The organism is Sporosarcina luteola (genome assembly GCF_007991495.1).
In the GTDB taxonomy this organism is placed as follows: Bacteria; Bacillota; Bacilli; order Bacillales_A; family Planococcaceae; genus Sporosarcina; species Sporosarcina luteola.
In genome coordinates, this window is record NZ_BJYL01000026.1 from 1 (window position 1) to 94786 (window position 94786).

General features: G+C 42.9%; 88 protein-coding genes and 2 riboswitches. Of the genes, 70 read left to right on the plus strand and 18 right to left on the minus strand.

What is annotated here, in order from left to right; all coding sequences use genetic code 11:
• Positions 1–35: 35 nt before the first annotated feature.
• A complete protein-coding gene (locus SLU01_RS09985; RefSeq protein ID WP_147058021.1) occupies positions 36–1409 on the minus strand; it encodes a YfcC family protein in 1374 nt (457 codons plus the stop codon).
• A 362-nt stretch (positions 1410–1771) separates the two neighbouring features.
• Here SLU01_RS09985 and SLU01_RS09990 point away from each other — a divergent pair, with 362 nt between their 5' ends.
• From SLU01_RS09990 to purD, 13 genes are all read left to right on the plus strand, one after another.
• Positions 1772–2299, plus strand: coding sequence for a DUF2179 domain-containing protein (locus SLU01_RS09990; RefSeq protein ID WP_147057848.1), 528 nt, complete (start codon positions 1772–1774; stop codon positions 2297–2299).
• The gene (locus SLU01_RS09995; RefSeq protein ID WP_147057850.1) at positions 2296–2487 is read left to right on the plus strand and encodes an NETI motif-containing protein; all 192 of its coding nucleotides are present in this window, start codon (positions 2296–2298) and stop codon (positions 2485–2487) included. The genes SLU01_RS09990 and SLU01_RS09995 overlap by 4 nt, the downstream gene beginning before the upstream one ends.
• A gap of 86 nt (positions 2488–2573) precedes the next feature.
• Positions 2574–2673, plus strand: a riboswitch (purine riboswitch).
• 146 nt (positions 2674–2819) lie between these two features.
• Positions 2820–3308, plus strand: coding sequence for a 5-(carboxyamino)imidazole ribonucleotide mutase (gene purE / locus SLU01_RS10000; RefSeq protein WP_147057852.1), 489 nt, complete (start codon positions 2820–2822; stop codon positions 3306–3308).
• Positions 3305–4423 carry a 5-(carboxyamino)imidazole ribonucleotide synthase gene (gene purK / locus SLU01_RS10005; protein WP_147057854.1) on the plus strand — a complete coding sequence of 373 codons (1119 nt, stop codon included), beginning with the start codon at positions 3305–3307 and terminating at the stop codon, positions 4421–4423. Before purE ends, purK begins: the two co-directional genes overlap by 4 nt.
• Before the next feature lie 40 nt (positions 4424–4463).
• A complete protein-coding gene (purS, locus tag SLU01_RS10010) occupies positions 4464–4718 on the plus strand; it encodes a phosphoribosylformylglycinamidine synthase subunit PurS (protein ID WP_147057856.1) in 255 nt (84 codons plus the stop codon).
• Positions 4715–5401: a phosphoribosylformylglycinamidine synthase subunit PurQ gene (purQ, locus tag SLU01_RS10015; protein ID WP_147057858.1), complete on the plus strand. Its 687-nt coding sequence runs from the start codon at positions 4715–4717 to the stop codon at positions 5399–5401. Before purS ends, purQ begins: the two co-directional genes overlap by 4 nt.
• Positions 5385–7616 (plus strand): phosphoribosylformylglycinamidine synthase subunit PurL, encoded by a 2232-nt coding sequence (gene purL, locus SLU01_RS10020; RefSeq protein WP_147057860.1) that lies wholly within the window; start codon positions 5385–5387, stop codon positions 7614–7616. Before purQ ends, purL begins: the two co-directional genes overlap by 17 nt.
• Complete coding sequence (purF, locus tag SLU01_RS10025; protein ID WP_147057862.1) at positions 7592–9019, plus strand: amidophosphoribosyltransferase; 1428 nt, start codon at positions 7592–7594, stop codon at positions 9017–9019. The genes purL and purF overlap by 25 nt, the downstream gene beginning before the upstream one ends.
• A 101-nt stretch (positions 9020–9120) precedes the next feature.
• Positions 9121–9474 carry a hypothetical protein gene (locus SLU01_RS10030; protein WP_147057864.1) on the plus strand — a complete coding sequence of 118 codons (354 nt, stop codon included), beginning with the start codon at positions 9121–9123 and terminating at the stop codon, positions 9472–9474.
• Positions 9458–10516 carry a phosphoribosylformylglycinamidine cyclo-ligase gene (purM, locus tag SLU01_RS10035; RefSeq protein WP_147057866.1) on the plus strand — a complete coding sequence of 353 codons (1059 nt, stop codon included), beginning with the start codon at positions 9458–9460 and terminating at the stop codon, positions 10514–10516. Before SLU01_RS10030 ends, purM begins: the two co-directional genes overlap by 17 nt.
• Complete coding sequence (gene purN / locus SLU01_RS10040) at positions 10513–11100, plus strand: phosphoribosylglycinamide formyltransferase (RefSeq protein ID WP_147057868.1); 588 nt, start codon at positions 10513–10515, stop codon at positions 11098–11100. The genes purM and purN overlap by 4 nt, the downstream gene beginning before the upstream one ends.
• Positions 11101–11150: 50 nt before the next feature.
• A complete protein-coding gene (gene purH / locus SLU01_RS10045) occupies positions 11151–12686 on the plus strand; it encodes a bifunctional phosphoribosylaminoimidazolecarboxamide formyltransferase/IMP cyclohydrolase (RefSeq protein ID WP_147057870.1) in 1536 nt (511 codons plus the stop codon).
• 13 nt (positions 12687–12699) lie between these two features.
• On the plus strand, positions 12700–13959 hold the full coding sequence (gene purD, locus SLU01_RS10050) for a phosphoribosylamine--glycine ligase (protein WP_147057872.1): 1260 nt from the start codon (positions 12700–12702) through the stop codon (positions 13957–13959).
• A gap of 75 nt (positions 13960–14034) precedes the next feature.
• Here the strand turns inward: purD and SLU01_RS10055 are convergent, their stop codons facing one another.
• From SLU01_RS10055 to SLU01_RS10065, 3 genes are read right to left on the minus strand one after another with little or no spacing between them, the layout of a single operon-like run.
• Positions 14035–15153, minus strand: coding sequence for a Ger(x)C family spore germination protein (locus tag SLU01_RS10055; protein ID WP_170232666.1), 1119 nt, complete (start codon positions 15151–15153; stop codon positions 14035–14037).
• Positions 15132–16250: a GerAB/ArcD/ProY family transporter gene (locus SLU01_RS10060; RefSeq protein ID WP_147057876.1), complete on the minus strand. Its 1119-nt coding sequence runs from the start codon at positions 16248–16250 to the stop codon at positions 15132–15134. Before SLU01_RS10060 ends, SLU01_RS10055 begins: the two co-directional genes overlap by 22 nt.
• Positions 16247–17599 carry a spore germination protein gene (locus tag SLU01_RS10065; protein WP_147057878.1) on the minus strand — a complete coding sequence of 451 codons (1353 nt, stop codon included), beginning with the start codon at positions 17597–17599 and terminating at the stop codon, positions 16247–16249. Before SLU01_RS10065 ends, SLU01_RS10060 begins: the two co-directional genes overlap by 4 nt.
• A 173-nt stretch (positions 17600–17772) precedes the next feature.
• Here SLU01_RS10065 and SLU01_RS10070 point away from each other — a divergent pair, with 173 nt between their 5' ends.
• The 12 genes from SLU01_RS10070 (at position 17773) to SLU01_RS10125 (ending at position 32455) form a co-directional block, all read left to right on the plus strand.
• Complete coding sequence (locus SLU01_RS10070) at positions 17773–19491, plus strand: adenine deaminase C-terminal domain-containing protein (RefSeq protein ID WP_147057880.1); 1719 nt, start codon at positions 17773–17775, stop codon at positions 19489–19491.
• A gap of 9 nt (positions 19492–19500) precedes the next feature.
• A complete protein-coding gene (locus tag SLU01_RS10075) occupies positions 19501–20586 on the plus strand; it encodes a DUF3048 domain-containing protein (RefSeq protein WP_147057881.1) in 1086 nt (361 codons plus the stop codon).
• A gap of 26 nt (positions 20587–20612) precedes the next feature.
• Complete coding sequence (locus tag SLU01_RS10080) at positions 20613–20930, plus strand: YerC/YecD family TrpR-related protein (RefSeq protein ID WP_147057883.1); 318 nt, start codon at positions 20613–20615, stop codon at positions 20928–20930.
• An 88-nt stretch (positions 20931–21018) separates the two neighbouring features.
• Positions 21019–21717: a heptaprenylglyceryl phosphate synthase gene (gene pcrB, locus SLU01_RS10085; protein ID WP_147057885.1), complete on the plus strand. Its 699-nt coding sequence runs from the start codon at positions 21019–21021 to the stop codon at positions 21715–21717.
• Between the two features lie 81 nt (positions 21718–21798).
• Positions 21799–24000, plus strand: a complete 2202-nt coding sequence (gene pcrA / locus SLU01_RS10090; RefSeq protein WP_176589726.1) for a DNA helicase PcrA — start codon at positions 21799–21801, stop codon at positions 23998–24000.
• Between the two features lie 12 nt (positions 24001–24012).
• Complete coding sequence (gene ligA / locus SLU01_RS10095; RefSeq protein ID WP_147057889.1) at positions 24013–26025, plus strand: NAD-dependent DNA ligase LigA; 2013 nt, start codon at positions 24013–24015, stop codon at positions 26023–26025.
• Between the two features lie 6 nt (positions 26026–26031).
• Complete coding sequence (locus SLU01_RS10100; protein ID WP_147057891.1) at positions 26032–27144, plus strand: CamS family sex pheromone protein; 1113 nt, start codon at positions 26032–26034, stop codon at positions 27142–27144.
• Positions 27145–27512: 368 nt separating this feature from the next.
• Positions 27513–27800, plus strand: coding sequence for an Asp-tRNA(Asn)/Glu-tRNA(Gln) amidotransferase subunit GatC (gatC, locus tag SLU01_RS10105; RefSeq protein WP_147057893.1), 288 nt, complete (start codon positions 27513–27515; stop codon positions 27798–27800).
• A gap of 25 nt (positions 27801–27825) precedes the next feature.
• On the plus strand, positions 27826–29292 hold the full coding sequence (gene gatA, locus SLU01_RS10110) for an Asp-tRNA(Asn)/Glu-tRNA(Gln) amidotransferase subunit GatA (protein ID WP_147057895.1): 1467 nt from the start codon (positions 27826–27828) through the stop codon (positions 29290–29292).
• Positions 29292–30722, plus strand: a complete 1431-nt coding sequence (gatB, locus tag SLU01_RS10115) for an Asp-tRNA(Asn)/Glu-tRNA(Gln) amidotransferase subunit GatB (RefSeq protein ID WP_147057897.1) — start codon at positions 29292–29294, stop codon at positions 30720–30722. Before gatA ends, gatB begins: the two co-directional genes overlap by 1 nt.
• 111 nt (positions 30723–30833) lie before the next feature.
• Positions 30834–31403 (plus strand): thioredoxin family protein, encoded by a 570-nt coding sequence (locus SLU01_RS10120; RefSeq protein WP_147057899.1) that lies wholly within the window; start codon positions 30834–30836, stop codon positions 31401–31403.
• A gap of 101 nt (positions 31404–31504) precedes the next feature.
• Positions 31505–32455 carry a diacylglycerol kinase gene (locus SLU01_RS10125; RefSeq protein WP_147057902.1) on the plus strand — a complete coding sequence of 317 codons (951 nt, stop codon included), beginning with the start codon at positions 31505–31507 and terminating at the stop codon, positions 32453–32455.
• Positions 32456–32601: 146 nt separating this feature from the next.
• Here the strand turns inward: SLU01_RS10125 and SLU01_RS10130 are convergent, their stop codons facing one another.
• Entirely contained in the window at positions 32602–33036 is a 435-nt protein-coding gene (locus SLU01_RS10130; protein ID WP_147057904.1) for an NUDIX hydrolase, read from the minus strand.
• Between the two features lie 300 nt (positions 33037–33336).
• Between SLU01_RS10130 and SLU01_RS10135 the strand changes: the two genes are divergently transcribed.
• The 8 genes from SLU01_RS10135 (at position 33337) to SLU01_RS10165 (ending at position 42196) form a co-directional block, all read left to right on the plus strand.
• Positions 33337–34683, plus strand: coding sequence for a cytochrome ubiquinol oxidase subunit I (locus SLU01_RS10135; RefSeq protein WP_147057906.1), 1347 nt, complete (start codon positions 33337–33339; stop codon positions 34681–34683).
• The gene (locus SLU01_RS10140; protein ID WP_147057907.1) at positions 34680–35705 is read left to right on the plus strand and encodes a cytochrome d ubiquinol oxidase subunit II; all 1026 of its coding nucleotides are present in this window, start codon (positions 34680–34682) and stop codon (positions 35703–35705) included. The genes SLU01_RS10135 and SLU01_RS10140 overlap by 4 nt, the downstream gene beginning before the upstream one ends.
• A gap of 12 nt (positions 35706–35717) precedes the next feature.
• Positions 35718–35825, plus strand: a complete 108-nt coding sequence (gene cydS, locus SLU01_RS18465; RefSeq protein WP_373866409.1) for a cytochrome bd oxidase small subunit CydS family protein — start codon at positions 35718–35720, stop codon at positions 35823–35825.
• A gap of 105 nt (positions 35826–35930) precedes the next feature.
• Entirely contained in the window at positions 35931–37298 is a 1368-nt protein-coding gene (gene rlmD, locus SLU01_RS10145) for a 23S rRNA (uracil(1939)-C(5))-methyltransferase RlmD (RefSeq protein WP_147057909.1), read from the plus strand.
• A 721-nt stretch (positions 37299–38019) separates the two neighbouring features.
• Positions 38020–38364 carry a GIY-YIG nuclease family protein gene (locus SLU01_RS10150; protein WP_174842640.1) on the plus strand — a complete coding sequence of 115 codons (345 nt, stop codon included), beginning with the start codon at positions 38020–38022 and terminating at the stop codon, positions 38362–38364.
• Between the two features lie 98 nt (positions 38365–38462).
• Positions 38463–40502 carry an AAA family ATPase gene (locus SLU01_RS10155; protein ID WP_147057913.1) on the plus strand — a complete coding sequence of 680 codons (2040 nt, stop codon included), beginning with the start codon at positions 38463–38465 and terminating at the stop codon, positions 40500–40502.
• A 32-nt stretch (positions 40503–40534) separates the two neighbouring features.
• Positions 40535–41137, plus strand: coding sequence for a helix-turn-helix domain-containing protein (locus tag SLU01_RS10160; protein ID WP_147057915.1), 603 nt, complete (start codon positions 40535–40537; stop codon positions 41135–41137).
• Positions 41138–41299: 162 nt separating this feature from the next.
• Positions 41300–42196 (plus strand): macrolide 2'-phosphotransferase, encoded by an 897-nt coding sequence (locus SLU01_RS10165; RefSeq protein ID WP_147057917.1) that lies wholly within the window; start codon positions 41300–41302, stop codon positions 42194–42196.
• Positions 42197–42260: 64 nt separating this feature from the next.
• On the opposite strand, the gene phnE (SLU01_RS10170) is transcribed toward SLU01_RS10165, so the two are convergent.
• From phnE (SLU01_RS10170) to SLU01_RS10185, 4 genes are all read right to left on the minus strand, one after another.
• Positions 42261–43067: a phosphonate ABC transporter, permease protein PhnE gene (gene phnE, locus SLU01_RS10170; RefSeq protein ID WP_147057919.1), complete on the minus strand. Its 807-nt coding sequence runs from the start codon at positions 43065–43067 to the stop codon at positions 42261–42263.
• An 11-nt stretch (positions 43068–43078) separates the two neighbouring features.
• Positions 43079–43882 (minus strand): phosphonate ABC transporter, permease protein PhnE, encoded by an 804-nt coding sequence (phnE, locus tag SLU01_RS10175; RefSeq protein ID WP_147057921.1) that lies wholly within the window; start codon positions 43880–43882, stop codon positions 43079–43081.
• Positions 43883–43884: 2 nt separating this feature from the next.
• Positions 43885–44646, minus strand: a complete 762-nt coding sequence (phnC, locus tag SLU01_RS10180) for a phosphonate ABC transporter ATP-binding protein (protein WP_147057923.1) — start codon at positions 44644–44646, stop codon at positions 43885–43887.
• 67 nt (positions 44647–44713) lie between these two features.
• Positions 44714–45754, minus strand: a complete 1041-nt coding sequence (locus tag SLU01_RS10185) for a phosphate/phosphite/phosphonate ABC transporter substrate-binding protein (RefSeq protein ID WP_147057925.1) — start codon at positions 45752–45754, stop codon at positions 44714–44716.
• A 130-nt stretch (positions 45755–45884) separates the two neighbouring features.
• On the opposite strand from SLU01_RS10185, the gene SLU01_RS10190 reads away from it, so the two are divergent.
• The 3 genes from SLU01_RS10190 to SLU01_RS10200 all read left to right on the plus strand — a co-directional run bounded on the left by SLU01_RS10190 (position 45885) and on the right by SLU01_RS10200 (position 49898).
• Complete coding sequence (locus SLU01_RS10190) at positions 45885–47423, plus strand: bifunctional metallophosphatase/5'-nucleotidase (protein ID WP_246110952.1); 1539 nt, start codon at positions 45885–45887, stop codon at positions 47421–47423.
• Between the two features lie 243 nt (positions 47424–47666).
• Complete coding sequence (locus tag SLU01_RS10195; RefSeq protein WP_147057929.1) at positions 47667–49178, plus strand: BCCT family transporter; 1512 nt, start codon at positions 47667–47669, stop codon at positions 49176–49178.
• Between the two features lie 39 nt (positions 49179–49217).
• Entirely contained in the window at positions 49218–49898 is a 681-nt protein-coding gene (locus SLU01_RS10200) for a hypothetical protein (RefSeq protein WP_147057931.1), read from the plus strand.
• Between the two features lie 146 nt (positions 49899–50044).
• Here the strand turns inward: SLU01_RS10200 and SLU01_RS10205 are convergent, their stop codons facing one another.
• Both SLU01_RS10205 and SLU01_RS10210 read right to left on the minus strand, forming a co-directional pair.
• Complete coding sequence (locus SLU01_RS10205; protein WP_147057933.1) at positions 50045–50518, minus strand: spore coat protein; 474 nt, start codon at positions 50516–50518, stop codon at positions 50045–50047.
• Positions 50519–50578: 60 nt separating this feature from the next.
• On the minus strand, positions 50579–50899 hold the full coding sequence (locus tag SLU01_RS10210) for a hypothetical protein (RefSeq protein WP_147057935.1): 321 nt from the start codon (positions 50897–50899) through the stop codon (positions 50579–50581).
• A gap of 214 nt (positions 50900–51113) precedes the next feature.
• On the opposite strand from SLU01_RS10210, the gene SLU01_RS10215 reads away from it, so the two are divergent.
• Positions 51114–51800 (plus strand): YqeB family protein, encoded by a 687-nt coding sequence (locus tag SLU01_RS10215; RefSeq protein WP_147057937.1) that lies wholly within the window; start codon positions 51114–51116, stop codon positions 51798–51800.
• A complete protein-coding gene (locus SLU01_RS10220; RefSeq protein WP_147057941.1) occupies positions 51797–52405 on the plus strand; it encodes a TetR/AcrR family transcriptional regulator in 609 nt (202 codons plus the stop codon). Before SLU01_RS10215 ends, SLU01_RS10220 begins: the two co-directional genes overlap by 4 nt.
• An 88-nt stretch (positions 52406–52493) precedes the next feature.
• Here SLU01_RS10220 and SLU01_RS10225 read toward each other — a convergent pair whose 3' ends face one another.
• Positions 52494–54566: a S9 family peptidase gene (locus SLU01_RS10225; RefSeq protein WP_147057943.1), complete on the minus strand. Its 2073-nt coding sequence runs from the start codon at positions 54564–54566 to the stop codon at positions 52494–52496.
• 154 nt (positions 54567–54720) lie between these two features.
• Here SLU01_RS10225 and SLU01_RS10230 point away from each other — a divergent pair, with 154 nt between their 5' ends.
• From SLU01_RS10230 to allB, 3 genes are all read left to right on the plus strand, one after another.
• On the plus strand, positions 54721–55287 hold the full coding sequence (locus SLU01_RS10230) for a DUF4256 domain-containing protein (RefSeq protein ID WP_147057945.1): 567 nt from the start codon (positions 54721–54723) through the stop codon (positions 55285–55287).
• 368 nt (positions 55288–55655) lie between these two features.
• Positions 55656–57053, plus strand: coding sequence for an NCS1 family transporter (locus tag SLU01_RS10235; protein ID WP_147057947.1), 1398 nt, complete (start codon positions 55656–55658; stop codon positions 57051–57053).
• Between the two features lie 125 nt (positions 57054–57178).
• Entirely contained in the window at positions 57179–58534 is a 1356-nt protein-coding gene (allB, locus tag SLU01_RS10240) for an allantoinase AllB (RefSeq protein ID WP_147057949.1), read from the plus strand.
• A gap of 45 nt (positions 58535–58579) precedes the next feature.
• Here allB and SLU01_RS10245 read toward each other — a convergent pair whose 3' ends face one another.
• Complete coding sequence (locus SLU01_RS10245) at positions 58580–60229, minus strand: PucR family transcriptional regulator (protein ID WP_147057952.1); 1650 nt, start codon at positions 60227–60229, stop codon at positions 58580–58582.
• A 208-nt stretch (positions 60230–60437) separates the two neighbouring features.
• On the opposite strand from SLU01_RS10245, the gene SLU01_RS10250 reads away from it, so the two are divergent.
• Both SLU01_RS10250 and SLU01_RS10255 read left to right on the plus strand, forming a co-directional pair.
• Complete coding sequence (locus SLU01_RS10250; RefSeq protein WP_170232667.1) at positions 60438–61373, plus strand: oxamate carbamoyltransferase subunit AllH family protein; 936 nt, start codon at positions 60438–60440, stop codon at positions 61371–61373.
• Positions 61360–62727: a uracil/xanthine transporter gene (locus SLU01_RS10255; protein WP_246110953.1), complete on the plus strand. Its 1368-nt coding sequence runs from the start codon at positions 61360–61362 to the stop codon at positions 62725–62727. Before SLU01_RS10250 ends, SLU01_RS10255 begins: the two co-directional genes overlap by 14 nt.
• A gap of 52 nt (positions 62728–62779) precedes the next feature.
• Here the strand turns inward: SLU01_RS10255 and SLU01_RS10260 are convergent, their stop codons facing one another.
• Positions 62780–63652: an alpha/beta hydrolase gene (locus SLU01_RS10260; RefSeq protein ID WP_147057956.1), complete on the minus strand. Its 873-nt coding sequence runs from the start codon at positions 63650–63652 to the stop codon at positions 62780–62782.
• A 126-nt stretch (positions 63653–63778) separates the two neighbouring features.
• Between SLU01_RS10260 and SLU01_RS10265 the strand changes: the two genes are divergently transcribed.
• The 10 genes from SLU01_RS10265 (at position 63779) to SLU01_RS10310 (ending at position 75535) form a co-directional block, all read left to right on the plus strand.
• Positions 63779–65431, plus strand: a complete 1653-nt coding sequence (locus tag SLU01_RS10265; RefSeq protein WP_246110954.1) for a PucR family transcriptional regulator — start codon at positions 63779–63781, stop codon at positions 65429–65431.
• Between the two features lie 274 nt (positions 65432–65705).
• Positions 65706–66935: an allantoate deiminase gene (gene allC, locus SLU01_RS10270; RefSeq protein WP_147058027.1), complete on the plus strand. Its 1230-nt coding sequence runs from the start codon at positions 65706–65708 to the stop codon at positions 66933–66935.
• 60 nt (positions 66936–66995) lie between these two features.
• Entirely contained in the window at positions 66996–67760 is a 765-nt protein-coding gene (gene allE / locus SLU01_RS10275; RefSeq protein ID WP_147057958.1) for a (S)-ureidoglycine aminohydrolase, read from the plus strand.
• Between the two features lie 24 nt (positions 67761–67784).
• A complete protein-coding gene (gene allD / locus SLU01_RS10280; protein ID WP_147057959.1) occupies positions 67785–68834 on the plus strand; it encodes an ureidoglycolate dehydrogenase in 1050 nt (349 codons plus the stop codon).
• A 63-nt stretch (positions 68835–68897) separates the two neighbouring features.
• The gene (allD, locus tag SLU01_RS10285; protein WP_147057961.1) at positions 68898–69947 is read left to right on the plus strand and encodes an ureidoglycolate dehydrogenase; all 1050 of its coding nucleotides are present in this window, start codon (positions 68898–68900) and stop codon (positions 69945–69947) included.
• Positions 69948–70121: 174 nt separating this feature from the next.
• Complete coding sequence (gene fdrA / locus SLU01_RS10290; protein WP_147058029.1) at positions 70122–71867, plus strand: acyl-CoA synthetase FdrA; 1746 nt, start codon at positions 70122–70124, stop codon at positions 71865–71867.
• A 48-nt stretch (positions 71868–71915) separates the two neighbouring features.
• Positions 71916–73190 carry a YlbE family protein gene (locus SLU01_RS10295; protein ID WP_147057963.1) on the plus strand — a complete coding sequence of 425 codons (1275 nt, stop codon included), beginning with the start codon at positions 71916–71918 and terminating at the stop codon, positions 73188–73190.
• A 105-nt stretch (positions 73191–73295) separates the two neighbouring features.
• Complete coding sequence (arcC, locus tag SLU01_RS10300) at positions 73296–74234, plus strand: carbamate kinase (protein ID WP_147057965.1); 939 nt, start codon at positions 73296–73298, stop codon at positions 74232–74234.
• A gap of 71 nt (positions 74235–74305) precedes the next feature.
• Positions 74306–74749: a YueI family protein gene (locus tag SLU01_RS10305; protein WP_147057967.1), complete on the plus strand. Its 444-nt coding sequence runs from the start codon at positions 74306–74308 to the stop codon at positions 74747–74749.
• A 120-nt stretch (positions 74750–74869) separates the two neighbouring features.
• The gene (locus SLU01_RS10310) at positions 74870–75535 is read left to right on the plus strand and encodes a reverse transcriptase-like protein (RefSeq protein WP_147057969.1); all 666 of its coding nucleotides are present in this window, start codon (positions 74870–74872) and stop codon (positions 75533–75535) included.
• 295 nt (positions 75536–75830) lie between these two features.
• Here SLU01_RS10310 and SLU01_RS10320 read toward each other — a convergent pair whose 3' ends face one another.
• The 3 genes from SLU01_RS10320 to SLU01_RS10330 form a co-directional block, all read right to left on the minus strand.
• A complete protein-coding gene (locus SLU01_RS10320; protein WP_147057973.1) occupies positions 75831–76382 on the minus strand; it encodes an AAA family ATPase in 552 nt (183 codons plus the stop codon).
• A gap of 43 nt (positions 76383–76425) precedes the next feature.
• Complete coding sequence (locus SLU01_RS10325; RefSeq protein ID WP_147057975.1) at positions 76426–76755, minus strand: DUF3889 domain-containing protein; 330 nt, start codon at positions 76753–76755, stop codon at positions 76426–76428.
• 313 nt (positions 76756–77068) lie between these two features.
• Complete coding sequence (locus tag SLU01_RS10330; protein WP_147057978.1) at positions 77069–77449, minus strand: helix-turn-helix domain-containing protein; 381 nt, start codon at positions 77447–77449, stop codon at positions 77069–77071.
• Positions 77450–77646: 197 nt separating this feature from the next.
• Here SLU01_RS10330 and SLU01_RS10335 point away from each other — a divergent pair, with 197 nt between their 5' ends.
• From SLU01_RS10335 to qoxD, 10 genes are all read left to right on the plus strand, one after another.
• On the plus strand, positions 77647–78129 hold the full coding sequence (locus tag SLU01_RS10335) for an NUDIX hydrolase (RefSeq protein ID WP_147057980.1): 483 nt from the start codon (positions 77647–77649) through the stop codon (positions 78127–78129).
• 100 nt (positions 78130–78229) lie between these two features.
• Positions 78230–78336, plus strand: a riboswitch (TPP riboswitch).
• A 78-nt stretch (positions 78337–78414) separates the two neighbouring features.
• Positions 78415–78996 (plus strand): YkoF family thiamine/hydroxymethylpyrimidine-binding protein, encoded by a 582-nt coding sequence (locus SLU01_RS10340; RefSeq protein ID WP_246110955.1) that lies wholly within the window; start codon positions 78415–78417, stop codon positions 78994–78996.
• A 1-nt stretch (position 78997) separates the two neighbouring features.
• Positions 78998–79579 carry an ECF transporter S component gene (locus SLU01_RS10345; protein ID WP_147057984.1) on the plus strand — a complete coding sequence of 194 codons (582 nt, stop codon included), beginning with the start codon at positions 78998–79000 and terminating at the stop codon, positions 79577–79579.
• The gene (locus SLU01_RS10350) at positions 79572–80942 is read left to right on the plus strand and encodes an ABC transporter ATP-binding protein (protein WP_246110956.1); all 1371 of its coding nucleotides are present in this window, start codon (positions 79572–79574) and stop codon (positions 80940–80942) included. Before SLU01_RS10345 ends, SLU01_RS10350 begins: the two co-directional genes overlap by 8 nt.
• Complete coding sequence (locus tag SLU01_RS10355) at positions 80923–81678, plus strand: energy-coupling factor transporter transmembrane component T family protein (RefSeq protein ID WP_147057988.1); 756 nt, start codon at positions 80923–80925, stop codon at positions 81676–81678. The genes SLU01_RS10350 and SLU01_RS10355 overlap by 20 nt, the downstream gene beginning before the upstream one ends.
• A 102-nt stretch (positions 81679–81780) precedes the next feature.
• Positions 81781–82854 (plus strand): metallophosphoesterase, encoded by a 1074-nt coding sequence (locus SLU01_RS10360; protein WP_147057990.1) that lies wholly within the window; start codon positions 81781–81783, stop codon positions 82852–82854.
• A 322-nt stretch (positions 82855–83176) separates the two neighbouring features.
• Complete coding sequence (gene qoxA / locus SLU01_RS10365) at positions 83177–84088, plus strand: cytochrome aa3 quinol oxidase subunit II (RefSeq protein ID WP_147057992.1); 912 nt, start codon at positions 83177–83179, stop codon at positions 84086–84088.
• Between the two features lie 204 nt (positions 84089–84292).
• Positions 84293–86251 carry a cytochrome aa3 quinol oxidase subunit I gene (gene qoxB, locus SLU01_RS10375; protein ID WP_147057996.1) on the plus strand — a complete coding sequence of 653 codons (1959 nt, stop codon included), beginning with the start codon at positions 84293–84295 and terminating at the stop codon, positions 86249–86251.
• Positions 86238–86834, plus strand: coding sequence for a cytochrome aa3 quinol oxidase subunit III (gene qoxC, locus SLU01_RS10380; protein ID WP_147057998.1), 597 nt, complete (start codon positions 86238–86240; stop codon positions 86832–86834). Before qoxB ends, qoxC begins: the two co-directional genes overlap by 14 nt.
• Position 86835: 1 nt before the next feature.
• The gene (gene qoxD / locus SLU01_RS10385) at positions 86836–87117 is read left to right on the plus strand and encodes a cytochrome aa3 quinol oxidase subunit IV (RefSeq protein WP_147058005.1); all 282 of its coding nucleotides are present in this window, start codon (positions 86836–86838) and stop codon (positions 87115–87117) included.
• Positions 87118–87243: 126 nt separating this feature from the next.
• Here the strand turns inward: qoxD and SLU01_RS10390 are convergent, their stop codons facing one another.
• Complete coding sequence (locus SLU01_RS10390; RefSeq protein WP_147058007.1) at positions 87244–87471, minus strand: DUF2207 domain-containing protein; 228 nt, start codon at positions 87469–87471, stop codon at positions 87244–87246.
• A gap of 267 nt (positions 87472–87738) precedes the next feature.
• Here SLU01_RS10390 and SLU01_RS10395 point away from each other — a divergent pair, with 267 nt between their 5' ends.
• The 7 genes from SLU01_RS10395 to SLU01_RS10425 all read left to right on the plus strand — a co-directional run bounded on the left by SLU01_RS10395 (position 87739) and on the right by SLU01_RS10425 (position 94414).
• On the plus strand, positions 87739–88725 hold the full coding sequence (locus SLU01_RS10395; RefSeq protein ID WP_147058009.1) for a YecA family protein: 987 nt from the start codon (positions 87739–87741) through the stop codon (positions 88723–88725).
• Between the two features lie 122 nt (positions 88726–88847).
• On the plus strand, positions 88848–89339 hold the full coding sequence (locus SLU01_RS10400) for a hypothetical protein (RefSeq protein ID WP_147058011.1): 492 nt from the start codon (positions 88848–88850) through the stop codon (positions 89337–89339).
• Between the two features lie 139 nt (positions 89340–89478).
• Positions 89479–90090: a VanZ family protein gene (locus SLU01_RS10405; RefSeq protein ID WP_147058013.1), complete on the plus strand. Its 612-nt coding sequence runs from the start codon at positions 89479–89481 to the stop codon at positions 90088–90090.
• Positions 90091–90312: 222 nt separating this feature from the next.
• Complete coding sequence (gene rsgA, locus SLU01_RS10410) at positions 90313–91392, plus strand: ribosome small subunit-dependent GTPase A (protein ID WP_147058031.1); 1080 nt, start codon at positions 90313–90315, stop codon at positions 91390–91392.
• 162 nt (positions 91393–91554) lie between these two features.
• The gene (locus SLU01_RS10415; RefSeq protein ID WP_170232668.1) at positions 91555–92553 is read left to right on the plus strand and encodes a dipeptidase; all 999 of its coding nucleotides are present in this window, start codon (positions 91555–91557) and stop codon (positions 92551–92553) included.
• A gap of 18 nt (positions 92554–92571) precedes the next feature.
• Positions 92572–93798, plus strand: coding sequence for a DUF819 family protein (locus tag SLU01_RS10420; protein ID WP_147058017.1), 1227 nt, complete (start codon positions 92572–92574; stop codon positions 93796–93798).
• A 79-nt stretch (positions 93799–93877) separates the two neighbouring features.
• Positions 93878–94414, plus strand: coding sequence for a helix-turn-helix domain-containing protein (locus SLU01_RS10425; RefSeq protein ID WP_170232669.1), 537 nt, complete (start codon positions 93878–93880; stop codon positions 94412–94414).
• The last annotated feature ends 372 nt before the right edge of the window (positions 94415–94786 follow it).

The following is a 94786-nucleotide window of genomic DNA, read 5'->3' on the forward strand; positions in this document are numbered from 1 at the left end:
GTAGCATCCATACGTATGGATGCTATTTCTATTTATTATGACCAACCAATGAATTGGGCGATGACAAGTACTACAATAGAAATTCCAGCCCATATGAGGAATAGTGGATAGAAGAAACGAATCCACGTTTGATATTTTACACCGGCAATTGCTAATGCAGCCATGAAATACCCGCTTGTCGGGTAGAAAATATGTGTAAATCCATCTCCGAGCTGATAAGCAAGAACTGCAGTTTGTCTTGTCACTCCAACCATGTCAGCAAGTGGCGCCATAATTGGCATTGTGACGAGCGCTTGTCCACTACCGGACGAAATAACAAAGTTAATAAGAACTTGTACGACATACATACCGACTGCTGCTAAGGCAGGTGGCAGATCACCAACGACTGCACCAAGTGCATGGACAATCGTATCCATGATGTTACCGTCTTCAAGTACAACAGCGACTGCCCGGGCGAGCCCAACGATGAATGCCCCCATTAAGACGTCTTTAAAACCTTGGTTAAATGCTTCGCAAATGTCCCCGACTTTAAGACCGGCGATCATCCCGACAACGATTCCCATAATGATAAAGAGTCCCGCCATTTCAACCATAAACCAGCCTTTTGAAATGACACCGTAAACAAGGACAGCGAAGAACAACAGTGCTACAATTGCCGCCCACTTTTGCCGTCCAGTTGCAGGGACGGCTTCGGCTTTCCCTACATTGTTATACAAGGCACGTTTTTCTGTATCGTCTTCATACACAAGACTGTGCATTGGATTCTTTTTGACTTTTTTTGCATAACGGGTAACAAATAAAACTGCTGCCGCAACTGCTACGATAAAAACGATTAAACGTAATCCAAGTCCAGAGAAAACCGGTAGACCCGATAACTTTTGTCCTAATCCTGTGTTAATCGGATTTAATACACCTGCTGTAAACCCAACAACGGTACCGCAAAGTGCTATAGCTGCTGCTGTTATTGAATCGTAGCCAAGCGCAATAATCAACGGCATAATGACCGGGATATAAACAAGCGATAATTCAGCTGTCCCGATCAATGTGGCTATCAATGCGAATACCGTTGTTAGGACAGGGATAAGCATAATACTATTATGTGCAAACTTCCTTGCAAGCTTGTCAACAGCAATTTCAATGATTCCGGTACGCCTAAGCACCATGAACATTCCACCGATGATAAACGTGAAGAATACAACTTCTCCCGCGTCAATCAACCCTCGCGGAATAACCGTTAAAAAATCCATAATGCCAACCGGAGTCTGGTCAACATAGTTAAAGGAATTTGGATCGATGGTCGTTCTGCCATCGGGTCCTGGTACACGTTCAAATTCCCCTGCCGGAATAAAATAAGTTGTCAAAGCCGCAAACGCACTGAAGACAAATAAAATTACGTAAATATGCGGCATTTCAAACTTCTTCTTTTTCTTTCCTGGCTGCTGCCCTTCTATATTCAGCTGCTCTGTATTTCGCACGATGAACCCTCCAAATGTGAATTATATAACCAAATAAATGCAATAATTTGGGATACAAATACATTATAATTGGGGAAATAGTACCTTGGTTGTTTTCATAACAAAGCGCACTTATGTAGAACAAAAGGTACATCGTCTGTAACGAAATGTACAAATTTGTGAGTTGCATTCACTTGAACCGCTTTGGAATTTTAAGTATTTGTTGTGATTAGACTTGTCTTGATGGCAGTTTCTTGAATTCGTCCGAATTGAGCGTTAAGATGAAAGTCATCCTAGTAGAAAGGGGTTGAAGCAAAATGACGATGGTCTTGATTATTTTTGTAATTAATATCGTTTATGTGTCTTTTTTTACGATACGTATGATTCTTACTCTTAAGGGCTATCGATATGTTGCTGCTGTCGTGAGTATGGTTGAAGTTGTGATTTATATTGTAGGACTTGGCTTAGTATTGGATAATTTGAATGAAATACAAAATATCATTGCGTATGCGTTAGGGTATGGAATCGGTGTTATTATTGGGTCTAAAATTGAAGAGAAACTTGCTCTTGGTTATATTACGGTTAACGTGATCACTGCGGATGTAGATTATGAAATGCCAAGGTTGTTGCGTGAAAAAGGGTATGGAGTGACGGATTGGTCTGCTAATGGGTTAGAAGGAAAACGCTCTGCTATGCAGATTTTAACGCCACGTAAAGATGAATTGAAGCTTTATGATACAATCAAACAGCTCGACCCGAAGGCGTTTATTATTGTATATGAGACGAAGACGATACACGGCGGATTTTGGGTGAAGTCTGTAAGGAGAGGGAAATTGTTTAAATGAATGCAAAGAAAAAGACGGTTTGGTTTGAGGTTGAAGAGGAAGAGACGATTAATGATTGCTTGCAACGTCTATCTGCGGCAGGTTATTCCGTGGCAGGTCGAAAGGAAGAGCCGGTTTTTCAGGAAGTGGACGGCGAGTATGTCCCAATCCGTCAAATTATTAAATTCAAAGGGATTTTAATTGAATAAACGCCTTAAATACGAACGATGAATAATCTATTTTATTTATTGTTCGTATTTATTTATTGACTTGAATACTTTCAATTGTTACTATAGAGGTAATGATTAGTCACCCACATATATGCTGAAGGATTGGCTTCAGCGTTTCTACCAGGACACCGTAATGTCCGGACTATGCGGGAAAGCGATTTTAAGGATTCAGCGAAGGATGTGCCGTTTTAAATGGGTACAAACATTCTTAGCTATCTTAACATCTATCCTTGAATGAACTGCTTTCCATGTATGTGGAAAACGGTTTGTTCAAGGATTTTTTATTTTACTTCAAAAGGAGCGGATGGTCTGTGGAACCGAAAGTCGGCGTCATCATGGGAAGTAAAAGTGATTGGGATACGATGAAGCATACTTGCAATATATTGGATGAACTAGAAGTGCCATATGAAAAGAAAGTCGTTTCAGCTCACCGTACGCCGGATTTTATGTTTGAGTATGCGGAGCAGGCGCAAGACAGGGGAATTCAAATCATTATCGCCGGGGCTGGTGGGGCTGCCCATCTTCCGGGAATGGTCGCTGCTAAGACACTGCTGCCAGTTATCGGGGTTCCTGTTCAATCAAAAGCACTGAATGGGATGGATTCGTTATTATCTATCGTTCAAATGCCAGGTGGTGTGCCGGTTGCTACAGTGTCAATTGGTACCGCGGGAGCTACAAATGCAGGTCTTCTTGCGGCTCAGTTTTTAGCAGTTCATCATACAGAGTTGCGTAATCGTCTTCAAGAGCGACGAGAAAGAACTCGGAATGCTGCACTTGAAAGCAGTGGTGAATTGGAATGAAGACACTATTGCCTGGGCAGACAATCGGAATTATCGGCGGGGGGCAGCTTGGCCGGATGATGGGGCTTGCTGCGAAAGAAGCGGGATTCCGAATTGCTGTGCTTGACCCCACGATGGACTCGCCTTGCGGACAAATTGCAGATATCAGAATTGTTGCTCCTTACAACGACGAGGCGGCTTTAGAAGAACTCGGTGAAGTAAGTGATGTCATTACGTACGAATTCGAGAATATCGATTATGAAGGGTTGAAGCGTCTTACCCAAATCGCGTATGTACCTCAAGGGGCCGAACTCGTCAGGATTACACAAAACCGAGTAGCGGAAAAGGCAGAGATTAAGGCATCGGGCGCTCCTGTTGCAAACTATGTGACAGCTGAAACCTATGAAGAGTTAACGGAGAATATTGACAGCATCGGTTTTCCTTGTATCGTGAAAACCGCTTTTGGTGGATATGACGGCAAGGGGCAAGTGAAGCTTGATTCACGAGAAGAGATGATAGAGGCTGAGCATCTATTCAAGCATTCAGCATGTATTGCGGAAGCATTCGTTCCATTCTCAAAAGAGATTTCAGTTATTATCCAACGAAATCCGGAGGGGGAGTCGTACTGCCTGCCAATCTCTGAAAATATCCACCAACATCATATTCTTCATGAGTCGATTGTGCCAGCGCGTGTCCATCCTAGCGTTATCGAGAAAGCGGAGGGAGCCGCAAAACAGATTGCCGATCATCTCGCTCTCGTCGGAACTTTGGCGGTAGAAATGTTCGTGCTCGACAACGATGACATCATTATTAATGAATTGGCGCCACGTCCCCATAATTCGGGACATTATTCGATTGAAGCATGCAATGTTTCGCAGTTCCATCAACATATCCGCGCTGTATGCGGCTGGCCGCTTCGCAAGCCAAAGCTTTGGGCTCCGTCCATAATGGTCAATGTGCTCGGGGAACATGTGGCTCCGCTAAAAAAAGTTATCATGAATTACCCGGACTGGTCCATTCATCTTTATGGCAAAGCGGAAGCAAAGGAAAAACGAAAAATGGGACATATCACAATCATGACAAATGATATTGAGAAAACGCTCCAGGATATAGATTCAACAGGCATTTGGGGTTAATCAATCAAACTAAACCGATTTCAATTGGGAGGAAACCAAAATGACAAAAGTGAAAGTTTACGTAACATTACGCGAAAGTGTTGTAGATCCACAAGGTATTGCTGCACAGGAAGCACTTCAAACGATGGGGTTCAATGAAGTGGAAAGCGTTCGTATCGGAAAGCTGATAGAGCTTGAACTTGCAGGGACGGCAGCTGAAATCGAAACGCGTGTGACGGAAATGTGCGATAAGCTTCTTGTCAATAAAGTGATTGAACAGTATAGCTTTGAAATCGGGGAGGTTGCGGGCAAATGAGGTTCGCCATTTTAAGTTTTCCGGGATCAAGTTGTGACGTGGATATGCTCCATGCGGTTAGAGATATCGTAGGTGAGGGTGCTGAAATCATCAGCCACGTAGATGCGAAATTGGAAAATTACGATGCTGTATTGATTCCGACAGGTGCTTCTTATGGGGATTATTTACGTCCAGGCGCACTTGCACAAAGCTCCGAGTCTATCGAGAGTTTGAAAACATTTGTCAAGTCCGGCAAACCGGTGCTTGGCGTAGGAAATGGGTTCCAAATTCTCGTTGAAGCGGGCATCTTGCCAGGAGCTTTCCTGCGGAATCAAAGCTTGAAATTCAGAAGCGGCAAAGCGAAGCTTGCTGTTCGAAATGCATCAACTTACTTCACGAGCAATTATGAAGAAGATGGACTGCTTACAATCCCATTTGCGCATGAGTATGGCAATTATTTTGTTGACCGGGAAACAGCGCGTCTACTAAAGGAAACAGATCGAATCATATTTACATATGAAGATGGAAACTTGGACGGCAGTGTGGAGAGAATCGCAGGCGTATTGAATGAACAAGGCAATGTTCTTGGGATGATGCCGTTGCCTGAACGTGCAGTCGAAGAGATAATCGGTGGAACGGACGGTTTGCCTTTATTCCAATCAATTTTGAAGAACTGGAGTGAGAAGAATGTCAGCCATGCATGAACCTACAGCTCAGCAAATCAAAGATGAAAAGCTCTATCGCCAAATGGGGATGACGGACGAGGAATTCGATCGAGCCGTTGACATGATCGGACGTCTTCCGAACTACACGGAAACAGGATTGTTCTCGGCGATGTGGTCTGAACATTGTTCGTATAAAAGCTCGAAGCCGGTATTACGCAAGTTCCCTACGGAAGGGGCACGTGTCTTGCAAGGTCCCGGTGAAGGCGCTGGAATCGTCGATATCGGTGACAACCAGGCTGCTGTATTCAAAATGGAATCACATAACTCACCATCCGCTATCGAGCCGTTCATTGGCGCTGCAACTGGGGCTGGAGGAATTATCCGTGACGTCTTCTCGATGGGGGCTCGTCCTGTTGCGCTTGTGAATTCGATGCGTTTCGGCGATTTGTCGGAAGCGCGCGACCGTTATTTATTCGAAGAGGCTGTGGCAGGGATTGCGAGCTACGGAAATACGATCGGGATTCCTACAGTGGCAGGGGAAGTCCAGTTCGATAATTGTTATTCAAAGCGTCCGCTCGTCAATGCAATGGCTGTCGGTCTGTTGAATCATGAAGATATCCAGAAAGGGCTTGCGTCTGGAGTCGGAAATACGGTTTTGTATGTCGGCGCGAAAACGGGCCGGGACGGAATTCATGGGGCTACGATGTCCTCATCAGAAGTCGCGGTCGATAAAGAGGCGGAGTTGCCGGTGATGCAGGCGGGAGATCCGTATCTTGAGAAATTGCTAATGGAAGCTTGCCTTGAACTAGTGAAATCTGATGCGTTGATCGGGATTCAAGACATGGGGGCGGCTGGTCTTACATCGTCTTCTGCAGAAATGGCTTCGAAGGCAGGCTACGGAGTGGAACTGAATTTGGATCTCGTTCCGCAACGTGAAGAAGGAATGACCGCCTACGAGATGATGCTTTCTGAATCTCAGGAGAGGATGCTCGTCGTTGTGAAGCAAGGACGTGAAGAAGAAATTGGTGAATTGTGTAAGAAATATGGACTTGAAGCGGTTGCGATTGGAAAAGTGACGGATGATAAAATGCTTCGTCTCATTCATAAAGGTGAAGTGGTAGCAGAAATTTCAGCGGATATCCTTGCTGAGGACGCACCGGTTTATTACAAAAAGTCGGAAGAGCCTGCGTATTTCCAAGAGTATCAGCGAATGGAAAATGCTGAACCGGCGGTCGATGATTTGAAAGATACGTTGACGGCTTTATTGCAACGTCCGACGATTGCTTCCAAGGAATGGGTTTATAATCAATTCGATACGCAAGCACGTTCAAATACTGTAGTGGCACCAGGTTCATCGGCCGGGGTCATCCGGGTGCAAGGGACAAATAAGGGGCTTGCGATGACAGCGGATTGCAACTCTCGCTATATTTACCTCGATCCTGAAACAGGCGGGAAGATTGCAGTTGCAGAAGCGGCTCGTAACCTGATTTGTTCAGGCGCAGAACCGATTGCGGCAACAGATTGTTTGAACTTCGGAAGCCCGGATAAGCCGGAAGTGTTTTGGCAGATCGAGAAATCAGCGGATGGTATTTCCGACGCTTGCCGTACATTGAATGCGCCGATTATCGGGGGGAATGTGTCGATGTCGAATGAAGTGAATGGCGTGCCGGTTTACCCGACGCCGACGATGGGCTTGGTCGGAATCATTCATGATCTTTCGCAAGTGACGACAACTGCATTTAAGCAGGCGGGCGACGTTATTTACTTGATTGGCGAAGCGGCAACTGAATTTGGTGGCAGCGAGCTTCAACAAATGATTGAGGGCAAGATTTTTGGGAAAGTGCCTGCAATCGATCTTGAGGTGGAAGCATCCCGTCAGAAATCATTGTTACAAGCGATTCAAAGCAAACTTGTCCAATCGGCTACCGATCTATCGGAAGGCGGCTTTGCAGTTGCGCTTTGCGAGAAGGCGTTCGATGCAGAAGAGCTTGGCGCTGAAGTGACTATTTCAGGTTCAGCGGTGACTGCTTTGTTCAGCGAAACGCAATCGCGCTTCCTCGTAACAGTAAAAGAGGAGCTTACGACAGCTTTTGAGGCGCTTGTCGGGGATGCTGTGAGAATCGGAAAAGTGACGGCAGGCGATCGTCTTGTTATTAAAGGCGATGAAGATGAAGTGTTGATCGACGGGTCGGTGGATGAACTTCGTACCGCTTGGAAAGGGGCTATTCCATGCTTGCTGAACTCAGAGGCCTAAATGAAGAATGCGGTGTATTCGGAATTTGGGGCCATGAAGACGCAGCGCAGCTCAGTTATTATGGGCTGCATGCGTTGCAACATCGCGGGCAAGAGGGAGCGGGAATTGCAACAAAAAATGGCAAAGGTTTGCTCGTCAAGAAAGGCGAAGGCCTTGTGAATGAAGTGTTTTCCGGTGATGCCTTAAAAGGATTGACAGGTCGTAGTGCAATCGGGCAAGTCCGGTACACGACGGAGGACGGAAGAGGCGCTGAAAATGTTCAACCGCTCGTGTTCCGTTCGACGACGGGAAGCATGGCGATTGCGCATAACGGGAACTTGATTAACGCAAAAGAATTGAAGGAAAACCTTGAAAAACAAGGCAGCATTTTTCAAACGACGTCCGATACGGAAGTGTTGGCGCATTTGATTAAGAAAAGTGGCAGAGGGGCGTTGACACAGCGTGACTGTGTAAAAAAGGCGTTGTCGATGTTAAAAGGGGCATTCGCATTTGTGCTGTTGACGGAAGAGGGGCTTATGGTTGCGCAGGACCCGAATGGCATGCGTCCTCTGTCTCTTGGGAAATTGGGAGATGCGTGGGTCGTTTCATCCGAGACATGCGCGTTCGATTTAATCGGGGCGGAAACCATCAGATCGGTGGAGCCGGGTGAATTGATTATCATTAATGAAAAAGGTTTGCAGTCCGACCGATTTGCAGAAGCGGGGGATCGCGCAATGTGCTCCATGGAATATGTCTATTTTTCAAGACCCGATTCAGATATTGACGGCATTAATATCCATATGGCACGTAAACGATGCGGAAAGCAGTTGGCAAAGGAAGTCAAGATTGAAGCAGACGTCGTGACGGGTGTTCCGGATTCCAGCATATCGGCGGCGATCGGATTTTCTGAGGAAAGCGGCATCCCTTATGAATTGGGATTGATTAAAAATCGTTATGTCGGGAGGACGTTCATCCAACCGACGCAAGCGATGCGCGAGAGAGGCGTCAAACTTAAGCTTTCGCCGGTACACCAAGTCGTAGCAGGAAAACGTGTCGTCATGGTGGATGATTCAATCGTCCGCGGTACAACGTCGAAACGGATCGTCAAAATGTTAAAGGATGCAGGCGCGACGGAAGTACATGTCGTCATCGCGGCACCCCCATTAGTTAGTCCTTGCTTCTACGGCGTAGATATTAGCACGGATTCGGATCTAATCGCAACCGGACGAACTGCTACGGAAGTATGTGATTTGATTGGCGCTGATTCACTGACATTCCTTTCAGCGGAAGGGATGTTGAAGGCAATCGGCAGACCGAAAGAAATGAAGAACTGCGGGCAATGTCTGGCTTGTTTTACAGGCGAATATCCGACAGATATATATGCGGATACGGTGTTGCCGCATGAGAAGGAGCTTGCACGGTAAGGATGCCCGTAATTCAACTAGGAGCAGTTATAGTTGCGGCAGTCTGAGTTCTCAATCCAGCGCTTGTAGTTCTCGATTATCATTAAAGAGTTCTCATTCTCGTGCTTGTAGTTCTCGTTTATCGCAAAAGAGTTCTCATTCCTGCATTAGGAGTTCTCGTTTATTACAAAAGAGTTCTCATTCCTGCATTAGGAGTTCTCATTTATCGCAAAAGAGTTCTCAATCCTGCATTAGGAGTTCTCATTTATCGCAAAAGAGTTCTCATTCCTGCATTAGGAGTTCTCGTTTATCGCAAAAGAGTTCTCAATCCTGCATTAGGAGTTCTCGTTTATCGCAAAAGAGTTCTCATTCCTGCATTAGGAGTTCTCGTTTATTACAAAAGAGTTCTCATTAATGTCGAAAAACGTTCATTTAACCATTCCAAAAGGAGGACATTCCATGTCAAAGGCGTATGAAAAGGCGGGAGTCAATATCGAGGCGGGCTACGAATCGGTAGAACGTATGAAATCGCATGTCGCGCGGACTGCACGTGTTGGTGTCGCGGGGGCGTTCGGTGGATTCGGGGGGATGTTCGATCTTTCCGAGCTTAACTATAAAGAGCCTGTGCTAATTTCTGGAACTGACGGCGTCGGCACGAAATTGAAACTGGCATTTCTTGCGGATCAACACGATACAATCGGCATCGACTGTGTTGCGATGTGTGTGAACGATATTGTTGCACAAGGGGCTGAACCGTTATATTTCTTAGATTACATTGCGCTTGGCAAGGCGGTTCCCGAGAAAGTTGAAGCAATTGTTAAAGGGATTGCCGACGGTTGCGTGCAGTCCGGAGCTGCGCTAATTGGCGGAGAGACGGCAGAAATGCCAGGGCTTTACGATTTGGATGAATATGACTTGGCGGGATTTGCAGTGGGGGCTTGCGAAAAAAGCAAAGTCGTCACTGGTGAAAAAGTGGCTGAAGGGGATGTGCTGATCGGCATCACTTCAAGCGGCATCCATTCGAACGGCTTCTCGCTTGTCCGCCAAATCGTTTTGGAGGAGCAAGGTTATGCAATCGATGAATATATCGCTGGATTCGAGGAGCTTGGGAAAGTAGGGCAAGCGTTGTTGGAACCGACGAAAATCTATGCGAAGCCTGTCTTGCAAATTCACGAAGAACTTGACGTCCATTCGATGGGACATATTACAGGTGGAGGTTTCTATGAAAACCTACCGAGAATGTTCGGAGAAGGTTTCGGAGTGGAGATCAATCTTGGCTCTTGGCCAGTTCTTCCGGTATTCAAAATGCTGAAAGTGAAAGGTGAACTTTCGGATAAAGACTTATATAGTGTCTTTAATATGGGAATCGGATTTGTCATCGCACTTCCTGCTGAACAAGCGAAACGAGCGATTCAGATAGCAGCTGAACATGGCGAGGATGCATATGAAATCGGCCGAGTCGTACGCGGAACTGATGTCACTTTCATTGGCAGCCATGATGGGAGTCTATCGGAATGATAAGTAAAACGAAGATAGCCATTTTCGCTTCTGGAAGCGGCAGCAACTATGAAGTGCTTGAAAGGGCTTGTCGCGAAGGAGAATTGGATGCGGAAATTGCGCTAGTCATGACAGATAAGCCCGCATCTTTCGTCGTGGAACGCGCAAGGCAGACAGAAATCCGAGTTGTCGCATTGGAGCCGAAAGCTTTTCCGACGAAGCGGGCTTTTGAGGAAACAGTGCTCCGAATTTTACGTGAAGAAGGCGTCGAATGGATTGTGCTTGCGGGTTATATGCGGCTGATCGGTCCAACTTTATTAGCTGCCTACCCTTCCCGCATCGTCAACATCCATCCATCATTGTTGCCAGCTTTCCCAGGCAAAGACGCAATCGGCCAAGCAATCGCTCATGGCGTGAAAGTAACGGGCGTCACGGTACATCTCGTAGACGAAGGAATGGATACTGGACCAATCTTAGCACAAGCTGCTGTTTCGGTCGTAGAAGGCGATGCAGCGATGACCGCGCAATCCATACACGCAGTTGAACACATCTTGTACAAGGAAACATTGCAGAATCTATTTAAATCGGTGCCTGCCACCCGATGAATTCAGAATCGTTTCGGTGCCTGTCACCAAAAAAATGGAGGGAATCACTCGTGAAAAAACGTGCGTTACTTAGTGTGTCGGATAAAAGTGGGATTTTAGAATTTGCACAAGCACTTGAAGGACTTGATTATGAAATTTTATCTACAGGCGGGACGATGAAGCATTTGAAAGAAAATGGCGTCGCAGTTACCGCAGTAGACGAAGTGACAGGCTTCCCTGAAATTATGGAAGGCCGAGTCAAAACACTTAATCCGATGATTCACGGCGGCCTTCTTGCAAAACAAGACGATCCTGCGCATCAAGCGCAAATGACAGAGCATGGAATCCAACCGATCCATATCGTTTGCGTCAATCTCTATCCATTCAAAGAAACGATATCAAAACCGGATGTTTCCATTGAAAACGCCATCGAAAATATCGATATCGGCGGCCCGGCAATGCTCCGTGCATCCGCGAAAAATCATGCATACGTAACGGTCATTGTTGACGCAACAGATTACGAGCAAGTATTGGCGGAATTAAAAGCTGACGGACAAACAACTCTAGAAACTCGCCGTCACCTTGCAGCTAAAGTCTTCCGTCATACAGCAGCATACGACGCACTCATCTCAGGCTATTTAACAGACCTTGCAGGGGAAGAATTCCCGGAGCAAATCACTTATACATACGAATTAAAACAACCGCTTCGCTATGGAGAAAATCCACATCAGAAGGCTGCATTCTACAGCCGTCCGCTTGGTTCGGATTTCTCCATCGCCAAAGCAAAGCAATTACATGGCAAGGAACTTTCCTATAACAATATTCAGGATGCCAATGCGGCAATCCAGATCGTGAAGGAATTCAAGCAACCCGCTGCTGTAGCAGTTAAACATATGAATCCTTGCGGTGTTGGAACAGGTGAGACAATCGGGGAAGCATTCAAAAAAGCGTACGAAGCTGATCAAACATCTATTTTCGGGGGCATTGTAGCATTGAATCGTGAAGTGGATGTAATGACAGCGGAACAACTATCGGGGATATTCCTTGAAATCATAATCGCTCCATCATTCACCGATGAAGCGATAACGATCCTGACGAAAAAGAAGAACATCCGTCTGTTAACCATCCCGTTTAATCAACATAAAAAAGATAGTTGGAATACGGTGTCCGTGGAAGGCGGTATTCTTCTCCAAGAGCCTGACACGCATGGTTTCGAAGACGCGGATATCCGTGTTGCAACGGATCGCGAACCAACGGAAGCGGAATGGGAAGCATTGAAGCTCGGTTGGGCTGTCGTGAAACATGTGAAATCCAATGCAATTGTTGTTTCAGATTCCCAAATGACGCTAGGAGTCGGCGCTGGTCAGATGAACCGGGTAGGTGCCGCGAATATTGCTCTGACACAAGCTGGCGACTTGGCGAAAGGTGCTGCGCTTGCATCTGACGCATTTTTCCCGATGGACGATACAGTTGAGGCGGCTGCAAAAGCGGGCATAACAGCAATTATCCAGCCAGGTGGATCAGTGAAAGACGAAGACTCCATTAAAAAAGCAAATGAGTATGGAATGACAATGGTGTTTACTGGCATTCGCCACTTCAAACATTAAGGGGGACATATAAATGAAAGTACTCGTCATTGGCAGCGGAGGGCGAGAGCATGCGATTGCACGGCAATTCAATCTCTCTCCGTCCGTTACCCAAGTTTTCGTAGCTCCTGGGAATGACGGAATGAAAGCGGATGCTCAATGTGTTCCGATTGCGGCAACTGATTTCGAGGCACTTGCATCATTTGCTGAAAGTGAGCAGATTGACCTGACATTTGTCGGTCCAGAGCAACCTTTAGCTGAAGGGATTGTCGACTTTTTCAATGATAGAGGGTTGAAAATTTTTGGCCCAACAAAAGCTGCGGCACGTATAGAAGGCAGTAAAGCATTTGCAAAAGAATTGATGAAAAAGTATGGGATTCCAACGGCTAGGTATGAAACATTCACCGATGCTGAAGAAGCGAAGGCTTATATTAGACAACAAGGTGCGCCAATCGTCGTAAAGGCGGATGGGCTCGCTGCCGGGAAAGGCGTTGTCGTCGGATTGACTGTGGAAGAAGCGATTGAAGCAGTTGATGATATGATTGGAAATCAAAAATTCGGTGAGTCCTCAACACGAGTCGTCATCGAGGAATTCCTTGAAGGGGAAGAGTTCTCGTATATGTCGTTCGTCCATGAGGGCAAGATTTATCCGATGGTCATCGCCCAAGATCATAAGCGGGCATATGATGGCGACAAGGGACCGAATACGGGTGGAATGGGGGCATATTCACCGGTACCGCAAATTCCGGAGCAAGTCGTCCAAGTGGCATTCGAGAAAGTAGTCGTTCCAACAGTCCAAGCAATGTCCGAAGAAGGCTCGCCCTTCACAGGCATTCTCTATGCGGGATTAATACTCACACAGGACGGACCAAAAGTAATTGAATTCAATGCGCGGTTCGGTGATCCTGAAACCCAAGTCGTCCTTCCCCGTATGGCTTCAGACTTCGGAGAATTCATGACCGCACTTATGAATGAAACTCACTTTAACTTGGAGTGGCATGATGATGCAGTACTTGGCGTTGTCATAGCAGCGGACGGCTATCCGGGAGACGTCAAAAAGGGAACTCAATTGCCGGATCTTGTAAAATTAAAAGATCTGGATATCTTTCATGCTGGGACGAAAGCACAAGGCGATCACTTCATCGGAAATGGGGGCCGCATCCTACTAGTGACGGCTAAAGCCGAATCGTTACAAGAAGCCCAAGCCAAAGTGTATGAAGGGTTGAACCAAACTGAATGGAACGGATTCTTCTACCGGACGGATATCGGTTGGCGAACATTCCAAAATAAATGAAAACAGACCACACAATTTTGCTGTGTGTGGTCTGTTTTTTTCATCTAGGCTCTTGGGCGTCCTTTGCTTTTGTTTCTATTCAACCGCTCCCGTGCTTTTCAGGTTGACATCCATCGTTACATTAAATTCAATTTCAGGATAAATACGATCCCATTCATCCATCAGTCCTTCTCGCGACAATCTTGTCGCACGATAGCGCAATCCAAATCCAAAAGGATCGATATCGTTTTCTTGTAATTTGGTCAATAACTCAATAACTTTCTTTTTCATTTCCTCGGCTGCGGTTTTGTCGTATTTTTTCAAATTACTAATGTCCAGACGCTTATTGGATTCTCCGATAACACCATACTTTGTTACTTTCATGTCAATCCGTGGGGGGCCCTCGTCGAGTACGATTTTATACTTCATTTTGACTGTGTCGATGTTCAACACCATAATGAGGTCTTCTTTCTCAATTTTATAACTAAAGCCGGATGCATTGTACAAGAGCGAATTGAAATACTTCGTTTCTACTTCGGATAATTTTACTGGCTTCTCTTCCAATTTCAAGACAATTGCATTATTGATGATAAACGCTGTTTTGTCCTCATTAATATCAATGATAGGTAAAATCGCATTGACGCCCTTGCTTAACACCTGTCTTCTAAATTCGAAAAGAAATGTTGTCAATACATATGGGCTTTCCGTTCCCGTATTATCGAAAAAGTTATATAAAGCGATAGATGCAGGCGTTTCCGTTTCTGGTTCAAAGCTGATTGTTTCCTCAGCTGTAGTTCCAGCTACCGCCATATATGTGATCATTTGGATATCCCCGCGCCGTGTGAAAAAATCCATGAACGTATCTATATCTTTGGAAAGCAATTTTTCGTTCAAAAGGATGATTCGATTATGTCCCAAATCTAAAACCTTATCTACGCGTGTTTCTAGCATACGGATGGCCTCTGCAACCGATTCGGACTCATGGGTTAAATAGGCATATGTTTGGGAAGGGACTGATTTTACGTCGCCGACGGGCTTAATCATCTTCAATGTCACTTTGAAGCCATGCCTCACCTTTTCGGAAGGATCAATGCCGATTCCCACTACAAACACTCTTTTGTCGATGTCTTTGAATGCACATCCGGCTTGTGTGAGTAAGGGAAGCAGCAGGATAAGGATCAAGCTTCTTTTAATCATTTTTTTGTATCTGGACATTTGGAAGCAGCCCCTCTCTTCGCCAACCATAAACTCCCGATAAGCAAGGTGATAGTAATCGGAAGTATAACCATATCGAAAAATTCGACTCCTCTATATAATGCATCCGATGTTACTGTTTTTGCTCTATATATACTGAAAGCCCAAAAACAAAGTGCAAAAAAAGGCAAAGTGAGATTAACCGATTTCCATTTAAAGCGTTTAAAATAAAATACGCTTGAAAGCAACTGTATGGAGATATGCCACTGCATCGTTATGGTAACGACGCTTAGAGCCAAAAAGGCGCCGATGAATATAAAGACAATCCTTTCAATTAACCCAAATTTCATCCGGATGGAATCACTTGTCAAAATCCAAGGGTATAGTGCATTATCAAGGGAGTCAAATCCTCCGAAGCCCATTGGTAAGAAATAGGTTGTAAGTAGAATGTATGAGAAAAATAATGTTAGTAGTGACATTCCCTTTCGCGTCGGCTTTTTCAGCTTTTTGAAGTAACGATTGAAAATGACTAAATTTGCGGCCCCCATGGCAATAAAAGTTGCGGTTGTAAATGATTTATAATTAGGCAACTGATTAACTTGCATGATGGCAATTCTTATATAGTCCATATTAAGATGGAGGCTGAAGTAAGCTTTTATTTGAACGAAAAGGATAAAAGGGATAACGATAAGAAAAATGATTTCGCTCATATAGAAGATACTTTTTGTAGTCATGAAAATTCCGTATGTGATAATTAGAACAAAGGTCAATACAACAACGTAGATGGACATTTCAGGCAATAGAAATCGATTAATAATAAAAGTATAGGTAATAAGTGTTGATAGGCCTACATAAAACCAAACTATAGAAAAAATAAAAAGTATAGGCATTGCAAACCATTTAGGTGTGTATGATTTTAAAATTTCAGGTAAACCTTGACCGGGGAAATGGCTGAACTTGGAAATTATAATATATGTCACCACCATGCCTGCAATAATTGCAAGAAAGAGGGAAGGGACAGTTCCGTTCGCACTTTCTTCAATTAATGTCCTTGGCGTAGTGGAAACCATATATGTCATCATGCTTATTAAAATTAGGTAGAATAAGAAACGGTTCATCGATTGTCCATCCTCAATTCATCACTTTTACCCATCCAAGGAATTTGTAAATAAGGAACGCCTAGGCTATCTTTATTCGTTAAAACCATAACAATTCCGATGAAACCTATGAGTAAACCGACCATCCCGAAAAGCGCTGTGTAAACGAGTAGAAATAACCTAATAACCCTTACCGCAAAACTCAACTCATTGATTGGTATTACAAAAGTGGAAATAGCGACAGCGGCGATTATTATGATCATAATATTTGAAACAAGGGCTGCTTCTGTAGCCGCTGTCCCTAAAATGAGTCCACCAACGGTAGTAGCGGTAGAACTGACAGCTTTCGGCAGTCGCATGCTTGCCTCGGTTAATAATTCCGTGAAGAACAACATGAATAATACTTCAACAAATGACGGGTAGGGTACACCGATTCTGCCTCCCGCAACGGTAAGCGCAAGTTCGACTCTAAGAATATCAGGATTATACGATGTCATTGCTACATACATACTTGGAAGTAAAATACAGGTAAATAAGCCTATATACCTCAACACAATTGTAAACAACGAAACGATTGAAACATGGTAATTATCTTCCATAGATGACATGAAATCGAAAAAGATGACGGGTGCAATAATGACATTCGGGCTACCGTCAATTAAGATGATCACTTTACCTCCAACCAAATTATAGACAATGCGATCAGGACGTTCTGTCACCATCGATGTAGGGAAAAGAGTGAATTTACTATTGTTAAGGAAGTGTTGAAGATCACCCGCTGATTGGAATAAAGGGGTATTAAGATTTTTTAGTTGCTTCTTTACCTTTTTTATCATTTCAGGGTTTGCGCGTTCACCATCATAAATCAAAGATATTGCTCGGTTGGATAAATCGTCCACCATAATATCTTCGACTTTTAAAGAGGGGTTATGATACCGTTGTCTGATTATATTAATAGATACCTCAATATCTTCACTTAATGCTTTTTGTGGCCCGTGAATCGTCGGCTCCATTATGGTATCCTGGATTTCATTATCTTTTACAAGGCGAATATCTAGTAAAAATGTTTGATCACCGATGGCAATCAGAACAAATCCAGCGCTTATTAGAATGAATAATTTTTCTTTAGAGGGCACTTCGATTCGGTTCGGCAGGGATTGGATATATGATTCGAAACCTTCCTCAGAGGCCATTTCAAAAAAAGGTTTGATAACCGTTTGCTGGAGTGTGTTTCCATCCACCACAGATTTCAAATAGAAAAGGAATGCATACTGACCTTTAATTTGCAACGGCGTTTGAATGATGTCGTCTGACGGCTTGAATTGCTCCGAGAGATCTTCGAATATTGCTGGGGCCTGTTGTCCAGTCATCTGCAACTCTCCATTCATATGAGACTTACGAATATAGCGTTCCCGAAATGAATGAATCAATACATACAGAACGACTGAAATTTCATACAAAAGAATGCAAATCTACTATGTTTCAGAGCGACGCTATGCTAGGATAAAGTATATAGAATTTTTTAATAAGGGGTTTGTCGCGTATGTGGAGTCAACAAGAAATTCAGAAGCAACTTGAAATTATTAACGGAAAAAAAGCACCGGATCTGATCATTCAAAATGCTACGTATCTACATTCCATTTATAAACAATGGTTGACAGGGAACATATGGATTCACGGAGACCGTATTGTTTACGTCGGCAACAGGATGCCGGCAATGACAGAAGGAGCGGAAATTATTGACGCTACGGGGAAAAAAATCGTTCCAGGTTATATCGAGCCTCATGTCCATCCTTTCCAGTTGTACAATCCTGAAACGTTTGCAGAATACGCCGGAAGATTAGGAACGACGACATTTCTATCAGATAACATGACGTTTTTCATGCTCCTAGGGAATGAAAGGGCTTTCAACATACTTGAACAATTGCGCGAGCTGCCATTCTCGTTTTATTGGTGGGCGAGGTTTGATTCGCAAACAGTATTGCAAAATGAAAGAGAAGTGTTCAATCAGAATGCGATTGCAGAATGGTTAAAACGTGACGACGTTCTAATGGGCGGAGAATTGACGGGCTGGCCGCGTTTGATGAATGGCGATCCAGATATGCTCGCTTCACTCATCGCTGCAAAAAAGGCGGGTAAAAAGATTGAAGGGCATTTCCCTGGATCTTCCGAAAGAACGCTCGCCAGAATGAAACTGTTAGGAGTGGACGGCGATCATGAAGCAATGACCGTGGAGGAAGTAGAGGCGCGCCTGCTGCAAGGGTATGCGGTAACACTTCGTCATTCATCCATTCGTCCTGACTTGCCGAATTTGTTAAAGGGCATCATTGAAAAGGGACTTGATGTATTTGACCATCTCATGATGACGACAGATGGATCCACGCCATCTTTCCACAAGGATGGAGTGATGGATAAATGCATCCAAGTTGCACTCGACGCTGGTGTGAAACCGATAGATGCCTATTTAATGGCTTCTTATAATGTCGCGCGCTACTATGACATCTCCGACTTGCACGGTGTCATTGCTACGGGCAGATATGCGACACTGAACTTCCTTGACAGAGAAACAAATCCTGTTCCGACTGACGTCCTGTCCAAAGGCAAATGGCTGAGACGCAATAACGAACCGACAGAGCCATTTACGAAAGTCGATTGGTCAATCGTTCCGGACATCCAATTGGACTTTGAATTGCTTGAATCGGATTTTGAATTCCATCATCCAGTTGGAATTGAAATGGTGAATGACGTTATTACGAAACCATATGAAGTAACGCTCGATTTGTCGGTGGACAAGTTGTCCGATGAGCATGATGAAAGTTTTCTTATGTTGATCGACCGACATGGAAAGTGGCGTGTGAATACAGTTATCAAAGGATTCGCAGATAAGGTGCAGGGATTTGCATCTTCCTATTCGAATACGGGAGATATCATCTTAATAGGCAAGGATAAAAAAGAAATGTTGCTTGCATTCAATGAAATGAAACGGATGCAAGGCGGTATGGTATTGCTTGAATTCGGTAAAGTAGCCGCCTCAATCCCACTTCCAATCGGCGGGGGATTATCAGCAACGAATGTTGAGTCATTGATTGAAGAGGAGATCGAGCTGAAGAAGTCATTGACGGAACGGGGATATCAGCATGGGGATGCCGTCTATACATTCTTATTCCTCCAATCGACTCATTTGCCTTACGTACGAGCAACACAGATCGGGTTATACAATGTTATGAAAAATGAAGTAATCATTCCATCGGTGGAAAGATAGGAGGTCCTGATGAAGGGGAGTACGAGAGGATGGCTCATTGGAATGGCCATTATGTTGCTGTTGTTATCAGCGTGTTCAAAAAAAGAGAAGGCAGGTGCAGAGGAAGTTAATCCTGAGCTGCCTGAAGAGAATGATGAGATAGTCGAAGTGGAAGAAGAACCAGAAGAAGAGCCTGAGGAAGGAGCATTCCATTTTCAAGCACCGTTTACGGGCGTCTTGACGGAGGAAGAGCCGTGGTCGAGACCGGTGCTTGCAACGATCAATAATCACCCTCAGGCGAGGCCGCAATCAGGCATCAGTCAAGCGGATGTCGTTTATGAATTCCTGGCAGAAGGGAATATGACACGCTTTTTAGCCTTGTTCCAAAGCGAGCTTCCGGACACTGTTGGTCCGATCCGAAGCGCCCGCGATTATTTCGTTCATTTGGCGAAAGGGATGGATGCATTTTACGTGGCACACGGTTATAGCCCCGATGCCCAAAAACTGTTGGCAAGCAGGTACGTCGATAACGTGAATGGCATGCAATATGACGGCACTTTATTCAAAAGGTCGACGGATCGAAAGGCGCCGCATAACTCCTATATAAGTGGGGAAAACATTTTAGCGGCGATGGAAAAGACGAATTCTGCGACAGAAATAACAAAGGTTCCGCAATTTTCTTTCCACGAATCTAGCGAGGATGCTAGAATAGGGGATATTGCAACAACGATTGATGTCCGTTTCAGTTCTGATCGGAATTTCATCAGTACATTTTCATATGATGCTGAAAAGGAAATGTATAATCGAGTAGTAAATGGCATCCAAACAGTGGACAAAGCGAACGATCTGCCGGTTGAACTATCCAATATACTAGTTCTTGAGGCAAACCATAGTACAATTGACAGTGTAGGCAGACAAGCTGTCGATATAGAGAACGGTGGAAAAGCAATCCTCTTCCACGCCGGCATTGCAAAAGAGATTGAATGGAGAAATATCGAAGGCTTTTTAGTGCCAATCGAAAATGGAGCTCCTGCAAAATTGATACCCGGGAAGACATGGATCCACGTCATTCCATCGTATTCGGGCATTTCAAAATCTGTAACATATACTCCTTGAACATAGTAGAGGAAAGAGGGGAATACATGCAAATCGATAAAATCCGAAGTGAGCAGACGGACCAGCTATTTAAAGCCATATTGGAACTGAAGGATCTCGAGGAATGCTATATGTTTTTTGATGATTTATCCACGATGAGCGAGCTGCAATCGATGGTGCAACGTTTGGAAGTGGCGCATGCATTGAAACAGAAAAAAACATACGATCGAATACAAAGTGAAACTGGCGCGAGCACAGCGACGATTTCACGCGTCAGACGCTGTGTCGACTACGGATCGGGAGGCTACAATACAGTATTGAACCGCCTCTATCCGGAGCTAACGGAGAATAGTGAAAAGAAGTGAACAGGCGGAGAATCTTTCCGTCTGTTTTTTTGGTATACTGGAGGATAGAAAACAAACAACGTAACTTGACGGATTAGGTGGTAAAACAATGGATTATAAACAATGGCGCCACGCCTTTAAAGTGGACCCTGCAAAAACGTTGACGGATGATGAACTGGAAAGGCTTGCCGAGTCGGGAACAGACTGCCTGATTGTCGGCGGAACAGACGGTGTGACGCTTGAAAACGTCCTCGATTTATTGGTACGTATACGCAGATATTCTGTTCCTGTCGCACTTGAAGTGTCAACGGTCGAATCAGTTACACCTGGATTCGACTATTATTTCATCCCAACCGTCCTGAACTCTACGAAGACGGAATGGGTAAACGGCATCCATCACGCGGCGCTAAAAGAATACGGCCATATGATGAATTGGGATGAGATCATCACAGAAGGTTATTGCATCCTTAACATAGATTGCAAAGCAGCTAAGCTGACCGGTGTGCAAGAAGTGCCTGATGAAGAAGACATCGTCGCTTATGCGCGGATGGCAGAGCATCTATTTAACTTGCCTGTTCTCTATCTGGAATATAGCGGCACTTACGGCGACCCAGACATCGTCAAAGCAGCCGCCCGCGTGTTGAATAAAACCCGACTTTTCTACGGCGGAGGCATCCGAACTGCAGAAGAGGCAAAGCAAATGGCAGCCATCGCACAAACAATCATCGTCGGCAATATTATCTACGAAGACATCGAAGCAGCCTTAACAACAGTTGAAGCAGTAAAATCAGTACCCAATTCATATTGAATTAATGTATAATAAAGAACAAATGTTCCACGAAAGGCGGGATCCAATTTGGATAAAATAGCGGCAGACTTGCTTGTCGGCATGAACCCCGAACAAGCCCGCGCAGTGAAAAAGACAGAAGGACCTCTCCTCATCATGGCAGGAGCAGGCTCCGGAAAAACGAGAGTATTGACACATCGGATCGCCTATCTAATCGTCGAAAAGAATGTCTACCCTTCCAATGTACTAGCAATCACCTTTACGAACAAAGCAGCACGGGAAATGCGTGACCGGATTGACGGATTGCTAGGACCGGGAACAGGCGAGCGGATGTGGGTTTCCACATTCCACTCAATGTGCGTCCGCATTTTACGAAGAAATATCGACCGGATCGGAATTTCGAAAAGCTTTTCCATCCTCGATGGCTCAGACCAATTGACAGTCATTAAAAATGTCCTGAAAGAACGGAACATAGACCCGAAACAATATGATCCGCGTGCAATGCTCGGCGCAATCAGCTCAGCGAAAAACGAATGCATTGATGCGGAAACATACAAAGGACAAATCAATCCACACAACCCTTATGAAAAAACGATTGCAGACGTCTATGAAAGTTATTCGAAGAAATTGCGTCAAAACCAATCACTCGATTTTGACGACCTCATTATGATGACTCTGAAGTTATTTGAACGCGTCCCTGAAGTCCTCGAATTTTATCAAAATAAATTCCAATATATCCATGTTGATGAATACCAAGATACAAATAATGCCCAATACAGGCTTGTCAAAATGCTGGCAGCGAAGTTCCGCAATCTATGCGTCGTCGGAGATTCGGACCAATCCATTTATCGATGGAGGGGGGCGGATATCGGCAATATCCTCTCTTTCGAAAAGGATTATAAAGACGCGGAAGTTATTTTACTCGAACAAAATTACCGTTCGACAAAAACGATATTACAGGCCGCGAATGATGTCATTCAGAACAATCGCAGCCGCTACGACAAGAAGCTTCGCACGGAAAACGCAGATGGTAATGCAATTACGGTCTATAAAGCAACGGACGAAAAGGACGAATCCCAATACATCGTCCAACAGATTATCGAACTGAAAGAACGAGAAAATTTATCTCTCGATCAATTTGCCATTTTGTACCGGACGAATGCGCAGTCCCGTGTAATCGAGGAATATCTAGTGAAATCCAATTTGGACTACACAATCGTCGGAGGCACGAAGTTCTACGATCGGAAAGAGATCAAGGATTTATTGGCCTATTTGAAGCTGATTGCCAACAACGATGATGATTTAGCACTCGCTCGGATCATCAATGAACCGAAACGTAGCATTGGAGCCACTTCTTTTGAACGGATGGCACAATTTGCGATTGAAAATGACCGTTCGATTTTCGATGCATTGCAAGAGGTCCACTTCATGGGGCTGACAGCTAGAGCTGCGAATGAAGCAGTCAAGTTCAGGGATATGATGCATGGTTTCACGCAAATGCAGGAGTACTTGTCCGTCACGGAACTAGTGGAACAAGTGTTGGAGAAGACGGGCTACCGAGATATGCTTATTCGTGAGAAAACAATTGAATCGGAAAGCCGGTTGGAAAATATCGAAGAGTTCCTTTCCGTTACGGAAGCATTTGAAAAAAGAGCGGAAGAAGAGGAAGGCGACCGCTCGCTCGTTGCATTCTTAACTGATTTGGCGCTCATTGCGGACATTGATTCTTTGGATAAAGAAGAGAACCAATCTACCGAAAAAATCGTCCTTATGACGATGCATGCGGCAAAAGGGCTCGAATTTCCTGTCGTATTCGTCATTGGTATGGAGGAGAATATCTTCCCGCATGCAAGATCGATAGGGGACGATGAAGAGATGGAAGAAGAACGGAGACTTGCGTACGTGGCGATTACACGTGCAGAGCAGATGCTCTATTTAACTTGCGCCTCGTACCGAACAATATTCGGTCGTTCCAGTTTCAATAATCCTTCTCGCTTCCTAGGGGAAATTTCAGATGACATCATCGAAGTGACTTCCAATAACAATCAAGGATTTTCGTATGGCGGATATGCAAGAACGGAAACTCCTGTACGACCTGCGGTCAAGAAGCCGGTTTATAAATCGAGCGGCGGGGAGAAGATGGGCTGGAAAGCGGGCGACAAAGCGACTCATAAGTCGTGGGGTACGGGAATGGTCGTTAGCGTAAAAGGGAAAGAAGATGATCTTGAACTCGACATCGCATTCCCGGAACCAGTCGGCATTAAACGGCTGCTCGCCAAATTCGCTCCAATAGAAAAAGCATAGGGAGAGGAAAAGATGGATCGAAATACAGTTGAAAAGCGTGTGCGGGAACTCAATGATCTGCTCAATGATTATGGCCATGCCTATTATGTGCTAGATCGGCCGATTGTGCCCGATTCTGTGTACGATCAACATATGCAGGAATTGTTGTCCATTGAGGCGGAGCATCCCGATTTGATTTTCCCTGATTCCCCGACACAACGGGTTGGAGGAGAAATCCTTGCAGGTTTCAGCAAAGTGGTCCACGAATTCCCGATGCTGAGCTTGTCGAATGTGTTTAATGAAGAGGATATCAGAGATTTCGATAGAAGGGTACAGGCGGGTGCGGGCCATTCCATCACCTATATATGCGAGTTGAAGATTGATGGTCTTGCCGTTTCATTGAAGTATGAAAATGGGCGATTCATTCAAGGCTCGACTCGCGGGGATGGGACGATCGGGGAAGAGATTACGGCTAATTTGAAAACCATCCGAGCCATTCCATTGAAGCTGACAGAGCCAATTACAATCGAAGTGCGCGGCGAAGCCTATATGCCAAAGAAAACATTCATGAAATTGAACGAAGCACGTGATGAAAACGGGGAAGAACCTTTCGCCAATCCGCGAAATGCTGCTGCAGGATCGTTGCGGCAACTTGATCCGAAAATAGCCGCAAGCCGCAATCTATCCGTCTTTATTTATGGAATCGGAGGAGATGGCAGCGCATATGGACAGGACAGTCATTCGGATTCGCTCGATTATCTAGCGTCACTCGGTTTTGAAACGAATAAACAAAGCAAACGATGTAAAACAATTGATGAAGTTATCGACTTTATTGAATCCTGGCAGGCACGCAGGCAGGATCTTGATTATGAAATCGATGGGATCGTCATTAAAGTGGACGGCTATGAAGACCAGGAGCAACTTGGATTTACGGCGAAAAGTCCACGTTGGGCGACAGCGTACAAATTCCCAGCTGAAGAAGTGCATACGAAGTTGCTCGATATCGAGCTGAGTGTCGGCAGGACGGGTGTCGTAACGCCGACGGCCATCTTGGAACCGGTTCGTGTTGCCGGAACGACAGTCGCAAGGGCTTCCCTTCATAATGAAGATCTGATCCGCGAGAAGGATATCCGGATCGGAGACGCCGTTATCATCCGTAAAGCAGGTGATATTATTCCGGAAGTCGTCAGCGTCCTTGTTGAACAAAGGACGGGGGATGAAATGCCGTATCATATGCCAGACAATTGCCCCGTTTGTGATTCTGAACTAATTCGGATTGAAGGGGAAGTGGCATTGCGTTGCGTCAATCCCCAATGCCCAGCACAAATGAAGGAAGCACTCATCCATTTCGTCTCCCGAAATGCGATGAATATTGAAGGGATTGGTGAACGGGTCGTCGATCAATTATATACGTCCGGTCTCGTTCATGATGTCGCAGATCTCTATTGCTTAACGAAAGAACAGCTGCTTTCATTAGAACGGATGGGGGAGAAGTCCGCAACGAATTTATTGACAGCGATCGAAGCATCGAAAGCGAATTCATTGGAAAAGTTGTTGTTTGGCCTCGGTATCCGCCATGTTGGTGAAAAGGCAGCGCATATTTTGTCAGAGGAATTCAGTACGATGGATGAAATCGCAAAGGCGGATGCGGAAAAGCTCACATCAATACATGAAATTGGAGAAAAGGTCGCAGATGCTGTCATTACGTTTTTCAACAATGAAGATGTACTGGAAGTTTTGGCCAAGCTGAAGTCCTACGGTGTGAACATGGATTATAAAGGTAGAACGCGTCAAGAGATTCCGACAGAAGGACCTTTCGCTGGAAAGACGGTCGTCTTGACGGGGAAACTGACGATTTTAACGCGCAATGAAGCGAAAGAACAAATAGAGGCTTTAGGCGGCAAAGTGAGTGGAAGCGTCAGTAAGAAGACGGACCTCGTCATTGCCGGGGAAGAAGCGGGCTCCAAGCTTGTGAAAGCACAGGAGCTTGGCATTACAGTTTGGAATGAAACAGAGTTGGTCGATGCGCTCGGCGAAAAGGAGTAATATTCAATGAAAAGGTTATTAGTACTGCCCGGTATGGCGGCCGTCCTCTTATTGGGCGGCTGTCTACCGTCAATCGGCCCTGACAAAGAGGAAGTCACTCAGGAAACTGAAGAAATGGCTGAGGAAACCGTCATGATTCCTGATGTTCAATTAAAGGATGAATTTTACAGGCCACTTCTTCCATTTAAGAAAAGTGCGAGTCGAGGTCTTGTCGTAAAAAATATTTATACCAAGTATGACGTCCAGGAAGCTGAAGAAGGGTTAATGCGTCTCTCTGCCCAGCACTTCGACCCGAAGACCAACTTTTTTCAAGAAGGTCAGTATATTGATAAAGATACGGCAAGTGCTTGGCTCGCAAGAAATTCGGCTGATCCGAGCGGCTTAAATCCACCCGAAGCAAAAGGGGAGGATGCAGAAGAGAAACCGATTTACTTGGCCCATATTATCGAACAAAACTACTTGACGCTGACTGATGAAAAAAAAGTTCGCTTATCCGGCATGTCCATAGGTCTTGCATTGAATTCCGTCTACTATAGCAGGGATGGCAAACAAACAACAATAACAGACGAAGAACTTGAGAAGCAAGGGATGGAAATGGCTTCTACAATTGTGACAAGGCTTCGGTCGAAAGAGGGATTTGAAGACATTCCCATAGTCGTTGGCCTATTCAAGCAAGAAAAAAGAAATTCAATTGTACCCGGAACATATTTTGCGACAGCATTCGCCGACAAAGGTAAATCGGCACCGGCGGGGTGGAAAGAAGTGAACGAGCAATACGCATTGTTGCCCGTTTCGTCAGATATCGACAATTATCGCGACATCAATACGACGTACAATAAATTTAAACAGGACATTGACGAATATTTCCCAAGCTTCGTCAACGTAGTAGGCACCAGTTTCTACAAAGATAATCGATTGCAGTCCATCTCTTTCAGTATCCCGATCCAATTTTTCGGCAAAAGTGAAATCATCGGTTTCACTCAGTTTCTGACTGGCAAAGTGAAAAGCTACTACTCCGATATCGACATCGAAGTAAGCGTCACTTCAGTAAACGGTCCAGAAGCATTAATTGTCAAAAAAGCAGGAGAAGAAGAATACGTTCATATTTATGGGTACTAATAAGGTGTAAATAAGTTGGTAACATGCACCGTTGATTGGAGCGTAAGGCGGCGACTCCTGTCTGTCCAGCTACAGGCGCTAAGGGGATGCCTTAATTTCTGCAAAAACCGCAGAAATACGGCAAATCGAACCCTGCGCAGTTCGACTTGCTCGGGTCATAAGTCAAAGCTGCTCTGTGGCAAAGACCGCCACGCCGCATCTTCGCCTTATGCCTGTCGCATCTGAGCAAGGGCCTTCCGCTTTTCGTTGGAAAGCGTCCGCCTGGAGCGGAAATCAACATTACCAAAACAGTAGGTTTTCATATACTTTTCATCCAAACCGTTAGGTGGTATGATTAGTCGTACAATTGCAAGTGGGGAGGAAATCAAATGACGAAATTTACGGAAGAAGATGTAAAATACTTCGCGAATTTTGCAAGAATCGCCATTTCAGACGAAGAAGCTACAACTTTTGCGGATATTATTTCCGATTTAGTCGGATTCGGCGATGCTTTAAAGGAAGTCGAAACAGATCACATAGAGCCGATGACTCATCCGTTGCAGCTATTCAACGTGCTTCGGGAAGATGTCCCACAAGATATACTTGACCGGGAAGAAATGTTGGCAAGCGTAGAAGAGCATGAAGCCGGAATGATAAAAGTTCCGAATATCCTGTGAGAACGGGTTTTTAGGAGGGTACAGAATGACGTTAATGAAAAAGTCGGCAGCAGAACTTCAACAACTTTTACATAACCGGGAAGTCTCTGTCAAAGAAGTGACCGAAGATTCATTTAAACAAATTGCGAAGTTGGACGGAAAAGTGCAAGCCTTTCTAGCGGTGACTGAAAAAGAAGCACTCGCGAAAGCAGAGTCTTTGGATAACGAACCGATGGACAAGCGCGGCCCTTTGTTCGGACTGCCAATCGGAATCAAAGATAACATCATTACAAAAGGTATCACAACAACATGTGCGAGTAAGATGTTGGAAAACTTTGTCCCTGTTTACGATGCAACCGTCATGGATAAAATCAACCAAGCCGGTATGGTCAACGTTGGTAAATTGAATATGGACGAGTTTGCAATGGGCTCAACTACAGAGCGTTCTGCATTTAAAACGACACATAACCCGTGGAACTTGAATTGTGTACCGGGTGGCTCTTCAGGCGGCTCGGCTGCTGCTGTTGCGGCGGGCGAAGTACCTTTCGCGCTTGGTACGGATACGGGCGGATCGGTTCGTCAACCTGCAGCATTTTGCGGCGTCGTCGGGATGAAACCGACATACGGACGGGTATCCCGTTATGGACTCGTTGCATTCGCGTCTTCATTGGATCAAATCGGAACGATCACACGCACTGTAGAAGATAATGCGCTTCTTTTAAACGCCATTTCTGGTGTGGATCATAGAGATTCCTCTTCAGCTTCTCAGCAAGTACCTGATTTCCGTGCGGGACTGACAGGAGACATAAAAGGATTAAGAATTGCAGTTCCTAAAGAATATTTAGGAGAAGGCATTGCCGAGGATGTAAAAGAGTCCGTTTTGGAAGCATTGAAAGTCCTTGAATCCCTAGGCGCAACTTGGGAGGAAGTGACGCTTCCACACTCCAAATATGCTTCCCCGGTCTATTACGCTATCGCAACTGCAGAAGCTTCTTCCAACCTCGCAAGATTCGATGGAATCCGTTACGGTTATCATCCGGAAGGCGCGAAAAACTTGGAAGAGATTTATTTGCGTTCTCGTGCTGAAGGATTTGGCACTGAAGTAAAGAAGCGAATCCTTTATGGAACTTATGCATTGAGTGCAGACCATCATGAAGACCTTTACGTCAAAGCGATGAAAGTTCGTACCCTCATTGCACAAGATTTTGCTGCTTTATTCGAAAAGTATGATGTTGTCATCGGACCTTCCAGCGCAACAACTGCTTACGAAATAGGCGGTGTAGTACAAAATCAATTGACATTGTATGCGAATGATGTATTAACAGTATCTGTGAACTTGGCTGGCGTGCCTGCTATTTCTGTTCCATGCGGACTTTCCAATGGATTGCCGGTCGGTCTTCAAATTATCGGCAAGCACTTTGATGAGGCGCTTATATACAAAGTAGCTCACGCATATGAGCAAGCGACTGATTTTCATACACACACTCCATCTGTAGGGGAGGGCAATGAATAATGAACTTTGAAACGATAGTCGGACTTGAAGTCCACGTTGAATTGAAAACTGATACGAAAATCTTTTCACCGGCACCGTCCCATTACGGAGCAGAGCCGAATATGAATATCCATGTCACGGATTTGGCCTATCCCGGTACGCTGCCAACGATGAATAAACGAGCAGTCGATTTCGGTATGAAGGCGTCCATGGCATTGAACTGTGAAGTCGCTAAAGTCATGAACTTCGACCGGAAACATTATTTTTATCCGGATAATCCGAAAGCTTATCAAATTTCCCAAGACGATCGCCCAGTCGGCTCGAATGGCTGGATTGAAATCGAAGTCGAAGGCAAAAAGAAGAAAATTCGTATCGAGCGTGTTCACTTGGAGGAAGACGCAGGGAAATTGACACACTCCGATAACGGATATTCACTTGTCGATTTGAACAGACAAGGAACGCCGCTTATTGAGATCGTCACGGAAGCGGATATCCGCTCTCCTGAAGAAGCGTATGCCTTTCTTGAGAAATTAAAAGCAATCATCCAATATACAGGCGTTTCCGATGTTCGTATGGAAGAAGGCTCACTGCGTTGTGATGCCAATATTTCATTGCGTCCATTCGGTCAGAAGGAATTTGGAACGAAAACGGAATTGAAGAATTTGAACTCGTTCAACTTCGTCCGCAGAGGAATTGCGAATGAAGTCGAGCGTCAGGAAAAGATTCTTCTTTCGGGTGGGAAGATTGTACAGGAAACGCGCCGTTATGATGAAACGACGGGGCAAACCGTCTTGATGCGTGTTAAAGGGAGTGCGAACGATTACCGTTTCATTAATGACCCGGATCTTTCTGAAATCCATATCGATCAAGAATGGATGGACCGAGTACGTGCAGAAATCCCTGAACTTCCGGATGCTCGTAAGGCCCGTTACGTCCAAGAGCTGGACTTGCCTGAATATGACGCACATGTATTGACATTGACAAAAGAGATGTCTGATTTCTTTGATGCGACTGTTTCAGCAGGTGCGGATGCGAAACTTGCTTCCAACTGGTTGATGGGTGAAGTATCGGCCTACTTGAACGCAGAGCAAAAAGAGCTTCACGACACGGCGCTGGCTCCTGAAGGCTTATCCAGCATGATCAAGCTGATTGCGGATGGTACGATTTCATCCAAAATCGCAAAGAAAGTGTTCAAGGAACTGATCGAGAACGGCGGAAACGCTGAAGAAATCGTAAAAGCAAAAGGACTTGTACAAATTTCCGATGAAGGTACATTACGTACGATCATAACGGAAATTCTGGATGCGAACGCGCAATCGATTGAGGACTTCAAAAACGGTAAGGACCGCGCAGTCGGATTCCTTGTTGGACAAGTGATGAAAGCAACAAAAGGGCAAGCAAACCCGCCACTAGTCAATAAAATCCTCCTTGAGGAAATGAATAAGCGTTAACAACTGGTGAACGTCCTATGCGGGTCTTTGAGAAGTCTCCGTATAGGGCGTTTTCATTTGTTTGATTCAGGCAGCAAATAGCCGTACACTTAAGAAAAGGAGTGTGTGAGAATGAAAACCGAAAAACAATATTTTGACGAAGCCATTTCTTTAGAAGAGTACATGAACCGGATGGAAAAACATAAAGACAATAGCTTTAGCATTTATGAGAAATTCGAAGTGCCGCAAGATGATGGGTTTATCGAGATGCTAAAAGCGGAAAAGCCTACTGTATTGGTCATTACAGAAGATTGGTGTGGCGATGCGATGATGAATAATCCAATCTTGCGCAGAATTGCTGAAGCTGCACAATTGGATGTACGGACTGCCTACCGCGATCAGGATACCGATTTAATTGATAAACATTTGACGAATGGTGGAAGATCGATTCCGATTTACCTATTGCTTGATGATGAAGGTGAAGTAATAGCGAAATGGGGCCCACGTGCTGCATCGATCCAGGAGGACGTCCTTGAACGACGCAAGCAATTGCCTGCGAAGGAAGCACCTGATTTCGAAGAGAAGCAACGAGCGTTCATTGAGGAATTAATGAAGGAATATACAACACAGCCCGAACTATGGCTGACGGTATATGAAGACATTCGAAAAACGTTCATGCCTGCATTGCAAAAATCCAATTAAGACCGGATCGGCAACTAGTTCACAAAAGTAAGCGTCCTATAGTTGGATCAGTAACGCATATGCAAAGCGTAAGAATTTGTATGAATTGAGAGGGAACATGTATGAAGCGTGCACGAATCATTTATAACCCGACGGCGGGACGTGAGATATTTCGGAAGCATATCGCTGAAGTTCTTGAGAAGTTGGAGAAGGCCGGTTATGAAACATCGGTGCATGCGACAACTGCTGAAGGCGATGCGACAGAGGCAGCGAAAGCGGCAGTGGAACGTGGTTTCGATGTCATCATTGCTTCAGGAGGCGATGGGACGTTGAATGAGGTCGTTGCAGGCGTGTCGTCTTTTGAGAAACGTCCAAAACTTGGTCTTATTCCAACCGGAACGACAAACGACTTTGCGCGGGCTTTACGCATACCTAGAGATATTGACGATGCGCTTGATATTATTATAAGAGGCGAAACGATTCCGGTGGACGTAGGTCTCATGAATGACCGCCATTTCATTAACATAGCTGGTGGCGGAAGAATGACTGAGCTGACATATGAAGTGCCAAGCAGGCTTAAAACTGTGCTCGGGCAGCTTGCTTATTATTTGAAAGGGATCGAGATGCTGCCTTCCATCCATTCGAGTAACGTGAAAATCGAGTATGATGATAACGTATTCGAAGGGGAAGTGATGCTGTTTCTCGTCGGTCTTACCAATTCCGTCGGCGGCCTGGAAAAATTGGCGCCAAACTCAAGCATCAATGATGGAAAGTTCACGTTGCTTATTTTGAAAAAATGTAATATCGCCGAATTCATTCGGATTGTCAGCTTAGCGTTACGAGGAGAACATTTAGACGATCCACTTGTCATTTCCTCCCAAGCGGCAAATGTGAAAATCACTTCATCAGAAGAAGTATTACTGAATTTGGACGGCGAATATGGGGGAACCCTTCCTGCCGCATTTGAAATTAAATATCGTCACATTGAAATGTTCGCTCCACTTGATCAACTACGCGAGCAAGATCGCATTGATCGGGACGAAAACGATGAAAAAGCTGCGTTGGATGAATAATCCATGCAGCTTTTATTTTAGCATGCCGCGTCCAAAGCGAGCCGCCGCGCGTCCAAAGCGAGCAACTGTGCGTCCAAAGCAGTCATCCTTCGCAGCATCAAAATGAAAAAGCAGTCGGAACTGAATCGTTCCAACTGCTTTGCATGCTATACAATAAACTCAATATCATCATCCTGCCCAGCGGCAAGTTCCGGCAAATCTTGAATCGGCATCCATTGGCAATGGAATACCATTCCGTTGTCTTTGCCTGTGCTTTGAACACGATTATTCCAATCATGCTCATCGTCGCCGGTATAAACGAGGTGAAAGATATTACGTTCATGAATGACGTCTTCACGGTGTTCAGGAAAATAATTTTTCTTATGCACTTTCCCCTTAAACTCAAGCTGATCCCGACAGATACCGGTTTCCTCTTCAATTTCGCGATATAGCGCATCGATCAGTAATTCATCATCCTCAATCGTTCCCCCGGGCACTTGCAAACCTGCCTCAGGATTTCCTTCTTGATCGAACACAAGGATTTTGCGTTCGGCCTGTTCTCCTTTAGTGATATAAGCTAAAACTTTTCGTTTGACTTCCATTGTGTCCACCTCTCTTTAATCCCTCTATTATACATAACATTCTAACTACTCTCAAGAGGGACGTTGTCAAAAAAAGTTCACAGTGCTTGTGACAAAATTGTTATTTCGATCTCAAAAAGGGAAACGTAAGAAGTAACAGTCATCTACTAAATAGTAACAGACGTTTTTTGACGAGGAGGGCGCAGAATCCGTGTATAAAAAACAAGAAAAAAGGCTCATGTGGCTCGTTTTTATCGTAGCGGGGATTATGTTGGTGTCCATTGTAGGAAGAATTTTTGGAAGTTGAAGGAGGAAGAATAGATGGGGAATGAAGAAGCTGTCTTTTATTCGCGTGTCTTAACGGAACTGACTTTATCCTTCCATATCATTTACGCGACAATCGGAGTTGGTGTCCCTCTCATGATTATGATCGCGCAATGGGTGGGCATCCGGAAAAACGATGAACATTATATATTGCTCGCTCGAAGATGGGCGCGTGGATTTGTTATTACAGTAGCAGTCGGAGTTGTGACAGGTACTGCGATCGGTCTGCAATTGTCCTTGCTATGGCCAAATTTTATGGAGCTTGCGGGAAATGTCATTGCATTGCCGCTATTCATGGAAACGTTCGCCTTCTTTTTTGAAGCCATTTTCCTAGGCATTTACTTATACACTTGGGATCGGTTCGAAAATCAGAAAAAGCATTTGCTGCTATTAGTGCCAGTTGCAATTGGTGCTTCGTTTTCCGCCGTATTCATTACGATGGTGAATGCTTTCATGAATGCTCCCCAAGGGTTTGACATCGTAAATGGAGAACTCGTCAACATCAACCCAATTATTGCGATGTTCAACCCGGCGATGCCGACGAAAGTGGCGCACGTCGTCATTACTGCATATATGACCGCGGCATTTGTGCTGGCCGCCATTGCAGCGTTCCGTTTATTGAAAGGCTCCGACCATATTTATCATAAGAAAGCTCTTTATTTAACAATGAAACTCGGACTTGTGTTCGCGATTGCCACCGCCATCATCGGGGATTTCTCCGGTAAATACTTAGCCGAATACCAGCCTGAAAAACTGGCAGCAGCGGAATGGCATTTTGAAACACAGGAAAATGCGCCGCTCGTCTTGCTCGGAGTCATGAGTGACGGGGAAGTGAAGTATGCCATTGAAGTGCCGTTCGGGCTATCCATTTTGGCACATAACAATCCGAGTGCGGAAGTGATTGGATTGGATCAATTCCCGGAAGATGAAATTCCACCGCTTTACATCCATTATCTATTCAACATTATGGTGTTCATCGGCATGTGGATGGTATTGCTTTCGATTTGGTATTGGGTCGGCATTAAGCGCAATTGGAGAAGCGTGTCGACAAGATGGTTCCGCTGGCTGATCGTGCTTGGCGCGCCTTTATCATTCATCGCGATCGAATCGGGATGGTGGCTGGCAGAAGTCGGACGGCAGCCGTGGATTCTCCGGAAGATTATGCGTGTTGAGGATGCTGCGACGACGAGCGGGCAAGTCGATTTAATGCTTATGCTGTTTGCATTGCTCTATCTCATTCTCGGTATTGGCAGTATCGTCGTCTTACGAAGGATGTTCCGCAAAAATCCGGTCGAACGGGAACTTGCGGATCGCCAAACGGAAAAGGGCGGTGATATTCAATGAACTTGGAAATCTTAGGGATCACGGTTCTTTGGACGTTCCTCTTCGGTTATATTATCGTCGGTGCTATCGATTTCGGAGCTGGATTTTTCAATGCATACAGTTTGCTGACAGGGAAACAACGGATCTTAACAAAGGTCATCCAGCGCTACTTGTCGCCTGTCTGGGAAGTGACGAACGTATTCCTCGTCTTCTTCTTCGTCGGAATCATCGGGTTCTTCCCGAAGACGGCGTTCTACTATGGCACGACATTATTAGTGCCTGTCAGCATCGGCGTCATTCTCCTCGCGATACGCGGTTCGTATTATGCGTTCGAAACATACGGCGCGCGGGGACATAAAGGCTATTCGTTTATGTACGGGCTTGCAGGTCTGTTAATTCCCGCTTCGTTATCGATCGTACTGACGATTTCGGAGGGCGGTTTCATCGAAATAGTCGATGGAAGTCCGGTGCTCGATTATTGGGTTTTATTCACAAGCCCGCTGACATGGTCAATCGTCGTCCTAAGCATATCCGCAACCCTTTATATTTCGGCGGTTTTCCTTACGTGGTATGCGAATAAAGCCAGAGACATCGAAGCGACAGACCTGCTTCGGAAATATGCGCTCATCTGGTCGCTGCCGACAATCATTACGGCGGGCGGCATCATTTTCGAGCTGCGAAGACATAATTTTGATCATTATACGAACATCCAAACGTTTTTGCCGATGTTCCTTCTTTCATTCATCCTATTCGTCGGAACGGTATGGCTACTTTGGACACGACGAAATTACGGCTGGGCATTCGGTTTGCTTGCGGGTCAATTCGCCTTCGCATTTTATGGATACGGTGCATCCCATTATCCGTATTTGCTTTATCCGCATTTGACACTGTACGACAGTTTCACGAACCCCGCGATGGCGATTGCGCTCATTATAGCGTTCATTCTCGGCCTTGGCCTTTTAATCCCATCGCTCGTGCTGCTTATGCGCTTGTTCCTGTTCAATAAAGATTACGTCCGTGGAAAAGACGATTTCCACGTTTAGGAGGAGTGTAATATGGTTGAATTCATCATTTTCTATGCGCCATTCATCATTTTGATTGCCGCCATTGTCGTTGCCTTTCTCATCGCGCCGATGGATAAGGCAGTGAATAAAGAAGATTAACGGAAAACAGACGTCAACCCGGCGTCTGTTTTTACTCTATATACGACCATTTACCATCATTGTTTTATGGTAAACTGAGAGCATACGAAATTTGGAGGAAAAATCATGTCTTTTATTGTTAATCAAAATGATCGTCTTATCGTCCATGTGGAGGACTTAACGCATGACGGGTCAGGCGTTGCTAAAGTGGAAGGCTATCCACTATTCATACCTGGTGCATTGCCTGGTGAGGAAGTCGAAGTCAAAGTCGGGAAAACGTTAAAGAATTACGGATTTGCGCGACTGTTGAATGTGACAAAGCCATCATCGGATCGCATTGAGCCACCGTGCCACGTGTTCTGGGAATGCGGCGGTTGCCAGCTTCAGCATTTATCATACGAAGCACAGCTTATCCAAAAGCAAAAACAAGTCCGTGACGTCATCGACCGTATCGCGAAGTTGCCTGACGTGCCAGTACTTCCGGTCAAAGGGATGGAAGACCCTTGGCGTTATCGCAATAAATCCCAGATCCCCTTCAGCGAACGAGATAGGCAAGTCGTTTCAGGCTTTTACAAATCACGCACCCATCACATCGTCGACACAGACGTCTGCATCATCCAAAGTGAAGAAGCGGATGAGCTCATGTCCACGTTGAAGCATGAAATGCAAGCGCTTGGATTGGATGCGTACAACGAAAAGACGCATCGTGGCATGCTAAGGCACCTCATCGTCCGAAAAGGAAAAGCAACAGGGGAAATCATGGTTGTCCTCGTGACACTTAAAAAGAAGTTCCCGCAGAAAGAAGCAGTCATCGAGCTGATTAAACGAGTCGTACCAGAAGTGACATCAATCATGCAAAACGTCAACGGAGAAAAGACGAACGTCATCTTTGGGAATGAAACGCTCCCATTATACGGCAAGTCGTTCATCATCGATAACATCGGCGACATCCAGTTCGAAATATCTGCTCGCTCCTTCTATCAAGTGAACCCTGCTCAAACCGAGGTGCTCTACAAGCAAGCGCTCGATTACGCACAGTTGACGGGTGATGAAATGGTCATCGATGCATACTGCGGCATCGGCACGATATCCTTGTTCCTTGCACAAAAAGCGAAGGAAGTGTATGGTGTCGAAATCGTTCCACAAGCAATCGAGGATGCGAAGCGCAATGCAGAATTGAACGGTATCACAAATGCGAACTTTGAAGCGGGTGCAGCGGAAGATGTCATCCCAAGATGGTACGCAGAAGGCAAACGCTTCGACGTCTTAGTCGTCGATCCGCCGCGCAAAGGATGCGACGAGAAACTATTGCAGACGATTTTGGAATACAAGCCGAGACGAGTTGTGTATGTATCCTGTAATCCAGGAACCTTGGCGCGCGACTTGCGGATTTTGGAAGACGGGGGATACCGGACGAAGGAAGTCCAACCGGTGGACATGTTCCCGCAAAGCAGTCATGTGGAGTGTGTTGCCTTGATGTCAAGGATGGTGTAACCCCGCAAAATAAATTACCGATTTAAAACAAGCTTTTCCGATTTCACCGCCACAATTTTAGAATAAAGTTTTCGTAAAAGGCGTGAAAAATGCCTGGAAAGCCCTCCGCCACAACAATTGGCAAAAGACTGGGTTCGGAAATCTTTATTAAAAAGTGAGAAAAACGTGAACAAAATGGGGAAAAAAGCTTGAAAAACGGTCAAAACGTGAACCAAAAAGGGTGAAAATCGGGTTTTGTCGGAAGACTATATTTTAAAAGGGAACGAAGGAATGCGGGTTGGCGGGGTGTGTTTTCGGAAGTTTATAAAATAAAAGGACAGATGGATAAATAAGGTCTATTCAAACACTGATAAATGAAGGGTTTCCCGACATTGCTTTTTTCTCTCGGCAACTTTGCCGAGGTTGCTTATGTCGGGAAACCCTTATTTTTATTTATTTAGAAAACAATCAATTGCCTAGAAAGCGATGGGGTTGAGGACGGAGGAAATGTATTATTTAGTCTTCCCGCACATTACCTGTATCGAAAATTCTATCAAGTTCCCCATTATGTAACCCCACGAACCTTATTTCTAACTGTCGTTTTTCCCATATATAATAAATTTACACAAGCTATCATTTTTATGAAATACGGTCTATTGGATAATTATGCATTCATATGGTCTACGGAGCGTAGATTATATTTTGGGATACATTGTCTTATACTAGAGTCGAGGTGAAAATGATGGATACAAAAAGAAAAAAAGAGCTTTTAGAAGCCTATAAAAACAGACATCCTGAAATGGGAGTAATATCTTACCGTTGTAGAGAAAGTGGTGAGGTTTTTTTGGGTATCTCCAAAGATACAAAATCAGGCTTTAACAGCAATAATATGAAATTGGCAGCAAACTGGCATCCTAATAAACGATTACAAGAACTCTGGAATAAATATGGCTCGGAAGGCTTTGAACTATCAGTTATTAAAGTGTTAAAGTACGATGACCCACATGAAGATCATACAGCAAAATTAGAAAGTTTGAGAGAACAGTGTCTCGCTGCTGATCCAAATGCAAGGAGGATATGGCGATGAATGAAAAAGTTGTTATGGTATCAAATGGTTATGAGCGTATAGTCGTATAGTTGGCAAGTGCTTAGCCGCATACTAGAAGAGTTGGAGTGTTACTAACAATGAAAAAGACTTGTATTTTGTCACCGGACAGACAGCTGACTGAAGAGGAACAATCGCTTGTCTGGAAAAAGCCGCCTTCACATATTGAAAGTGAAGCAGAAAAACGAATATATGAAGAAATCGTACGAAATTGGAATTACGGTGAAATGAAAATTAGCACCATTTTGCTGGAGGGGGATGCTGGTTCGGGAAAAACCCAGATTGCCAAAGCTTTATCTTCTGATTTTAACCTGCCTTATACGAAAGTAACCTGTTTTGCAGATATGGATAAATCTGATGTCCTGGGTTCGATTCTTCCGGTGCTGTCAGAGGAAGATGGTAATTCAGATAAGGTTGAATATCGTTATTATCCTTCTGAAATTGTTCGTGCATATGAAAATGGATGGCTCTTGGAGATTCAGGAACCGACGGTGATTCGGGATGCCGCTGTTTTAATGGCGCTAAATTCCGCATTAGAACCAGATGGCAGTCTAAACTTGCCAACTCGTATCGCGCATCGTCACCCTGATTTTATTGCGGTTATCACAACAAACCGCGGTTACAATGGCTTCCGGCCCTTAAATGAGGCTTTGCGAGATCGAGTGCAGCATGCAGAAAAACTAGATTTACCGCCTAAAGAAGTGATGATGGAGCGGGCTAAAGCTAAGACCGGTTATGAATCTGAACCTGTACTATCTCTTTTAGCTGAAACGATTATGGTGCTGGATGAGACAGCGCGCGCCAATGCCATTAAAGGTGTGGCTGGTATGCGTTCTTATATCTTTTGGGTGGATGCCGTTCAAAGTGGTGCCTCAATCCAAAAAAGTTTATATTATAAGGTATTATACAAAATCACGACCGATCCACAGGAGCTTGTTATTTTAGAGCAGGCACTGGCTAGTCATGGCTTGACAGAAAAGCTTGAGGAAATGGATCACATCTGTCAATCGCAACAAGACGGAGAAAATCCTGAAGTAATGGAACTCAATATTTCCGTAAATGGAGAATTCTCTACTAAGACAGATCAAGCTGATAAAAATGCGGTGCGTCTGAGAAAATCAGAAGACAGTGAGGGGCATTCTGATACGAGTCGTGATGAAAATACTGATATTCCAAGCAATGATAATGGAGAAAATGGCACTCCATTCTATCATAAGCTCGATAAATCAGATACAAACGAATTACAAAAAAAAGAATTTCGTAAGCAGTTGAACAGGGAAGCACGGCAAAGTGTTCAAGGAAGTGTCCAAGAAGATATTAAGTTGATTGTCCACCGTCTGGAAGTTACCGACCAGAACAGAGAAGAGTATAACCGTATGATGACAACGTTGATGCCAGTTATTTGGGAATTAATCAGAAAAACAAATCCGCTTTTGGAGCATGAATTATCTGCTGAATTCGCGAAATCACAGTTGTATGGCACAAAATTTTGCGCGGATCAGGTTGCCGCTATGGATTTTCGCACGTTTGCCCGCAAGCGTCCTCCTGAGGAAGAACCCTCTATTGCGGTTGCTCTCAGGATTGATGAATCGGCTTCAATGTCAGCCTTTGGCCGATTAGAAGCTGCAAAACAAGCTGCTGTTGCTTTATATGAATTTTGCACAGGATGCGGTATTCCAATCATGGTCTACGGGGACACTGCAGATCGCTCCAAAATGGAGCAAATGTCCATTTATGCCTATACAGACTTTGAAAGTAAAGATCCCGATGAAAAATATTCTCTAATGAACATTCAAGCTCGCAGTAACAATCGAGATGGGATGGCACTAAGGATTATTTCTGAAAGGTTGCTAAAAGCCCGTCAAAAGACTAAATTCATAATCAGCATCAGTGACGGACAGCCTAAAGCGATGCCTGATTATACCGGTGCAAAGGCCAAGAATGATATGATAGAGACATTGCAGGAATTTAGAAAAAAAGGCATCCAGTTCCTAGCTGCAGCTATTGGACAAGATAAGGACTCGATCCGTGATCTTTACGGCGCTGAAAACACACTGGATATTACCGATTTAAAACAGCTTCCAGCACGGTTGGTTCAAGTGATCGCAAGACTCCTATAGTTTGAAATATACACAGGTATGGTGGTGGCGAAATGGACACTGTGAAGATAGGTAAATTAATTGCCGAACTCCGAAAGGAAAAAAATCTTACACAAAAAAATATAGCAGATGAGTTAGGCGTTCAAAGTAAAACCGTTTCTAAATGGGAATGTGGTTTAGGGTGTCCAGATTTATCTCTGTGGCCGGGGCTGTCTGATATTTTAGGTGTTGATATCATCCAGATGATGGAGGGTGAAATCACGCCAAATAAGCCAGATGTCGGGAATATTGATAGGGTTCGATTTTATGTTTGTCCTTCCTGTGGCAATATTTTGATCAGCACAGGAAGTGCCTCTATTTTCTGCTGTGGGAAAAAGTTGGAATATATATTGCCGATGGGTTCAGCTGAAGCAATTAAAATTACAGTAGAGGAAATGGATACAGATTACTATATCACTTTTGAGCATCCGATGACGAAAGAACATTATATTTCTTTTGTTGCATTAGTGAAAAGCGACAGAGTGTTTTTTAACCGCCTCTATCCGGAACAAAGTCCAACGACCAGGTTTCCGATAATAGCGGGTGGGAAACTATATATTTATTGCGTTAAAGATGGCTTATCGGTCTATTCAGGTATTAGTCACGCGAAACTGTGAATGCACAGTCTGCTATTTTTTTTAGAGTTGGATTAGTCTGAGTGGATGATGCTACAAAACTGATAAAAAAGGGACAACAAATTCGTGTACATGGAACAGAAAGGTATATCATCTATTTACAAACCACAAACTAGATATACAGAACTATGGAGGAATTTAAGATTGAACAAACATGATGTTAAAAAAATTGCACTGCACGAAGGATTAGATATTGTAGAAGAAACATTAAAAATTAATGAGTCGGGTGTCGATTTTAGAGTCGCACATGCAGAGGATGTTAATGGTGATAAGTGGATTTTAAGAATGCCACGTCAAAAAGAATCGATGCGACACGCGCTACGAGAGAAAAAAGCGTTAGATATACTTAATAACCTTGTCAGCTTTGAAGTTCCTGATTGGTCTATCTTTTCAGAGGGCTTAATTGCTTATAAACAATTAAGTGGAGTTCCTGCTGCAACAATCGATGTTGAACGACAAGCCTATATATGGAGCTTTGACGAAATCAATGCACCATCCGAATATTATTACTCACTAGGAAAAACACTGGCAGAGTTACACTCACTGCCCCAACAGGAATTTGTAAATATCGGAGTTGAAATTCTTAGTGCAAATGAGTTAAGAGCCTCTATGAAACAGCGGATGAACCGTGTGAAAGAAAAATATCATGTCAATCCAAATTTATGGGACCGCTGGCAAGCATGGCTAGCAGATGAGTCTTTTTGGCCGTCTCATGTAGGGATAAGGCATGGAGATTTGCATCCAGGCCATATCCTTATTGATAAAAACAATCATGTCAAAGGGTTAATTGATTGGACAGAAGTGGGGATTGGTGATGTGTCTGTAGATTTCTTATCGCACCAACTACTTTTTGAGAAAGAGGGACTGAAAAAGTTAATTGACGCTTATGATAATGCTGGAGGCAAAACCTGGCCAAGAATGGCTGAACATATTGTTGAATTATTAACAACGAGTGGCATCACTGTTGCTGAATACGCACAAGTATCAGGTTTGAAAGACATGGAAGAGGCAGCAAGACATATGCTTGAAAGTGAAAGTTAATAGAATATATTATTGATTTTTGGAAAATCAAAGAAGGCCGATCAAATGTGATCGGCCTTCTGCTTTATCCTCTAACAATCTTATTACGAATTTTATTTGAGAAAAATTCAATGAGTAAGATCAATACCATCAATCCAATTAAAATGGAACCAACCTCAGACCATTTATAGCCATTCATTGCAAAAATCAATGGAGCACCGATACCGCCCGCTCCAACTAAACCTAGGATGGCAGCATCACGTAAGTTCATATCAAAACGGTAGATGGCAACTGACAAGAACATCGCAGATAACTGCGGGATGATCCCGTATCGAATCTTTTCAAAAGTTGTACATCCGATTGACTCAAGTGATTCCAGTATATTGACTTCCAAGTCCTCAATGATATCTACAAATAGCTTGGAAAGCATACCAATTGAAGTTAATGCCATTGTCAAAACTCCGGCAAAAGGACCCGGTCCTGTTACACGAATAAACATTAAACCGTATACAATTGCAGGAATCGTACGGACGAAAATCAATAGCAAACGAATGATGAAAGCAATCGGCTTTGGAACAATGTTTGATGCCGACAAAAAGGCAAGAGGGATTGCCAATATGGCTCCAACGATCGTTCCTAAAAAGGCAATAGCCATTGTTTCGAGTAGCAAGTAAGGGACACCATTTGTGTTGAATGTGAAGAGTAAATCAGTATTGGGAGTTACAATCCCATGTAAAATGTTCTTGGCAATATCCACACCGTTGCTAGTGAAATTGGATAAATCAACTGCGGTTAAAGACCACATGAGAAAGACGATTACAATAACAGCAGTGATCACATTTTGGACAATACGTTTCGGTTCGTTTAAAAGTTGCTTTTCGACAGTGTTCATTGTGACCACCTTTACAATAATTTCTTTCGTAAGTATTCACTAGCGTTTTCAATGATGAAAACAGCGACCGCAAGTAAAAGTAAAATCATCCCGACATTTGCATAATTCCGCCATCCAAGGCTTTCATTGAGCAATAAGCCGATACCGCCCGCTCCGACGTATCCTAAGATAGCAGCATAACGTACATTTCCCTCGAAACAAAAGATGGAGTTCGAGAGATAGTTCGGCATGATTTGTGGCATTATCGCATATCGAAATGCTGAAAAGGTCGAGTGACCCATCGACTGCATCGCCTCAAACGCCTTTAAATCTGCGTTTTCAATCTGCTCATACAAAAGCTTCCCGACATAGGCAATCGTAAAGAGAAAAATAGCAACAGTACCTGCCATTGTTCCAATGCCGAAGATAAACGTCGCAATTAAGGCAGCAACAAGTGTAGGCAATGTGCGCAATAAGCTTAAAATAAATTTGGTTGCTGTAACTACAAATTGATTTTTACCAATATTAGATGATGCGAAATAGGCAAGCGGCAGTGCAAAAACAGACCCCAATAAAGAACCTAATAACGACATTTTAATCGTGTCAAAAAGGGGTTGCCAGAGTTTATTTAGATAATTCCAGTTCGGTGGAATCATGTCGCCGATAATCACCCAAAACTGACCGATTCGTTTCGTTAAAATCTGCAAATCAAAACCAGTGATTTGAACAGAATAATAGAAGCAAATGAGTAAAGCCAAAATAATCCAGGGAGCTTTTGAGCGTTTAAAAGGAACAATTTTACCGTTTGGCAATGTAATTGATTTTGCTTTTAACATGTTCAATTACCCGTCAGCTCCTCTTCAAGCTTTCCGTTATAGATGTGATCCAGGATTTCGTCCGTCACTTCACTCGCCGGTCCGTCATATACAATTTCACCACTTCGAATACCAACGATGCGTGTAGCGTATTCCAACGCTAAATCTACGTGGTGAATGTTTATAATGACTGTCATATTCATTTCCTTATTGATTCGTTGGAAATCTGTCATTACTTGCTTCGCTGTTATCGGGTCAAGTGATGCAACTGGTTCATCCGCCAGGATAATGCTTGGTTTTTGAGCTAATGTCCGAGCTAACGCAACACGTTGTTGCTGACCGCCGGATAGCTGATCGACACGGATAAAAGCTTTGTCTAAAATATTCATTCGATCCAGTGCTTCCAATGCTTCAATTTTTTGCTGTTTCGTATATAAGCCTAGGACTTTTCGCCACATCGGCATATCGGGGACAAACGAGACAAGGACATTTTTTAATGAGGAAATACGATTAACGAGGTTAAATGATTGGAAAATCATTCCGATTCCCCTGCGAAGATTTCGAATTTCACTACCTTTAAGTTTCGAAACTTCTACATCATTCACCAGTAAAGAGCCCGTTGAAATATCGTGCATCCTGTTTACACAACGGAGGAGGGTGGATTTTCCGGCTCCGGATAGCCCGATGACTGCAACATATTCCCCTTGGTCAATGGTTAAATTGATATCTTTTAACGCAACATAGCCATTGTCGTATTTTTTCTGTACATTTTGGAATTTTATCATGCGGAATACACTACCTTTGCTTTAAAAAAGGGAACACACAAGATGTCCCCTTCTTTATTGAATTTATTTAGTTAGAACTAAGTTCTTGCACTAACTTCTGTGCTTTACGTTCATTGTCGTAATCGGAGTCTTTTGCTTCTTGGTAACCGTCATGGCTATAAATAGCAATGACTGCTTTACCTTCTTCAGAGTTACCGATATTGATAAATGCTTTTTGAAGAGCTGCTTTCAAGTCGTCATTCATAATCTCGGAGTTCTTGCTAACACTGACTGTATCATTGTAGATTGCAGGCATTACACCAATGACGTTTGTTTCATCCCAGATTGTTGTGGAACGGCCAAACTCAGAAGTCCACTTGTCCTCAAAGTCAATACGTGCATCAGCATAAGTGACAAGTACATCTGTTTGACCAGTAGCTAGACGGGCAAATGCACTTCCGTATGAATCTGCTTGAACGACTTTAGACAGGTCCGTAATCGTTTTTCCAAAGTTTTCATCTAACCATAATGCTGGATAAATATAACCAGCTGGAGAAGAAGAGGACATAACATTCCAGTTAACATTGTCTAAGTCGTCAAATGTTAATTTTTCACCGTTGTTTACTTTTTCAGCAAGCGCTTGACCTTTTTCAGAAGGACCGGCAATTAGAAGTGCACGGTAAGAGTTTGCTTGTACTTCTGATTTTTCAGTCGGCTTGTTTTTATTCCATTCAGCAGGATCGTCAGAGTCAAGACTTAAACCTGCGCGCGTAGCTGTCAAGATGACTTCCGCACCATCATCATAAAGCACATACGTCCCACCAGGAATTAAACCGATATCTGTAGTGCCAGCGGATAGTGCTTCACCAACAGCTTCATAGTTTGTTCCTACTGTGATCTCGACTTTATTGACGTCATAGCCTTGTTCAGTAAGCTCTGCTTTCAATAGTTCTTTAAGTGGTTCAGTTGCTGTAATAATTTCTTCAGGGTCACGAGATGGGACGAAAGCAATGGAAAGTTTGTCGATTGTCTTGTCGTCTGTATCGTCCTTGGCATTTTTGTCAGAGCCACATGCAGCAAGGGAAATTCCCATTACTAATACAAGCATTAATGTAAGTATTTTTTTCATAATAACCCTCCTAAAGTTTTCACACTAGACCAGTATAAATTGTTTTGCTAGAATTGGGTAGTAAAAATTTCGTCTTTTCATATTGTATTTATTATGTATTATCTGTAAAATGCTGAAATTGAGGTGCAACATGAAGAAAATTTCTGTTTTAGTCACTAGTGATGTTCATGGATATATTATGCCAACTGACTTTTCTCGTGATCTGGATTTACCATTGGGATTAGGAAAAATTGCAACAGTTATTGAGGAAGAACGGAAACGTAACAGCGTTTTATTAGTAGAAAATGGTGATTTCATTCAGGGGAGTCCTTTAACCTACTACGAACAAAGTTTTAAAAATGGAGAGAGTAATTCAGTGATTCGTTTGGCGAATGCGCTGAACTATGATGTAGCTGTATTTGGGAATCACGAATTCAACTTCGGGTTGCCTGTACTAACTAAAGTCGTTGAAGAATCCAATCATCCGTGGCTTGCCGCCAACATCCGTTGGGAGGATGGAACGTTCTTCACAAAGCCTTCAATTATTAAAGAAATTGATGGCGTGAGGATTGCTATTGTAGGCGTGACGACACAGTTCGTTCCAATTTGGGAAGATGCTAGCAGAATAGAAGGACTTGTCTTTGAAGATGCTTTTGAAGCTGCAAAAAGAGAAGTCGAATGGTTACATGCCAATCATCAAATTGATGTTATGATGATTGCCTATCACGGAGGATTTGAAAGTGATCTAGAAACAGGCGAAACACTTGAAAGGTCAGGGGAGAACGTAGGCTATAAAATCTGTAAGGATATTGAGGGCGTAGATGTTGTAATTACAGGCCATCAACATCGTGAGATTGCCCAGCATCTATTCGGCAAGGCGATCGTGCAGCCGGGTACAAAAGGAGTATGCCTAGGTAAAATTGAACTGACAATAAATGAAAACGGTACATTAGAAAAAACTGAACCGTCTCTCATCAATGTGAATGATGTTCCATTGAACGATGCGGTAAAAGATCTAATAACACCTATTCATAATGAAACGGAGATTTGGCTTGATCAAAGCATCGGTAAAATAGAAGGGGATATGATCATTGATAGCCCTTTTCACGCCAGATTACATGGCCATCCGTATGTTGATTTTATTAACCGTGTTCAAAATGAAGCCGGTGGGACGTCTATTTCCTGCATGGCGATCTTTAATGATATTTGCCAAGGATTCAATCCTAATGTAACGATGCGGGATATCGTGACGAACTATATCTTTCCGAATACATTAAAGGTATTGAAAGTGAAAGGTGAATACATTGTTAAAGCGCTTGAACAATCAGCAACGTATTTTACTTTAGTAGATGGCCAGCCCGTAGTTTCGGACGCTTTTCGTATACCGAAAGAAGAGCCGTATAACTATGATCTTTGGAGCGGAGTCGACTATACAATCGATTTACGCAAACCCAAAGGAAACCGTGTGGTAGAAGTGTTGTATAATGGACAACCTTTACAGGCGGACGAAACGTATGAAGTCGTTATGAACAATTACAGAGCGACCGGAGCGGGGAATTTTGACTACTTTAGGGATTGTCCTGTTGTAAAAGATATACAGACGGATATGACAGAACTAATAGCAGATTATCTTGTCAAACACGGAACGGTTCACGCGAAACAGATGGATAACATGAAAATCGTATGGTAACTGCCAGTTAAGTTGGGAGTAGGTATGGTTAGGTGGTTTATCGTTTGTAGTGGTTGACCCAATATATTTTAGATTATTGATATTCGTCAAATGCGTATGGCTGCGTGTTTGGCGAATTTTTTTGTGTTTATTGTAAAAATGTTCTGGAGGTCGCAGGCAATCGTCGGCGGGATTGATTAGGGCGAGTTTGTAAGAATGATGTTGTTTGTAATGTTTTTGTCATTTGAATAGCGACAGATAAATATGCACACTCTATTTTTAGTGAAGAATGGGGGAGTTTTATTGCATATTACAAAAGTATTTTGGTATGCCGTCACTATATGTATTGCAATTGTGCTTTGGGGATTTCTTGCTCCCGACCATTTAAACGCATTTACCACATCTGTGACCGATTTTATTTCCAATCAATTCGGTTGGTTTTACACGCTTGTTATCGTAGCGCTGATCAGTTTTTGTATATATATGATGTTCTCACGTTTTGGTCATGTTAAGTTGGGAAAAGATGATGATGAGCCGGATTTCAGTTTGACTGCTTGGTTTGCGATGTTATTTAGTGCGGGTATGGGTATCGGACTTATGTTTTTTACAACAGCAGAGACCATCTCCCATGCTTTCATTAAATCGCCAAACGGGGACCCGGGTTCAGAACAGGCGATTTTGGAATCTCTTCAATACACTTCGTTACATTGGGGATTTCACGGTTGGGGATTATACGCTGTAGTCGCGCTGATCTTCGCTTATTTTAAATTCCGTGTCGGCGCTCCCGGTTTAATCAGCGCAACGCTTGAACCGTTATTTGGCAAAAAAATAATGCGTGGTTCAGTCGGACAACTAGTCGATACACTTGCTATTTTTGCAACAGTGGTCGGCGTAGCCTCCACACTTGGATTTGGCTCGGCTCAAATCAACAGTGGATTAACCTTTTTATTTAACGCGCCAAATGCTTTTTGGTTTCAACTGATCATTTTAGTTGTAGCCACTGTCATTTTCATCGCATCTGCCTGGTCTGGTATTGGAAACGGCATCAAATATCTAAGTTCGATTAACTTGTGGCTCGTATTCGTACTTCTGCTCGGACTTTTTATCGTAGGGCCAACAATGTATATTACAAATATGTTTGTAACGACAATCGGTAATTATATAAGTAACTTTATTCAAATGAGTTTCGATTTAAAGCCAGTAAACGAAGCCCAGCGGGATTGGGTTAACGATTGGACCATCTTTTATTGGGCATGGTGGATATCATGGGCACCATTTGTTGGAATGTTTATTGCACGTGTATCAAAGGGACGTACAATTAGACAATTTATAATTGGCGTATTAATCGCCCCTACCCTTGTGACATTCATTTTTTTCGCTGTTTTTGGTGGATCAGCATTGAATTTAGAACAACACGGCATTGCTCAACTATCAAGGTTGGCTACAGAAACAGTGACATTCGGCATGTATGAACATTATCCAATTGGTATGATACTCTCATTTTTGACGATAGTTGTGATTGCGATATTTTTCATTACATCCGCCGATTCAGCCACATTCGTACTCGGTATGTTTAGTACAGGAGGTAAACTGAATCCATCAAACGTCGTGAAAATTGTCTGGGGACTACTTCTTTCTGCGATGGCTGCAATTGTTTTGTACTCCGGTGGGCTTGATGGTTTCCAAAATATGCTCATAATCGCAGCACTTCCTTTTTCCATTATTCTTATTCTTATGGTCGTATCGTTTTACAAAACAATCAAACGAACCGAGTGATTGCGGATCAACAATATTTACAACTAGGTGGGATGATAAATGAAGTTAGTAAACGTTCGTAAAGGCCAATTTGTTTATTATCAAAACAAATTGCATAAAGTGTATTCTGTAAAGGCATTTTTTAAACAATCAATTCACCTCATTCGCCTGGAGGATTTTAAACAACAGCTTGCTATGGCGAAAGAAATTGATTTTTATAAGCCTAAACACTTAGACAGTTTTGTTCACAAACAGAAACGTTATACACTTAATAAAGACGTTAAGGCTAAAGTGGGCGATTACATTTTAGTGATCAATCCAAAACCTGATTCGCTGGATCATCACTATCTCAACGCCATTGAAATCGTATCCTCGGTTGAAAGAAATGGCGTGATTAGTAATCAGTCAAACGGTATCAAACATCAGGAATACTGGGTGATGGTGCCTGGACTTGAAGAAGGCGCGACGATTATAGACTTACAAGATCCGGATGCGAAAATGATTGAGGACCAGGAATCACAACAGGCAGAAGTCGATTTAGCAGAGAAATACACACCTAGCATCGGCGATATCTATCAAAAAAATGACAGTAATCCTATCTTGGAGGCAATGGTTGTTGCCATCCAAGGGGAAAATGTTTATTTAGGCAGCAATTTTATAGTGGATATGAACGAATTAACCGACAATGAAAAGTGGAGTTATATGCTAAATGTGAAGGATCAATATGAAGGCAGCTGGTAGTGAGTGGACGGCTGTTGGTTATATTTCGTAACAACAACGGGGGCAACCGCATACATTAGGGCAAAGGGGTTTCCTTGCAGACAACCACCCCCGCCAACAAGGGAGTCGCGGGGGTGGTCAATCTTATTGAGCTTTTTCTCTCGGCCTTACAGGATGTCCAATTGGACGATTAACGCCAAGAGGATTTGTAGCAATAGCTGCAAGGAAATCGCTACGTCTGTATCTTCAGTTGTCACCTCGACATCACGGGAGTTGACGATAATTAGTCTTTGACGGTTGGTCTGTCGGATTTGAGCTCGTTCCAGTAGTTCCGTTGTTACTCGCTCTGCTCTTGCACCATCAGCTATCGAGATATTGACAACGATTGCGATGGCCACTTGGAGTGCTGCTTGCAAGGACGCGGCAATTTGCGTATCAGTCGTGTGAACCGTGATATTGCAGGAGTCACGGATGACGATCAGTTCGCTAGAAAGCTGATCAATATCAGAGTTGACTTGTGCTGCTGCATCCGATTTTTCAGCTTCTTTTCGACAAGGAGCCATCGGGTGTGTTGCAGTTGGATTTAAGGCAGACCATCTACCTTGTTGACCTTGTTGACGTGCATAATAATTATAGCCCATTTTTTCTTCCCCCCTCTCTCTTCCTATTACATGTATCGAAAAGATCTTGAGTTGGACAAACTATCTATTGGGTCCGTACTTTTTTATTTCTTTCATTTTTTTCTTCTGAATGATGGCATCCCGTAAAGGATGTGCCGCCTGTCCAACTGTTTTTTCTGCTGAATCTGTGACTTTGTAAACGGCTTTCGATTCCAGAAATCCATCTACTTGAGCTTTTAATTGTTCCACTGTCTGTTTCAAACTCTCCCGCTGTTCTTCGCTTAAACGCTCCTTTGCTTGCTGGACATCAACGTTGTTTTTTGTAAATAAATCAGATACAAACAGCTCCATTAACTGGCTTGAAAGTCCGTTCAATTGTTCTCGGCTCATCTTCTCCTCCACTCAAATCACCTCCTTTGGCACTTACAAATATGTATACTCGCAACGAAGTACATTTGGCCGGGCCTCTATGCATGCAGATTGAAATTATGGAGAAAGACATCTCGTGCGGTTGCACCAAATTTTACAACATGATAAAGTTAATTGATCGGTCAATCAAATAACTGCTCAATCAAACAATATATATAGAATCTTAATATAGAGAGGGAAATGAAACTTGAACAACGAAACAGTAATAGGTTTGTCTAGAAGCGATAAAGTGATTATCATTGTTTTTCCTCCAATTATTGGAGCGTTAATTGGATGGTTTATACCAACGATTGCCGGATGGCTTATCAAGATTCCATTTATTCCCCTAGAGAAGCTTTTTCAATGGTTGGCGTCATTAGATGGCTTTTTGGTATCAATTATTGGACTGGCTATAGGAGTAATTGCAGGCATACTTTTTACGATGTATGCTTTTGCTGAAACGCTAAAAGTGACTGTTTCTGATTTTAATGTAAAATTGCTAATTAAAGACAGAGTTGAAATTTTTGAGAAAAAAGATGTTGCCACCGTTTTCATGAGAGCCAAGCAACTTATTATACTTGGGCTAGATGGGATGGAGCTTTACCGAGCGGAATGCGAATCAAAAAAAGAGGTTGTTGAAGAAGCTTTCACGCACCATGGCTATTCATGGTCGAACAAAGATCCTTTTGAAAACCAGTATTACAGGTGGGTAGATGATCATCCAGACTTTACAGCACATATTAATACCCTATTGTCTGTGAGGGAACGTGCTTTGAAGAAAGGGGAGTCCGATGAAGCTGAAGTGTTGCGAAGAGATTTGACTCATTTAGGAATAGTTATTCATGATAAAGATGAAAGACAGTATGTACGCATGGTAAGAGGTGATGATAAATGAACCTGGGAAAACAACAATCATTTATCTCTGAAGCAAGAAGGGATCAAATAATCGAAGCGACCATCCAAACATTAGACGAGATTGGTTACGTCAAGGCAAGTCTTGCACAAATCGCAAAAAGAGCGGGAATTAGCACTGCGCTTATTTCGTATCATTTCACAGATAAGCAGGATCTAATGAATCATTTATTAATGAATTTATTAGAAAGAACAAATGCATATATATTGGGACAGGTTTATCGTGAAAATGGAACACAAGAAAAGCTAGCTGCTTTCATCCAATCAAGTTTAGAATACCAAGATGCCCATCCAGCCCGTAATGCTGCGTTAGTTGAAATTATTTTTAATGCCCGCACGCCCGACAACACGCCTTATTATAAATTAGGTGACGATGATGAAAATATATTATTGGATGAACTCCAAAAAATCCTGCTGTCGGGTAGAAATGAGGGCGTATTCGCAGATTGTAATATAGACGTTGTGGCAAATATGATCCAAGGAGCAGTCGGAGAGTATATGTTCAATCAGGCGTTGTCAAAGAAAGTTGATGTGAAAACTTACGCCACTGAACTTATACGTATTGTGAATAAAGCATTAAAGGCCTAAGCCTTGTGACTATGCACATTGAAGATATACAAAATGAAACCAGATGAAGGGAATCCTGCCTTCATCTGGTTTTTTCATAAATTTGGTTTTATTGATGGTTTAAAACTTTTTCATCTGCAGGAACACCAAGCTTATCAAGTATGAAAGCATAGCTTTCCGCAGCTTCTTTCAGGTGATTGAAACGGCCTGACTTACCGAAATGGCCGGCGCCCATGTTTGTTTTCATAACAAGCGTGTTGTTATCTGTTTTAACCGCCCTCAAGCGTGCAACCCATTTGGCGGGCTCAAAGTACCCGACGCGGGGATCGTTAATGCCTGTTGTAATATACATATGCGGATAGTCTTTCGCCTCTACATTGTCGTAAGGGCTGTATGATTTCATATAGAAGTAGTCTTCTTGCTTTCTTGGATCGCCCCACTCATCCCACTCCAAGGTCGTAAGAGGAATAGATGTATCGAGCATTGTCGTTACAACATCGACGAACGGCACTGCCGGAACAATGACTTTGAACAAGTCTCCGGCCATATTGGCTACTGCGCCAACGAGCAAGCCTCCCGCACTGCCGCCTCGTGCAGCCATTTTGGTCGGCGATGTATAATTTTGGTCAATGAGATGCTTTGCAGCGGCGATGAAATCCGTAAACGTATTCCGCTTATTTTGCATCTTACCGTCTTCATACCAACCTCGCCCCATTTCGGATCCTCCGCGCACTTGTGCGGTAACAAAAACAATCCCTTTTTCAAGCAGTGGTAGACGGTACGGGTCAAAACGCGGGTCGCTGTTTGAACCATACGATCCGTATCCATATAGAATTAGCGGCGCAGGCCCATTATCGAGCGCACCTTCAAGATAGACAGCGGTCATTGGCACTTTGACGCCATCTTCGGCTGTCGCCCATAACTGCTCCTGGCGGAATTGGGAACGATCATATTCACCGCTGACAGGTGCAACTTGCAAGCATTGCTTCTCGCCAGTTTGCAGATTCAGTCCGAACGTTGTTTTCGGAGTGAGCAAAGACTCGTATTGAATTAATACTTCATTAGTATCATAGCTTTGCTCGGATAAAACCGCGACTGTGTAAAGAGGCTCATCCCAACTGATTTGTTGAAGTTCTCCATCATGTACTACCCAAATTTGCGTCAAACCGTTCTCCCGGCCAGCGATGAGCAGTTTGTCGCGGAATGGATACATTTCTTGAAGATAACGCTTTTCGTTGTACTCGACGACATTCACTCTGGAAGAGAGGTCATTGAGAGGGCACCGAAGAAGTTGGAAGTTAAGTGCCCCTTCGTTCGTTAAGATAAGCAGATCATCTTCCCAATGCTCGACGTCATATAAGATTCCGTCACGCCGTTCATCGACTAGTTGTAAAGGCGATAACGGACTATCTGTGTCAATCATATGGATTTCGCTCGTTGTTTTCGAACTTGAATAGACAAAGATGAATTTCCCGCTTTGCGATTTACTAATAAATAATGTAAACGTATCGTCTTTTTCTTCAAAGATCAATTCGTCACTTTCCACGTCACTGCCTAAACGATGCCTCCATAATTGACATGGGCGTTGATGCTCATCAACAGTCGTGTAAAAAATAAAATCGCCGCACCGGCTCCACTCCATACTGCCATAGATATAGACATTCGGAACCCGATCGGACAGAAGTTCGCCCGTATTCAAATCCTTGATATAAATTGTATACCTATCTGTGCCATCGCGGTTTTCCAAATAGGCGAGACGACTATGATCAGTGCTCATATGTTGTACGGTTACACTTAAATAATCGTCTTCCTCAGCCAATTCATTCAGGTCAAGGACAACTTCCTCCGTTGCATCTTGCAGAAGTGCCCGGCTAGCTGCTTGCTTACGTGCATAAATCGGATATTGTTTGTTTTTGTCCAAGCGGGAATAATAGAAGAACTGTCCATGCTGCACGGGCACTTTCATCTCTGAATCGGGAACACGGTCAACCATACTTTCATAAATCTGCTCAGTTTGCTCTTGCAATGGTCGCATGATTTCATCGTAATACCGATTTTCTTCCTCTAAATACTGGATGACTTCTGGGTTATCCCGATCCTTCAGCCAATAATAATCGTCTTCCCTCACATCGCCATGTAACTCGTGGGGATGAGGAATGCGTTTTGCTATGGGTAGTTTCATTAAAATTCCTCCTTTTGTTATATGTATTAGTTTCGTGACTTGATCCGCGAAATCCTCTTTTATGGTTTTCCTAATTGGATGTATATATTATGATGATTGTAGTACGCAGTATATAATTGGTAAAAACTATTTTCGAAGAAAAGGTGGACCTGATATGACAAATAGGAAAAAGGAATTATCGCAAGAACAATGCGAAGAATTACTCGATGTATTGAAAGCCCGCTTTGAGAAAAACATGCATCGCCACGAAGGGCTTGAATGGGCTGAAATTCAGAAGAAGCTGGAGTTAAATGCTGAAAAAATGTGGTCGCTTAATGAAATGGAAAGAACTGAAGGCGAGCCGGACGTTGTTGGTTATGACGAAAAGAAGGACGAGTACATTTTTTATGATTGTTCAGCAGAAAGTCCTAACGGTCGCAGAAGTATTTGTTACGACCATGAAGCACTGGAGAAAAGGAAGAAAAATAAACCGGAGAATAGTGCAATGGGAATGGCGGCTGACATGGGCATTGAACTTCTAACAGAGGAACAATACTGGAAGTTGCAGCAGCTAGAAAATTTCGATATGAAAACATCCAGCTGGGTCCAGACTCCTGCTCATATACGGAAACTCGGCGGAGCGATTTTCTGTGATCGGCGTTACGACACCGTCTTCATGTACCATAATGGCGCGGATTCATATTATGCAGCCAGGGGTTTCCGCGGCTCTCTAACCATCTGAGTGCAAAGATTTTCGTGAAATGTTTACTAAGACCATATAAAAGGGAAGAACAAGGCCATAAAGGCCTTTGTTCTTTTTTATTTTCTTGATTTATTTTTGTGTGTTGTGCAATGTGCACAAACGATTGTTCAAATGGGCTGTTGATGGATAAATCATTATGCACAGTATATAGTCAATGCTTGTACATTTTGTTTAATAGACATAAAGACGTTTTAAATAAAGCTATGTATAATCAATATTGTTCACAATGAAACCGTTTTGGGGAATCAAAACAAACGACAATCTAACTATTTTCTACAGTAGTAAAAATGTTAGTATTGGGCAAAATAAATACATCTACAATTAAGATACCGGAAGGGGTATAGAAAATGTCAGCATTGAATGATGGTGTAGATACAAAAGCAGTTCAGCTTGAACACACCACAAAAATGGATGAATCACTGCATCCAAAATCCGACAAGGATCGGACGGTCAACCCAAGGCACTACATTTTTATGTGGATGGGTGACGGGGTTAACTTAGGAAACATGACGTTAGGGGCCAGCGTAATTGTTGCAGGTATTGCGACATTGAATGTCTATCAAACAATTCTCGCAGCCTTGATTTCAATCGGGATTATTTCAACTGTTTTCGCGTTAAATGATCGCCTTGGCTATAGAGAAGGTGTGCCTTACGTTGTTCAACTTAGAATGTCATTTGGTACAAAAGGAACAGTCATTTCATCCTTATTACGCGGTATACCTGCCATCGTCTGGTATGGGGTTCAAAGTTGGATCGGTGGAACCGCCTTGAATGAAATTGCAAAGATTGTTACGAATGGATCATTTAATAATGTTGTTATATGTTTCATAGCACTTCAGTTAGTTCAGATAGTGCTTTCGTTATTCGGGTTCCATGCGGTTAAATGGGTAGAGACGGTTGCATCTGTTGTGTTCATGATCGCACTTATTTATGTTTTCGGTCTTCTTATGACATCGCATACAGCTGACATTGCCCAAAACTGGGTAAATGTTAAAGGTTCATGGGGCTTACCGTTCTTCGGGCTCATCATGGTATTCTTGGGTAACTATGCTGGTATCTTCGTTAGTGCTGCAGACTATTCCAGAGAGCTTAAAACGGGTATTAGTAATAAGAAGCGTGGAGCTTTATACTTTGTCCCGATTACAATTTCGTATGGTTTTGTTATTGTAATTGGAGCAATGCTTGCAGCTGCAACAGGTGTAACAAATCCGGCACAAGCGCTTCCAATCATCCTGGATAATGACTATGTCTCTGTCTTTGTCTCTGTATTTATCGTCGTTGCGGTAATCGCGACAAATATGGTGGCAAACATCATTCCGCCAGTATATGTCATTACATTATTGACAAAACTGAAGTATAAAACTTCTGCAATCATAACAGGATTGCTTGCTCTAGCTGCATTCCCTTGGTTGCTCGTTCAAGAGTCATCGGCAACTGGTTTGAATATGTTTATTCTCATCTATTCAGCATTTTTAGGACCGGTTATTTCAATACTAATCGTCGAGTATTATATTTTAAGAAAACAAAGAGTAAATACTGCTGAATTGTACAACGATGAAGGGTCTTTCAAAGGATATAATCCGGCAGGTTTACTTGCGATGTTTATCGGTGCAGCTGCAGCGTTTATAGAGGTTGAACTCGCTTGGATCATCGGAGTTGTAGTAGCAGGTACTGCATACTACTTACTCTCGAAATATGCCTTTAAAGGTTCTAGCTTCAAAAAAGGAACAATTTTCGAGAAATAATTTTCTATTACGATTACCTCATGATGATTTCTTCATGGGGTAATTTTCATTAATGAATATGCACTGAAGAAATGGCGAAAACTATAGTTTGGTTAATAAACATGCTAACTGAGAGGGGAATTCAAATGGAATTTGATTTAATAATTAAAGGCGGAAATGTTGTATTGCGTGACGGTGTTTACAAGGTTGATGTCGGTATTAAAAATGAAAAAATCTCTTGTATTGCTGAAACCATCACCGATGACGCGAAAGAAATAATCGATGCAACTGGACAATACGTCATGCCGGGAATGATCGATACACATGTCCATATTAGTGAACCTGGACGTTCGGAGTGGGAAGGTTTCGAAACTGGGTCCAAATCATTAGCAGCGGGTGGAACGACAAGTTATGTTGAAATGCCGTTGAATGCCCTGCCGGCAACAACCAATAAAGCAGCATTAGATCTTAAGCTTGAGGCAGCAGTGGATCAGAACTATGTGGACTACGGTTTTTATGGCGGTCTCGTACCTGGGAACGTAGATAAGCTAAAGGAAATGTCTGACGCTGGCGTTCTCGCTTTCAAATGCTTCCTTTCTGACATCACAAGTGATATTCCGGATGATTTCACAAACGTAGATGACTTCACATTATACAAAGGTATGCAAAAGTTGGCTGAGTTGGATCAAATTCTATGTATCCATGCAGAAAACTCGGCTGTTCCATCTGGACTTGCGAAAGAATTTGCAAGAGAAGGCAAAAACTCCGGTGTGGAATACGCGGAATCACGCCCTGTATTTACAGAAGTGGAAGCTGTTCAACGTGCAATCCTATTTGCTAAAGAAACAGGCTGTAAATTGCATCTCGTACATATTAGTACGTCAGAGGCAATTCAAACGATCTTGAGAGCGAAAAGGGAAGGTGTAGATGTAACGGTTGAATCATGTCCACACTACTTTGCCTTTACTGCTGAAGAAGTGGATGCAATTGGTCCAAGAGCAAAATGTCAGCCTCCAATCAGAAAAGCGGTAGACCAAGCAAGGCTATGGGACGAGCTTTTGAATGGAAATATCGACTGGATAACATCCGACCATTCCCCTTGTACTGAAGACTTAAAACAAGGAACTCTTTGGGAAGCGTGGGGCGGTATAAGCGGAGCACAAAACAACGTCGACCTCATGTTTGACTTGGCTGTTAAACAACATGGCCTACCTGTTCACAAATTTGTGGAACTGATTGCAACACATCCTTCAGAGCGTTTCAACATACCGAATAAAGGTGAAATTGCTGTCTCAAAAGATGCGGATATTATCTTAGTCGATCCTAACCAATCGTATACGGTGAAAAGAGAAGATCTCTACTACAAAAATAAACATAGTGCATACGAAGGCAGAAAAATCGACTGTCGTGTAACAAAAACAATCGTGCGCGGCCATGTCGTGTTTGAATTGGAAAAAGGAATTGTAGGAGAACCTGTCGGGAAGTTGATTTCCGCAAAATAAATGCAAAATGAAACCCCAAACCTGACATGGTTCGGGGTTTTCATTTTAGATGTTTTCATCTTCTTTTAAAATCGTACCGATAATAAGAGCTACGCGAATTCGCAAAGAATCGGCAGGATCGCGGAGTGAACAGTTTAACAGTTCTTCAGTTTTTTCAATTCGATATTTGACCGTGTTCCGATGGACGAATAATTTTCTGGCAGTTTCCGAAAACTCACATTGTGAATCTAAGTAAACTTGAATCGTTTTCACTAATTCCTGCTCTTCCTTCGTTTTCGGATAAGCTAATGACTTTAATGCATTTTCGTAAAGTGCCTTTAAATCTTTACGGGGAAGGGTGTTTAGCAATTCCTTTAAATCTCTTGTTTTATAGTACTTGATGAACCCTTTCATGTTTTGGTCATATCCAGTCAGTATCGCTTCCACTGCTTCATCATAAGCCGTCGATAGTTCCTTTAGAGTTGGTACAGAGTGGCTCACCCCAAAGGAAAGACTGAAATCCCCATTGAAATTTGCTTGGACGTTGGCTGCGAATTTCGTAATCGCTTCAACTTCGATTTCACTGTAAGAAGGAAATTGTAAAATCATGACGAAGTATTTTCCCTTTGTGAACAAAGTGGCTTCTAAATTTCCGTCGATGAGTTCATCTTCAAGTTGGTCATAAACGCTATTATGCAGTTCTCCGACTTTTTTCTCGTATAACTGCAATGTTTCGTATGTTTCTCCCTGCTCATCAATTGTACAAACGACACAAACATTCTCCATATCTTTTTGCAATCCATAATAGTTGGATCGGCTAAAAATCTCTTCATCAGAATGAATTTTCATCTCAATCAAATCTGCAAAAAAATTATTTTTCAATAACCTGGAGTTTTCTTCGATCGCCTGCTCTTTAATAATCGTAAAAGAAATGACGTTGCCAGCTTGTTCGATTGCCATTTGCGAAGAAGGGTATGGCAATGAGAGTGAGTCGGAAATGACAAGCATGCTTGGATATTGACGCTTCGTTTGAACAGGGAATGTGGATACGGATTGATGTTCCTTCGATGGAATTGAAAAGACGGTTCCTTGCCGCGCGGTAGGTAAGTCTTCTTTCACCTTTTGGATAATTTCCTGTTCAATCTTTTTCATTGATTCCTTTTGGAAGTCATGACTTTGCGCAATCTTTTCTCCACGATGGTTCAGTAAAAGAGCCGGCCGCGATAAAGAATGGCCGAGTTGCTCCAAAAGGGCGTTTAAGCTGTATCCTTTGATCAGCATATTGGAGAACTCTTTTTGAACGTGCAAAGCATAGTAAAGCTGCTCTGCTTCATGGTCATTTAAATAATTTAAAATATGGCGGGAAAGTTCCCCTAATGTATGCTTTGTTGGTAAGTCTATAATTGGAAAGGCCAGATCGTCAGCGAGCAATTTAACTTCGGAAGGCAATACGTTGAAGAAACGGTTAATTTTAATGACAAGGCCTGAGCAATTCAAATCATGCATTTGTTGGATTAATTCGCAGAACTTTTCCGGATCATCTTTAAAAGCGTATCCGGTAGTGAGGAGAAGATGGTTTTTGTCTAGAAATTTGATGACATCGGGCGTATCGGATATGTTAACAGATTGCACGTTCCTCGTTAATCCACGATGGCCTGCTAGAACAATACCTTCTTTCATCCCTTCCAATATTAATAAATCATTTATGGTTTTCATATGGATACCTCATTTATTTAAAAAGTTTTCATTGATTGAATGAATTCGAGCATTCTTTATCATACGTGAAAAGTGAACAAAAATCAAAGTATAAATTAGTCACTTTAAACAATGACATTTTTTATGAAAAATTGTAGACTGGAATAGTGAGTGAAGAAAATAAGGAAAGATATATAATGGTTATCATTTTAGTTCAGGGGTGAAGGCATTGTTTTATTCGACGGGTATGACTGCCCTTGCAGCAAGTAATGATATTCATCTAATCTTGAAAAAGAGCCCCAAGGGTTATGTCCATAGTGTTTTTAATAGTAGTTTTAATTTAGCCTTTGGCGAACATCTTGTCCATATTGGCGCTTTAGAGAACGGGCTTGCACCTTTCGGGATTGGTATGGATCAGGAAAGTTCGCAGCTGCTTACAAAGTTACTTCGTGTTAACGAGGAAGTTTTTTGGGATGAGCTTTCGAAGTCGATTGTTTTCCCTAGAGGCATTTCCCTTTCACTGAGCCATGTAGAATGGGCAAATCTAAAACTGGAACCATTCAAATATGAGTTGTCATATGTAAAGGACAATTATGCTTTTATTGCGGAAAAACTTTTGCAAGATGATTGGCATACAGGCTTAGGTGAAACGGAAGAAGAGAAGAAACGGATTATTCGTTATCTTTTAGAACCAGAACTTTCTACTGATAGTGTAGTTTTAGATAAGTTAAAGAGCTTGGAAATCCTAGCTTATGACAGCGATGGGTTGGAAGCTGAAAAGGTCTTCGATTATTGGATTGGAAGAGGACTCGGACTTACACCTAGCGGGGATGATTGTATAACAGGGATGTGCGCGGTTCTTTCCGCCTTTGAGGGGACAGACCAATCGTTTATACAATATGTGAAATCCTATTTGGCGGAACGTGGTCGAAAACGGACAACGCATATAGCTTTGGAGTATCTTCTGTATGCTACTGAAAACAAGTTTCATTCACATCTCCTAGGGCTATGTTATGTAATGAATAAACCGCGGGGTTCCGAATTTTTGGAAGCCCTCGAAGAAATGAAGAAGATTGGACATACATCTGGCGCCGATACGTTAGTTGGCGTGTTATTAGGTATAAAAGCTGCTGTTTATACACAAAAGAAAGGTGATTATTATTAAAGAGTTAGTAAAATCAAGTAACTGGATTTCGGGCTTACAATGGCTCTTTTTTATTTTTACGAATATTGTTGTCATCCCAATTACTGTTGGTGCAGCTTTTGAACTTTCGCAAGATACGATTGTCAATATGCTTCAGCTATCCTTCGTCGTAACTGGGCTTGCTTGTATTGTTCAGGCGTATTTTGGACATAAACGTGCCATTATGGAAGGGCAATCCGGGCTTTGGTGGGGCGTCATTTTAACGCTTGTTGCAACAGCTTCGGCGCAAGGGATGCCTTTGCCGGTATTGGGAGGCAGTTTGACGGTTGGGATTATTATTACGTCGATTTTGACTTTTTTGATTGGTGTTACAGGGCTTGGGCCGCGTATCGCCAAATTGTTTAGTCCTGCTGTAATGGGTGTATTTATGTTTTTGTTCGGTTGTCAATTGATTGGGATCTTTTTAAAAGGGATGTTAGGCATCCCGTTCGGCAACCAGTCGGAAGGTGCGCATATTGATGTACCTGTATCACTGTTATCAATCGTTATTGCAATTATTGTTATTGTGATTAGCGTGAAGGCACCTTCAAGTATCCGTCGTTATGGTTTGCTTATTGGGATTATCGGTGGATGGATTATTTATGCGCTTATTTTCCAACCGGAAAGTGCCATCAGTGGTGGTACATCGTTTAAACTTGAGTTGTTTCCGTTAGGGAAGCCTGCTTGGGATATCGGAATTATTATTACGACTGTGATCGCAGGATTGTTGAACTCAGCAAATACATTTGGTGCTTTAAAAGGGACGGAAAGTATGTATGAGGTGGAAACGACTAAATCCGAATACAGAGCGTCCTTCACGATTACAGGTGTTTTCACATTGATTGCAGGGATTTTTGGGCTTGTTCCAAATTCGCCTTATGTTTCATCGATAGGTTTTTTAAGTCAGACGGGAATTATAAAACGGATTCCGTTTGTTCTTGGTGGTTTGATGTTTCTTGTTATGGGGTTAATTCCGCCGATTGGCCACTTTTTCTCCCAGCTTCCGTTGAGTATTGGTAGTGCAGCTTTATTTGTTTCTTATTTGCTGCTGTTGAATTCTTCTTTTAATTTCTTTAAAAAGGTTGAGTTTAATACGGTCAATGTGTATCGTTCGGCAGTTCCGTTGTTTGTAGGGATTGTTATAATGACACTGCCTGCTTCTTATTTTGTTACGATTCCAAGTATTGTTCGTCCGGTTCTTAGTAGCGGATTGTTAGTCGGAATCATTCTGGCGCTTATATTGGAAAATCTCTTTAAGTGGGATAAATACGGTGTGGAAGAACAGAAGAAAAATAAAGATACGCTTCCTGAAGAAACAGATTTACAAATTAAATGAACTATGAATATAGAAAAAGGGCTTTGAGATTTCTGTCTCAAGCCCTTTTGACTTATTTTAAATGATCATCTAAGAAGGAGAGTACTTCTTTAAAAGCGTCTTGGACAATTGGGGTTTCCCAGTCGTTGTCGAATTGATGCTTGCCTTCAGGGATGGTGATGAGTTTACTTGGTATGCCGTTTTCTTTTAAGTTTTCCGCGAGTAGGACGGCTCTTTCATAAGGGACATCCTCGTCTTCTGTTCCGTGTAGCAAAAGCGTTGGCGGGAAGTCAGGATGGATGTTGAAAAGTGGGCTGTATTTCGATAGCTCTTCTTTTTCCAGAACTGGAATTAGCCCAGTTAATTCTTCGATCCACACGCCATGCTGCCTAGCATGCATATAGATGGCGTATCGCTTTTCAATCGGACCGACGGAAATGATATCTTTAGAGACAAGCATTTTGGCAAGCTCTCTCGGCACATTTGTCATGTTTGAATAATGGGGGCTTGGCTTTATTGCCCAATCTCCGGTAATATCACCATAACCGTAAAAAGAGACGATGGCTTTTGGTTTATTTGTGAATGTTCCGGTTAACAGAGCGAGGTATCCACCCGCGGAGCTACCGATGACGGCTATTTTTTCCGGATCATAGTCAAACTGCTTAACGCCTTCTTTTTCAACCCAAGAGAGGGCGTCTTCAATATCCTTTTTAATGGCGGGAAGTTTGGTTTCAGGCGCTAAACGATAATCAATCGAAAAGATATTAAAACCGGCATGCAGGAAAAACTCAATTTGTTCGGATTTCATATCTTCACGTGAGCCCCAAATAAGACCGCCACCGTGGATAAAGACAATTAGTGGACTTGCATCTTTTGAAGCGGAGTAAAAGTCTGCTTTCAGCTCGAAGTTTTCTTCTTGTTTGTAGATAATAGTTGTTTTCGACATGATTTCACACTCTTTCCTTAAAAGTTAAGCATTGTTTACGAATGTATAATAATATCAAGGTAATCCGGGGTATGTAAATCTTAACACACTGTTTCATCTCAAGATGTATGGAAAGGACTGCGACGAATGGAATTTAAGGTGAAAGACTTATTAACAATGGAGCCTATGAAGAACGCTGAGGTTTTAGTAGGACAAAATTATATTCAAAATGTTATTGAAGGGGTCACCGTTATGGAAGGGCCTGATATTGCAAAGTGGATTAAGGGCGGAGAAGTAATTCTGACTAGCCTTTATTCAATTCGGAACTTTACTGAAAAAGAGCTAAAGGAGTTCATTGCCAAATTGGCAGAAAAGAGAGTAAGCGCTCTTATTATTAAAAAGTTCAGTTCTAGAATAACTAATCAGCTTCTTACGGCAAGCGAAAAATATAGGATGCCAATTATCCTGCTTCCGCAAGAGGTCCCATTTGTCGATGTCATGTATCCGATCATGGGGGAGCTTTTCAATAACCAGGTCGTAAAACTGCAATACTATAAAGAGATTCATGACCGTTTTACAGCCTTATCTCTTGCGGGTAAAGGCATTGAGCAAATTATTTATACATTAGAAGAGTTGATTGGAAATCCTGTTGCGCTGTTTGATCGGAATTTCAGTTGTATCATATCAACATCTCCTGAGCTTGAAAAGTTTGAAATGGTTGAGAAAGTCCATTTTTACGAACAAACTTCAGGGATAAAATATCCTCATTACCGGCAAATTGTGAAATACCCAGAACTGGAGAATAGTAAAGGGCATCAAATCGTCGTTCCGATTGAAACAATGAATCATAATAAAATGTATTTATTCATCGGTGAAATTAATCAATCATTAGGCGAACTTGATTTAATTGCTGTGGAAAATGCAGCAACTTCCTTATCGCTTGAACTAGTGAAGCAATTCGCGGTTGCCGAAGTTGAAAAGAAATATAAGAATGACCTGATTGAGGAGCTCATAAGTGGAAAAATCCAATCAATCGACGCCATCTACGAAAAAGCGAACGTCATCGGCTGGGATTTCACAGGGGCGTTCGCTGCAGTCATCTTTCATATAAATCGTCTAGATAGTATGGTTAAACAAAATGGGGGCTATTCTGATCGAAGTCTTTTCCTTGTGAATGAAGCAATTCATCATTATTTACCGAATGGTATTATTTCGACTAAAAGTAATCAATTTATCGTCCTATGGAAAGTTGAGAATAAGAGCAAAAAGGATACTTTATGGTTGAACGAAATTAAGCAAACGTCAAAGAAGATTCAAACGCTCATTAAGAAGCAAGTGAATGACATAGATGTTCAGATCGGTATTGGACATGCAGTAAGTGATATTCTCGATATCCCGAAAAGTTATCGGGAAGCCCATGATGCGCTTGAATTAGGACGGACGCTGAACGGTTTAGAATCCATCACCGCATTTTCGGAATTAGGGATATTCAGATTGCTGCGCCATATCGAAGATTCTTCTACATTAAATCAGTTTATTCCAGACTCTCTTAGGGAATTACTTGAGTATCAACAGGCGAACCATTTGGACTTACTGGTGACATTAATAACTTTTTTAGAATGCAATCAAAACGCCACTCAAACAGCAAAACTTCTTTTTGTCCACTATAAAACGGTTGTTTACCGTTTGGAAAGGATTAAAGAAATAACAGGAATGGATTTTGATGATTCGGAAGAAATGTTATCTGTACGTGTTGGACTGAAGATTTATGAACTAATTCAACGCGAAAATGCCGAATGAAGGGCCATAGAAGATTGACTTTTAAGGATTTATCCACTATGGATAAAAAATGAAATGAACTTTGTCTATACATGCTAAAGACTATTATGTTTATAAAGTCTACAATTAGAGATGGAGCTAAAAGACATTCGTGAATGAAGCTAATTCAGTGCATACTATCCGCATGAATTACAAACAATAATTAGCGTTAATTAGAAATGCACTATTGATAAATTAATTGCTGAAAAGGGTGGTGAAATAAGTGAACGATACGACAAAAGATATTATCCAGAAACTGAATCTTTTAGCTGAAGAAACTGCCGGCAAACTTGAATGGTTGGCTGAGTTCGGAAAAGATCCTGAAGGCGGAGTTTCTCGTTTACTTTATACAAAAGAGTGGGTAGAAGGTCAAAATGCTTTAAAAGAATGGATGGAAAGCGAAGGCCTGGAAGCTCGATTTGATGAAATCGGAAATCTATATGGAACATTAAAAGGAAAAAATACAAATGAAACGATCTTGACCGGTTCCCACGTGGATACAGTGAAAAACGGTGGTCGCTTTGACGGTGCGTATGGCGTAGTCGCCGGAATCATCGCGTTGAAATATTTGAAAAAGCATTTTGGTGAACCTGTTAGAAACATTGAAGTCGTTTCGATGGCGGAAGAGGAAGGCAGCCGTTTTCCTTACTCGTTTTGGGGTTCTAAAAACATTGTAGGGATTGCGAAACGTGAAGATGTTGAAACAATTAACGATTTCGAGGGCGTTCCATTTGTTGAGGCAATGGAGAAAGCAGGCTTTGGCTTCAGAGATGAATCAAAAGGGCCGCGTAAAGACTTGAAAGCTTTCGTTGAAGTTCATGTTGAACAAGGCAGTGTTCTGGAAACGGAAAAAATCGCGATTGGTGTCGTGAATAATATTGTTGGGCAAAGACGGTATACCATTGAATTGTCAGGCGAGGCGAACCACGCCGGGACAACACCGATGGGTTACCGAAAAGATGCGATGTTCGCAGCAAGCCATATGATTCACGAAATTATCTCAATGGCAATAGAAGTCGGCGATCCGCTTGTAACAACTGTGGGGAAAATCGAAGCTTATCCAAATATAGTGAACGTAGTACCTGGAAAGACGATCTTTACAATTGACGTTCGTCATACGGATAAAGAAGCCATTGTTTCCTTTACGGAAAAAATGACAGCTAGAATGCAGGAAATCTCTAATGAACATGCAGTTGAGATGAAAGTCGATCTTTGGATGGACGAAGATCCGGTTCCAATGGACCAAAAAGTAGTGGATCTTATCGAGGAACAATGTAAAAATAACGGCTTCAATTATAAAGTGATGCACAGTGGTGCGGGACATGACTCCCAAATCTTTGCGCCTGCTGTTCCAACAGCCATGCTTTTTGTACCTAGTCTTAAAGGAATCAGCCATAATCCGGCTGAATTTACTGAGCCTGAGGATTTGGCAGAAGGCGTTAAAGCGCTTATCGGCGCACTTTATGAATTAGGATATAAAGAATAAAAAATTTTGCCTACAGGTGGACACCTGAATATTTATATACAGACGAAGGAGAATGTTACGATGGGTTATCCAAAAGATTTACTTTCAAGCAGATCGATTATCAAACCTGGTCAATATGCTCTTATTGCTCCAGAAGGATTAGTTAATAATGTTATTCCTGGATTTGAAAATTGCAGAATCTCCATTTTAGGTTCACCGAAACTTGGAGCAAGCTTTGTCGATTACGTTGTAACAATGCACGAAGGCGGAAAGAACAGCGAAGGCTATTGCGGTGAAGAAGATGTACAATCTTTCGTTTACGTTATTAGCGGAAAAGTGAAAGCAAAAGCGGGCGACGAAGAGTTCATTCTTGAAGAAAGCGGCTATCTATATTGCCCTCCAGGCGTAAAAATGTACTTGGAGAATATGGAGTCCGGCGATTCACGTCTATTCCTTTACAAGCAAAAGCATAACCCATTAGAAGGGAAAAAACCTTGGGTTGTTTCCGGTCATGCGAACGATATCGAGTACATGGATTACGATGATATGACAAACGTTCACCTTAAAGATCTTCTTCCATTGGATCTTGCTTTTGACATGAACTTCCACATTCTTTCATTCGATCCGGCTGCGAGCCACCCATTCGTTGAAACACATTACCAAGGGCATGGCGCTTACCTATTGTCTGGTGAAGGCATGTACAATCTTGACAATGAATGGATTCCAGTTAAAAAAGGCGATTACATTTTCATGGCGCCGTATGTGCATCAAGCAGCGTATGCAGTTGGCAGAGAGCCATTGACATATGTTTATTCCAAAGACTGTAATCGGGACGCAACACTATAATAATCCCAGCGAAGAGGTGCCAAGATGAGAGTAAAAAGAGATGACTTGAAAAGTCTAATCCAAACAAAGCTTCAAAAAGCTGGATTAAATGCAGAGCATGCTGAGGTCGCGGCAGACGTCTTGACGTTTGCCGACGAAAGAGGCATCCATTCCCACGGTGCAATGCGTGTGGAATACTATGCGGAGCGAATTGCAAAAGGCGGGATGAATACAAACCCGGACTTTAAATTCGAAAAAACTGGCCCAGCCACAGGCGTATTCCACGGTGACGGCGGAAATGGCCATACAGCGGCAAAATTAGCGATGGACGAAGCCATCAAAATGGCAAAAGAGAGTGGAGTTGCCATTGTTGGAGTAAAAGATATCTCGCATAGCGGAGCAATTTCTTACTTCACAAATCAAGCAGCAAATGCTGATCTAATTGGCTTCTCAGTATGTCAATCTGACCCGATGGTCGTTCCTTTCGGCGGTGCTGAGCCTTACTATGGTACAAATCCGATCGCTTTCGCTGCACCGAGCAGCGACGGCAGAATGATTACATTGGATATGGCAACGACTGTACAGGCATGGGGTAAAATTCTTCATGCTCGCTCTAAGAACGAGTCAATCCCGAATACTTGGGCTGTTGACGGCAATGGAGAACCAACGACGGACCCGTTGAAAGTAAATGCATTATTGCCGATTTCAGGTCCGAAGGGATATGGACTTGCAATGATGGTAGACGTCCTATCCGGGGTTCTTCTCGGACTTCCTTTTGGAAATAAAGTTTCTTCTATGTATGAAAACTTATCAGAATACCGGAAATTAGGCCAACTGCATATCGTCATCAATCCAGCATTCTTCACTGCATTGACTGGTTTCAAAAATGATATCACACAAACGATGGAAGATTTAAATGAAATCAAACCTGCACCGGGCTTCTCGAAAGTCCTTTATCCTGGACAAAATAACGACGTTGTCATCGAGGATTACAAAGAAAACGGAATTGAAATTGTTGATGATATTTATGAGTATTTAAAATCGGATGTCATCCATAATAATCAATACGACCATAAAAATCCATTCGCTGAATAATTCATTACTGAATATAGGCACGGGACGTAATTGATTGAGGACAACTTCATAGGGGTGAATGGAATGAGAGTTAGTAAAGAGCAATTGAATGAATTGATAACGACAAAACTGCACAAAGCGGGATTAACCGAAGACCATGCGCGTGGCGTAGCAGACGTGCTTGTTCATGCGGATGCCAGGGGAGTCCACTCCCACGGAGCAATGAGGGTTGAATATTACGCCGAACGAATTGCAAAAGGCGGACTGAATAACAATCCAGAATTCGCATTTGAAAAAACGGGTCCATGCACAGCTGTTTTCGATGGCGACAATGGAGTAGGGCATGTTGCAGCGAAGTTGGCAATGGACGAGGCCATTCAAATGGCGAAAGAAAATGGGATTGCGATTGTCGGTGTCAAAAGAATTGGCCATAGTGGTGCGCTTTCTTACTTTGTTCAACAAGCAGCCAATGAGAATCTGATTGGAATTTCACTATGCCAATCTGATCCGATGGTCGTTCCGTTTGGCGGGTCCGAACCCTATTACGGCACGAATCCAATCGCTTTTGCAGCACCTGGCAAAAACGGTGAAAACATTACATTCGACATGGCAACAACCGTTCAAGCTTGGGGTAAAGTTCTTCATGCTCGATCTAAAAACGAATCCATTCCAGACACTTGGGCTGTTGACAGCAATGGAGAACCAACAACTGATCCATTTAAAGTGAACGCTTTAGTACCGATTGCCGGACCAAAAGGATACGGACTCATGATGATGGTGGACGTTTTATCCGGAATTTTACTAGGCCTTCCATTTGGAAATAAAGTTTCTTCAATGTACCACGACCTAACGGAATATCGAAATCTTGGACAACTTCATATTGTAATCAATCCAGAATACTTCACAACGTTGAATGCATTCCAGGAAAGCATTGCGACAACAATGCAAGATCTTAATAACATTAAACCGGCTCCCGGGTTTGATCACGTTTCTTATCCTGGACAAAGAAGCGCTGAACGGGAGAAGCAATACGAAGAAAACGGCATTGAAATCGTGGATGACATATACGAATACTTAACTTCCGATGTTGTCCACAACAATGCATATGATCATAAGAGCCCTTTTGCAAAGTAACATGAAAGTATAAAGGGTGGTCATCCTAAATGGCCACCCCCTTTCCTATGTCGATTTTCATAAACTCTACAGTGTAGGATTGAAGCGGAAGGCGGGGACGCCCGCGGAAAGCGTCCGCCTGAAGCGCAAATCAACATTATGGCTTAAAAAATAAATAACGAGGTGCGTGAAAACATGTTATATACAATCGTCAAACAGAATTCATACCAGGATTCAGTTAATCTAATGCTTCTCACAAACAAAATTTCAACAATGGAAGGCATCATCAAAGTTCAAATCATGATGGGAACACCTGCCAACAAAGATATTCTAAAAGCTGCAGACCTTTACACAGACGAACTTGAAAATGCAGCATCCAACGATATGTGTATCGTCGTCGATACTGACCAAGAAGACAAAATCCAAGAAGTACTCGATGAAGTTGATAACTACTTAAGCAACCAAGCAATTGCAGGAAGCAAAGAAGCTTTCGAAACTGTACGTTCATGGGATAAAGCTACAAATGCACTTCCTGGTGCAAACCTTGCAATCATCTCCACACCAGGTCAATATGCTGCTGAAGAAGCGGAAAAAGCACTTGACAGAGATATGCACGTAATGATTTTTAGTGACAACGTAACAACTGAAGACGAGCGCCGAATCAAAGAAAAAGCTCATGAAAAAGGCCTTCTTGTTATGGGTCCTGACGCTGGTACAGCAATTATTTCCGGTGTTCCGCTTGCATTTGCAAACGTTGTGAAAACAGGGAAAATCGGTGTAATCGGTGCTTCAGGTACAGGTATCCAAGAAGTAACAACTGAAATTGACCGACTCGGCGGCGGTGTAAGCCACGCAATCGGTACTGGCGGACGTGACCTTTCCGAAAAAATTGGTGCGATCACAATGCTTGACGGCATTAAGGCATTGGCAAATCATAGACAAACAGAAGTGATCACACTTATCTCTAAGCCACCTGCAAAAGAAGTGCGCGATGAAGTTGTCCAATTGCTACAAAGCCTTTCCAAACCGGTAGTTGCAATCTTCCTTGGTGAAGAGCCGCATAACCACGAAGGCAATGTTTACTATGCAAACACGCTTGAAGAAACAGCTGCACTCGCTGTCGACCTTGCAAAAGGCAACGCGATTAAGTCAAATTACAATCATCTGGAAGACGAAGTTCCAGCAGTTGACTTGAAACCTGAACAAAAAACAATTAAAGGTCTATATTCCGGCGGTACGCTTGGATATGAAGCTGCGACTTTAATTAGCAGGGGATTGAAGCTTGGCGAAGCTGCACATGGCGAAGCTGGCTACCTTCTAAATGCTGAAGGATTTGAAGTAATTGACCTAGGTGACGATATCTATACACAAGGTAAACCGCACCCAATGATCGATCCGGAAACACGAGTTCAATTCTTCCAAAGAGCTGCAAAAGATGAGTCGACAGCAATTATCCTATTCGATGTTGTACTTGGATATGGTTCACATGACGATATGGCTGATGCCCTCATCCCTGGCATTGAAAAGATTAAAAATGAAGCTCAAGCAAACGGCAGAAACATTTACTTTGTTGCGACTGTTTGTGGTACAGATCAAGATCCACAAGGCCTTGATGATCAAAAGGCAAAATTGGAAAAAGCGGGAGTCATTCTGCGTGACAGCAATAACCAGGCAACACTGACTGCTTTGGGAATGCTTGGCCTTCAAGTTGAAGAAGGAACAAAAGAAATGGTTCCAGCTACAAATACTGCAACTGCTGACTTCACGGTTTCAGAAGCAATTGAGAAATTATTGACTGAGAAGCCAAGCGTAGTAAACGTCGGATTGAAGAAATTCACAGAAGCAATCACTGCAAATGGCGGTCGCGTTGTTCAATATGACTGGCGTCCAGTTGCTGGTGGAAACCCAAGAATGCGCAAGATCCTAAGTGTCCTTAAATAATGACATCGAGTTGGATTCAAAATCATTGAATGTTCAGGAGGAATTACAATGTACGGACAATATAAAACGATTGACGAAGCAAACAGAGCGGTTCTCGATAAAATTGTGTCAGGTGCACCTTTTTTAATTGATGTAGTACCGGCTAAATCTGTAATTGAAGAATTAAACGGTAAAGTAATACTTCATGCAGGCCCTCCAATGAAGTGGGAAAACATGACAAGTCCAATGCAAGGTTCTTGTATTGGTGCAACGTTGTTTGAAGGTTGGGCAAAAGATGCTGATTCAGCGCGTACAATGCTTGAAAATGGTGAAATTGAATTTATTCCTTGCCACCATGTAAATGCTGTTGGACCAATGGGCGGAATCACATCCGGTAACATGCCAGTCCTCGTTGTCGAAAATAGAGACGGTGGAAACCGTGCATACTGCACAATGAATGAAGGTATCGGTGCGGTTCTTCGTTTCGGTGCTTACTCTGAAGAAGTTATCAACCGTCTTGTATGGTTCAGAGATATACTTGGACCAACACTTTCAAAAGCCCTTAAAATCAAAGGCGATGGCTTAAACGTAAACGTTATGATGGCAAGAGCGATTACAATGGGTGACGAATTCCACCAACGTAATATTGCTGGTTCACTTATTTTCTTGAAAGACATCGTTCCTTACATTTTACAAACTGATGTAGACGATGCAGACAAGCAAAAGGTTATCCAATTCTTGGCTGATACAGATCAATACTTCTTGAATATTGCAATGGCTTCTACGAAAGCCGTTATGGATTCTGCCCGTCTTATCCAACAAGGTACTGTCGTAACAGCAATGTGCCGTAACGGATATGAGTTCGGTATTCGTATTGCTGGTATGGGTGATCAATGGTTCACAGCTCCAGTTAATACGCCTGAAGGTCTATTCTTCACAGGTTACGACCAAGATATGGCATGCCCTGACATGGGTGACAGTGCAATCACTGAAACATTCGGTGTAGGTGGTATGGCGATGATCGCTGCTCCTGGTGTTACACGCTTTGTAGGAGCTGGCGGTATGGACGATGCAGTTAACACAAGTAACGATATGATGGAAATTTGTATCGACCATAACCCGAATTTCTCAATTCCAACTTGGGACTTCAAAGGTTCATGCTTAGGAATTGATGCTCGTAAAGTAGTTGAAACTGGAATCGAGCCGGTTATCAACACAGGTATAGCTCATAAAGAAGCGGGCGTCGGTCAAATCGGTGCAGGTACAGTTCGTGCTCCGTTAGCTTGCTTTGAAAAAGCGATCGATGCTTATGCAGTGAAGCTTGGATTAATCGAAGCGGAATAAGGATTCATGTGGAGAGGAATAGTTGTCAGCTAGTTCCTCTCCACTTTTCTATGAAAAACGTTGAAATGAATGAAGTTATTTTTCTTAATTAAAGGAGAGTTATGAATGAGTAAAAAAATCGTTCTTGCTATTGGCGGAAACGCAATTATTAAAGAAGGTCAAAAAGGAACACTAGAGGAGCAAATCCAAAACATCGGTGAAAGCAGCGGCCCTGTCCTTGATTTGATTGAAGAAGGCAATACGGTTGTCATCACTCACGGAAATGGTCCGCAAGTCGGAAATACATTAATTAAAAACCAAATGGCGGATTCAGTTGTTCCTGCTTATCCATTAGATGTATTGGACGCTGAAACACAAGGTAACCTTGGATATCTGATTCAGCAAGTATTCAAGAACAAAATGGTCGAACGTAATATTAACAGACCTATTGCAACGGTTGTTACACAATCTGTCGTATCTAAAGAGGATCCGGCATTCGCTAATCCGACAAAACCGATTGGTCCATTCTACACACAAGAAGAATTAGACAAAATCCTTGAAACTGAAAAAATCTCTTACGTTGAGGATAGCGGTAGAGGATACCGACGCGTAGTTGCTTCTCCGAAACCGGTTAAAATTGTTGAAAAAGAAGCCATCGAAGCACTTCTGGACAAAGAAATTACTGTTATTACAGCTGGTGGCGGCGGAATACCTGTTACGGAAGAAAACGGTATGCTAAAAGGTACAGACGCTGTTATTGATAAAGACTTCGCAAGCGCATTACTTGCTGCGGAAGTAAAAGCGGATTACCTGTTCATCTTAACAGGTGTAGAACAAGTGGCAATCCACTTCGGTACTCCACAACAACAAAACTTACTTGAAATGACAGTTGAAGAAGCACTTCGTTATATGGAAGAAGGCCACTTCCCGAAAGGAAGCATGGGTCCGAAAATCGAAGCAGCTATTCTATTCTTACAAAAAGGCGGCCAGAATGTCGTCATTACTTCAATCGATAAGCTTAAAGATGCGCTTGAAGGTAAAACAGGTACGCGTGTAACATTATAATTCAAACAAAAAGGCGGCTTTTGAAGCTGTCTTTTTGTTTATGACTAAATGAGTTTGCAGGGGGAGTTTAGATGTCTGGGAATATTGACGACTATATTCAGCAAGGTATTTACGGATCTAGACAAACGAAGCCGGACGAACGGAGGAAGTTTCTAGGAACGATTCGTGAACGGATTGTCATCGCATTAACACAGGCACAAGTGAGAGAAAGAGGCATTTATAGACAAGTCGAGGATGCCATAAAGGAAAATAGAGAGGCTCGTCTCTATTTGAATGGAAATATTCACTATAAGGTGCTAACAAAATATACAAAAATCGCTGCAAAATATAATGTTAATTACACTTTTGTCACAAACAAAAATCATAACTCTGAAATTGGCTTGCTCCTCGCTTATGACCATGCCATTAATAAAGAGGAGATTTTTGTTGAAAAGGAAATGCCCGTTCCAAAGCCGCAAAAAAGCAACAAGAAAAGCCGCGTTTCTCTATTTGCAAAACTTTTTAAACGTCGGTAAAGGAGGTTGCCTGAACGTCAGTAAAAACTACTGATGTTCCAGGCAACTTCATGAAATAGAGGATGATTGTTGCAACTGGGGAATACTATCTCTATGAGTATCCAAATTGGAGGGCTTGGGATGAAAGTAATCGTAGAGTGGACATACAAATCAAAAGGGACGGAAATGATCTTCCGGTCGGATGAAGTGCTAGCTGAACAAGCCATGCGGATTGCTGAAGACTTGGAAAGGACTGGGCGTACGAAGCAAGTTCAGTTTATCGACCGATTTGATAGCTCTTGGACGGTTAAGGAAATGAAGTCCTATTTAAAAGGGATTGAAACGGAACCGCATCATATTGTAATTTACTTTGATGGAGGATTTGACCTGACAACGAAGGCGTCGGGTTTAGGCTGTGTCATTTATTATGAACAAAGCGGGAAAGCGTATCGATTAAGAAAAAATGCGTTTATCGAAGGGCTTGCCTCAAATAATGAGGCTGAATATGCAGCTCTTCATCTATGTTTACAAGAACTCGAGCTATTGAATGTCCATCATGTCCCCGTCCGAATTATCGGAGATTCCAGAGTCGTCATCAATCATTTAACCGAAGAATGGCCGGTCATGGAACAGGGCTTAACCGGTTGGGCAGATCGGATTGAAACGAAGATGAAAGACCTTGGCATTCAACCTGAGTATGAGTTGGTATCACGTAAAGCAAATGGGGAAGCAGATCGGCTTGCTGCGCAAGCGCTGAATGGGATTGAAATTACGGCGACTATTCAAATAGAGAAGGAATCCAAATAAAAAAAGTCCCCATTCGGGAACGAAATGAATTTTATAATGATTTATCTTAATTCCTATGCTTAACTACATTTCTTACAATTTTTGCACTTGGACTGATCCGCACCACACTTTTTGCATTTTGCCACTCGCTCACTCCTTCACCGGATATATTCAACTTTATTCCATTGACGGTGAAGTTATGCCCGACATAACTTGGACAAATGAAATTCTTTTTGTCGTTGTCTACGGCCCATTCATTGGTGTCCAAGGTCCATTCTTTTCTACAAGAGCCCATTCATTGGCGTCGAAGGTCCATTCATTCCCGACCGATATGTAAAATACTTTGGATTACGCCATCTACTTCATCATTATCTTTTATCACAAATAAGTAATCTGCCTCTCCTTCGATCGGATCTGTCGCTTTGGAATCGGCTTGCTGCCGAATGAGTACTTCCTCAAAATTTGAAGCGCTTCTAAATATATTCGTGCTGCGCTCACTATGACGAACCCGGCTATGCAGCACATGATCCGGAATATCGAAATGGACAAGGATGCGAACAAAATCAGTTGAAGGAAACAATTGGTCAAACAACGATAATCGTCCTGCCCGACTTCGATTGGAATTGCAAATAATGAGATTGAAATCTGTCTGTTCAATTGCATATTCGACTAGCAGGCGGGACATAGCGTGTTTAAGCGTATTTGGCCCTTGTTTCGGTTGAAGTTTATTGTAAAATGTATTGATGAATTCCGCTTGATTGTCCTGATCCATTACAAGAGAATTATCCAGTTTTTGCTCCAAGTCCCTGGCGAATGTCGTTTTTCCGCTATGAGTTTTACCAACGGTCATAATGACGAATCTTTTCATGAAGGTCCCTCCTTTTGAAGTTCCTTCAATTCTAGCACAACCGTCATTTTGGCGTTTCTTTTAACTCGATCGTAATCACTTCCTCCGTCTTCGTAATAAAGGTGATATTTACGAAAACACCGAATTCATGATTCCCCTCTTTCAGCCAAAGCTTGAATTTCTCAACCGTTGACTCATTCTTCGATTCACTACCTATATGCAGGTAATCAATAATGTTCGCCTGTGGATACTTTGCACTCGTTTCCTTGACGGCGAGCTGACCCCATTTGGCATAGGCCGGCGATTCTTGTTGTGCAGGCGTAATGGAAGGAGCCAAAATATAAGCTGTGTAAACCGTCGTTAAAAAACCAAACGCCATCAATACCTTTCTCATGAATGATTTCATCTCCTGTTTTAAAGTTCTCGATTAAGTGCCCCAAGTTCTCATTAACTCCATGACAGTTCTCGTTATAACGAAAGAGTTCTCTATAACTCCATAGCAGTTCTCATTACATCTCACAGAGTTCTCGATAACTCCAAGGAAGTTCTCATTCCAACTCACCAAGTTCTCGTTTACTCCAATTAGTTCTCGGAATAAAGTTCTCCCTTCCAGTAGGATGGGTTATTTACTCGGAATCATTCGAGAAATCATTCTCACGGAATAGAAAAAGCCTCAAAAGCGGTATGTTTCGCTTTCAAGGCCACTATCACTTTTTTCCGTAATCTACTTTTTTATCAACAGTTCTTAAAAATTCTCTAGTTGTATTGATCACATATTGGATTTCATTTAAATCGCGTTCCAGCAACAGTGAGCGGTGAATGTCAATTAAAAGTTTCTTGTCTGTAATATCCATCGTATCCGAGAGATTTTGAAAGTTGAACAATTCTACAGGCGTAATCTCAAGAGCATCCATAATTTTTTCTACTGTCCCCAGTGTTGCATTGCCTTTGCCATTTTCGATTTCCGAAATTCTTGCGCGGGCAATCCCAGCCTTTGCGGCCAAGTCTTCTTGATTAATCCCCTTTGTTTCCCTGACTAATCGTAAATGCTCTCCGACAAGTCTTATGAAGTTTGAAGATGTTGCCATGACTATCACCTCTTAATAAGAGGTTAGAGGAATTTATGGAAATTGATTATCCTTGTTTATTATACAAAAATACTAAATGTACAATATATCGTACATTAAGAAGGTTGGGATAAAATCTGAATCGAAGTCTTTTTAATAGTGAGGAATATTGGTACTATTAGGTAAGTGAATCGTTAACATGAAAAGGGGATGGGGAAATGGCAATGCCGACACATATCGTAGCTTGTGGAGGGCTCGTAGAAGATTTTGAAGGAAATATCTTAATCGTAAAAACACATCATGGGGGATGGGTATTTCCCGGTGGACAGGTAGAAGTTGGGGAAAACTTGATGGACGGAGTTATCCGGGAAGTGAAAGAGGAGAGCGGCATCGATGTGGAAGTCTCCCATCTCATTGGGGTGTACACAAACTCGGCGATCTATAAATGGTATGACGGAGTGACGGACGTTCCAACGAAAGTGATGTTCGACTTCGCTTGTAAGCCGATCGGCGGGGAATTATGTACATCGGAAGAGACATCGGATTGCAAGTGGGTAGCGAAGGAAGAAGTATTGGAGTATATAACGCAACCCGCGATCCGCGCTCGAATTGAGGAGTATTTCAAGTTTGACGGGAATGTGGAATATAAGGAATATGTGACACATCCGGAATTTGAAGTGAAGTTGAGCAGGAAAGTTTAAAGTTCCAACATGGACGAAAGTAGGAGTTTACTAGATTTCATTTACAATGAAAAATTCTTCGTCTATACTAATGGCAGCATAAATAACAACTACATACCGTTTTCTGCACTAGGGGTGCCCAATTTTGGCTGAGATGCGAGCAGTTGCTCCGATCCCTTATAACCCGATCAGGATAATACCTGCGTGGGGAAGTGTAGTGGCTTTCCGATTGTTTCATATTGGAGAAGTGCTACATCTTCCGGGATGTAGTTTTTTTTATGAAAAAATTTCGGGAGGCTGAAGGAAATGGAATGTGGATTAAGTCCAATCGTCGGATTTCGTTTTTCGTTATATCCGATGGCAGATGATTTTGTAAGTGTGATTAAAGGAGCGCTGGAAAAAACGGACACGTCGAATGTGTGGATGCATACTGATGATGTGTCGACGGTTATTCGAGGCAAGCAGATACATGTATTCAACGTGGCGAAGGCGATTGCGCTGCATGCCGCGAAAACGGGGAAGCATATTGCATTATCAGGTACTTTTTCGGCAGGCTGTCCAGGTGATACTGCTGGAGATGTGTATTTGAATAGGAGCGAGGAGATCGCAAATACGGATGCGACGACGCAATATGTCTCTTCCCAATTTGCCCTTTATCCGATGAATAATCCAGAGTATATGGAGATCATTTATCGCGAAGTGAACCGGGCGAAGGAGCAGGGAGTATTCAACGAATCGATGCATTATGCAAGCGGAATCCACGGAGATATCCATGAAGTGTTTGCATTTTATGAGAAAGCTTTCAGCAATGCGCGTTCTGAAGAACATAAACATCTGGTCATGACAGTCTCGATGAGCATTAACAGTCCAACACACGGAGGACTGTAAGATGTTGAAGTCATGGAAGTTGAAAGAAGTCGTTCTGATGTCGTTGTTTTCAGTCGTGTTTGGAATTGTCTATTTGTTGTTCCTGCACGTCGGCAATATATGGTCAGGCTTTATCGGGCCTATCGCATATGAATGGATTTTTGGCATTTGGTTCATCGTGTCGATCATTTGCATGTATATCATTCGAAAGCCAGGCGCGGCGGTCATTTCAGAAACGATTGCTGCTGCTGTCGAAGTGCTGTTAGGGAATGCGGTAGGTCCTCGCTTAATACTCGCTGGTGTCATCCAAGGACTCGGTGCCGAGGCTGCCTTTGCTGCCACGCGCTACAGGCGATTTGATATATGGGTATTGATGTTGGCGGGCGTCGGTGCGTCTGTGTTCAGTTTTGTATATGGCTATTTCATGGGGGGATTCACCGTTTTCAGTACGGGTTATGTACTGCTCATGTTTGGTCTGAGGATTGTCAGCGGAGCGATGATTGCAGGGGTTGGCGGTAAGGCGGTTGTCGATGGATTGCTTGCAACAGGGTCGTTGCGTGGATACGCAATTACTCGTTCGAAAAAGGGTGAGGCCCGTGCTTGAAGTAATCCGTTTCGATCATGTAAGTTTTCGCTATCCGGATGAAGAGAAATGGATTTTTGAAGATCTTTCATTCTCTGTAGAACATGGGGAAAGGGTAGTCATTACGGGGCCGAGTGGATGCGGAAAATCGACTTTGCTCTATTTATGCAATCGCCTATATCCCGGAAACTGTGACGGTATTGTCAAGGGGACGATTACGTTGTTTGATAAAGAAAGTGAAGCCTATGAACCGGGCGAAGTGAATCACAAGATTGCGACTGTTTTCCAAGATCCTGATGCACAGTTCTGTATGCTGACGGTCGAAGAGGAGCTTGCGTTCACACTCGAAAACTTGAACGTCAATCGCAAAGAAATGGATGAACGGATCCGGGATGTGTTGGAGCTGACGGGGTTGACTGATTTTCGCCAATCCATCATTCAACAGCTGTCCGGCGGGGAAAAGCAGCGGATTGCCACCGCATGCGCTTTGATCATGGAGCCGGAAGTCCTTTTACTCGATGAACCGATTTCCCATTTGGATCCATATACCGCTAAACAGTTCATCAGCTGGCTAGATGAGTTGCAAAAGAAGCGATCTTTAACAATTGTGGCGATCGAGCACAGGGTAGATTTATGGGATTCTTTCTTCGATCGATCGATTTCCTTGGAAAGTATGCCGGGAGCAGGGTTGTTATTGAAAAGGGAGATCAGTAAACAGGGAAAACAAGCTTTGCAAGTTTGTAAAGTGAGGACGGATTCTTTTCTTCAGGAGACATCATTCACCTTGGAGAAAGGGGAGGTCGCCGTTCTTGCCGGACCGAATGGCAGCGGCAAATCTACTTTGCTGAAAACGCTATGCGGGTTAATCCCTTCAAAAGGGACGGTCAAACCATCACAGTTAGGGTATGTACCGCAATCTCCCGAGTTTTTATTCATTACAAAGAGTGTAAAGGATGAATTATCATTCGGAGGCGGAAATGGTGCTGACATCCTGTTGGAACGGTTACACCTATCCGCTGTAACAGAAGCCCATCCATTCGCTGTCAGCCATGGTCAAAAGAGGAGAGTTGCCATCGCTTCCATGCTTTGTGACGGCAGGGAAATCATCTTGATGGACGAACCGACTTCCGGCCAGGATGCTGCGTCTTTGTCGGAATTAGCCGGTTTGATTGATGAGCGTGCGAGGGAAGGGACTACGTTTTTAATTGTGACACATGATATGGAATTTGCTTATGCGGTAGCCGATACGCTTTTGCTAATCAAAAAAGGTTATTTGACGGGAAAATTCAGTGCTGACTCTGTATGGGAAGATGAGCAGTTACTAACAGCGCATCATCTTCTTCAACCGAAAGGATGGATGGCCCGTGAAGTCTGCTTTGCATAACATGAACCCTTCCGTGAAATTCGTATTGGTCACCATTTGCATGTTTACACTAGCTTTCTTTTTCAACCCATGGACGCCGCTTTTCGTCTGGATGGGCGTGATAATGATGCAGCTGCTCTTCAGCCGAATTGATTGGAAAATGTGGATGCTATTCATGATTCCATTTGTCATTATGGCATTCGGTTATTTTTGGACGACGCTCGTTTTTGCAGAAGACAAGTCAGGGCCGGTCGTCCTGTCAGTTTGGTCAATGCACATAACGGAAGTCCAGTTGAACCATGCGTTGTCTTTAAGTTTTCGTGTTTTGGCATTCTCCGGATTGTCATTGCTGTTCGCACTGACGACGAATCCAGTTTCATTCATTTTAAGCCTAATGCAGCAAATGAGGCTGTCTCCGAAAATAGCATATAGCATTTTAGTCGGGTATCAGTTCCTTCCTGTCCTGAAAGATGAATTTGTGCAAATTCAACAAGCCCATCGTCTCAGAGGAGCGGTGCAAGAGAAAAATGTATTCCGCCGACTGTTGAACATGCGGAAGATTCTTCTGCCAATGCTTGCGGGCGCTGTCCGAAAGGCGGAAAGGGCTGCATTCGCGATGGAGGCAAGGGGATTCACAGGTGAAAAACGGAAAAGTTTCTACACGATCATTCACGTCGGCAAGGTTGACGGGTATATGGTTAGTCTTTTTATGCTATTGATTGTCCTCAGCTGTACGAGTGTTTTGTATATCAATTAAAGGCGAGGGCCCCGCTTCGAGTGGGGTCCTTTTGTCGATTAACCCTATATGGTATAGTCATTCTTATAGAAATAGCAGGTTCAGAAAAGGGGAAATCACATTATGATCGACGTAAGGGGATTGAAGTTGGAGAAAGACAGACGGGTGATTATTACGTCTGATGTTCATGCAAATCTACCGCTGTTTCAGCGATTGCTTGAGAATGTGAAATATACGACAGAAGATTATTTGTTCATCAATGGGGATCTTTGTGAAAAAGGGCCGGATAGTCTGTCGACAGTAGAATTTGCAAGAAAGTTAAGCGCAGAGTCAGACCGGGTTTTCATTACGAAAGGGAATTGTGATGTCGTTCACGATTATGTGTTCAATGACGTCGAAGGCATTAAAAACTATATGCAGCAACGAAAACGATCCATTTTGAATGAAATGCTCAATCACCATGGGAAGACGGTAGACGATTTTGCGACACTTCAGGAGCTGGGTGAATTTTATCGACGTCATTTTGGTGATGTACTGGACTGGTTGGATCATCTACCGATTGCCTATGAAACAGACGATTTCATCATCATCCACGCGGGTGTGGACGATATCCCGGATTGGAAGGAGACAAGCCGTGAATTTGCTTTGTATACCCCAGCTTTTTACGAGAAAGGGCATCAGGCGGATAAGACGGTTATCGTCGGGCATTGGCCGGTTGTTAATTATCGAGCAAATACAGTCAGTTCGAACTGTCCCTTAATTGACTTGGAGAAGAAGGTCATTGCCATCGATGGCGGCAATGAAATCAAAAAAGACGGCCAATTAAATGCTCTAATTATTGAAGGGGAAGACATTTCATATACACACGTTGACGATTTGAATGAAAAAACAATTACACGGAATCATAAAGGAGAAAACGGGCGGGTCGGTACAGTCACCTATCCGAACTATGAATTGCGGGTAGTTCGAGAAGAGGAGTTTTTCACATTATGTGAGAATGTGAGCCTTGGTATCGAGCAGTGGATAAAGAATGAATTTATCCAAGAAGGCAATTGTAAAAACGACTTAAGTACAACTTTCTTGTCTGTTGAGAAAGGGGACAACGTTTCAATCATCGACGACCGTCACGATGGGTACGCGTTAGTGAAGTTACGCAATGGCGATGTTGGGTGGATTCCAAAAGATTGTTTCATATGACTTTCAAAAAAGCTTCAAGGGCTGACGCCCATTGAAGCTTTTTTTGTTAGCTGAATTTACCTATAAAAACAACCTGTTCATTATTTTTTAATTAAATAAAATTCAGAAATCAAAACAAGATGTGTCCGATATATAACCGAATAATGAACGTTTCGTGACGTTGTTCCTCTTTTTCAGGTGAACTTTCTGTGAAGTGTGGGTAAGATAATTGTTTTTGGTTTTTTATTATATTAACATAAATCCAGTAGTGTGAAAGCACGCATTCAATCTGTTTTTGAAATCTGTTTCCGCAGCTTCTAGATTAAAAGGAAGGGGTAACTTCATGAGAAAGAAATGGACTTTTTTAAGTTTGGTTATAGGTCTCCTCGCAGTGTTAGCGGGATGCGAACCGCTTATGGTTTTGGATCCGAAAGGTCCCCAAGCTGAAACGACTGCCAATGTCATTTGGATATCGATTGCAACGATGGCAATTGTTGTTGTGGCCGTTTTCGGGCTGATGGCATACGTCGTTTATAAATACCGTGCTTCGAAACAAAGTGAGGATTATGAACCTCCACATATCGAAGGAAATCCGATTGTTGAAACGGTCATTGTTGCGATTCCGATTATCATCATCATTTTCCTTTCAATTGTTACTGTCAAATCAACCTATGAAGTTGAGGCGACGCCGAAAGGCTATGAAGATCAGGAACCGTTAATCGTTTATGCTTCTTCTTCCGACTGGAAATGGCATTTCAGTTACCCAGAAGAAAATATTGAAACAGTGAACTATTTATATATCCCGACAGATCGGCCATTGGAGTTCAGGCTTTACTCATACGGTCCGATCACAAGCTTCTGGATTCCACAATTAGGCGGACAGAAATATGCGATGTCCGATATGATCACCACGTTGCATTTGGCAGCAGAAGTTCCTGGTGAATACATGGGAAGAAACGCGAATTTCAGCGGGAAGGGCTTCGCTGAAAACATTTTCCAAGTCGAGGCTATGTCTCCAGAGGAATTTGATAAATGGGTAGAAGACGTAAAAACGAATGCTGAGCCTCTGACAGAAGAGAAGTTTGATGAATTGTTAGAACCGGGTCATCTGGGGCAGTTAACATTCAGCGGAACTCATTTGGAGTTTTTGCCACCGCCTGAAGGACATCATCATGGGTCAAATGATCATGAGAGTGAACACGATTCCGAACATGCACATGACGACGGTGAAATGGATCATGCGGATCATAAATAAATGTAGCAGTACGTTTTAGAAGATTTATGCGTTGATTGGAGTGGAAGGCGGCGACTCCGGCGGGAACAGCACGAGCTGAAGACCCTGGACTGAGCAAAGCGAAGGAAGCGGCTGAAGTCGTGCCCGCGGAAAGCGTCCGCCTGGAACGGAAATCAACAAGGGTTGTTTCAACTTATAAAGATTTTCGAAAGGAGTACAACAAGAATGGATTACTTTGATCGATTTGCCATACCCCATCCAAGCCCCGCAATATACGCTTCGATGGTCGCCATTGGTCTAACGATGATTGCGATAGTCATAGGCTTGACCTATTTCAAGAAATGGGGATATTTATGGAGCGAATGGCTAACGACTGTTGACCATAAACGAATCGGTATTATGTATTTGATCTCCGCCTTGCTTATGCTGTTCCGTGGCGGAGTTGACGCACTAATGATGCGGGCGCAAACAGCAGTACCCGACAACAAGCTGCTAGATGCCCAGCATTATAATGAAGTTTTCACGACACATGGGGTCGTCATGATCATTTTCATGGCAATGCCGTTCATATACGCACTTATGAACTTAGTTGTACCTTTGCAAATCGGGGCACGTGATGTAGCGTTCCCACGTTTGAATGCACTCAGCTTTTGGTTGTTCTTCATGGGAGCGATGTTATTTAACATCTCATTCGTGATCGGGGGTTCTCCTGACGCAGGATGGACTTCTTATTTCCCGCTTGCCGGGAATGACTTCAGTCAATCCGTAGGAACGAACTATTATTTGATAGCGATTCAGATTGCCGGTATCGGAACATTGATATCAGGTATTAACTTTATTGCTACGATATTCAAAATGAGAGCACCAGGCATGAAATTGATGAAAATGCCAATGTTCACATGGACTGCTTTAATTACAAATGCGATTGTAGTTTTTGCATTCCCAGTACTGACGATTACTCTTCTACTTGGAACGATGGATCGGCTATTCGGCACACATATCTTCTCGATGACAAACGGCGGAATGGATATGCTTTGGGCGAACTTGTTCTGGGTCTGGGGACATCCTGAAGTGTATATTCTCGTATTGCCGGCATTCGGTATATACAGTGAAGTCATTTCCACGTTCTCACGTCGAAACCTTTACGGATATAAATCAATGGTCGCTTCAATTGTGATCATTTCATTCATGTCTTTCCTTGTTTGGATGCACCATTTCTTCACGATGGGGCAAGGACCGCTTTCCAATAGTATTTTCTCTATCACGACGATGGCAATTGCGATTCCGACCGGTATAAAGATCTTTAACTGGCTGCTAACGATGCGGAAAGGGAAAATCGAATTTACAGTACCGATGCTGTATTCAGTAGGTTTCATCCCGATCTTCACAATCGGTGGGGTTACTGGCGTCATGCTCGGTATGGCAAGTGCCGACTATCAATACCATAATACGATGTTCTTGGTCGCTCACTTCCACTACACAATTATCCCAGGTGTCGTATTCGCGATGCTTGCAGGTCTTACGTATTGGTGGCCGAAAATGTTCGGCTTCATGTTAAATGAGCGAATCGGGAAATGGGCTTTCTGGTTTGTCGCAATTGGATTTAACGTCACATTCTTCCCGATGTTCTTCACAGGACTCGATGGGCAAGCAAGAAGGATGTACACGTATTCTGAGGCAACTGGATTTGGACCTTTGAATATGCTTTCCTTTGCAGGAGCGATTGGCCTGGCAATCGGATTTGCATTAATCGTCTATAACGTCTATTACAGCACACGTCATGCTTCTCGCGATATCGGGTCTGATCCGTGGAATGCGCGTACACTTGAATGGGCAACGCAAACGCCAGTCCAGTCGTATAACTTTGCGCGGACGCCTCAGGTCGATTCGATCGAAGCATTTTGGGATTATAAGAAAAATGGGAAACCGTTATTCAAAGGCGAAATCGAAAAGATTCATATGCCGAACAATAGTGGTATGCCGTTTATCATGAGTTGCATATTTTTCGTGTGGGGCTTTTCACTCGTATTTAGCATGTGGATCCCTGCTATCATTACGACGATTGCCATCTTTGCTTGCTTGGCGCATCGTTCATTTGAAAAAGACGATGGACATTACGTATCTGTTGAAGAAATCGAAGCTACGGAAAAAGATTGGGAGGTGTTAGCTGATGAAAATAGATAACTCGCTTCCTCTTGAATATGGAACTGAACAAAATAAGATGAATATTTTTGGATTTTGGATTTTCATCGGTGCGGAAGTGATGCTCTTTGCAACACTTTTCGCCACCTATTTCACATTAGAACACCGTACGGGAAGCGGACCGGCTGGATCGGAAATATTTGAACTTACGCCGGTTCTTATTGAAACGATTGTATTGTTAACGAGTAGTTTCATGATTGGTCTAGGCGTTCATGCAATGAGAATTGGACGAAAGAATGCGATGATTACATTCTTTTCGATTACATTGTTGCTTGGTCTCGTGTTCCTAGGTGTTGAAATATATGAGTTCACGCACTATGCGCATATCGGGGCGGGACTCCAAGTGAGTGCTTTCACAGGTATCTTATTGACGACATTAGGTACGCATGGAGCTCACGTTACAATTGGTCTCTTCTGGGGATTGTTCATTATCCTGCAAGTGAAAAAGCGCGGCTTGACGCCTCAAACGGCTAATAAGGCATTTATCTTTTCGCTTTACTGGCATTTCTTAGATGTTGTCTGGATCTTCATTTTCAGCTTCATCTACTTGAAAGGAATGATGTGACATGAGTGAATTATTCCCGCGTAAACAAGTGATGGGTTTTGTCTTTTCATTGGTACTTACAGCTGCTGCCTTGACCGTCTATTTCTTGGATGTGTCTTTTACGGTAGGAATAACGATTCTTTTGGCTACGGCTTTCGTGCAAGCGGCAGTGCAACTGGTCGGGTTCATGCATGTAGGGGAAAATGAGGATAAAACGATGATTTACATGAACATCTATTATGGCCTCGCCATTGCGTTGTTCACGATTTTTGGCACATTATTGATTATGGTTTGGGATATGTGATATATGCCTGAAATAGGATTTCCGCTTCAGGCGGACGCCTTCCGCTTCAATCCTAGAATCAATCTATACCAAATTTAGTTAGAAAACGAAAGGGAGCGCCCGTTATGGGTGCTCCCTTTTAAATACTTATCGGACAAGTTGCCGTTTCACTTTTTCCTGCATTTCTTCTGTTGCGACGAAGAAGACGCCCATTAGGAAAATGAAAATAGCCCCCATTACTGTACCGATTCCAATGCCAGTGATTGCACTGTAATCGCTTACGAAAAAACCGTACAAGAATATGGAGATTCCGATGGTAAGAACTGTGAACCCGACAACTTTAACAGCATTTAATATTTTCAATTTGGATTCCATTACCAACACTCCTTTTCTTTATTATTGACTTTGTTCACAAAGTTGTCAAATGTTTTTTTCGGACTATTTAATTCAATACCCGGTTTATCTATTGAATATACGAATTTAGCACCGAAAAGGGACTTAATGTCTACTATTGTTATTCGCAGAGCAAGAGAAACGTCGAAAGAATACAGGGAATACATACCAAGTGTATGGAAGCCGTGCGTAAACACAGTTTTAAATGGTAAAATAGAAGAGTCGTTAATTTTTTGAAGGAGTGTTAATATGGTAGGTCGTAATGAGCCATGCCCATGCGGCAGCGGCAAGAAATATAAGAAGTGTTGTGCAAAAAAGCAAGTCGTATCGATGGAAAAGGTTCAAATGGATGAGCTTGAGCGTGTATTGCAAACATTTTATGAAGAGTATCCGGAACGTAAGAACATACATAGCTATCTGGAGTTGGTCAACAGTTGGAAACAACCTTTACAAAAGTATTTGCCGGAAGAAATGATTGAGGCAATCGTTCTGGATGAATTCTTTTTCCACCATCGTCCCGATATTTGGCAAGGTTATTTGGAGAAGCAAAAGAAAAAGCAACTTCGTCCTTCAGTGTTAACTGTTTTGAACGGTTGGCAGCAACCCCGTGCATTCATCGGTGAAGTTACAGGGGTGGATGATGCTTATCTGACGGTAAAGCTTATCTTTGGAGATGAAACGATTCGTCTGAAACGGGAAAGTGAGAAGCCTGTTCCGGTTGGTGTCCATCTGTATTGCTTCATATTGCCAGATGGAACTGATGAGGAAAATCATTATTTGGCAGTGTCGAGTCTTATCTTTTTCCCAACGGATCATGCTGATGCCCTGAAAGGATTTGCCACGAAATATGCATCCCGAACGGAAGAAACGGTCGACTCATTCTTAAAGGAAAATGCCATTCAATTTTGGAAACTACTCGGGGAAGATGGATATGAGGGCGGAGAATTCACAAACTTTGAAGTTGGAGTGCTCGTGCATGTCATGGAATTTTTAGAGAAACACGAGCGAAGTTCCGAGGAACTATTGGAACTTGTAGAAGATTTCTTGGTGGAACAGCAACCAAATGCAAGGAAGGAAGTAGCGATTGCTGCAGGGGCTATCCGATTTGGACAAGAACAAGGATTTTTTGAACCGCTTGCCATGAGTTTCAAAGAAATTGCAGAATGGTTTGAAGTATCACCTTCTTCAATGAGCAAGTATACAAAAGAATTATTCGAATACAAGAGTGGGAAATAAGTTTAGGATGAAAAGCTGCCTCGGCAGCTTTTTTCTCTTTAATGAATATCTTCAGCTAATGAGCAATGCGTCTAGACATTGCATATTATATAGCATATGGTCATTAGTAATGGAGGTGGAAATTGATGGATTTTCAATCTTTCAGCGGCAGAGTGATACGGATAGACGACTTTCCAGGCAGGCATAATGATCCGCTAACTGGCTGTTACAAATTATTTACAGTGCAAGACCGAAATGGTTCAGTTGTGAATTTTGTTATCGAGCCGGAAACTTACTTTGTAGACCATGCTTTGGTGAAGGTGGGTGACCGTGTAACAGGTTATTATGATGCGAACGCGCCTGCTCCACTCATTTATCCTCCACAGTATCGTACAATTGTCATGGCTAAAGATCGATCAAATCAATTTGTGAAAGTAGATTTCTTTAACAATCAACTCATTAGCAGTGATGGCAGTTTGAAATTGAATTTATCAAGGGACACAGAGATGGTTCTTGAAAACGGGCAGGCATTTACACTGTATCCTGCAAACCGTGATCTTGTTGTCATCTATGGTGCAACGACCCGAAGTATTCCAGCCCAAACGACACCGAATAAAATTATAGTCCTATGTTAGGGATGTGAGCATCTATCGCGTTCATCGCATAGATGCTTTTATTGGTTGGCACGATACCAAATATAGTATGTAGACTGCAACATTTCTTGGCATGTACACGTCTTGCTCTATGTGAAGAATTAGATTGGAAGGAGGAGCTATGGGTTTAATAAGTACATATGTCATCAACATGTTAGGATATATGATTGTCGCGTTTCCATTGTATTTGATTGTGCGACTAGTCATTTTGAAAAAAAGAAAGAAGCCGGTTAAGAAATCGCAAGAAGTAATACTTGCCCTATTTGTTCTTTATCTAGTAGGCTTGGCTTCTCAGACGATCATGCCGAAGTGGAATATGGGTGTAGATGTAAGTACAGGCGAATTCTTTTTCGACGTTTACATGTCTAATCAGCTCGCGCATGTCAATACAACACCTTTTCACACAATTACCAGTTATATGCAAGTGAATGAGCATACAGATGGTTGGGATAGTATTTCGAATCTCAATCTATTGGGGAATGTGTTTGTCTTTTCTCCGATTGGATTTTTCATACCTCTGTTATGGCGGAGGATGGACTCGTTCAAAGTAATCTTCTTCATCGGATTAAGCGTTACTTGTATTATTGAAAGTATTCAATATTTCATCGGACGCAGTTCGGATATTGACGACGTTATTTTGAATACAGTCGGTGTTGTGATCGGGTATTGGGCGTATATTCTCTATAAGGGCATCGTTAAATTGTTTCGTGTAGGAAGGCGATTTACATATTGACGATGTATTGTCATTCTGTTATGATAAAAACAACTTTTAGAAAGTGGGTGATGTTTTATGGCGAAAATCAATAAGGCTATTGCACAAATGATCGGACCCATAATTTCACCTGCCATGCCATCGTAATAGGCATGTTTCTTCTATTATGCGCGTGAAAGCATGGTGTCCGATCCGGAACCATGCTTTTTTATATTCACAAACATAATAGGAGGATTACACTTGATTAATTTAAAAGAATACGGTTGGAATGAAATACATGAAGAGAATTTGAATGCATTAAAAGATGAATTAAAGGCTGACAATTACGTTGCAGGACGCGTCACGCTTGAACATAAACGGATGTACCGCGTAATTACGGCGGAAGGGGAATGGCTTTCTGTCTGCTCGGGAGCATTTCAACATGAAGCATTCGAAAGACGGGACTTTCCTGCAGTAGGAGATTGGGTCGCTGTTGAAAGAATGCCCGGTGAAGAAAGAGGGATCATTCACGCAATCCTTCCACGCACATCCCTGTTTTCTAGAAAGTCTGCTGGGACTACAATTTCCGAGCAAATCATCGCAGTGAATGTCGATATCGTTTTCCTTGTCATGTCGATGAACCATGATTTCAACGCGAGAAGACTGGAACGTTATCTAGTTGCAGCATATGATTCCGGGGCGACGCCTGTTGTTGTCTTGACGAAAATGGATGTAAGCGATGATCCTGACCATTATTTAGAGTTGGCAAGGGAGCTTTGCTTCGGTACGGATGTATTCCCAGTGAGCAATACGACTGGGGAAGGGATTGAAAGAATAACGGCCTTATTGGAAAACGGCAAGACAGCGGCGTTATTAGGATCGTCCGGCGTAGGGAAATCATCGCTTGTCAACTCGATTTGTGGTGAAGAAACGATGGCGGTGCAAGATATACGCGAAGATGATGCAAAAGGCAGGCATACGACGACCCACCGGGAGCTTATTAAAATCCCAACAGGGGGAGTGCTCATCGACACGCCAGGGATGAGAGAATTCCAATTGTGGAATGAAAGCGAAAGCCTGGACTCCGGTTTTAAGGATATTGAGGAGCTGTCAACTTCGTGCAAATTCGGGGATTGCCGCCATGAAAGTGAGCCGGGCTGTGCGATTCGGAATGCGCTCGAAACGGGGGAGTTAACTAGGGAACGGTATGGTAACTACGTTAAGCTCCAAAAAGAAATCGCGTTCCTCGACCGTAAAATGAATCGTCAAGCGCAAGCAGCTGAACGAGATAAGTGGAAAAAGGTTACAAAAGGAATGCGCAAGCATCCATCTAAGAAAAAATAATCTATTGCAAAAGCGGAAGTGAAGGATGTATTATCCTTTGCTTCCGTTTTTACATTGCCTCCTCTATTCGCAGTTTTATATTTCTAAATAATCCACTTGTTTTAGTATAGTAAATAAATTATACTATATTAAAACTTAGGTGTTTTGAGAGGAGGTGTAAGAGTGAGAGTATTCGATTTACATTCGGATTTGTTTACCGATATTGCTTATCGGCGGGGGAAGGGTGAAACACATGTGTTTGACCGGATTCATTATCCGAAATTGAAAAATGGGTTTGTCGATGCCGTCATATGTGTATTTTGGGTAGAACCCGCATTTCGGAATGACCCTTTTGCAAGGTTTAAGGCACTCTATCAATATGTAATGGAAGATTTGAAGGAATCAGCCCATGTGAATATTTGTGTATCGACAACCGATATGGTAGATTCCTGTAAAACAGGAAAAATCAATATCTATTTAGGGTTGGAAGGACTAACTTTTCTTGAGAGTTGGGGAAGGCAGGACCTCCACGCAAACGTAGAAAGCGCTTTCCCGGAACTCCATGCAAAAGACTTTAGGCATGCGATTTATGCGTGGAACGAAACAAATTTTCTTGCCAGCGGAACTGGCTCTTATAATGAGGCAATACATAAAGGATTGACGCAGCACGGTAAGGAAGCGACACGACTGGCGAATAAGCAAAATTGGATTTTAGATGCTTCCCATGCTGATGAAAAATCTTTTTGGGAACTATATCATTTAAGTGATCAGCCAATCATAGCTTCACATAGTAATGCCAAGGCACTTTGCGCGCAAGATCGAAATCTTACAGATGAACAAATGAAAGCAATTGCAAGTAGGGGAGGCATTATCGGCTTGAATGCCTATTTCGAGTTCATCGATGAAGAAGCCCCAACAGTGAATCGTTTCATCGATCATGCCGTCTATATCGCTGATTTAATTGGACCGGAGCATGTTGCATTCGGCTTCGACTTTATTGACTTTTTGGAACATCATGAGGTTGGCGATTCATTTGAAGGGTTGACGCCAGGTTTGGAAACTGTTGAGAAGGTGCCGGAGCTTTTATTGAAAATGGAGAAACGGGGCTTTTCTACAAAAGAATTGGAAGGCATCAGTTTTACAAATGCCTTTTCTTTTCTAAGCAAGCAATTAAAGGGATAAAAATTGGGGGAATGAAAAATGGAGAAAACACTTATCCAACCGGATGATATGATCACTCTATGGGGCATTATCGTCGTATGGGCAGCCGTTAGTATTTTTTTAGAACAGCGGTTTAGTTGGGCGAGTAAGATATCAGGGGCGATCATTGCCCTTGTCGGTGCAATTGTTTTATCGAATACGGGAGTCATACCGACGGAATCTCCGGTATATGACGCGATATGGGCATTCATTATTCCGCTTGCTATACCATTATTGCTTTTTCATGTAAACTTCAAAAAGATCTGGCAGGAAAGTGGTCGTATGCTCATTATTTTCTTGCTAAGTTCTATTGGAACGGTCGCAGGAACAATCATCAGCTTTTTCTTATTAAAAGATCATATTCCGTATTTAGATAAAATCGGTGCGATGATGAGCGCGTCATACGTTGGCGGCGGCGTCAACTTTGCTGCGATGGCTGGGAAATTCGAAGCGCCTGGTGAAATGGTTTCTGCAACAATTGTTGCCGATAATCTAATGATGGCAATTTATTTCGTTGTTCTAATGATTATTCCGACGATGGCATTTTTCCGAAAACGCTTTGCTCATCCGCATGTTTTGGAGGTCGAGGCTGGAAAAGGGGAGAATGACGGTAAAACACTTGCGGAAAGTTTTTGGGCACGTAAAGATATTTCGCTAAAGGACATGGCGTTATCCGTTGGAACAGCGTTTTTCCTCGTAATTGTTTCTTTTAAGATTGCAGCATTTTTAGATGGGGTTATTCCATCCGGAGAAGATGTATCCTTCTTTATGAATTTATTGAATGGTTTATTTGGAGACAAATATTTAGTATTGACGACGATTACATTTTTAGCGCTCGCATTATTCCCAAGATATTTTGAGGGGATTAATGGCAGCCAGGAAATCGGTACACTGCTAATTTATCTATTCTTTGTCGTTATCGGAGTTCCGGCGTCCATTCCTTTGATCATTCAAAACGCACCGCTGCTATTGATTTTCGTTGCAATCATCGTTATCGTCAACATGATCATTTCTCTCGTAGCAGGGAAACTGTTCAAGTATAACCTTGAGGAAATTCTTCTAGTGAGCAACGCAAACATTGGCGGGCCGACAACAGCAGCCGCGATGGCGATTGCGAAAGGGTGGAAGAACTTAATAGGGCCAATTCTAGTAGTTGGAACGATTGGATATATAATTGGCAACTACATCGGCACGACATTAGGATTATGGTTTGCGACACTACTATAAGAGGAAGCCTGGCATAGTGAGACTGCCAGGCTTTTCATATGGTACTATGTAGTAAATGAATTTAAATGAGGCGGGTACTATGTTTGATGGTCAAAAAGTGAAAAAAATGCGTTCGGAACAGAAACTTTCTTTGAAAGATCTTTCGGACAAATCGGGCGTCAGTGTCAGCATGATTAGTCAAATCGAACGAAGGAATGTGGATCCGACGTTAACAACTCTTTACAAGTTGTGCAAAGGCTTGGATGTCTCAATTTCTACATTATTGGGTGCCGATGAACAGGCGGTACAGCTGGTCCGAAAAAGTGAACGGAAGTCGATCAATTTCCCTCAGTCAAATTCAAAATACGAGTTGCTGACTCCTATAAATGAGGGGACGATTGAAATGATCATGATTCATTTGGAGCCTGGACAAGTGGATCAGCAGCTTGTCGAGCATTCAGGTGAAGAGTGCGGATATGTTGTGAAAGGTGAGATGACAATCGTACTTGGAGATGTAGAGCACATCTTATACGAAGGGGATAGTATCCGCTTCAAAAGTGCGACGCCCCATCGTTTTTTCAATCATTCACAGGAAACCGCCATTTCAGTGTGGGCGATGACAGGACGGGTTCTATAAGTGTTAAGCAGGGGAACATCATTAGATGTCTTCTGCTTTTTTTTATGCCAACGTAACGTAAGGAATTCAATACTAAGATAGCCCACGTCTCCGCGTCCAAAGGTGTCCGTTCCGCGTCCAAAACCCCGCCTCGCGCGTCCAAAGGTGTCCGTTCCGCGTCCAAAACCCCGCTTCCCGCGTCCAAAGACGTCTGTCCTGCGTCCAAAACTCCGCCTCGCGCGTCCAAAGCCGTCCGTTCTGCGTCCAAAGCCGTCTGCACTGCATCAAAATCCCACCGTCCCCCTTAGCATGAGTTAAATTCATGACAAAAGTCATCTCAATACATGACAGAGCATACTGAAAAAAACGTTTTCATTCCCCTATTATTGTAAT

What these genes read in the sequence shown, in the direction of transcription:
- pcrB (WP_147057885.1), top strand. Translation starts at nt 21,019, where the DNA reads ATGGATTATAAACAATGGCGCCACGCCTTTAAAGTGGACCCTGCAAAA.
- gatB (WP_147057897.1), top strand. Translation starts at nt 29,292, where the DNA reads ATGAACTTTGAAACGATAGTCGGACTTGAAGTCCACGTTGAATTGAAA.
- ligA (WP_147057889.1), top strand. Translation starts at nt 24,013, where the DNA reads ATGGATCGAAATACAGTTGAAAAGCGTGTGCGGGAACTCAATGATCTG.
- SLU01_RS10135 (WP_147057906.1), top strand. Translation starts at nt 33,337, where the DNA reads ATGGGGAATGAAGAAGCTGTCTTTTATTCGCGTGTCTTAACGGAACTG.
- SLU01_RS10190 (WP_246110952.1), top strand. Translation starts at nt 45,885, where the DNA reads ATGAAGAAAATTTCTGTTTTAGTCACTAGTGATGTTCATGGATATATT.
- fdrA (WP_147058029.1), top strand. Translation starts at nt 70,122, where the DNA reads ATGTTATATACAATCGTCAAACAGAATTCATACCAGGATTCAGTTAAT.
- qoxD (WP_147058005.1), top strand. Translation starts at nt 86,836, where the DNA reads ATGAGTGAATTATTCCCGCGTAAACAAGTGATGGGTTTTGTCTTTTCA.
- arcC (WP_147057965.1), top strand. Translation starts at nt 73,296, where the DNA reads ATGAGTAAAAAAATCGTTCTTGCTATTGGCGGAAACGCAATTATTAAA.
- purF (WP_147057862.1), top strand. Translation starts at nt 7,592, where the DNA reads ATGCTTGCTGAACTCAGAGGCCTAAATGAAGAATGCGGTGTATTCGGA.
- allE (WP_147057958.1), top strand. Translation starts at nt 66,996, where the DNA reads ATGGGTTATCCAAAAGATTTACTTTCAAGCAGATCGATTATCAAACCT.
- SLU01_RS10295 (WP_147057963.1), top strand. Translation starts at nt 71,916, where the DNA reads ATGTACGGACAATATAAAACGATTGACGAAGCAAACAGAGCGGTTCTC.
- SLU01_RS09985 (WP_147058021.1), bottom strand. Translation starts at nt 1,409, where the DNA reads ATGCCGCATATTTACGTAATTTTATTTGTCTTCAGTGCGTTTGCGGCT.
- SLU01_RS10425 (WP_170232669.1), top strand. Translation starts at nt 93,878, where the DNA reads ATGTTTGATGGTCAAAAAGTGAAAAAAATGCGTTCGGAACAGAAACTT.
- SLU01_RS10345 (WP_147057984.1), top strand. Translation starts at nt 78,998, where the DNA reads ATGTTGAAGTCATGGAAGTTGAAAGAAGTCGTTCTGATGTCGTTGTTT.
- SLU01_RS10395 (WP_147058009.1), top strand. Translation starts at nt 87,739, where the DNA reads ATGGTAGGTCGTAATGAGCCATGCCCATGCGGCAGCGGCAAGAAATAT.
- SLU01_RS10195 (WP_147057929.1), top strand. Translation starts at nt 47,667, where the DNA reads ATGCACACTCTATTTTTAGTGAAGAATGGGGGAGTTTTATTGCATATT.
- purQ (WP_147057858.1), top strand. Translation starts at nt 4,715, where the DNA reads ATGAGGTTCGCCATTTTAAGTTTTCCGGGATCAAGTTGTGACGTGGAT.
- qoxB (WP_147057996.1), top strand. Translation starts at nt 84,293, where the DNA reads ATGGATTACTTTGATCGATTTGCCATACCCCATCCAAGCCCCGCAATA.
- SLU01_RS10235 (WP_147057947.1), top strand. Translation starts at nt 55,656, where the DNA reads ATGTCAGCATTGAATGATGGTGTAGATACAAAAGCAGTTCAGCTTGAA.
- rlmD (WP_147057909.1), top strand. Translation starts at nt 35,931, where the DNA reads ATGTCTTTTATTGTTAATCAAAATGATCGTCTTATCGTCCATGTGGAG.
- purS (WP_147057856.1), top strand. Translation starts at nt 4,464, where the DNA reads ATGACAAAAGTGAAAGTTTACGTAACATTACGCGAAAGTGTTGTAGAT.
- SLU01_RS10330 (WP_147057978.1), bottom strand. Translation starts at nt 77,449, where the DNA reads ATGGCAACATCTTCAAACTTCATAAGACTTGTCGGAGAGCATTTACGA.
- SLU01_RS10055 (WP_170232666.1), bottom strand. Translation starts at nt 15,153, where the DNA reads ATGTCCAGATACAAAAAAATGATTAAAAGAAGCTTGATCCTTATCCTG.
- SLU01_RS10100 (WP_147057891.1), top strand. Translation starts at nt 26,032, where the DNA reads ATGAAAAGGTTATTAGTACTGCCCGGTATGGCGGCCGTCCTCTTATTG.
- gatC (WP_147057893.1), top strand. Translation starts at nt 27,513, where the DNA reads ATGACGAAATTTACGGAAGAAGATGTAAAATACTTCGCGAATTTTGCA.
- SLU01_RS10360 (WP_147057990.1), top strand. Translation starts at nt 81,781, where the DNA reads ATGATCGACGTAAGGGGATTGAAGTTGGAGAAAGACAGACGGGTGATT.
- SLU01_RS10080 (WP_147057883.1), top strand. Translation starts at nt 20,613, where the DNA reads ATGCAAATCGATAAAATCCGAAGTGAGCAGACGGACCAGCTATTTAAA.
- phnE (WP_147057919.1), bottom strand. Translation starts at nt 43,067, where the DNA reads ATGAACACTGTCGAAAAGCAACTTTTAAACGAACCGAAACGTATTGTC.
- SLU01_RS10390 (WP_147058007.1), bottom strand. Translation starts at nt 87,471, where the DNA reads ATGGAATCCAAATTGAAAATATTAAATGCTGTTAAAGTTGTCGGGTTC.
- SLU01_RS10205 (WP_147057933.1), bottom strand. Translation starts at nt 50,518, where the DNA reads ATGGGCTATAATTATTATGCACGTCAACAAGGTCAACAAGGTAGATGG.
- gatA (WP_147057895.1), top strand. Translation starts at nt 27,826, where the DNA reads ATGACGTTAATGAAAAAGTCGGCAGCAGAACTTCAACAACTTTTACAT.
- qoxC (WP_147057998.1), top strand. Translation starts at nt 86,238, where the DNA reads ATGAAAATAGATAACTCGCTTCCTCTTGAATATGGAACTGAACAAAAT.
- SLU01_RS10060 (WP_147057876.1), bottom strand. Translation starts at nt 16,250, where the DNA reads ATGAACCGTTTCTTATTCTACCTAATTTTAATAAGCATGATGACATAT.
- purD (WP_147057872.1), top strand. Translation starts at nt 12,700, where the DNA reads ATGAAAGTACTCGTCATTGGCAGCGGAGGGCGAGAGCATGCGATTGCA.
- SLU01_RS10220 (WP_147057941.1), top strand. Translation starts at nt 51,797, where the DNA reads ATGAACCTGGGAAAACAACAATCATTTATCTCTGAAGCAAGAAGGGAT.
- SLU01_RS10265 (WP_246110954.1), top strand. Translation starts at nt 63,779, where the DNA reads ATGGAATTTAAGGTGAAAGACTTATTAACAATGGAGCCTATGAAGAAC.
- SLU01_RS10065 (WP_147057878.1), bottom strand. Translation starts at nt 17,599, where the DNA reads ATGACTGGACAACAGGCCCCAGCAATATTCGAAGATCTCTCGGAGCAA.
- pcrA (WP_176589726.1), top strand. Translation starts at nt 21,799, where the DNA reads ATGAACCCCGAACAAGCCCGCGCAGTGAAAAAGACAGAAGGACCTCTC.
- SLU01_RS10070 (WP_147057880.1), top strand. Translation starts at nt 17,773, where the DNA reads ATGTGGAGTCAACAAGAAATTCAGAAGCAACTTGAAATTATTAACGGA.
- SLU01_RS10200 (WP_147057931.1), top strand. Translation starts at nt 49,218, where the DNA reads ATGAAGTTAGTAAACGTTCGTAAAGGCCAATTTGTTTATTATCAAAAC.
- cydS (WP_373866409.1), top strand. Translation starts at nt 35,718, where the DNA reads ATGGTTGAATTCATCATTTTCTATGCGCCATTCATCATTTTGATTGCC.
- purK (WP_147057854.1), top strand. Translation starts at nt 3,305, where the DNA reads ATGAAGACACTATTGCCTGGGCAGACAATCGGAATTATCGGCGGGGGG.
- SLU01_RS10120 (WP_147057899.1), top strand. Translation starts at nt 30,834, where the DNA reads ATGAAAACCGAAAAACAATATTTTGACGAAGCCATTTCTTTAGAAGAG.
- phnE (WP_147057921.1), bottom strand. Translation starts at nt 43,882, where the DNA reads ATGTTAAAAGCAAAATCAATTACATTGCCAAACGGTAAAATTGTTCCT.
- SLU01_RS10320 (WP_147057973.1), bottom strand. Translation starts at nt 76,382, where the DNA reads ATGAAAAGATTCGTCATTATGACCGTTGGTAAAACTCATAGCGGAAAA.
- SLU01_RS09995 (WP_147057850.1), top strand. Translation starts at nt 2,296, where the DNA reads ATGAATGCAAAGAAAAAGACGGTTTGGTTTGAGGTTGAAGAGGAAGAG.
- SLU01_RS10140 (WP_147057907.1), top strand. Translation starts at nt 34,680, where the DNA reads ATGAACTTGGAAATCTTAGGGATCACGGTTCTTTGGACGTTCCTCTTC.
- SLU01_RS10305 (WP_147057967.1), top strand. Translation starts at nt 74,306, where the DNA reads ATGTCTGGGAATATTGACGACTATATTCAGCAAGGTATTTACGGATCT.
- allB (WP_147057949.1), top strand. Translation starts at nt 57,179, where the DNA reads ATGGAATTTGATTTAATAATTAAAGGCGGAAATGTTGTATTGCGTGAC.
- SLU01_RS10155 (WP_147057913.1), top strand. Translation starts at nt 38,463, where the DNA reads ATGAAAAAGACTTGTATTTTGTCACCGGACAGACAGCTGACTGAAGAG.
- SLU01_RS10125 (WP_147057902.1), top strand. Translation starts at nt 31,505, where the DNA reads ATGAAGCGTGCACGAATCATTTATAACCCGACGGCGGGACGTGAGATA.
- SLU01_RS10150 (WP_174842640.1), top strand. Translation starts at nt 38,020, where the DNA reads ATGGATACAAAAAGAAAAAAAGAGCTTTTAGAAGCCTATAAAAACAGA.
- SLU01_RS10335 (WP_147057980.1), top strand. Translation starts at nt 77,647, where the DNA reads ATGGCAATGCCGACACATATCGTAGCTTGTGGAGGGCTCGTAGAAGAT.
- allD (WP_147057959.1), top strand. Translation starts at nt 67,785, where the DNA reads ATGAGAGTAAAAAGAGATGACTTGAAAAGTCTAATCCAAACAAAGCTT.
- SLU01_RS10420 (WP_147058017.1), top strand. Translation starts at nt 92,572, where the DNA reads ATGGAGAAAACACTTATCCAACCGGATGATATGATCACTCTATGGGGC.
- purM (WP_147057866.1), top strand. Translation starts at nt 9,458, where the DNA reads ATGTCAAAGGCGTATGAAAAGGCGGGAGTCAATATCGAGGCGGGCTAC.
- SLU01_RS10245 (WP_147057952.1), bottom strand. Translation starts at nt 60,229, where the DNA reads ATGAAAACCATAAATGATTTATTAATATTGGAAGGGATGAAAGAAGGT.
- qoxA (WP_147057992.1), top strand. Translation starts at nt 83,177, where the DNA reads ATGAGAAAGAAATGGACTTTTTTAAGTTTGGTTATAGGTCTCCTCGCA.
- SLU01_RS10260 (WP_147057956.1), bottom strand. Translation starts at nt 63,652, where the DNA reads ATGTCGAAAACAACTATTATCTACAAACAAGAAGAAAACTTCGAGCTG.
- purL (WP_147057860.1), top strand. Translation starts at nt 5,385, where the DNA reads ATGTCAGCCATGCATGAACCTACAGCTCAGCAAATCAAAGATGAAAAG.
- phnC (WP_147057923.1), bottom strand. Translation starts at nt 44,646, where the DNA reads ATGATAAAATTCCAAAATGTACAGAAAAAATACGACAATGGCTATGTT.
- allD (WP_147057961.1), top strand. Translation starts at nt 68,898, where the DNA reads ATGAGAGTTAGTAAAGAGCAATTGAATGAATTGATAACGACAAAACTG.
- SLU01_RS10310 (WP_147057969.1), top strand. Translation starts at nt 74,870, where the DNA reads ATGAAAGTAATCGTAGAGTGGACATACAAATCAAAAGGGACGGAAATG.
- SLU01_RS10185 (WP_147057925.1), bottom strand. Translation starts at nt 45,754, where the DNA reads ATGAAAAAAATACTTACATTAATGCTTGTATTAGTAATGGGAATTTCC.
- SLU01_RS09990 (WP_147057848.1), top strand. Translation starts at nt 1,772, where the DNA reads ATGACGATGGTCTTGATTATTTTTGTAATTAATATCGTTTATGTGTCT.
- purN (WP_147057868.1), top strand. Translation starts at nt 10,513, where the DNA reads ATGATAAGTAAAACGAAGATAGCCATTTTCGCTTCTGGAAGCGGCAGC.
- SLU01_RS10405 (WP_147058013.1), top strand. Translation starts at nt 89,479, where the DNA reads ATGGGTTTAATAAGTACATATGTCATCAACATGTTAGGATATATGATT.
- SLU01_RS10325 (WP_147057975.1), bottom strand. Translation starts at nt 76,755, where the DNA reads ATGAGAAAGGTATTGATGGCGTTTGGTTTTTTAACGACGGTTTACACA.
- SLU01_RS10230 (WP_147057945.1), top strand. Translation starts at nt 54,721, where the DNA reads ATGACAAATAGGAAAAAGGAATTATCGCAAGAACAATGCGAAGAATTA.
- SLU01_RS10340 (WP_246110955.1), top strand. Translation starts at nt 78,415, where the DNA reads ATGGAATGTGGATTAAGTCCAATCGTCGGATTTCGTTTTTCGTTATAT.
- SLU01_RS10225 (WP_147057943.1), bottom strand. Translation starts at nt 54,566, where the DNA reads ATGAAACTACCCATAGCAAAACGCATTCCTCATCCCCACGAGTTACAT.
- SLU01_RS10130 (WP_147057904.1), bottom strand. Translation starts at nt 33,036, where the DNA reads ATGGAAGTCAAACGAAAAGTTTTAGCTTATATCACTAAAGGAGAACAG.
- SLU01_RS10160 (WP_147057915.1), top strand. Translation starts at nt 40,535, where the DNA reads ATGGACACTGTGAAGATAGGTAAATTAATTGCCGAACTCCGAAAGGAA.
- SLU01_RS10075 (WP_147057881.1), top strand. Translation starts at nt 19,501, where the DNA reads ATGAAGGGGAGTACGAGAGGATGGCTCATTGGAATGGCCATTATGTTG.